We start from the raw sequence: 109164 nt of genomic DNA, 5'->3' as shown, positions 1-109164 counted from the left end.
GCTGCATGGACAGCTTGCGCAGGTGCTTCATGTGGCGCACCGCGTCCTGGTTCAGCACCACGACCGCCTCGCCGAACAGGGCACCGTTCTTGGTGCCGCCCAGGGAGAGGAGGTCGACGCCGACCGCGTTGGTGAACGTCCGCATGGGCACGTCCAGCGAGGCGGCGGCGTTGGCTATCCGGGAGCCGTCCAGGTGCACCTTCATGCCGTGCGCGTGGGCGTGCTCGCAGACGGCACGGATCTCGTCGGGTGTGTAGAGGGTGCCCAGCTCGGTGCTCTGGGTGATCGAGACGACCTGCGGCATCGCCCGGTGCTCGTCGTCCCAGCCGTACGCCTGCCGGTCCATCAGGTCGGGCGTGAGCTTGCCGTCGGGGGTGGGGACGGTGAGCAGCTTCAGGCCGCCCATGCGCTCGGGGGCGCCGCCCTCGTCGACGTTGATGTGCGCGCTCTCGGCGCAGATCACCGCGCCCCAGCGGTCGGTGACCGCCTGGAGCGCGACGACGTTGGCGCCGGTGCCGTTGAAGACCGGGAACGCCTCGGCGCCGGAGCCGAAGTGGCTGCGGATCACCTGCTGGAGGTTGGCGGTGTAGTCGTCCTCGCCGTACGCGACCTGGTGCCCGCCGTTGGCCAGTGCCAGGGCGGCGAGCACCTCGGGGTGCGCGCCGGCGTAGTTGTCGCTGGCGAAACCGCGGACCTCGGGGTCGTGGTGGCGACGCGCGTCGGTCTTCGGGGGGTTCACGGCTTCTCGGTCAGCCACAGACGGTTTCCGTTCACTTCCGCGGCAGGCTTGTCCCAGACACCGGCGACGGCCTCGGCGAGGTCACGCACGTCCGTGAAGCCCGCGAACTTCGCGTTGGGACGCTCGGCGCGCATCGCGTCGTGCACCAACGCCTTGACCACCAGGATCGCAGCCGCCGACGTCGGCCCCTGCTCGCCCCCCGCCTTGCGGAAGTAGTCCCCCATGGCCAGCGTCCACGCCTCGGCGGCGGCCTTCGCGGCCGAGTAGGCGGCGTTGCCCGCGGTGGGACTGGACGCGCCGGCGGCGCTGATCAGGACGTAGCGGCCGCGGTCGCTGCGCTGGAGCGCCTCGTGGAAGGCGAGGGACGTGTGCTGCACGGTGCGGATGAGCAGGTTCTCCAGGAGGTCCCAGTCGCCCAGCTCGGTCTTGGTGAAGGTCTTGCTGCCGCGCCAGCCGCCCACGAGGTGGACCATGCCGTCGACGTGGCCGAACTCCTGCTCGATGCGGTCGGCCCAGGCCCGGGTGGAGTCCAGGTCCAGCAGGTCGACGGTCTCGCCGGTGACCGTGGCGCCGCCGTGCGCGTAGCGCGCCGCGTCCACGGCCTCGGCGAGCCGCTCCGGGTCGTTGTCCGCGCCGACGACGGTCGCGCCCGCCTCGGCGAGCCGCAGCAGCGCGGCCCGTCCGGCGGGTCCGCCCGCCCCTGCCACCGCGATCACCGCGCCGTCGAGCGCCCCGTTCCCCATGGTCCTCGCCTCCCGAGCCTGCCGAGCCTGTGTCCGTTCGTGTCCGTGCGTGCCGCCGCCGTCGCTCACGCGGCGGCCCGCTCGGCGCCGTCCGCGGCCGCGGTGATGCCCCGGGTGGCGGCGATCACCTTCTTGAGCTTCTTGGACAGGGCCTCGTAGAACATGCTCAGCGGAAACTCGTCGGGAAGCACGTCGTCGACGAGTTTGCGCGGCGGCAGGGACAGGTCCAGGGCGTCGGGGCCCTTGGCCCACTTCGAGCCCGGGTGCGGGGCGAGGTAGGTGGAGACCAGCTCGTAGCCGGCGAACCAGTGGACGATCTTCGGGCGGTCGATGCCGTCGCGGTAGAGCTTCTCGATCTCGGCGCACAGCTGGTTGGTGACCTGCGGGGCGCGCTGCCAGTCGATGAAGAGCTTGTTGTCGGTCCAGCGGACGACGTCGTGCTTGTGCAGGTAGGCGAAGAGGAGCTGGCCGCCGAGACCGTCGTAGTTGCGCACCCGCTCGCCGGTCACCGGGAAGCGGAACATGCGGTCGAAGAGGACCGCGTACTGCACGTCGCGGGCCTGCGGGACACCCTCGTCCGCCAGCTTCACGGCCTCCTTGAAGGCGGTGAGGTCGCAGCGCAGCTCCTCCAGGCCGTACATCCAGAACGGCTGGCGCTGCTTGATCATGAACGGGTCGAACGGCAGGTCGCCGTGGCTGTGGGTGCGGTCGTGGACCATGTCCCACAGGACGAAGGCCTCCTCGCAGCGCTTCTGGTCGTCGACCATGGCGGCGACGTCCTCGGGCAGCTCCAGGCCCAGCAGGCCCACGGCGGCCTCGGTGACGCGGCGGAAGCGGGCGGCCTCGCGGTCGCAGAAGATGCCGCCCCAGGAGAAGCGCTCGGGGGCCTCGCGCACGGCGATGGTCTCCGGGAAGAGCACGGCCGAGTTGGTGTCGTAGCCGGCCGTGAAGTCCTCGAAGGTGATGCCGCAGAACAGCGGGTTGTCGTAGCGGGTGCGCTCCAGTTCGGCCAGCCAGTCGGGCCAGACCATGCGCAGCACGACCGCTTCGAGGTTGCGGTCCGGGTTGCCGTTCTGCGTGTACATCGGGAAGACGACCAGGTGCTGGAGGCCGTCCGCGCGGTTCGCGGCGGGCTGGAAGGCCAGCAGCGAGTCGAGGAAGTCGGGGACTTCGAAGCCGCCGTCGGCCCAGCGGCCGAGGTCCCGCACCAGGGCCTCGTGGTAGGCGGCGTCGTGCGGCAGCAGCGGGGACAGCTCGCGCACGGCTCCGGTGACGCGGCGCACGGCCTCCTCGGCGGCGGCCCGCTCGGGGGCGCCCTCGGCGTCGAAGTCGATCGACCCGTCCGCGGACTGCCATGGCCGGATCTGCTCCACGGCATCCTTGAGCACGGGCCATGCCGGGTGCTCCACCACCCTGCTCACCGGAGGAACGTTCCCCTCCGCACCCACCTGCACAAGAATTTCCGTCATGTCCCATCCTCCACGGGAGAAGCTAGCGTCACGACACCGTAGACATACGACGTTTCTCCAATCAAGGGGAGGTCCCGTAAATTATCCTGCCTCACCCCGGGCTTCGCCGCATTTTTTCCTGTCGAACGCCGAGTTCGTATACCCGGCGCGGCACAGGGGAAACGGTCCGGCAGGGCCGTTAGGCTGCCGCCCTGCCCACGCCGACGTCGACGGAAGCGAGTCGAGCCTTGAACTTCCTCACCATCGGTCACCGCGGAGCGATGGGTGTCGAACCCGAGAACACCCTGCGTTCCTTCGTCGCCGCCGAGCAGGCCGGCCTCGACGTCGTCGAACTGGACCTGCACCTGAGCAAGGACGGTGCGCTCGTCGTCATGCACGACGCCGACGTGGACCGCACCACCGACGGCACCGGAGCGATCGCCGACAAGACGCTGGAGGAGCTGCGCGCCCTGGACGCGGGCCGCGGGGAGCGGATCCCGGTCTTCGAGGAGGCGCTGGACGCCGTCTCGGTCCCGTTGCAGGCCGAGATCAAGGACGCGGCGGCCGCGCGCGTCCTGGCCGAGGTGATGCTGCGCCGGGACCTGGTGGACCGGGTGGAGGTGATCTCGTTCCACGACGAGGCCATCGTCGAGATCGCCCGGCTGGTACCGGGGGTGCGGACCGCCCTGGTCGCGCAGTACTACGGCCCCGAGGTCGTGGACCGCGCCGTGGCGGCGGGCGCCGGGACCCTGTGCCTGGACATCAACAGGATCACGCTGGAGATCGTGAAGAAGGCCCGCAAGGCGGGTCTGCGGGTCTTCTCCTGGACCGTGAACACCCAGGACCACCTGCGACTGGTGCGCGCCCTGGGACTCGACGGCGCGACGACCGACTACCCGGAGATCAAGCGCACCGGCCGCTTCACCGCCTGAGCGCGCCGCGCCGGCTCACCGGGCGGGCCGAGCGGCCGGAGACCGGTCACACCAGCGGCTTGACCAGCAGCTCGAACTGGAGGTCGTCGCGCTGCGGGATGCCGAAGCGCTCGTCGCCGTACGGGAAGGGGGTCATCTCTCCCGTGCGGCGGTAGCCGCGGCGCTCGTACCAGGCGATCAGGTCCTCGCGCACGGAGATCACGGTCATGTGCATCTCCGTGACGCCCCACGTCTCGCGGGCCCGCCGCTCGGCCTCCGCGATGATCGCCTTGCCCAGCCCCGAGCCCTGGAGCGCCGGGCTGACGGCGAACATCCCGAAGTAGGCGTGGGCCCCGCGGTGCTCCAGCTGGCAGCAGGCCACGATGCGGCCGTCCCGCTCCACCGTCAGCAGACGGCTGTCCGGCGCCTTGACGACGTCCAGCACGCCCTGCGGGTCGGTGCGCTGCCCCTGGAGGATGTCCGCCTCGGTGGTCCAGCCGGCCCGGCTGGTCTCGCCCCGGTAGGCGGACTCTATGAGCGCCACCAGCGCGTCCACGTCGGTGTCGGTGGCGTCGCGGTAGGTCAGTGGGCCGGCGGTGGTGTCCATGTGGGGCGTCTCCGGTTCGTGCTCGGGCGCGGCGGGGGCACCGAAGAGAGTAACGCTGCCGCTAGGGTCGGTCCGCATGGTGCATGTACTCAGCAGCCGGACGCTGCTCCGCCCCACCGACCCCGACCGCTCCCGCGCCTTCTACGGCGAGCAGCTCGGCCTCGCCGTCCACCGGGAGTTCGGCACCGGTCCCGAGCGGGGCACCGTCTACTTCCTCGGCGGCGGCTTCCTGGAGGTCTCCGGCCGCTCCGAGGCGCCCGCCGCGCCCGGGCTCGCCCTGTGGCTCCAGGTCGAGGACGCCGCCGCGGCCCACGACGAGCTGCGGGCCAAGGGGGTCGAGATCGTGCGGCCGCCGGTCGAGGAGCCGTGGGGGCTGGTGGAGATGTGGATCGCCGACCCGGACGGCACCCGGATCGTGCTCGTGGAGGTGCCCGCCGGGCATCCACTGCGCTACCGGCCCGGGATCTGATCCCTCGGTCGGGCGTCGCGGGCGCGGTGCGTTCCCGCCGGATGGCCGCGGCCCCGGCCCGGCCTTAGCGTGCTGGAGGGGGCGGACGGTCCGCGGCCCCGGCGGAAGGACGCCACCACGATGAAGCTCCACGAACCGGTGACCGGCGGGCCCTGCTGGGCGGAGCTGGGGACCACCGACCTGGAAGCGGCCAAGAGGTTCTACACCGAGCTGTTCGGCTGGTACCCGCACTCGGACCCGCGGCAGCAGGCGGGCGGCTACACGATCGCGCGGATCGACGACGCGGCGGTCGCCGCCCTGACCCCGCTGCGCCGGCCGGGGCAGCCGGTCGCGTGGAACGTGTCGTTCGCCGTGCGGGACGCGGACACGGCCCTGCGGCAGGTGACGGCGGCCGGGGGGACGGCCCTCCAGGGGCCCGCGGACGTCTTCGACACGGGCCGCTTCGCGGTGGCCGCCGATCCCACCGGGGCGTCGTTCCAGTTGTGGCAGGCACGCACCTTCCCCGGTGCCGGGCTGTTCAACGCGCCCGGCACGCTGGGCTGGGTGGAGCTGCTGACCCGGGAGCCCGACCGGGCCGCCGACTTCTACACCACGGTCTTCGGGTGGAGCGTCACCCCCTCGCCGGGTTACCCGCAGTGGGGGATCGACGGGGCGGACTTCGGCGGCATGGTGACCATGGACGACAAGTTCCCGCACGAGGTGCCGGCGCACTGGCTGCCGTACTTCGCGGTGGCGGACGTGGACACCGCCGCGGCCGGCACGACCGACGGCGGCGGCACCGTGCTCATGGAGCCGACCTCCGTGCCCGACGGGCCGCGCATCGCGGTGCTGCGGGATCCGCAGGGCGCGATGTTCGGCGTGTACCGGGCGGGCGACGAGCGCTGACCCGCCGGGCGCAGGAGGACGGCGGGGCGTCGGAGGGCGGCAGGGGCGGCGGAGGACGGCAGGGGCGGCGGATCAGGCGCGCAGCGCGTCCAGGCGGCCCTCCAGCTGGCTCAGCAGCCCGCCGAGGAGCGCCGCCAGCTCACCCTGCCGGGGTCCGTCCACGCCGGACAGCACGGCGGACTCGTAGGCGAGCTGATCGGGCAGGATGCCGTCGACGAGGTCACGCCCGGCGTCCGTGAGGCGGAGGTGGGCGACCCGGCGGTCCCGGGTGTCGCCGCGCCGCTCGACGAGACCGCGCTCGGTGAGCTGCTTGAGGCGCTTGGTGACGGCGGCGCCGGAGGAGAAGGTCTCCCTGGCCAGCTCACCGGGGGTCAGCTCGTGCCCGGTGCGGCGCAGCGCGCCGAGCAGGTCGAACTCGGCCCGGCTGAGGCCCGCCCGGCGCAGCGGAGCGTCCTCGGCCTGCTGGAGGAGGGCGGCGCAGCGGTTGATGCGGCCGATGATCTCCATGGGCCCGGTGTCGAGGTCCGGGCGGACGGCCCGCCACTGACGTACGACCGCGGCCACGGTGTCCCCGTCCGGTCCCGTCCCCCCGTCGCCGGCTCCCCCGCCGTCGGCTGTCCCGTCGGTTGCGGTCATGGCCGTACGTCCTCCGTTCTCGTGCCCGTGTCCAGGTCCGGACGCGCTGCCCGGCGTCGCACCACCTCGGCGAGCGTACGGTGTCCGGACTGCTCGGCGAGCACGACCCTCTCCTGGGGCAGCGCGCGTCCCCACCATTCGCCGGCCGCCCCGTCCGCGGTGGCCCGCAGGTCGGTCAGCGCGGCGGCCAGGCTCCGGCGGGCGGCTTCCAGGGCGCCGGTGGCGGGGGCCGGCTCGGCGAGGAGGCGCGCGGCGCCTTCCCGGGCCCGGTCGGCCGCGGCCACCGCCTGTTCGACGCGGTTGCCGGCGCGCCGGTTGGTGACGGCGACGGCGGCGAGGAAGCCGACCAGGGCCCCGACGAGGGTGTCGACGGCCCGCTCGGTCATCAGGTCGCCGGGGGCCTGGTAGCCGGCGAACTCGGTGACGAGCAGGGCCATCGGGGTCACGCAGACGCTGCCGAGCCAGTAGTTGCGGGTGATGAGGGCCTCGGCGCCGAAGTTCAGGGCGAGGCAGCACAGGACGAGCAGCGCCTGACCGAGGTGCGCGAGCGGGGCGATGGCGGCGAAGAGCAGCACCCCGGCGAGGTTGCCGACCACCCGCTGCACGGCCCGGCTCCAGGTCAGGGTGAGATTGGCCTGGTAGAGCGCGGCGGCGGTGACCAGCGCCCAGTACGGGCGGCCGATGCCGAGCGCGAGGGAGGCGTAGCCGGCCAGCGCGCAGCCGAGGGCGGTGCGTGCGGCGATCGGGGCCAGCGGGCCGAGCCGCTGCCGCAGGGGCGCGGGGCGGGCGGCGAGTTCGGCGTCCACGCCGAGGAGTTCCTGCCGGTCCCCCGGTGTGCCGCCGGTGCGGGGGATCCGGCCGCCGCCGCGCAGGGCCAGGGCCCAGCCGCGCAGCCGCTCGGGGTCGGTGTCGGCCGGGGCGGCCAGTGCGACCTCGGCGCGCACGACGAGGCGCTCCAGGGCGTGCCGGGTGGTGGCGCGGGTGCCCGTGGCGGGGAGGGACAGCAGCGTCTGCCAGGCGGCCTGTACGGCGGCGTACCCGGCGGCGCGGGCGGAGGCGTGGCCGTCACCGGTACCGCCGGTGACGGCGTACGCGGCGGCGGCGTTCAGCGCCTGAGCGGTGGCCCGGCGCTCCGGGCCGTGCGGGCGGACCAGGGCGGGGGCCATGCCGACCAGCCAGGCCCAGACGCCCGCGGCGGCGGCCAGCGCCAGGTGACCGGGGACGTGGTCGAGGGTCTGCGGGACGAAGAGGGCGGCGGAGCTGATGAAGGTCAGGACCACGTTGCCCGGCGGGCCGACCCGGGTCGCGTCGCACAGCGTCTTCTGCACGGCGGCCAGCAGGGCGCCGACGGTGACGAGGACGACCGCGTTGCGCGTGAGGGAGGCGGTGACGAGGGCGACGGCGACGCCGCCGAGCATGCCGAGCACCACCCACGCCAGGGTGCGGGCGCGGGCCGCGTAGGGGCGGTTGTGCGCGTAGAGCGCGCACAGGGACCCGGCCATCGTGTACATCGCCAGGTCGAGCCGGCCGAACGCCAGCAGGAGCAGGTTGGGAGGGGCGACGGCGGCGACCGAACTCAGGGCGGGCTTGAACCAGATCTCGGAGGGCCGGCGCAGGCGCAGCACGCCTGCCAGGGACAGACGTCGGACCGGTGGGGTGCCGGGGGTGGGGGTCGCACTGCTCATGAGAAGGAGATTAACAAGTGTTTTACCAGTAAATCAAATGTGCCGGAGGTCACCCCGCGCCCTGTCCGCCTCGCGACCTGCGGCGTTCCCGGGCGACTGGAACGCGCGCTCCCCTGGTGCCCCCCGCGTACCCCCTTGCGCTCGCGTGCACGCCGCGTGGCCCGGGCAGTCCTTGACGGACCGTGGACCGCGGAACGGGGAGGTGCTGTGCACGGACCGGCGTCGTCCGGATGGCTGCTGGTCGCGCTGTGCGCGGCGACCGGCGTGTACTGCCTGCTGCGCATGCGCAGCTGCGTCGAGGAGCAGCGCAGCGCCGCGGGCGGCGAGGCCCTCATGGGGTTCGGCATGGCCGCCATGGCCGTGCCCGCGGCCGCGTTCACCCCGCCGGCCTGGGTCTGGCCCGGCTATGCGGTGGTGTTCGGCGCGGCCGGGCTGCGGGCGTTGTGGGCCGCCCGGACCGGGCGCCACCACGTGCACCATCTCGTGGGCGCCGCGGCGATGGTCTACATGGCGGTGGCGATGACCGGGTCCCCCGCGCACGCCCATGCCCACGGCTCGTCCGGCACACCGGTGCTGACCGGAGTGCTGCTGCTCTACTTCACGGGATACGTCCTGCTGACCGGCGTACGCCTGATACCCGTCGTGGCGGTGACCGGCGGCGGCCCGGGGACACCGGTCGCGTCCGCGGCGGACAGGTCGGGAGCCGGCGGCCGTCCGGCGACGGGGTGGGGCGACCGGCCGGAGCTGGCCCTGGCCTGCCGCCTGTCCATGGCGATCGGGATGCTGGCGATGCTGCTGCCCCTGTGACACGGACGCCGACGGCCCGCCCACTCGGAGCGTGCCGCACGGCCGGCCCGCACGGACACCCGGCCTGCACGGAGCCCAGACTGCACGGGGACCGGCGGGCACGGAGCCGGCTTGCACGGGACCCGGCCTGAGCGGGCGTCGGCCTGCGTGGAGCCCGGCCTGCGGGGCCTGGCCTGCCGGGGCCCCGGCCCGCGCGGGCCCGGCCTGCGTGCGGCCCCGGCCTGCCGAGACCCCGGCCTGCCCGGCGGACGTCGTGGGCAATCGTTGGCTGCGTCACTTCGCGTCCAGGGCCGTACTGCCGACGGCGCGGCGCTCATAGGCTGCCCCCATGATTCTCCCCGCGGCACTGCTGCTGCTCGGCACGCTGACCGCCGTGCTCGCCCCGAGGCTGCTCGCCCGGGCCGACTGGCCGGATCGCGAACCGGTGGTCGCCCTGTGGGCCTGGCAGTGTGCGGTGGCGGCGGTGATCGTGTGCTGCGCGCTGTCGATGACGTTCAGCGCGGCGGCGGCCTGGCACGCCGTGGGCGGTCCCGTCTTCGCGACGGCCCCCGGACGCGTGGTCGAGGCGTACGCGCTGGGCACCTCGGGACTGTGGGCCGACACGACCGCGCTCACCCTGGCTTGCGGCGGTCTGTGGAGCGTCGCGATGCTGACCCGTGAGGTCGTGCGGGCCCGCTCCCGGCGTCGGCTGCGCCGGGCGGAGCTGAGGCACCGCGCTCCGCTGCTGCCGGGCGAGGAGCCCGGCCCCGGCCGGCTCGTCGTCCTGGAGGGCGAGCGGCCGGACGCCTGGTGGCTGCCCGGCACTCCCCCGCAGCTGGTGGTCACCACCGCCGCGCTGCGCCGCCTCGAAGGCCGGCAACTGGACGCGGTGCTCGCCCACGAGAAGGGCCACGCGCAGGCGCGCCACGACTGGCTGCTGCACTGCTCCGTCGCGCTGGCCGACGGTTTCCCGCGGGTCCCGGTCTTCGCGGCGTTCCGCGACGAGATGCACCGCCTGGTCGAACTGGCCGCCGACGACGTCGCCTCCCGCCGCTTCGGGCGGCTGACCACCGCCCTGGCCCTGGTCGAACTCAACGAGGGCCGGGGCGTCTTCGGCCCGTGCCCGACCGCTCAGGCCCAAGTCCCGCAGCGGGTCCACCGCTTGCTCACCCCACCGAACCGGCTCACGGCGGGCCGGAGGCTGCGGCTGACGGCCGCCGCCGCGCTGGTGCCCGCGGTTCCGGTCCTGGTGGCCTTCGCACCGGGACTGCGGGCGCTGGGCTAGCAGGGGAAGTGGCCCCGGAGGACCCGGTTCGGCGAGTATCGCAGCATGCAGACGCCGCCGGTCGACTCCCCGCCCGCCCCGCCGCAGCCGCGCACGGCCCTTCGTGCCGCCTGGGTACTGGCCGTGTGCTCCGCACTCGTGCTCACCCTGGTCGCCGTCGAGTGGGGGCCGCTGCTGAGACTCGACGACGACGTCGCCGGCACGACCCACCGCTGGGCCGTCGAGGAAGGCGGCATCACGCGGACGATGCGGGTCCTCACCGACTGGGTGTGGGACACCTGGACGATGCGCCTGCTGTGCGCGGCGGTGGTGGTGTGGCTGTGGTGGCGCCGTGGCGACCGGTGGACGGCCGGGTGGCTGGCGGCGGCGTGCCTGTCGGGCAGCCTGCTGCAACAGGTCCTGAAGGCGGCGGTGGACCGCCCCCGCCCGGTCTGGCCCGACCCCGTGGACTCCGCGCACTACGCGGCCTTCCCCTCCGGGCACGCCATGACCGCCACCTTCGTGTGCGGCCTGCTGGTGTGGCTGCTGCACCATTACGGCGCCGGGCGCCTCTGGCGTCGGGCCGGCCTCTCCGTGGCCCTGCTCTCCGTGGCCGGGGTGGGCGTGACCCGGGTGTGGCTCGGCGTCCACTGGGCCTCGGACGTCGCCGGCGGCTGGCTCCTGGGCTCCCTGGTCGTGGCCCTCGCCGTGCTGGTGCACCGGCGAGGGCATCCGCGAACCGATCGGCCGGGTCCTGACCTGGGCTGACGGGTTTCGCCCGGTACGCATGTAGCCCGAGGCAACCATGGGGCGGTGCCGTCCGCCTCGGACGATCCCCCGTGTCGCCCGAGGCAGACGGTGCGGACGATCCGTGAAGGTCCGTCCGCCTGCGCCGAGTATAGTTGGCTGGCAGCCAGTCAACGCAGGAGTACAGCATGTCCCCGCGCAGCGCCTCGGTCAATGAAGAATTGCGGCGGCGCTCGAAGGAGCGTCTTCTGCAGGCCGCCGTGGAGCTGGTGGGCGAGCGCGGGTACGAGGCGACCACGCTGGGCGACATCGCCGACCGGGCGGGCTCGGCACGCGGACTGGTCTCGTACTACTTCCCCGGCAAGCGCCAGTTGGTGCAGTCCGCGGTGCACCGGCTGATGCACCGCACCCTTGAGGAGGCCCTGGAGCGCGAGCCGCGCACCTCGGAGGGGTGCGAGCGGCTGGCGCGGGCCATCGACGCGATCCTGGGACTCGCCCGGGACCGGCCGGTGCTCATGCGCCAGCACATGGCGGGGCTGCTCCAGGCCGAGGTGGGCTTCGTACCGTGCCCCGAGCAGCGGCGGCTCGCCGAGCTGCTGCGCGACACCATGGCCCGGCACGGCTCGCAGGACGTCGACCGTGACTACCCGATGCTGCGCGCGCAGTTGATGGGCGCCGTCTTCGCGGCCCTCGTGCCCGGGGTGCCGATGCCGGTGCCGGAGCTGCGCGCCGAGCTGTTCGAGCACTACCGGCTGGACTGGAAGCTGGGCGTCCCGCCGGATGCCGGGGCACCCGGCGGGACGACGTGCGACCCGGACCTGTCGCGGTTCTTCGAGACCGGCGGCCCGGTCCACCCGGACCACGCAGACCACGCGGACCACATGGGCCGGGTGGACCGGACGGACCCGGCCGGGCGGACGGACCCGGTGGACCGGACGGACCCGGCCGCTCAGTCGAAGTAGTCCGGCTGCGTCTGCGTGTTGAGCTCCCGCAGGTGGACCCGCTTGGCCGGGTCGGTGCGCCGGTCGCTGAGCTTGAGGACGTCGAAGCCCTTGGCGATGTCGTTCGAGTAGATGTAGCCGTTGTAGTAGTACGCCGACCAGGAACCGCCGGTGATCATCGTGTCGGTGCTCAGCGGGCCCCGCTCGAAGTAGGCGATCTCCTTGGGCCGCGAGGAGTCGGTGAACTCCCAGACGGAGACGCCGCCCTGGTACCAGGCCTGGACCATGATGTCCTTGCCCTTGACCGGGATCAGCGAGCCGTTGTGAGCCACGCAGTTCTCGGTGTCCGCCTGGTGGCGCGGGATCTTGAAGTAGCTGCGGAAGACCAGCTTGCGGTGGTCGCCCCGGCCGACGATGTCGTAGATGCCGTCGGCGCCGCGGTCCGGGCCGATCTCCGCGTTGCAGGTGGCGGCTCCGCCGCCGCCCAGCTCGTCGGTGAAGACGACCTTGTTCGCCTTCTGGTTGAAGGTCGCCGAGTGCCAGAACGCGAAGTTCACGTTGTCCTGGACACGGTCGATGACCTTCGGGTGCTCGGGGTCCTTGAGGGAGAACAGGATGCCGTCGCCCATGCAGGCGCCCGCCGCCAGGTCCTCGCTGGGCAGGACCGTGATGTCGTGGCAGCCGGTGGTCTTGGTGACGCCCGGGTTGGTGGGCCCGCCCGGGTTGCCGCCGCCGTCGGGGCCCTCACCGGGGAACAGCACGGGGAAGCCCACCAGGGCCGCCCGCTCGGGTGCCTGGCGCGGCACCTTGATCACGGAGATCCCGTCGTGCGGCGGTTGGCAGTCGGGGTAGGCGGCGTTCGGCGAGTAGGAGGAGACGTAGATGTAGACGTTCTTGCGCTCGGGCACCAGCGTGTGGGTGTGCGAACCGCAGGCGGTCTCGACCGCGGCGACGTACTTCGGGTTCCGCTTGTCGCTGATGTCGAAGACCTTCATGCCCTCCCAGGAGGACTTCTCGGTCGCGGGCTGCGTGGTGCTGTTGCAACTGCTGTCGCTGCGCGAGGAGTCGGTCGACAGGAACAGCAGGTCCCCGGAGACGGAGATGTCGTTCTGCGAGCCCGGGCACAGCACCTGGGCGACGGTCTTCGGCTTCTTCGGGTTCTTGATGTCGAAGATGCGGAAGCCGTCGTAGTTGCCTGCGAAGGCGTAGCTGCCCTGGAAGGCCAGGTCCGAGTTGGTGCCGGGCAGCGCGTCCTTGGGGATGTTGGTCAGGTGCTCGATGTTGTCGGAGTGGACCGGCTCGTCCTGGCCGGGTATCCCACCGCTCTCGATGGCTTCGCGCACTTCGGCGCGCGCGCTCTTGGACACCTCCTTCGACGTGGCCGGACCGTCCCCGGGGTCGGGGGTGGCCATGGCCGGTCCTGCGGTGAGCAGCGCGGACAGGAGTCCGGCGGCGGCAGCCGCGACTCCCAGGCGTCTGCGCCGCGTTCGCGGGTCGCTCAACAGGGTCACTGTTTCCTCCCAACGTCCGTTCCGGTTGGAACGGTTCACGCACCACGCAGTATCGTCTTCGCCATGCACATACCAACAGGGGGCAACAAAGACGCAATGAAGTTTTTTGATCACTGACGCGCGGAAGCGTGCTAGGACGGTCATCGCACCCCCAAGGTGTTCCGCTTCCCTCCCGCAGGGAGCGCCCCCAGTCACAGGAGGTCGTCGTGTCCCCTCGCCCCGGGTTGTCCAGCGCGTCGCTCGTCATGGCCTCGATGAGCGCACTGGCGGTGCTCGCGCTGGGAGCCTGCGACTCGGGATCGGACACCGGCGCGGCGGCCGCGGCCGGCCCCTCGGTGATCGCGCCGGGCAAGCCGGGCGAGGGCAACCGGACCCTGTCGGCCGAGGACGCGGAGAAGCAGCGCGCCGACGACGACTCCCCCAACTCGGCGGACGTCTCCTACGCGCAGATGATGATCCGGCACCACGCCCAGGCGCTGGAGATGACCGAACTGGCCCCGGAGCAGGCCGACTCCGGCCGGGTCAGGAAGCTGGCGGAGCGGATCTCGGCCGCTCAGGGTCCGGAGATCAAGGCGATGGAGGGCTGGCTCGAGACCAACGGCGAGAAGACGGCGGGTGGTTCGCACGAGCACGCCGCGATGCCGGGCATGGCGACCGAGGCACAGCTGAAGAAGCTGCGCGCGGCGCGCGGCAAGGCCTTCGACCAGCTCTTCCTGACACTGATGATCACTCACCACGAGGGCGCGATCAGTATGGCCGCGGACGTCAAGTCCGAGGGAAACAACGTACGGATCGAGGAGATGGCCGACGACGTGGTCGCCCAGCAGACGAGTGAGATCTCCCGGATGCGCGCGATGCTGTGACGCCGCGACGCTCCGGCGACGGAACGGACTCTCGCCGCGACGGTGGAACGGGCTCCCGGTTGCGCCTCAGCGGCGCGCGCGACGCGGCGTCAGGAAGCCTTCGTCGCGCGCCTGGCCGATCAGCCTGAGCGACTTGCGCCTGCTGTGCCCGGTCGCACTCATCACCGCGAGGACCGGATCGCCGCCCTCCTCCCGGGCCGCCCGGTACTCCTGGGCAACCAGCCTGCGTCCCTCCCGTCCGCGCGGCCAGGCGGGCCTGGCCCGCCGCGACGCGGCCGGAACGCCGCGGGCCGCGACCGGCACGCAAGCCTCGAACAGCGGGTTCTCCAGCCACTCGGCGAGCACCGCCAGGTCGTCGAGGGACAGCGGCGGCCGGGCCCGCACGTCCTCGACCCGCACGTCCTGGCCGAACAGCACGGCGAGCGCGTCGATCCGGGCACCGTCGGCGAAGGCCAGCCGGACGTCGAACCACGAGGTCGTGGTGCCGCCCTCGCTCACCACCCAGGCGTGCCGCACGGACATCTCACCCTCGTCCGGACAGCGGTCGGAAAGCTGAAGAAAACGATCAACGAAGGATGCTTCGAGCACATACGCAACGTAACCGAATGATCACATTCCATACGAACGGAACACGCTTCGTTCAGTCGGCGCGGCACCCTGTCAGCGGAGCGGCCGCGCCGGGACAGGCGGCCCGGCGCGGGGGTCAATCGCCCCCGACGACGGCCGCCTGACGGGCGGCCGCGGTCAGCAGCGCGTCGAGCAGCCCGGGGAAGAGGGTGTCCAGGTCGTCCCGGCGCAGACCGTTCAGCTTGGCCGTGCCCCGGTAGGTCTGCCGGATCACCCCGCTCTCGCGCAGCACCCGGAAATGGTGCGTGGTGGTGGACTTGGTGACCGGCAGGTCGAAGTGCGAGCAGGAGAAGAGCGCGTCACTGTCGGCGGCGAGGTCCCGCACGATCCGCAGCCGCACCGGGTCGGACAGCGCGTGCAGCACCCCTTCGAGCCGGATCTCCGCACGCGTGGGATGGGGCAGCTCGCGGGCGCCGGCGGCGGTGGCGGCGGGGGGCACGGCGACTCCGGTTCGTCAGGGGTCCCGCCGGTCGGCGGGGTATCCATTGTACGAAGGACGCCGTAGTTTGACACTCGACGTACTACGAGGGTTACCGTACGAGTCGTCCCGAACCGCAGCGTCCCAGGGAGCAGCCCGCCATGAGCGCACTCTTCGAGCCCCTCCGGCTCCGCGACACCACGATCCCCAACCGGATCTGGATGCCGCCGATGTGCCAGTACTCGGCCGCGCCGGAGGGCCCGGCGACAGGCGTGCCGGGCGACTGGCACTTCGCGCACTACGGCGCCCGCGCGGTGGGCGGCACCGGTCTGATCGTCATGGAGGCCACGGGCGTGTCGCCCGAGGGCCGCATCTCCCCGCAGGACCTCGGGCTGTGGAACGACACGCAGGCCGAGGCGTTCCGCCGGATCACGGACTTCATGCGCTCCCGGGGCACGGTCCCGGCGATCCAGCTGGCCCACGCCGGCCGCAAGGCGTCGACCGCGCAGCCCTGGAAGGGCGGGGCGCCGGTGGGGCCGGACGCGTACGGCTGGCAGCCGCTGGCGCCGAGCGCGCTGGCGTTCGACGAGCGGCACCCGGTGCCGACCGAGCTGACGGTCCCGCAGATCCAGGAGCTGGTCGGCCGGTTCGCGGACGCCGCACGCCGGGCACTGGCCGCGGGTTTCGAGATCGTCGAGATCCACGGCGCCCACGGCTACCTGATCCACGAGTTCCTGTCGCCGTACTCCAACCACCGCACCGACGCCTACGGCGGCTCGTACGAGAACCGCACCAGGTTCGCCCTGGAGGTCGTCGACGCCGTACGGGAGGTGTGGCCCGACGACAAGCCGCTGTTCTTCCGCGTCTCGGCGACCGACTGGCTGGAGGAGGGCGGCTGGACGCCGGACGACACCGTCCGCCTCGCCGGTGACCTCCGGGACCACGGCGTCGACCTCCTGGACGTGTCCACCGGCGGCAACGTGCCGCGCGTCCGGATCCCCACCGGGCCCGGCTACCAGGTCCCGTTCGCCGCGCAGGTGAGGGCCGGGAGTCCGCTGCCGGTCGCCGCGGTCGGCCTGATCACCGAGGTCGGGCAGGCCGAGAAGATCCTGGCCAACGGCGAGGCCGACGCGGTCCTGCTCGGCCGCGAGCTGCTGCGCAACCCGTCCTGGGCGCAGTACGCGGCGCGGGAGCTCGGCGCGGACGCCCGGATGCCGGACCAGTACGGCTGGGGGATGTAGCGGCGGGGACGCGGGGGTGGGGTTTCGCGCGAGGCGTTGACCAGAAAGCGCTTACCCTCTACGGTCCGTTCATCAGCATGACCGTCTCGAACGTCGCAGGCCTCCGTTTCGCCTAGGGGAGCCTGCGGCGTTCGGGTAAGCGGTCAGACTGACGGGCAAGGTTCACGTACATGTTCCGTTCCACCCCCACCCCTTCGGAAGGGACCAGAACATGACCGCTGCGACACACCCCCGCCTGCCACGGCGCGCGGCGACCGGCGCACTGACGGCGCTCGGACTCTCGATTGGCATGCTCATGACTTCCGGGGCCACCTCGGCCCACGCCGCCACCTGGCCGACCCCCAACGGCAGTCAGGGCGTCTCCTCCACCATCTCCGTCTCCGGCACCAAGGACTACGGGATGAAGCGCCTGTACGGCACCGGCGACCTGGGCTCCGACGGCCAGGACGAGGACCAGGGTCCGATCCTGGAGCTCGCCCCCGGCGCCGTCCTCAAAAACGTGATCATCGGCGCCCCTGCCGCGGACGGCGTCCACTGCAAGGGCAGTTGCACGCTCCAGAACGTGTGGTGGGAGGACGTCGGCGAGGACGCGGCGACCTTCCGGGGCTCCTCGTCGTCGAACGTCTACACGATCTCGGGCGGCGGCGCCAAGGAGGCCAGCGACAAGGTCTTCCAGTTCAACGGCGCGGGCACCCTGAACGTCTCCGGTTTCGCCGTCAAGAACTTCGGCACCTTCGTCCGCTCCTGCGGCAACTGCTCGACGCAGTACAAGCGGACGATCAACCTCAGCGGTATCGAGGTGAACTGGAAGGGCGGCCGGATCGCCGGCATCAACACGAACTACGGCGACAGCGCGACCCTGCGCAACATCACGATCGTCGGGGACAGCAGCAAGAAGATCGTCCCGTGTCAGAAGTACATCGGCAACGACGACGGGGACGAGCCGGACTCGAACGGTTCGGGAGCCGACGGCACGTACTGCAAGTACTCCTCGTCCGACATCACCTACAAGTGACGCCTCAGGTCCGGGTGGTGTGCGCCCGGACCTGTCCGGACTGCTCCCGCTGATAGCGCGCGTAGGCGTCCCGCAGGGCCTCCCCCGGCCAGCCGGGCGGGAGCAGCTCCGCGGGCAGCACCGGATCGGCGAGCAGGTGCCGTACCACAGCCGCGAAGGCGGTGAGGCGGTCGGCCGGGCGCCGTGCCCGGCCGACGTGGTCCAGCAGGGCCCGGGCGTGCTCGGACCACTCCCCCAGCGGCCACAGGCGCGCGGCCAGTTCGGCGGCCGGGGACGCGGGCCGCGAGACGAGCCGCTCGGCGACCGGGCCGAGGTCGGCGGGCAGCGGGCGGTCGAGGTTGGCGGGGCGCAGCCAGACACCCTCGCGGAGTTCGGCCAGGCGCAGGGCCGTCAGCCGGGTGCGCAGTTCGGCACGGGCGGCGGGCCCGCGCCCCGTCGCGGTGATCACGAGCGTCTCCCAGTCGCCCTGCCACGCGCGCGTGTGCGGGCCGAGGGCCTCGTCCTGGCGCCGCTGGCGCTCCAGCAGCCGCTCGCTGAGCCGGTATCCGGTCCCCGTGCGCCGCAGGTCCCCGGCGGCGGCCATCCGGCTGAGCGCCGCGCGCGCGGTGGAGGCACCGACGTCGAAGCCCTCCACGAGCCGCACCAGCTCCCGCGCCGGAAGCTCGGGCGGATGGGTGCCGAGCAGCAGGCTCAGGATGACCGACCGCGCGGACAGCGGACGCGGTCCGGGCCCGCCGAGGGCCTCCGCACCGTTCATCCGCGCGGGTACGTGTCGTTCGTCCACATGGGCACGTACTGTACGTGCGCCCACCGTGTTGCACTATTGCTGCGACCGCAGGGACAGTGCAACACTCGGGTCATGACGACACTCGCGCAGGAGCCGCCGTACGAGCCGTACGAGCCGTCCCGGGAGCCCTGGGCCCACCCGGCGGGGTACGCGACGCACGACGTCACCAACCAGCCTCCGCCCCTGGCCCCCTACGACGCGGCCGACGACACGGTCCTGCTGGAAGGCCTACGGCGGGAGGGCGCGGGGTGGGCCGAGGACGACCTGCGGCGGCTGGGCCGGCGCGCGGGCAGTGCCGAGGCACAGGACTGGGGCGACCTCGCCAACCGGCACGAGCCCGTCCTGCGCACGCACGACCGGTACGGCGACCGGGTCGACGAGGTCGAGTACCACCCGAGCTGGCACCACCTGATGCGGGTGGCGGTCGGCGAGGGCCTGGCCGGGTCGCCGTGGGCCGACGACCGGCCCGGCGCCCACGTGGCGCGGACCGCCGGGGGCCTGGTCTGGGGGCACACGGAGGCGGGGCACGGGTGTCCGACGTCGATGACGTACGCCGCCGTCCCGGCCCTGCGGGCCCAGCCCGAGCTGGCGGCCCTCTACGAGCCGCTGCTGACCTCCCGCGCGTACGAACCGGGGCTGCGGACGCCCTTCGAGAAGCAGGGCCTGCTGGCCGGCATGGGGATGACCGAGAAGCAGGGCGGCTCGGACGTGCGGACGAACACCACGACGGCCACGGCGACCGCCGAGCCCGGCGTCTACACGCTGCGCGGGCACAAGTGGTTCACGTCGGCCCCGATGTGCGACGTGTTCCTGGTGCTGGCGCAGGCGGCCGGCGGGCTGTCCTGCTTCCTGGTGCCGCGCGTCCTCCCCGACGGCACCCGCAACACCTTCCGCATCCAGCGCCTGAAGGACAAGCTCGGCAACCGGTCCAACGCCTCCTCGGAGCCCGAGTTCGACGGGACGGTGGCCTGGCTGGTCGGGCCGGAGGGGCAGGGCGTCAAAACGATCATCGAGATGGTCAACTGCACCCGGCTGGACTGCGTGATGTCCTCGGCGACGCTGATGCGCAAGACCCTCGTCGAGGCCGGTCACCACGTACGGCACCGCAGCGCGTTCGGCGCCCGGCTGGTGGACCAGCCCCTGATGCGCAACGTCCTGGCCGACCTCGCGCTGGAGTCCGAGGCCGCGACCACGCTCACCCTGCGGCTCGCCGGCGCGGCCGACCGTGCCGTGCGGGGGGACGCCGGGGAGGCGGCGTTCCGCAGGATCGCCACCGCCGTCGGCAAGTACTGGGTGACCAAGCGCGGGCCGGCCTTCACCGCCGAGGCCCTGGAGTGCCTGGGCGGCAACGGGTACGTGGAGGAGTCGGGCATGCCCCGGCACTACCGCGAGGCACCGCTGCTGTCGATCTGGGAGGGCTCGGGGAACGTCAACGCCCTCGACGTGCTGCGGGCACTCGGCCGCTCCCCCGCCTGTGCGCACGCCCTGTTCGAGGAACTCGCCCTCGCGCGCGGCGCGGACACCCGGCTGGACGCGGCGGTGGCCCGGCTGGAGACGGGGCTCGGCGAGGCCTCCGAGACCGGTGCCCGCCGCCTGGTGGAACTGATGGCCCTGACCCTCCAGGGCTCGCTGCTGGTCCGGCACGCTCCGCCCGCCGTCGCCGACGCGTTCTGCGCCACCCGTCTCGGCGGCGACTGGGGGCACTCCTTCGGCACGCTGCCGGACACGGCCGACCTCGACGGCGTGCTGGCGCGGGCGCTGCCCGGCACGGACTGAGCGAGTGACCCGCCAGGACCCCTCACCGGACCCGACACCACCGGTCTGACCTGCGACGACAGCCTTCCAGGCGGTCACTGTCAGTGGCTGGGTGCAGACTGACCCGTGTCCGAGACGAAGGCGTCGACGAGGACGCCGCGGAGGTGGTCGGCATGACCGAGGTACTGCTCGCAGTGGGCACCCGCAAGGGCCTGTTCATCGGGCGTCGGCGGGGTGGCACCTGGGAGTTCGACGAGAGTCCCTACTTCAACGCACAGGCGGTGTACTCGGTCGCCCTCGACACCCGCGGCGACACCCCGCGCCTGCTGGCCGGCGGCGACAGCGCGCACTGGGGTCCGTCGGTGTTCCACTCCGACGACCTGGGCCGGACCTGGACCGAACCGGCCGCGCCCGCCGTCAGGTTCCCCAAGGAGACCGGGACCTCGCTGGAGCGCGTGTGGCAGCTGCATCCCGCCGCCGCCGAGCCGGACGTGGTGTACGCGGGCACCGAGCCGGCCGCGCTGTACCGCTCGGAGGACCGCGGCGAGAGCTTCGAGCTGGTCCGCCCGCTGTGGGAGCACCCGACGCGGTCGCAGTGGGTGCCCGGCGGTGGCGGTGAAGGACTGCACACCGTCCTCACCGACCGCCGCGACCCCCGGTCGGTGACGGTCGCCGTCTCGACCGCGGGCGTGTTCCGCACCTCGGACGGCGGCGCGAGCTGGGCGCCGTCCAACTCCGGTGTCTCCGCCGTCTTCCTGCCGGATCCCGACCCGGAGTTCGGCCAGTGCGTGCACAAGGTCGCACGGGACGCGGCCACCCCGGACCGCCTGTACCTCCAGAACCACTGGGGGGTGTACCGCAGCGACGATGCCGGCGGGCACTGGACGGACATCGGTGAGGGTCTGCCCTCCACCTTCGGTTTCGCGGTGGCCGCCCATCCGCACCGCGGGGACACGGCGTACGTCTTCCCGATCAACGCCGACGCCGACCGGGTGCCGGCGGACCGCAAGTGCCGGGTCTTCCGCACGGCGGACGCGGGCAAGAGCTGGGAGCCGCTCTCCGCGGGCCTGCCCCGGGAGGACCACTACGGCACGGTGCTGCGCGACGCGCTGTCCACGGACGACGCGGACCGGGCGGGCGTGTACTTCGGCAACCGCAACGGCGAGGTGTTCGCGTCGGCCGACGACGGCGACAGCTGGCGGCAGTTGGCCTCGCACCTGCCGGACGTGCTGTGCGTGCGGGCCGCGGTCGTCGCGTGAACCGGACCGGGGGGACCGGCTTCGGCCACCGGTCGATCGGCGTCACCCGTACGGCGGTAGGGTGACGCCCGTGGCACCACGACCCTTGAACGAAATCGTCGAAGCGGGCTGGGCGAGGGCTCTGGAACCCGTCGCCGGGCGGATCACCTCGATGGGTGAGTTCCTGCGCGCGGAGATCGCCGCCGGACGCACCTACCTCCCGTCCGGGGCGAACGTCCTGCGGGCCTTCCAACAGCCCTTCGACGACGTGCGGGTGCTGATCGTCGGGCAGGACCCGTATCCCACTCCCGGCCATGCCGTGGGGCTGTCCTTCTCCGTCGCCCCCGAGGTACGTCCACTGCCCGGCAGCCTGCTCAACATCTTCCGGGAGCTGAACGCCGACCTGGATCTCCCGCAGCCCTCCAGCGGTGACCTGACCCCCTGGACCGATCAGGGTGTGCTGCTGCTCAACAGGGCGCTCACCACGGCCCCGCGCAAGCCCGCCGCTCACCGCGGCAAGGGCTGGGAGGAGGTCACCGAGCAGGCGATCCGGGCGCTCGCGGCGCGCGGCAAGCCGCTGGTGTCCATTCTGTGGGGCCGGGACGCCCGCAATCTGCGGCCGCTGCTCGGCGACCTGCCGGCCGTGGAGTCCGCGCACCCGTCCCCGATGTCGGCGGACCGGGGCTTCTTCGGCTCCCGCCCGTTCAGCCGGGCCAATGACCTGTTGATGCGTATGGGGGGCCAGCCGGTCGACTGGCGGCTGCCGTGAGCGGCGCCGGCTTCCCGGCCGTCGCCCCGGGCGGGCCCGGCCGGCCGGGCTGACCGGGTCGGCCGGCATGTCCAGGACGCCAGGGTCCCAGGGTCCCAGGGTCCCAGGGCCGGAGTCTCCGCCGGAAGGCCGGTCCGGATCGCGGCTGCCCCGCTGACCAGCCCGCTCACGCTTCCGAGTGATGCGGGACCGTCGTGACCGAGGAGCGTGCCGGGCAGTCACAACCGGCCCGGCGGTGAGGTGAATCGTGCCGATGTCGGCCGATCCGTACATCACTCATCAGACAAAACCGGACGGATACCGCTCACCTGCACCCTCCCCGAACAGGGAAGCCCCGGAAACCAGTAACATGCGGCGCCATGAGCTCCCCCACTGGGCCCGCGTCCGGCCTGCCCGTACGAATGCCGCGCCCCCGCCAGCCCGGACGGCACCGTCGTCCCGAACCCCTGGTGGCTCCCGAGGGCGCGCCGGCGCTCGTCCTCGCGGTGCCGGGGACGCCCAGTAGTGCCACCCGCGGCCTCGCCGACGAGGTCATCAGCATCGCCCGCTCCGAGCTGCCCGGGCTCGACGCCCGGATCGGCCACCTCGACGGGGACGACGACGAGTTCCCCACCCTGTCCACCGTGCTCGTGCGGGCCGCCGAGGAGCGCACCGCCCGCTTCGAGCAGGCCCGTGCCGCCGGTCTGGACGTGAGGGAGCCCGAGGGCCCCGTCGCGGTCGTCGTGCCGCTGCTCGCGGGCCCGGACAACGCGCTGCTGCGCCGGATCCGGCAGGCCGTCATGGACAGCAGGATCGCGGCCGAGCTGACCGATGTGCTGGGACCGCACCCGCTGCTGGCCGAGGCGCTGCACGTGCGGCTCTCCGAGGCGGGTCTCGCCCGCGCCGACCGCGCCCGCCTGTTCACCGTGGCGACCGCGGCGGACGGCATCATCCTGGCCTCCGTGGGCGGTGACGAGGCGGTCCAGGCGGCCGGGATCACCGGCATGCTGCTCGCCGCGCGCCTCGCCGTGCCGGTGATCGCGGCGGCGCTGGACGAGGAGGGCTCGATCGCGTCCGTGGCCGAGCAGCTGCGTTCCTCGGGGTCCCAGCAGCTGGCGCTCGCGCCGTACCTGATCGGGCCGGAGATCGAGCAGTCGGTGCTGGAGGAGGCGGCCAAGGAGGCGGGCTGCTCCGCCGCCGAGCCGCTCGGCCCGTACCCGGCGATCGGCAAGCTGGCGCTGGCCAAGTACACGACGGCGCTCGGCATCTCGCCGCAGCAGGCTCAGGGGACGCCGGTCCGGTGACGTGCCGCGCCCTGCACGGGCGTGCGTGGGAGGGGCCCGCTCCGGGACAGGAGCGGGCCCCTTTCGCTCGCGGGAGGGATCGTCCGCCCGCGACCGGGTGCGGGTCCGTTTCGCCACCCTGAGCCGTGCGCCGAGTCCGTGCCGGTGGGTCTGCCGCCCGCGGGGGCGTCAGGCCGGGCCGAAGACCACGCAGGACGCCGCCGGGGCTGCCAGGGAGCCGGTGCGGCGGGGAATGCCGGTGGCCGGGTCGAGAGCGAACCAGGTCACGTCTCCGGAGCGTTCGTTGGCCGCGTACAGGAAGCCGTCCGAGACGGTGATGTCGCGGGGCCACTGTCCGCCGCAGGGCACGGTGGCGGACAGCCGGAGTCCGTCCGGCTCCACGACGAGCACGGACAGGACGTCCTCACCGCGGGTCGCGGTCCACACGAAGCGGCCGTCGGGCGAGACGGCGATGCCGGACGGGTAGGCGTCGCCCGCCGGGGCTCCCGGCAGCACCGGCACCTCGGTGAGCGGCTTGAGCAGGCCGTCGGCGGCGTCCCAGTGGCAGACGGTGACGGTGGGCGACAGTTCGTTGACCACGTAGGCGTGGGAACCGTCCGGGTGGAAGGCCAGGTGCCGCGGGCCCGATCCGGGGCGCAGCGCGATCTCGCGGTGCACGGCGGGGGCACCGTCGGCGAGGGTGCAGACGCGCACCGAGTCGGTGCCGAGGTCCACGCTGACGGCCCACCGCCCGCTGGGGTCGGGCCGCACCTGGTGGGCGTGCGGCCCCTGCTGCCGCTGGGCGTGCGGGCCCGAGCCGGTGTGCCGCAGGACACCGGACGCCGACCGGGCCAGGGTGCCGTCGGCGCGCAGCGGTACCGCGGTGACGGTGCCGGAGCCGTAGTTGGCGGTCAGCACGTGACCGGCGTACAGGCCGAGGTGGGTGGGTCCTTCGCCCTCGACGGACACCGGACGCCCGAGGGGCTCGGGCTTGTCGCCGCTCACGCGGTAGGCGGCCACCGCGCCCTCGGCCGTCTCACTGACGGCGTAGAGCGTCTCCCCGTCGGGCGACAGGGCCAGGTAGGAGGGGTCGGCCAGACCGTCCGTGCCGCTCACGACCGTGAGGGCTCCGCCGTCGGGCGCGACGGTCGCCGTCAGGATCCCGGGGCCGCCGGCCGCCGTGAACGACCCGATGTATGCCCGCCGCTGCCGCCTGTCGCCGTCCGCCACCGCTGCCCCTCTCGTCCCGCTCCGTCTGCCCGCTCGACCCGCGTCGCATCACGCACCGACCGGCCGTCCGGCTCCAGCGCGTCCGGCCTGTCCGGCCCGGGCGCCGCCTCCGGCTCCGGCCGTCCGACCGCCCGGCCGTCCGACCCGGGCGTTCACCCGGGAGCGACGGTAGCAGTCGATCACGTGCGGTCTAGACCAAACGGGTGCCGCGGGTACGCGGGTCAGGCGCCGGCCAGTCGCGAACCGGAGGGGGCTCCCAGCGGCGCGGCGAGTTCGGCGAGGGCGTGTTCCAGGTCGTGCAGGTGGGCCAGCGCCGGTTCGGCGGCACGCGGACCGCCCGCGCGGGCGGGGACGCCGCCGCCGGTGAGCGCCTCGACCGCGGCCTCGACACGCCAGCAGGCGGCGGCCAGCCGGGCGTCGTGGGAGGCCTCGGGGTCGGCGGCGACGGCGACCAGTCCGCGGATCTCCCGGGCGCAGTCGTCGAGCAGGCCGAGGACCCGGCGGGCCCGCCGCCTGCGGCCGTACATCGGGCTCAGCGGGTGGACGAGCGGGGCGACCGACAGCCGTACCCGGCCGAGCAGCTGCTCCAGTTCCGCGACCCGCGGTGCCGGGTCGGCGCCCTCGGTGCCGGCGAGGCGGGCGGCGGCCTCGGCGGTGCAGGCGTGCACGCAGCGCAGGGCGCGCTGGATCCAGGCGTCGGTGACGGCGTGGGTGGTGACGGGCAGGACGAAGAGCACGGCGAGCGCGGCACCGAGCGCGCCCACGCCGGTCTCGGCGAAGCGCAGCGCCAGCAGGCCGGGACTGAGGACGCCCAGCAGGCCGTAGAGCAGCTCGGCGAGCAGGGTCACGCAGAGCATCATCCAGGTGTAGGAGACCGCCGCGGTGTAGAAGATGCCGAACACGCAGGCGGCGGCGAGTACGGCGGTGGGCACCGCGGACCCGGCGAGGGGCACGGCGATCAGGAAGCCCAGGCCGATACCGACGACCGTGCCGAGGACGCGCCGGAAGCCGCGCACCAGCGTCTCTCCGCGCGACGTGGTGTTGACGAAGACCCACCAGGTGGCGCCGACCGCCCAGTACCAGCGGTCGCCCGACACCAGCTGGCCCACGACCAGGGCGAAGCCGGCGCCGGCGGTGGCCTGCACGGCCTGGCGGGTGGTGATGCGGGCCAGCCCGGTGCCGGCGGGCGGCGCGGGGACGGCGGGCGCGGGGCGACGGCGCTCGTAGCACCACAGGCCGAAGCGCACCGCCGCGGCGGTGGCCACGGACAGCAGGACGGCGGCGTACATCTCGGGCAGCCGGTCCGTGGTGGCGTGCAGGAACTGAGCGACGAAGAAGGTCATGAAGGCGAACACGCCGAGACTGTGCCCGCGCGGCCCCCAGCGGCGCGCGTACACGCCCGCGCCGACGACGGCGAGGAAGGTGAGGTCCCGGACCACGGGCAGGTCGTGCAGCGCCGCAGCGGCGGTGAGGACGGGCAGTCCCGTCACCGGCAGCAGCGCGGTGGTGACGGCCTGGCCGCGCACGGTGGCGTCGGTGACGGTGAACAGCGCCAGCAGCGCGGCGAGCCCGCCGGTGATCGCACCGACCAGGGAGGTGCCGGCCAGTCCGCAGACCACGACGGCCAGCCCGATGCCGAGGACGGCCCGGGCGGCGAACCGCAGCCGGGACCGTCCCGGGTCCGGGCTCACGAACACCTTCTTCAGCACTGCCTACCGCCCCCTCGCTCGTTCACGTTCACGGCTGGAAGTCACCGCATGCAAAAGGCGCCGCGGGGGTCCGCAGCGCCATCGACACGTCTATAGGAGCATCTCTGCCACCAGTGGCTCAACAGGCCGCTGCTCCAATGGGCCATTGGTACAGTGATCACGGCATGTTCACGGCCACTGGGGTGCCAATGGCCGACGAGAGAGGGGCCCCGCCCGCGATGGCCGTCGACGAGCTCGACACCCGGATCCTCCGTCTGCTCCTCGAGCAGCCGCGCACCAGTGTGCGCGAGTACGCCCGGCTCCTCGGGGTCGCCCGCGGCACCCTCCAGGCCCGTCTCGACCGTCTGGAGCGGGACGGTGTGATCACCGGTACCGCTCCGTCCCTGTCCCCCGCCGCCCTGGGCCATCCGGTGCTCGCGTTCGTGCACATCGAGGTCACCCAGGGGCATCTGGACGAGGTGGGCGAGGCGCTGGCGGCGGTGCCGGAGATCGTCGAGGCCTTCTCCATCACCGGGGGCGGGGACCTGCTCACCCGTGTCGTGGCCCGTGACAACGCGCACCTGGAGGATGTGGTGCAGAAGCTGATCAGCCTGCCCGGTGTGGTCCGCACCCGCAGCGAGGTGGCGTTGCGCGAGCGGGTGCCGCACCGGCTGCTGCCGCTCGTGGAGTCGATCGGCCGCTCGGCCCGCAGGTGATCCTTGGCATCCTGGACGCCATGAGCACCATGGGACCGCTCGGCGGCATCTCGGCCGTCTTCGATCTGGACGGAACACTCGTGGACAGCGAGCCGAACTACTACGAGGCGGGTCGACGCACCCTCGCCGAGTACGGCGTCGCGGACTTCACCTGGGCCGACCACGAGGCGTACGTGGGGATCAGCACCCGGGAGACCGTCGCCGACTGGAAACGGCGGTACGGGCTGCGGGCCACGGTCGGGGAGCTGCTCGCCGTCAAGAACCGCCACTACCTCGACATCGCCCGCACCTCGGTCCGCGCGTACCCCGAGATGCGCGCCTTCGTCGAGCTGCTGGCCGGCGCGGGCGTGCCGATGGCCGTGGCGTCGGGTTCGTCGCCCGAGGCGATCGGGACGATCCTCGCCCGCACCGGCCTGGACGCGCACCTGCGCACGGTCGTCTCGGCCGACGAGGTCGCACGGGGCAAGCCCGCCCCCGACGTCTTCCTGGAAGCGGCCCGCAGGCTGGGGGCGCAGCCGGCCCGGTGCGTGGTCCTGGAGGACGCCGCTCCCGGGGCCGCCGCCGCGCACGCGGCCGGGATGCGCTGCATCGCGATCCCCTACGTCGCGGCGCAGGCCGACGCGCCGGAGTTCGCCACCGCGGGGCTGTTGCTGCGCGGGGGCCAGGAGGAGTTCACCGCGCGGGCGGCGTACGACTGGCTCGTGCGCGAGGCGCGCGCCGCCTGAACCGACGGCGAACGGCGGCGACCGACGGCGACCGACGGCGACCGACGGCGACCGACGGCGACCGACGGCGTCCCGCGTCGGGAAAGAATCCGAGCAAGTGCCCGGGACGGTGATCAGACCGGCTCCCGTATCCGTATCTCCCGGTGTCCGAGCCTGTCTTCGCCCAGGAGGCACGATGCGCATCACGCGCGCCACGGCAGGGACCGCCTTCGTGGCCGGTGCCCTGGTCCTCACCCTGACCGCACTCGCCTACCCGACCATGCTCGGAGTGCAGAACGCGGGCAGCGACCAGGCCCGCGTCGTCACCAACACGCGGTACGGGCCGCTCACCGAGCAGGACCGGGACTTCGTGGTGAAGGTGCGTGCCGCCGGACTGTGGGAGCACCCCCTGGGGCTGATGGCCATGGAGCGGGGGACGACTCCGGAGATGAGGGAGGCGGGTGAGCACCTGGTCGTCGGCCACTCCCGACTGGACGCGACCTGCCGGAAGATCGCGCCGGAGCTGGGCATCACCCTGCCCAACCTGGCGTCACCGCAGCAGCAGCAGTTCGTGTCGACCGTGGACGGGACCACGGGCAAGCAGTTCGACACGACGGCGGTCAACATCATGCGGATCACGCACGGCCAGATCTTCCCGGCCATCGCCAACATCCGCGCCAACACCAAGAACTCCCTGGTGCGGCAGCTCGCCGACCAGGCCAACGACACCGTCCTCGACCACATCACGGTGCTGGAGAAGACGGGGCTGGTCAACTTCGACCAGGTCAACTTCCAGCAGACCGCCCCGCCGAGCCTGCCCAAGGTGCAGCTCACCCCGCCGGCCCCGCAGCCGGGCGAGCCGGTGCTCTCGCTCACCGCGCCGCCCGGCCTCGAGGTCAACACCTCGGCGCCCACGCCGAGTCCGACGGTCCGCTGAGTCAGCGGTGGCCCGGCCTGCCGCCGCGTCCGCCGCCCTTGCCCTTGCCCTTGCCGCCGCTGCCGCCCCTGGACGAGCCCCCGGCACCGCGCCGGGCGGCCCCTCCGGCCTGCCTCCCGCCGGCCTTGCCACCCGTCCTGCCACCCGCCTTGCCGCCGCCCGACCTCGCGCCGCCCGGCTTGCCGCCGCCCGTCCCGCCGCCCTCGGCCGTGCGGCGCGCGGAAGCCGACGCCTCGGGCTGCCGGCCCCGGGTGCTGTTGACGGTCCGGCCCCGGACGATGCCGATGAAGTCCTCGACCCGGTCCGTATGCGCGTCCTCCCGCCAGGACAGGGCCACGCTCGACTCGGGGGCGTCCGTGACCGTGCGGTACGTGAGGTCCTTGCGGTGGTGCAGCCGGGCCAGCGACAGCGGCAGGAGCAGCACGCCGATCCCGGCCGCCACCAGCTCGACGGCGTCCGCGGTGCCGGCCGGACGCTCCAGGGCGGGCCTGCCGGGCAGCCGCTCCCAGTCGAGGACGTCGTCGAGGGGGTGCAGCACGATCTCGTCGGCGAGGTCCTCGACGCTCACCTCCTCGGCCGCCGTGACGAGGTGGTCCCTGGGGACCAGCACGACCGTGGTCTCGGTGTAGAGCGGGATGGCGCTGAGCACACTCCGGTCGACGGGCAGCCGCACCAGTCCGGCGTCGGCGTCACCGTGCAGCAGCGCGCCGCCCGCATCGGCGGCCGGGACCTGGGTCAGGGCGAGCGGGACGTCCGGCAGCCGCTCGTTCCAGATGCGCACCCATTTGTCGGGCGTCACCCCCGGGACGTACGCGAGCCTGAACGAGGGGGGAGCTTCCGAGCCTGTCACCAGGCCAGGTTACCGGGCGTGGTCGGGAGCCCCTCACACGATCGATACCCTTGACGGCATGACGTCGCACCAGAACACCCAGACCATGAAGCCCGCGACCGCGGCGAAGAAGCTGGGTGTGTACCTCGAGGCCACACCCGCCGAGTTCCAGGAGGGCGTCGTCACCCGTGCCGAGCTGAACGCGCTGCAGGCCGACCCGCCGGAGTGGCTGCGCGAGCTGCGGCGCGACGGCCCGCATCCGCGGCCGGTGGTGGCGGCCAGGCTGGGCATCTCCATCGCGGGCCTGCACCGGGGCGGGGTGGCGGAGCCGCTCACCACGGAGCAGATCGACGCGCTGAGGCAGGAGCGTCCCGAGTGGCTGGAGCGGGAGCAGGCAGTCCAGGCGGACGTGCGCAAGGAGGCGGCCCGCGTCAAGAAGCTGCACGCCGAGCGGGCGGAGCGCGCCGAGCGCGACTGACCGGACTCCTGCCGGGCCGGCGGCCCCCGCGCGGCCCGGCCCGGCCGTCACCCGCTCGTTCCTCCGCTCTCGTTCTTCCGCTCACTCCTCGGCCTTCTGCGCCGTCAGGCTCCAGGCGTACTGCAACCAGTCCGACAGGGCGACCGCGCTGAGGCCTGCGCACAGCAGCCGCCCCGCGCGCGGCGCGACGGCGTAGGTGCCGACGAGTCCGCCGGCCACCCAGGCGGAGGTGCAGAACGGGCAGGAGAGCAGGTCACCGACGGCACGGCGCAGACCGGTGCCGCGTCCGGCGTCCATCACCTCGTTGGCGTTGCCGTGCCCCTCGCGGCGGGTGAAGGGCGCCCGCAGGAAGCTGGTGACCTTGTCCTTGGTCAGCAGCCGGGAGGCCTTGAAGGTCGCCGTTCCCAGCAGGGCCACGTCCCAGGCGGGGACGGTGTCCGGGAGCCGGACGCCGCGCCGCCACGCCGTCGCCGCGAACACGCCGGCACTCGCCGCGAAGGTCGTCGCGAGCGTCGCGTATCCGGCGAGGGGTGTCTCCTCCCCGTCGGCGTAGCGCTGCTCAACGTCCGTCATGGGTGTCTCCTCGATCTCGGTGGGGCTCGGTGGGGTCGGCGGTTCAGTGGGGCGTGCCGCCGGGGCGGTCCGGGTGGGGCGGCGGGTCGCCGAAGAGGTCGGCACAGTCGGCGGGCAGCCCGGCCAGCAGACGGTCGACGCGTTCGCGGGGCACCGCCTCGGCGAGAACGGACAGCACGGCGCCCGCGTCCCACTCGGCGGTGCGCGGCCGCGCGCCGGTCTGCTGGGCCACCCGCCGGAGGAACTCCTCGCGGCCGAAGGACTCGGGACGCCCGCGCTCCGGGCGCAGCGCGTCGTCCAGGGGTGCGGGCAGGTCGGCGGCCAGGGCTGCGGCCTCCTCGGGTGGGACGCGGGACGCGATCACCCACAGGACGGCCGTGGAGACCTGCTCGGCCTCGTCGTCGCTGTGGAACTCACCCCGGTCGCGGACCCGGTCCAGGAATTCGTCGAGTCGCACGACGTCGCCTCCTTGTGCCGGTTCGCGCTCCGTGCCGGGTGCCCTGGGGCCGGGCGGGAAAACGGCCGCGTGCCGACGCGCGGGCGCGCTGTCGCCGCCGTGCGCGCTCGCACCGCCGTGCGCGGCCCGTGGGCCGTGCGCGTTCTCACCGCCGCAGGCGTGCCCGCGCGGCGTCGGCGGCGCCGGTCAGCGCGGTCAGGGGGTCGGGCTGCTCGGTGAACAGGGCACGCCCGGCGGCGATCCGCCGGCGTCTGGCCGGACCCGGTGCGGTGAGCCGCCGCAGCGCGCGCAGCAGCGCGTCCCCGTCCTCAGCGGCTTCGGACACGCCCAGCTCCGCCATCCGCCGGACGCCGTCCGCGCCGTGGCCCGGGATCGGGCGGTGGCCCACGACCGGCAGTCCGGCGGCGAGTGCCTGTACGGCGGTCTGGCCGGCCGCGTTGTCGATCAGGGCCCGGGCGGCGTGCAGCAGGCCGGGCATGTCCGTCACCCAGCCCAGGGCGAGGACGCCCGGGGTGCCGGACAGCACACGGCGCAGCCGCTGGTTGTCACCGCAGAGCACGACCGGCAGGAAGCCGTGCTCCGCCAGGAGCCGGACGGTGGTGTCCAGGCGCGAGCCGACGCCCCAGGCACCGGCGGAGAGCACCACGGCGGGCCGGCCGGGGCCTAGCCGGTCGAACAGGTCCCGCCACGCGGCCGCCCCCGGGACGTCGGGGGTGCCGGCGAGGAATCCGGGCGCCACGAGGGGCCCGCAGGCCGACGCGGGCCTGCCGGTGCTCGTCCGCACCCGGCGCGCCGCGTCCTCGGTGAGGCACAGGCAGTGGTCGTTGCCGGGGTGCAGCCACTGCCGGTGGACCTCGAAGTCGATCACGAGGACGACGCTGGGCACGGGAAGCAGCCCGCGTGCCCGCAGATGGCCGGTCAGCTGGGCGCCCAGGTGGAAGACGGGCACGACGACGTCCGCGCCCGTGCGCTCGGCCAGCTCGCGCAGTCTGCTCCCGGCGAGCCGGGCCAGGGGCGTCCCGCTGGGGCGGCGCCCCGGGCCGGGGCGCAGGAAGAGGCGGTACAGGGCGGCGTACGCCCAGGGGAAGTGCCGTACCGACCCGCGGTAGAAGCGCCTCAGGACGGTGCCCAGGCCGTACGGCAGGAGCGCCAGGACGTCGACGACCTGGGCGGTGTCGCCGCGCTCCCCGGCCCGGCGGACCAGTTCGGCGGCGACCGTGTCGTGGCCGGCGCCCATGCTCGCGCTGAGTACCAGCAGGCGTCGGCCGCCTCCCGGGCCGCCCGCGGCGGCGACCCGGTGGGGCACGGATGAGCTGCGAGGATGCACAGCGGACCAGGTTGCCGACGCGAAGGGTTCCAAACCACCGCACATGCGGGCGTTTCGGGTGTACCGCGGCTGGATACTCCGTGACCGCCCGTCCGGACGGACGGCGGAGCCCGGCCACCCGGCCGGTCGCTTCGCGGTGCCCGCCCCGAGTCAAGGTGGTCCCCATGGTCCATGCGTTCTCCCGTCCCCGGCCCGCTCCCGGACCGCAGGTCGTCGCACCCGACGCGGACCGTGCCAGGCCCCGGCGGCCCGCGGGAGGCCAGGACACGGGGACCCGTACGGCGCTCGTGACGGGGGCGTCCTCCGGCATCGGTGCGGCCGTGGCCCGCCGGCTGGGCGGCGAGGACGGCTGGCGGCTGGTGCTCACCGGACGGGACCCGGTGCGGCTGCGCCGGGTCGCCGACGACACGTCGGCCACCGCCTTCGCGGCGGACCTCACCCTCCCGGGCGCCGACCGGCAGCTCGCCGACTTCGCGCTGGCCACGGCGGGCCCGGTGGACCTGCTGGTGGCCGGAGCCGGGGTGGGCTGGGCCGGCGAGTTCCTGGACATGCCGCCGCACACCATCGACGAGGTGCTCGACGTCAACGTGCTGGCCACGCTGCGGCTCGTGCGGCTGGTGCTGCCGGGGATGGTGGCGGCCGGTTCGGGGCGGGTGGTGCTCATCGGTTCGCTGGCGGGCAGTGTCGCGGTGCGCGACGAGGCCGTGTACTCGGCGGCGAAGGCCGCGATCGGCGCCTTCGCGGACTCGTTGCGCTACGAGCTGCGGGGCACGGGCGTGGGAGTCACCCATGTGGTGCCCGGCGTCGTCGACACGCCGTTCTTCGAGCGCCGCGGCACCCCCTACCGGCGGTCCAGGCCGCGTCCGGTCCCGCCCGAGCGCGTGGCCGACGCGGTGCACGGCGCGGTCGTGCGGGGCCGCGACGAGGTGTACGTGCCCTCGTGGCTGCGGCTGCCGTGCCGGGTGCGGGGCACGGCCCCCGGACTGTACCGGCGGCTGGCCGCGCGGTTCGGATGACCGGGAGCGCGCCGCGGTGAGTGTCCTCACCGTCGTCCTCGCCCTGTTCGCCGCGCTGTCCAACGCGGCGGCGTCGGTGTTGCAGCGCCGGGCCGCGGCGCAGGACGAGGACCGGGCGGGCGCCCGGCACACGGCGCTGCACTCGCTGCTGCGGATGGTGCACGACCGGTACTGGGTCGGCGGGGCGGCGCTGCTGGCGCTGACCACGGTGTTGCAGGGGGCCGCGCTGGCGGTGGGCAGCCTGGCCGTCGTCCAGCCGCTGATGGCCACCGAACTGCTCTTCACGCTGGTGGTGGGCAGCGTCGTCTTCCACCGGCGCCCGGACTCGCGGACGTGGCTGGCCTTCGCGGCCCTGGCCGTGGGGCTCGCGCTGTTCCTGGGCGCCGCCGCTCCGTCGGCCGGTCACGACACGGCCGCCTCGGGCCGGTGGATCTGGGCGGGCCTGGCGCTGTTCGTACTGATCACGGTCCTCGCCTCGGTCGGCAGCATGGTGCACGGCGCACCCCGGGCGGCGCTGTTCGGATCGGCGTCGGCGGTGGGGTTCGGCGGGACGGCGGCGCTGCTCAAGGAACTCACCGGGCGGCTGCCCCAGGGGGTGGGCGAGGTGCTGACCCAGTGGCCGCCGTACGCGACGGGGGTGGTGGGCGTGATCAGCTTCCTGCTGTTGCAGAGCGCCCTGCGGGCGGGGACCCTCGCGGCCTCGCAGCCCGCGCTGACCCTCGGCGACGCGCTGACCAGCGTCGCGCTGGGCTGGGCCCTGTTCGGCGAGGAGATCGTGCTCGGCGTGCGGGTGCTGCCCGAGCTGATCGGCGTGGCTCTGATCGGCCTCGGCAGCGTCGGGCTGGCCCGGGCACCGTCCGTCCACGGCGCCTGGGACACGGCCACGGCGGCGCGGGACGGGCCGGGGCGAGGAGCGAGGCGATGAGCGGTCCGAGACGGGCCGACCGAGCGGGCCGGAGGCACCAGCAATGGGTCAGAGTCTTCACGCGGGACACGCGGGACACCCGGGACACGCCGGGCGTGCGGTGTACGCCGTCGCAGCCGCCGCGCCGGTCGCGGCCGCGCTGGCGCACATCGGCCCGGCCGCGACCTGGCTCCCCGGGCTGCGCCGGCGCCGTTTCCCCGCGCTGGCCGGGCAGGGCGGTCCCGGTCACGTGGCGCTCACCTTCGACGACGGGCCGGACCCCGTATCCACACCGCACTTCCTCGACGTCCTGGACGCGCTCGGGGTCCGGGCGACGTTCTTCGTCCTCGGCGAGAACGTGGCACGGCATCCTGCCGTGGCCAGGGAGCTGACCCGGCGCGGGCACGAAATCGAGGTGCACGGCTGGGCGCACGACCGCCCCTGGTGGCCGGCGCCGCCGCGGGACGCGCGCGAGGTGCTGCGCGCCGCGCGGCTGGTGGGCGAGGTGACCGGCCGGTCCCCCACCTGGTACCGGCCGCCCTACGGCATTCTCACCTCCGGACGCTGGGCGGCCGCCCGCCGGGCCGGGCTGCGGCCGGTGCTGTGGACGGCGTGGGGCAAGGACTGGCGGCACGACGCGACGCCGGCCTCGGTACGCGCGAACGTCGCGGCGGACCTGGGCGGCGGCGGCACGATCCTCCTCCACGACACCGACCACGCCTCCACTCCGGGCAGCTGGCGGGCCACGCTCGGCGCGCTGCCGGACATCGTGCGCGACTGCCGCGAGGCGGGGCTGGCGGTGGGCCCGCTGGGCGAGCACGGGACGGGCGGGGGCGCGGTGGCGGCGAGGTGTGCGCGCAGCGGGCGGAGCGCACGGAACGCACCGTTTCGGTCAACGGCGCCGGGACAGCCGTAGGTCATGGAGGACAGCGCCGATCAGCGCGCGGCGGCACCGGACCCGTCGTGCCCGCCCTGGGCCCTGCGGGAGTACGCCGTGCTCGCCGACGGCGAGCGGGGGGCGGTCCTGGACCCCCGGGGCCGGATCGTGTGGCTGTGCGCCCCGCGGTGGCACGACGACGCGGTGTTCTCCGCGCTCATCGGCGGCGCGGGGCACTTCACCGTGGAGCCCACGGACCCCTGGCACGTCTGGGGCGGCTCGTACGAGGAGGGCTCGCTGATCCGGGTGAGCCGGTGGGTGACCGCCGACTGCGTCATCGAGTGCCGCGAGGCCCTGGCCCTGCCGGCCCGCACGGACCGGCTCGTGCTGCTGCGGCGCATGCGGGTGGTGCGGGGCGAGGCCCGGCTGACCCTGGACCTGGACCCGCGGCCCGGCTTCGGCGCGGCCCGGATGCGCGAGCCCCGGTGTGAGCGGGGCGTGTGGACGGCCGGGGCGGAAGGCCTGCGTATGCGGCTCGCCGGGGCACCGGACGCGGTCTGGCGGGACGGGGCCGGGCTCCGCGGCGACTTCCGGCTGCGCGAGGGCGAGACGCACGATCTGGTGCTGGAGCTGTCCCGGGGCCGGGAGAACGGGCCCCTGGACGCCGACGCGTTGTGGCGGGCCACGGAACGGGAGTGGCGGGCAGCCGTCCCGGACTGCTCGCGGCTGGTGGCGCCCCGCGACGCCCGGCACGCGTACGCCGTGCTGCGCGGGCTGACCAGCATCTCCGGCGGGATGGTCGCGGCGGCCACCACGTCGCTGCCGGAGCGGGCCAACAGCGGGCGCAACTACGACTACCGCTACGCGTGGCTGCGCGACCAGTGCTACGCCGGTCTCGCGGTCGCCGCGCACGGACCGCACCCGCTGGTCGACGACGCGGTGCGCTTCGTCGCCGAGCGCATCCTCGAGGACGGCGACGGGGTGCGCCCCGCGTACACGGTCGACGGACGGCCGGTCGGGCGCGAGCGGTCCCTGCGGCTGCCCGGCTATCCCGGCGGCAACGACCACGTGGGAAACGACGCGGGCGCCCAGTTCCAGCTGGACACCTTCGGCGAGGCGCTGCAGCTGTTCGCAGCGGCGGCCGGGCACGACCGGCTGACCGAGGAGGCGCGACGGGCCGCCGACGTCGCCGTGGACGTCGTCGAGCGGCAGTGGCTGAAACCGGACGCCGGCCTGTGGGAGCTGGAGGACCGGTGGTGGACCCACTCCCGGCTGAGCGTGGTGTGCGGCCTGCGGCGGATGGCCGAGGTGCTGCCCGGGAGCGCCGGGCGCCGGTGCACCGACCTCGCCGACACCGTGCTGCGGGAGACGGAACGCCGCTGTCTGCGTGCCGACGGCCGCTGGCGGCGGGCCGAGGACGACGACGGGGCCGAGGCCGCACTGCTGGTGCCGATGGCCCGCGGCTGCACGTTCCTGAAAGGCGACGGCGACGGCGATGGCGACTGCGACGCCGCCACCCGCGCGTACATCGAGTCCCAGCTGGCCGAGGACGGGTACCTGTACCGCTTCGAACACCCCGGTAAGCCGCTCGGCGGGGCCGAGGGCGCCTTTCTGCTCTGTGGCTTCACCATGGCGCTCGCCACGCACCGGGTCGGCGACCGCATCGGCGCGTTCCGCTGGTTCGAGCGCACCCGCGCGGCCTGTGGACCCCCCGGGCTGTTCGCCGAGGAGTACGACGTGCGCCAGCGCCAGCTCCGCGGCAACCTCCCGCAGGCCTTCGTGCACGCCATGATGCTGGAGTGCGCGGTCCGCCTCGCCGGCGAGTCGACCCTGCCCTGACCGCAGACCGTCCGGCCCCGTCCGCCTGGCGGACAGGAGCCGCACACGGCGGTGCGGTGGGTCGGGGCCGGCCGACACGGTGTTGGTGGGTCGGGGCCGGCCGACACGGTGTTGCGGTGGCGGGCCCGGGCGAGGCCCGCCACCTGTCTCCTCCTCAGGCAGCCGCCCCCGTCACCTCCCGGTGGATCGGCGCCGCCCCGCCGGTCAGGGGGACACCCGTGCCGCCGCGGCGGAGGGCGACGATCTCCGCCGCGATGGACAGGGCGGTCTCCTCCGGGGTACGGGCGCCGAGGTCCAGACCGATCGGTGAGCGCAGCCGGGACAGCTCCTCCTCGGTCAGGCCCGCCTCGCGCAGCCGCCGGTCGCGGTCCTCGTGGGTGCGGCGCGAGCCCATGGCGCCGACGAAGGCGACCGGCATCCGCAGCGCCTCCGTCAGCAGCGGCACGTCGAACTTGGCGTCGTGGGTCAGTACGCACAGCACCGTGCGCCCGTCGGTCGGGGTGCCGCGCAGGTAGCGGTGCGGCCAGTCGACGACGACCTCGTCGGCTTCCGGGAAGCGGGCCCGGGTGGCGAAGACGGGCCGGGCGTCGCACACCGTCACGTGGTGTCCGAGGAACTTCCCCGCCCGCACCAGGGCCGCGGCGAAGTCGACCGCGCCGAAGACGATCATGCGGGGCGGCGGCACGCTGGACTCGACGAGCAGGGTGAGTCCGCCGGGGCAGTGCGAACCGTCCTCCGAGAGCCCGACGGTGCCGGTGCGCCCGGCGTCCAGCAGGGCACCGGCTTCGGCGGCGGCGGTGCGGTCCAGGTCGGGGTGGCCCCCGAGTCCTCCCTCGCGGGTGCCGTCGGGGCGGACCAGCAGGGCCCGCCCCAGCAGGCCTGCCGGGCCCCGGACGACCCGTGCGAGGGCCGCGGTGCCGCCCCGGGCGGCGCTGTCGAGCGCCGCCCGGAACACCTCACGCGACGGCGCGTCCGCGCCGACCGGCGTGACCAGGACGTCGACGATGCCGCCGCAGGTCAGCCCGACCGCGAAGGCGTCCTCGTCGCTGTAGCCGAAGCGTTGCCGCACCGTCTCGCCGCTGCGCAGGGCGTCGGTGCACAGCTCGTACACCGCGCCCTCCACACAGCCGCCGGAGACGGAGCCGATCGCCGTGCCGTCGCTGTCGACGGCGAGGGCGGCGCCGGGCCCGCGCGGTGCGCTGCCGCCGACGGAGACGACGGTGGCGACGGCGAACTCCCGGCCCTCGGCGAGCCAGCGGTTCAGCTCGTCGGCGATGTCAAGCATCCGCGCCGCCCCCGGCCGCGGGCACCCCCGCCGACAGCACGCGGTCCGGACGGATCGGCAGACTGCGGTGGCGCACGCCGGTCGCGTGGTGCACCGCGTTGGCGACGGCGGCCGCGGCGCCCACGATGCCGATCTCGCCGACCCCCTTGATGCCCACGGGGTCGTCCGGGTCCTCGTCGTCCACCCAGTCCGCCTGGATGTCGCCCACGTCGGCGTGGGTGGCGACGTGGTAGCCGGCGAGGTCGGGCGCGTAGAGGGCGCCGCTGGCCCGGTCCCGGACCGCCTCCTCGTGCAGGGCCATGGAGACGCCCCAGACCATGCCGCCGACCAGCTGGTTGCGGGCGGTGAGCGGGTTGACGATCCGGCCCGCCGCGAAGATGCCGAGCATGCGGCGCACCCGTACCTCGCCCGTGGCGGGGTCCACGGCGACCTCCGCGAACTGCGCCCCGAAGGAGTGCCGTTCCTTCTGCGCGAGACGGCCGAGGGCCTCGGTGGTGTCGGACCGTACGGTGATGCCCTCGGCGGGGATGTCGGTGCCCAGGGCGAGGCGTTCGCGCAGTTCCGCGGCCGCGGCCGTGATCGCCCAGGCCCACGAGCGGGTGCCCATCGAGCCGCCCGCGATCATCGCCGGGCCGAAGTCGCTGTCCCCGATGCGGACATGGACCCGCTCGGGCGCCACCCCCAGCGCGTCGGCCGCGACCAGGGTGAGCGCGGTACGGGCGCCGGTGCCGATGTCGGCGGCGGAGATCCGCACGGTGAAGCCGCCGTCGGCCTGGGCGGTCAGCGCGGCCGTGGAGGGTCCGGCGCCGGCGTGGAAGGAGGCGGCGGCCGTGCCCGTGCCGAGGAGCCAGCGTCCGTCCCGCCGGGTCCCGGGGCGCGGGTCGCGCTCGGCCCAGCCGAACCGCCGGGCGCCCTCACGGAAGCATGCCTCCAGGTTGCGGCTGCTGAAGGGCAGGCCGGACACCGGGCCCACCTCGGGCTCGTTGCGCAGGCGCAGTTCGATCGGATCGACGCCGCAGCGCTCGGCGAGTTCGTCGAGGGCCGACTCGACGGCGAAGGACCCCGGCGCCTCGCCCGGCGCGCGCATGAACGTCGGGGACGGCACGTCGAGGGGCGTGACCTCGTTGGCCGTGTGGTGGGCGTCGGCGTCGTACATCACCCGGGCCACGCCCGCACTGGGTTCGACGAACTCGTAGACGGTGGACGTCCGGCTCAGCGAGCGGTGCTCCAGGGCGCGCAGCCGGCCGTCGGCGTCGGCGCCGAGGCGCACGCGCTGGACGGTGGGGCTGCGGTGGCCGGCCAGCGAGAACATCTGACGCCTCGTCATGACCACGCGTACCGGCCGCTGCAGTTCGGTCGCGGCCATCACGGCGGCGACCTGGTGGGCCCGCAGGCCCTTGCTGCCGAAGCCGCCGCCGATGTGCTCGGAGCGCACCCGCACGGCGGACGCGTCCAGCGAGAACATGTTCGCCAGTTCGCCCTGGATCCAGGTGGTGCCCTGGTTGGAGTCGACGACCTCCAGGCGGCCGCCGTCCCACCGGGCCGTGGCGGCGTGCGGCTCCATCATGCTGTGGTGCTCTTCGGGCGTGGTGTACTCCGCGTCCACCACGACGGCGGAGGCGGCGAGGCCGGCCGCCAGGTCGCCCTTGGCGGTCTCGCCGGGCATGACGCCGCCGGCCGGGTGGGCGCCCGGGTGTCCGGAGGTGAGCGTGGTGTCGTGCGGTTCCTCGTCGTAGGAGACGACCAGGGCCTCGGCGGCCTCCCTGGCCTGTTCGGACGTCCCGGCGACGACGAGGGCGACCGGCCAGCCCACGTGCGGCACCCGGTCGTTCTGGAAGAGGGCGGCGGTGGGGTCCGGCGCGATGCCCAGCAGACCCACGTAGTCGGTGTCGACGCGCGGGGCGTTGCCGTGGTCCAGGACGGTGAGGACGCCGGGCATGGCGAGGACGGGCTCGGTGTCGATGGCGCGGATCCGGCCGCGGGCCACGGTGGACAGCACCAGCCAGCCGTGCGCGAGGTCGGCGAAGGGGATCTCGCCGGCGTAGCGGGCCGCTCCGGTGACCTTGTCGCGGCCCTCGACGCGCGTGTGGGCGGTGCCGACTGCGCCCCGGGCCGTCGTGCGGCCGGTGGTGGCGGTGCTCATCGGGCGGCCTCCTCGGCGAGTTCGGTCAGGACGGCCACCACGAGGTTGCGCATGAGGGTCACCTTGTATCCGTTGTCGGGCAGCGGCCTGGCGGCCGCGAGTTCGGCGTCGGCGGCGGCGGCGAAGGCGGCGCCGTCGGCCGGTGCCCCGGTCAGCACGGCCTCGGCGGTACGGGCCCGCCAGGGCCGTGAGGCGACCGCGCCGAGGGCCAGCCGGGCCTCGCGCACCACGCCGTCCTCGATGTCGAGCGCCGCGGCGACCGAACCGATCGCGAAGGCGTACGAAGCGCGCTCGCGGACCTTGCGGTAGCGGGATCGGGCGGCGACCGGGGCGGGCGGCAGGGTGACGCCGGTGATCAGTGCCCCAGGCGGCAGGGCGGTCTCCCGGTGCGGGGTGTCCGCGACGGGGAGGTAGAAGTCGGCCAGCGGCAACTCGTCCGGGCCGTCGAGGGTTTCGTACTCCACGACGGCGTCGAGGGCGGCGAGGGCCACGCCCATGTCGGAGGGGTGGACGGCCACGCAGTGGTCGGAGGCGCCCAGGACGGCGTGGTTGTGGTGCTCACCGGTGATCGCGGAGCAACCGCTGCCGGACGCCCGCTTGTTGCAGGGCCTGCTGAGGTCGGTGAAGTAGCCGCAGCGGGTGCGCTGGAGGAGGTTCCCCCCGACGGTGGCCATGTTGCGCAGCTGGCCGGAGGCGCCGGCCAGGACCGCCTGGGTCAGGACCGGGTAGCGGCGGCGCACCTCGGGGTGGGCGGCGAGGTCGCTGTTGGTGACGGTGGCGCCGATGCGCAGGCCGCCGTCGGCGCTCTCCTCGATGCCGTTCAGCGGCAGTTCGCGGACGTCGACGAGCCGGGCGGGGCGCTCGACGCCGGTCTTCATCAGGTCGACCAGGTTGGTGCCGCCGCCGAGGAAGCGGGCGTCGGGGTCCCCGGCGAGCAGGGCCACGGCGCCGGAGACGTCGTCGGCGCGCTGGTAGTCGAACTCCCTCATGCCGCCGTCTCCTTCACCGTCTCGGCGGACAGGTCGCCGTCGTCGTGCCGCCCGGCGGCGGCCTCGTGGGCCTCGGCCGCGCGGGTGACCGCCTGGACGATGGAGACGTAGGCACCGCAGCGGCAGAGGTTGCCGCTCATCCGTTCGCGGATCTCGTCCGGTGTCAGGGGTGGCGGTCCGGCCTCGGGACGTACGTCCTCGGTGGCGGCGCTGGGCCAGCCGGCCGCGTGCTCCTCGATGACGGCGATCGCCGAGCAGATCTGCCCGGGCGTGCAGTAGCCGCACTGGTAGCCGTCGAGGTCGAGGAAGGCCTGCTGGACCGGGTGCAGCCGGTCGCCGTCGGCCATGCCCTCGATGGTGGTGATCTCGCGCCCCTCGGCGGCGACGGCGAGATTCAGGCAGGAGACGGCACGGCGTCCGTCGACCAGGACGGTGCAGGCGCCGCACTGGCCCTGGTCGCAGCCCTTCTTGGTGCCGGTGAGGTCGAGCCGCTCGCGCAGGGCGTCGAGGAGCGTGGTGCGGTGGTCGACGGTCAGCTGATGCTTCTCCCCGTTGATGTTCAGGGTGACGGCGCTGGACGTCGACGAGGGCTCTGGAGCCATGGTCAGCCTTCTTTGGTGTCTGGTGACAGGTGTCCGGTGACAGGGAGAATGGGGCTGTAGGCAGTGGGGGGTGGGTGCGTGGCCGATGGCCGGTGGGCCGTCGGCCGGTCCTTCCGGTCGCGTCCGCCGCTAGACTGGGCGGGTAACCGGACAGTTGTCCGCTCACTGGAAAACGTAACGGACAGTTGTCCGGTTAGCAAGGACGGGATTCGGTCACGAACCCGGGAGGAGGACGAGTGTCGCCGTCGAGGAGAGACGAGGCGGACCCGCCTCTGCGGTCGGACGCGCAGCGCAACCGTGAGCGCATCCTGCGTGTGGCCACGGAGGAGCTGACCCGCTGCGCGCGCGTCCCGCTGAGCACCATCGCCAAGAAGGCGGGCGTCGGCCAGGGCACGTTCTACCGCAACTTCCCGCACCGCGAGGCGCTGGTCCTGGAGGTCTACCGCTACGAGATGCAGCAGGTGGCCGACGCGGCGCCCGAACTGCTGGCCACGCGGGCACCCGAGGACGCCCTGCGTGAGTGGCTGGACCACCTCGCCCGCTTCGCCATGACCAAGGTCGGGCTGGCGGACGCGATCCGGCTGGTCACGAGCGCGCCCGGGGGCCCGGCGAAACCCGAACCCGCCCCGGTGATGGACGCGGCCGACCTCCTGCTGCGCGCCAACGAGGCGGCCGGCACCATCCGCCCGGGCGTCTCCGCCGACGACTTCTTCCTCGTCATCGGCGGCCTCTGGCTGATCGACTCCGGTGACGACTGGCAGCCGCGGGTCACCCGGTTCCTCGACTTCGTCATGGACGGGCTGCGGGCGGGAGCGCCAGGCCGGTGACCGTGCCCAGGAAGCGGTACCGGCGCTCGGGGCGGCCCGCCACCCCGTAGCGCAGGGAGACGTCCGCGCTGCCCACGGTGTGGAAGTACTCCAGGTAACGGCGGGCGCTGACCCGGGAGACGCCCGTCAGCGCCGCGCACTCGCTGGCGGACAGGGTGCCGTCGGTCTCACGCAGGGTGCGCTCGACCAGCTCGGCGGTCTCCACGCTCATGCCCTTGGGCAGTACGGGGGCGGTGGCCGCCTGCGCCGCGGCTCCGGCCAGTACCCGGTCGACGTCGGCCTGGCTGCGCACGACCGTGCCGAGCAGCCGGCCCCGTTGGACGGCGTAGCGCTCCAGCCGGACCCGCAGGTCCTCGAACTCGAACGGTTTGAGCAGGTAGTCGACCACGCCGTGGCGCACGGCGCCGCGCACCGCGTCCGCCTCGCGGGCCGCGCTGACGACCATGACGTCGCAGTCGTGGCCGGCGGCGCGCAGCCGTGGGACGACGTCCAGGCCGAAGACGTCCGGCAGGTACAGGTCGAGCAGGATCAGGTCGGGGCGCAGGTCCCCGACGGCGGCGAGCGCCTGCTCCCCGGTGCCGGCGACCCCGACGACCCGGAAGGGCTCGACCCGTTCGACGAACGCGCGGTGGACGCGGGCCACCATGAAGTCGTCGTCGACCACGAGCACGCCGATCGGGTCGGCGGCCCGGGGCGTCCTTTCGGGTTCGGCGGCCCGGGGCGTCCCCTCGGGGCCGGGGGTGGGGGCGGCCGCGTCGGACGGGCCGCTCGGTGCCGTCATGGTGCTGCTCCTTCCGCCACCGCGTCGGTGAGGTGGCTGACGGTCATGCGTGCGGTGAACACGGCCCCCTCGGGGGTGTTGGTCACCGAGATCTCACCGCCGTGACGTTCGCAGACCAGCCGGGTCAGCGCCAGGCCGATACCGCGCTCGCCCTGCCGGGCGGCCTTGGTGGTGAAGCCGTGGGAGAAGACCTCCCGGGCCAGTTCGGGCGCCACCCCGGGGCCGGAGTCGCGGACCACGATCTCGACGCTGGCGGCGTCCTGCCGCAGCTCGATCTCGACCCAGGCCCCGTGGGCGTCGTCGGGGGACGCTGCGGCGTCCACGGCGTTGTCGACGAGGTTGCCGAGCACGGTCGCCACGTCGGCGGCGTCCGCCGGGTCCAGCCGGTCCAGCGCCGTGCGCTCCGACACGCGCAGCGCGACCCTGCGCTCGGCCGCCAGCGAGGACTTCGCCGTGATCAGCGCGGCGACCGCGGTGTCACGGACCCGGCGGCTGAGGGTCAGGTCCAGGGACTGGCGGCGCCGGGTGAGCCCGCGCACGTAGCGCACCACTTCGTCCTGCTCACCGATCTGGATCAGGCCGGAGATGGTGTGCAGCTGGTTGGCGAACTCGTGGGCCTGGGCGCGCAGCAGCTCGGAGGTGCTGCGGAAGGAGCCGATCTCGCGTTCCAGACGGGCCAGTTCGGTGCGGTCGCGCAGAGTGGTGACCGAACCGAGCGTGCGGCCGTCCTTGGTGACCGTCATGCGGTTCATGACCAGGACCCGGCCGTGACGGACGACGACCTCGTCGCTGGGCCCGGCCGCCGCGGAGGTGGCACCGGCGAGGACGTCCCGCAGCCGTCCGTCGATGCCGAGGCCGTCCAGGCTCCGGCCCACGCAGTCCGCGGGCAGGTCGAGCAGGCGCCGCCCCATCTCGTTGACCAGGGTGAGCCGGTGCTGCGGGTCGAGGGCGACGACGCCCTCGGCGATGCCGTACAGCATGGCCTCGCGGTGTTCGGCGAGGCCGGCGATCTCGCGCGGCTCGAGCCCCAGGGTCTGCCGCTTGACGCGCCGGGCGAGCAGCCAGGACCCGGCGACGCCGAGGCCGCTGGCGATGCCGAGGTAGGCGAGGAGGTAGGAGGAGGCGCCGCTCAGGCGCTGCCACACCGTCGGGTCGGCCTCGCCGACCATCACCGTGCCGAGGTGACGGCCGAGGGTCTGCCGGGTGGCGCCGAGCACCGGGACCTGGGCGACGAGTTCCCGGCTGCCCCGCACGGTCAGCGGCCCCGACCAGCCGCTGGTCACGTCGGCGCCCTCACCGCGCGGCACCCGGGCGCCGATCAGCGTGGGGTCCGTGGAGCTGACGACGCGGCCCTCGGCGTCGGCCACCGTGACGGAGGTGACGCCCGACTGGGTCTGTGTGGCGTTGACCAGCGGGGCGAGGGCCTCCTGCGGCAGGGGGCCGAGCAGCTGGCTGCGCACCAGCGGCGTCGCGGCGAGCTGTTCGGCGAGGGCGGTGACCCGGCGGCCCTCGACGCGGTTGAAGGTGGCCCTCGACTGGGCGAGCGAGACGGCGGCGACCGCGAGCAGGACGACCACGACGATGGCGAGCTGGAGGACCAGCATCTCGCCCGCGAGGGTCTGACGGCGGAAGGTGGGGGCCACGGCGGACTCGTTCTCGGCTCACGGACGGGTGCGGGGGACGGGGATGCGATGCGGTGACCGGCGGGGGGACCGGTCGGTGTGCCGGGACGCCATGATGGCGCCCACCTGCGGCGAAGGAAAGGGATGTGCCTTCATCGCAATGAACCGGCGGCCGACCGGCGATACCCCGGTGATGCACCCGCGCCGTGTCGGCGAGGCTCGCACCGGCGCCGGCACGGCACCCGCGCTTCCGCACCAGCGGACCGGTGCCGGTTCGGCCTCGACCCGGTGACCGCAATGAACACAACCTCCCTTGGTTCCGCAAGGAAGACACGAGGCAGGCGTCCGGGCACCATGTGGCCCACGTCACCCCCCCCACAGGGCTCCCCCCCCGTACCGATCTACCCGACCGACAGGTGGTGTCATACGTGCGCCTGCGCACCCCCCTCGCCCTGCTCGGGGCCGCCGTGCTCGTGCTGGCGGGACCGCCGTTGCTCTCCTCCGGCGACGACTCCGACTCCGGCACCCGCATCCCGGGCCTGCGCTTCATGGTTCCCAACACGCCCGGCGGCGGCTACGACATCACCGCCCGCACGGCCGCGAAGAACGCCGAGGACGCCGGACTCACCCACGGCATCGAGGTGTTCAACCTGCCCGGCGCGGGCGGCACCGTGGGCCTGAGCCGCCTGGTGAGCGAGCACGGCAACGGCAGGCTCGCCATGTCCATGGGCCTCGGTGTCGTGGGCGCCGCCCGCTCCAACCACGCGCCCAAGACCCTCGCCGACGCCACGCCGATCGCGCGTCTCACCGAGGAGCAGGACGTCGTCGTGGTCGCCAAGGACTCGCCGTACAGGACGATCGACGAGCTGATCGGCGCCTGGAAGAAGGACCCGGGCAAGATCCCCGTGGGCGGTGGTTCGTCCCCGGGCGGGCCCGACCACCTCGCGCCGATGCTGATGGCGCGGGCCGCCGGGATCTCCCCGAAGGCGGTCAATTACATCCCCTTCGACGGCGGCGGCGAGCTGCTCGCCTCGATCCTCGGCAACAAGGTCGGCTTCGGGGTCTCCGGCGTGGGCGAGTACCTGGACCAGATCAAGGCGGGCGAGCTGAGGGTGCTCGCGGTGACCGGCCCCGAGCGGGTGGACGACCTCCGGGACGTGCCCACGCTCAAGGAGTCGGGTTACGACGTGAACTTCACGAACTGGCGCGGCGTCGTCGCCCCGCCCGGTCTGTCCGAGGCGCAGCGCACCAAGCTGACCCGCCTGTTCGAGGAACTGCACGACTCGCCCGAGTGGAAGAAGTCCATGGACCAGAACGGCTGGGACGACGCCTTCCTGACCGGTGAGGAGTTCGGCGACTTCCTGGACGCCCAGGACGAGCGCGTGGTGTCGGTGCTGAAGGAGCTGGGACTGTGACGACGCCGACCGACGTTCCCGAGGAGAGGGCCGTCCGACGGGGCTCGTGGCTGCGCGAGCACTCCGAACTCGGCGTGTGCGTCCTGCTGCTGGCGCTCGGCGTGCTCGTGCTGACCGACGCGCTCACCATGGACGTCGACATCACCCAGCGCGGCCCGGTCGGCCCCAGGACGGTGCCGGTCGTGGTCGGCATCGGTCTGCTGGTGATCGCGGCGCTGCTCGCCGTCGACGTGCTGCGCGGCGGCCGGGGCGAGGCGGAGGGCGGCGAGGACGTCGACCTGTCCGAACCGGCCGACTGGCGCACGGTGCTGCTGCTGTCCGGGATATTCCTCGGCGCCGCCGCCCTGATCGAACCGGCCGGTTTCCCCGTGGCGGGGGCGCTGCTCTTCTGGGGTGCCGCCTTCGCCCTCGGCAGCCGCCGCGTGGACCGCGATCCGCTGATCGCCGCGGTGCTGTCCCTGATCACCTACGTCGTCTTCGACAAGCTGCTCGGCGTGCCCCTGCCCGGCGGTCCGCTGATGGGAGTGCTCTGACATGAACGCCCTCAACTCCCTCATGGACGGGTTCGGCACGGCGCTCACCCCGCTCAACCTGCTGTGGGCCGCCCTCGGCGTGCTGCTGGGCACGGCCATCGGTGTGCTGCCCGGCATCGGACCCGCGATGGCGGTGGCGCTGCTGCTGCCGGTGACGTACGGCCTCGACCCGGTCGCCGCGTTCATCATGTTCGCGGGCATCTACTACGGCGCGATGTTCGGCGGTTCGACCACCTCCATCCTGCTCAACACCCCCGGCGAGAGCGCCGCCGTGGTCGCGGCCATGGAGGGCAACCCCATGGCGAAGGCGGGGCGCGGCGCCCAGGCGCTGGCCGCCGCGGCCATCGGTCACTTCGCGGGCGGCATGATCGGCACGATCCTGCTGGTGGCGCTGGCGCCCACGGTCGCCGACCTGGCGGTGGACATCGGCGCTCCGGACTACTTCGCCATCATGGTGCTGGCGTTCATCGCCGTGACGTCGGTGCTGGGTTCGTCGCGCGTCAGAGGCCTGGCCTCGCTGCTGATCGGTCTGACCATCGGCCTGGTGGGGCTCGACCAGATGACCGGCCAGCAGCGGCTGACCTTCGGTTCGCTGCAACTCGCCGACGGCGTGGACGTGGTGATCGTGGCGGTCGGTCTGTTCGCGATCGGCGAGGCGCTGTGGGTGGCGGCGCATCTGCGGCGCGGCGGGGCCGAGCCCATTCCGGTGGGCCGCCCCTGGCTCGGCCGCGACGACGTCCGGCGCACCTGGAAGTCCTGGCTGCGCGGTCCGTTCATCGGCTTCCCGTTCGGCGCGATCCCGGCGGGCGGCGCGGAGATCCCGACCTTCCTCTCGTACGTCACGGAGAAGCGGCTGTCCAAGCACAAGGACGAGTGGGGCAAGGGCGCCATCGAGGGGGTGGCGGGCCCCGAGTCGGCGGCGTCGGCCTCGGCGGCGGGCACGCTGGTGTCGATGCTGACCCTGGGCCTGCCGACCACCGCGGTCGCGGCGGTCATGCTGGCCGCCTTCCAGCAGTACGGCATCCAGCCGGGGCCGCTGCTCTTCGAACGCGAGCCCGAGCTGGTGTGGGGTCTGATCGCCTCGCTCTTCGTCGGCATGGTGCTGCTGCTCGCCCTGAACCTGCCGCTCGCGCCGGTGTGGGCCAAGCTGCTGCGCATCCCGCGCCCGTACCTGTACGCGGGGATCATGTTCTTCGCGGCCGTCGGCGCGTACGCGGTCGGCGGTGAGGTGGTCGACCTGGTGATCCTGCTCGTCATCGGCCTCATCGGCTTCGGCATGCGGCGCTACGGGCTGCCCGTCCTGCCCGCCGTGATCGGCGTCATCCTCGGTCCGAACGCCGAGCAGCAGTTGCGCCGCGCCCTGCAGATCAGCGACGGCAGCGTGTCGGGCCTGGTCGACACGCCGTTCTCGGTGACGGTGTACGCGGTGATCGTGCTGCTGCTCGCCTGGCCGCTGGTGAAGCGGCTGGTGGTGCGTGGCCGGAAGCGGGCGAACGCCTGACCCCCGGTCGCCCGGCTCGGCAGCGCGTGCCGCTCTCGGGAAGGTGTGTGTGGCCCGGTACGCCGACCCCGTACCGGGCCGTCGCACGGCGGCCCGGCGCCGAGACCGGTGTCCGCTTCGTCGGTAACCTCGTCCGCAGCCCCTCGACCCGGGCGGGCGGACCGCTGCCGGGACCCCCGCCGTCCGCGGGCTCCCCTTCCGGTCCCCGCCCCCTGCGACCCCAGAAAGGGAACCGGCCCCATGATCTTCATCACGGCGAAGTTCCAGGTACTCCCCGAGCACGCGGACCGGTGGCCGGAGATCGCCGGCGAGTTCACCCGGGCCACCCGGGCGGAACCCGGCTGCCTCTGGTTCGACTGGTCGCGCAGCGTCGACGACCCCACGGAGTACGTGCTGGTCGAGGCGTTCCGCGACGACGAGGCGGGCGCCGCGCACGTCGGGTCCGCGCACTTCCGCGCCGCACGGGAGAAGCTGCCGCGGCACCTGGCCCGTACCCCGCGCATCGTGAACGCGACGGTCGACCAGGAGGACTGGTCGGAGCTGGGCGAGATGGCGGTGGAGTAGGGCCTCCCGCCCCCATGGAGGGCGCCCCGTCAGCCGAGGAAGCTCAGCCGGACCCGGCGGTCGGGGTTGTCCTTGTTGGTGTCCACCAGGCACACCGACTGCCACGTCCCGAGTTCCAGGCGGCCGCCGATCACCGGCAGTGTCGCGTGCGGCGGTACGAAGGCCGGCAGGACGTGGTCGCGGCCGTGGCCGGGGCTGCCGTGGCGGTGCTGCCAGCGGTCGTCGGCCGGGAGCAGGGTGTGCAGGGCGGACAGCAGGTCGTCGTCGCTGCCGGCGCCGGTCTCGATGATCGCGATCCCGGCGGTGGCGTGCGGGACGAACACGTTGAGCAGACCGTCGCGGCCGGACGCCGCCTCGCGCAGGAAGGACTCGCAGTCGCCGGTGATGTCGGCGACCCGCTCCGCCGCGCCGGTGGCGAGGTTCAGGACTCGGGTGGTGAGGGCATCTGGCATGCCCCCATCCTGACACCGGGGGAAGATCGCGGCCTCCGGCACCGTTGGTAGAAGCGTGAACAACATGCGCGAGGTCGACGTCGTCGTCATCGGGGCCGGTCAGGCCGGACTCGCCGCCGCCTATCACCTGCGGCGCACGGGTTCCGAGCCGGAGCGCGACTTCGTGGTGCTCGACCACTCCCCCGGGCCCGGCGGCGCCTGGCAGTTCCGCTGGCCGTCCCTGACGTACGGCAGGGTGCACGGCATGCACGCCCTCCCGGGCATGGAGCTGACCGGCGCGGATCCGGCGCGGCCGTCCGCCGAGGTGATCAGCGGGTACTTCGCCGCGTACGAGCGGACCTTCGACCTGCGGGTGCGGCGCCCCGTCGACGTGCGTGCCGTGCGTGAGGGGGTGGACGGGCGCCTGCTCGTCGAGACGTCGGCCGGGTCGTGGGCGACACGCGCCCTGATCAACGCGACCGGCACGTGGGACCGGCCCTTCTGGCCGCGCTACCCCGGGCAGGAGACCTTCCGGGGACGGCAGCTGCACACCGCCCGGTACGCGGGGCCCGAGGAGTTCGCCGGGCGGCGCGTGATCGTGGTGGGCGGCGGCGCCTCCGGGACGCAGCACCTGCTGGAGATCGCCCCGTTCGCGGCGGCCACCACCTGGGTGACCAGGAGGCCGCCCGTCTTTCGCGAGGGGCCCTTCGACGAGGGGGCGGGCCGGGCTGCGGTGGCACTCGTGGAGGAACGGGTGCGGCAGGGGCTGCCGCCGAAGAGCGTCGTCTCGGTGACCGGGCTGCCGCTGAACGACGCGATCCGGGCCGGACTGGCGTCGGGAGTGCTGGACCGGCAGCCGATGTTCGACCGGATCACCCCCGAGGGCGTGGAGTGGAGCGGCGGGCGGCGGGTGGCGGCGGACGTGATCCTGTGGGCGACCGGGTTCCGGGCCGCCCTCGACCACCTGAGGCCGCTGCGGCTGCGGGAGGCGGGCGGCGGCGTCCGGGTGGAGGGGACGCGCGCGGTCGCCGATCCCCGGATCCATCTCGTCGGCTACGGCCCCTCGGCCAGCACCATCGGCGCCAACCGGGCGGGCCGTGCGGCCGTGCGGGACATCAGACGGCTGCTGGCCGGAGGCGAGCCGGTCGCCGCATGACGCCCCGACGGGTCACTCGGCCGCCTCGGCCCCGCCCTTCCTCCCGGCACTCGCCTGAAGGCGGTTGAACTCGGCCACGTTGCGCTGGTGCTCTGCGTAGTCGGCGGTGAAGCGGGTGTCACCCGGCTTGACCGTGACGAAGTACAGCCAGTCCCCCGGGGTCGGGTTGATCGCGGCACTCATCGCCTCGTCGCCGGGATTGGCGATGGGCGTCGGCGGCAGGCCCATGCGCTGGTACGAGTTGTACGGACTGTCGATCTTCGTGTCCTGGGTGGTGGTCCTCAGCGTCGAACGGCCCAGGGCGTAGTTGATGGTGGAGTCCATCTGCAGCGGCATTCCGCGTTCCAGCCGGTTGAAGATCACCCGGGCCACCTTGCCCATGTCCTCCTCGTCGGCGGCCTCCTCCTGCACGATGCTGGCGATGGTGACCGCCTGATAGACGTTCAGCGCGTTGCGCTGGGCGCCCGCGGCGACCGGCGCCCCGGTGAACCTCTTGTTCGCCGTGTCGACCATGGCCGTCAGCAGCTTCTCCGGGGTCGGGTTCCCGCCCAGCGGGTAGGTCGCCGGGAAGAGATAGCCCTCGGGGTTGCCCTCGGCGTCGTTCGGCAGCTTGAGACCCGCCTTGGCCAGGGACTTCTTGGTGGTGCCCGCGGGCAGGGCGAGGGCCTTGTCGACGGCCTCGTAGACCTCCGTGGCGCGCCGGCCCTCCGGGATCGTCAGGGAGGTGGGACGGGACTCGCCCTCCTCGCCCGTCGTCAGCAGCGGCACCGCGACGGCGGTACCGGCCACCACGGCGCCGATCGCGATCAGGGCGATACGGCCCCGGCGCGTCAGCCGGATCGTCCTCCTGGGGGTTCGGGGACCTCTGGGACCTCCGAGGCCTCCAGGCCCTCCGGGGTTCCTTGGGCTGCCGTGACCTCCGGCGCTCCTGGCGCTCCCGGCGCTCCCGGCACCTCTCGCGCTTCTCGCGTTCCGCGGCGGCGTGTTCATCTGCATGCGGGCACGGTAACCCCCATATGCGCGCAAACCCGGCATATCGTCATTTTGTCGGCTCCAGTCGGGCGTCCCTGCGGACCAGCGCGGCATACCTCCCGTCCTGCGCCAGCAGCGCCTCGTGCGTGCCCTGTTCGGCCAGGCGTCCGGAGTCGAGGACCACGATCCGGTCGGCTCCACGGACGGTGGAGAGGCGGTGAGCGATGGTGATCGTGGTGCGGTTGGCGGACAGGGCGTCGATGGCGCCCTGCACGGCGGCCTCGGTACGGGTGTCCAGGGCGCTGGTGGCCTCGTCCAGGACGAGGACGGGCGGGTCGCGCAGGATGGTGCGGGCGATGGCCAGGCGCTGCTTCTCGCCGCCGGAGAAGCGGTGGCCGCGCTCGCCGACCACGGTGTCGTAGCCCTCGGGCAGGGCGGCGATGTGGTCGTGGATCTGGGCCGCCCTCGCCGCCGCCTCCAGCTCCGCGTCGGTGGCGTCCGGCTTGGCGAAGCGCAGGTTCTCGGCGACGGAGGCGTGGAAGAGGTACGTCTCCTGCGACACGACGCCGACCGCGCGGGCGAGGGTGTCGAAGTCGAGGTCCCGCACGTCGACCCCGTCGAGGGTCACCCGGCCGCCTGTCACGTCGTACAACCGCGGCACCAGGTGCCCGAGGGTGGACTTGCCGGCACCGGTGGGGCCGACGACGGCGAGGCTGCTGCCCGCGGGGACCGTGATGTCGATGCCGTCGAGCACCGGGCCGCCCTTGCCGCCGTAGCCGAACTCGACGCGCTCGAAGCGGATTTCGCCCTTGATGTGGTCGAGGTGGACCGGGTCCCGCCGTTCGGTGATGTCGATCGGCAGGTCGAGGTACTCGAAGATGCGCTGGAAGAGCGCGAGCGAGGTCTGGATCTGGACGCCGGTCGACAGCAGGCTCACCGTCGGCCGGAACAGGCCCTGCTGGAGCGAGACGAAGGCGACGATCGTACCGAGCGACACGTCCGGCCCACCGAGTTGCAGGGCGATGCCGGCGGTCCAGTAGATGACGGCCGGCATGGCGGCCATGACGATCGTGATGACGGCCATCCGCCAGCGGCCCGCCATGTTCGACCTCACCTCCAGGTCGACCAGACTCTCCGACTCCTCCGCGAAGGCGCGGGTGAGCGAGTCGGACCGGCCCATGGTGCGGCCGAGCAGGATGCCGCTGACGGAGAGCGACTCGGTGACCGTGGCGGCCATCGCGGCCATCTGCTTCTGCCGCCGGGTGGTGATCTTTTTGCGCTCTCTGCCCACGCGGCGGCTGATCCACACGAACACCGGAAGCAGGAGCAGGGAGACGACGGTGAGGCGCCAGTCGAGGACGACCATGGCGACGATCGTGGCCACCACGCTGGTGAGGTTGGAGACCAGGGAGGTCGCCGTGGAGGTGACGGTGGCCTGCATGCCGCCGATGTCGTTGGCGATGCGGGACTGGACCTCGCCGGTGCGGGTGCGGGTGAAGAACGCGAGGGACATCTGCTGGAGCCGGCCGTAGACGGCCGTGCGCAGGTCGTGCATGACGCGCTGTCCCACGGTCGTGGAGATGAGCGTCTGCAACACGCCGAAGACACTGGTCAGGACGGCACCGAAGATCATGCCGAGGGCGAGCAGGCTCAGCAGGCCGGTGCGCCCCTCGGGGATCGCGACGTCGAGGATCTCCCTGAGCATGAAGGGCGTCGCGACCGACACCAGGGACGCGGCGCCGACCAGCAGGCCGACGACCGCGAGACGGCCGCGGTAGGGCCGGAACAGCGTGAGGATGCGACGCACCTGCCGGGGCTGTTCCTTGGCGTCGGCAGGCGCGGTCCAGGCGGATTCGCGATCGGGGCGCATGGGCTCCCTAGGAGACGAGGATTACGGATCGACAGTCATTGTTACCTATACTCACAATGAATGCCATCCTGATATTGTTCCCGCATGACCGCCCCCGATCCCGACGGCCTGCTCGCCGAGCAGCTGCTGCGGCTCACCCGCCGGGTGCACCGCATCCAGAAGCGCCACCTCGAGCACCGTGACCTCGGTATCACCCCGGCGCAGTCCCGGCTGCTGCGCACGCTGGCGCACTGGGGCTCGCCCCCGCGCATGGCCGACCTCGCCGAGCGCCTCGAGGTCGTGCCCCGGGCGGTGACGACACTGGTCGACGGTCTGGAGGCGGCCGGGAAGGTGCGCCGCGTCCCGGACCCGGCCAACCGCCGCGTCATCCGCATCGAGCTGACCGACGACGGACGCGCGGCCCTGGGGGAACTGCGCGCGGCGCGCCGGTCCGCCGCCGAGGAGATCCTCGCCCCGCTGACGGACGGGCAGCGCGCGGTCCTGGGTGGGTTGCTGGACACACTGGTCGACGGTCCCGACAGCGGCGGGGGCCACAGCCCCACGGTCTGATCCGGGGCCGGGGCAGACCAGGGACCGGCTTCACGTCCGGGGCCGGCTTCGTGCTCGGTCCCCGGGTTCGGTCCCCGGGCTCGGGTTCGGGTTCGGGTTGCTTCCCGCTCAGGCCTTCAGATCGGCCCTGTCCCCCATGACCACCACCGGGTGCAGGTCCGGGTCGAGGGTGCGCAACAGGTACTCCATCGCCGGCTTGGGCAGACTGACGCAGGCCGACGTACCGCTGCCGTGGTCCATGTGGAGCCAGATCGAACCGCCCTTGGCCGAACCCTCGGGGCGCGTCGGATCGTTGGGCGGGGTTCCCTTGACGCGGTTGTAGTCGATGGCGATGACGTAGTCGAAGTCGTGCCAGTACGACTTCGCCCACCAGCGCGGTGCCGCGAAGCTCGCGGACCTGCTGTACGGCAGCCCGGTGCCGGGGGCCGGATCCGGGTCCGGGAGCACGCCGCCCGCGTCGCTGAGCGTGAACACCCCGACGGGACTGCGCTTGTCGTTCTCGTGGTGGTCGGTCGTCCAGCCCCTGGTGCCGTTGTGCGCCGCCCAACTGCGGGCGCGGTGCCAGCCGGAGCCCCGCTTCGTGTACAGCACGGCCGTGGAGTCGGCGGAGTCCTCTCCGTCGCCGTACACCGCGACGATCTGGCGCGATTCGGCGGGGATACGCCGCTGGAGCCGGTCGCCGACGCCTGGGACGGTCTTCGGGTCGGCCGTCGCGCTGCCGCGGCCCGCGCCGGCGGGGGGCGCGCTCGCCGCGGAGTCCGCGCCGGGGCCGGACGGGCCGCCGCAGGCGGACAGCGCCGACACCGTCAGCAAAGAGCCAAGGGCCGCTGCCACGACCGCCGTACGCCGTACTCCACCACTCACCATCCGTCCATGGTCGCACTCGTGCCGGGCATGCCGTCAGGACGGTGGCGGGGAGGAGCACCGGGAGTGAGGCGGGCGGCGTGCCACGCACCACGCGCGTGCGGGACATCGCGGCTCGATTCCCGGCCCTACCCGGAAAACCGCTTGATTTTGGGCGCCCGGCGACGCGAACCTTTCACGGTTTGCAGCCTCCTGATGCCGCACAGCGACGGCACCCCCTGACACGAGCCACTGGGACGTCATGCAGATCCAAGACCTTCCGTATCCCGACCCGGGCGTGCCCGACGCACGCACGGGCCCCCGATTCCTGTGGTGGCTGTTCCGCAACCAGCTCGGTGGCCAACTCAAGTCACTGGCCTGGGGCCTGCTGCACTTCGCCTCCGTCTCCGCTCTGCCCTTCTGCGTCGGTCTCGCCGTCCAGGCGGTCGTCGACCGCTCCGGCACCCGGCTCGCCGTCGCGGGCGGCGTCATGGCGCTGTGCTGCGCCGGCAACGCGATCGGCGACACCTTCCTGCACCGCACCGCCGTCACCAACTGGATCACCGCGGCGGCTCGCGTCCAGCAACTCCTGGCCCGCAAGACCGCGCTGCTGGGCTCCGCGCTGACCCGACGCGTCGCCGCCGGCGAGGTCGTGGCCGTGTCCACCGGTGACGTCGAGAAGATCGGCTGGTTCGTGGAGGCCGTCTCCCGCTTCACCGCGGCCGCGCTCACCATCGTGCTGGTCTGCGTGGCGCTGGTCGTCTACCAGCCGGCGCTCGGTGTCGTCGTGATCGTCGGCCTGCCGGTGCTGGCCCTGGCCGTCCTGCCGCTGCTGCCGCGCGCCACCCGGCGGGCCGACGTCCAGCGGGACAAGGCAGGCCGCGCCACCGAACTCGCCTCGGACACCGTCGCCGGACTGCGCGTGCTGCGCGGCATCGGTGGTGAGGAACTCTTCCTCGACCGCTACCGCGACGCCTCCCAGGAGGTGCGCCACGCGGCCGTACGCAGCGCCCGCATGTGGTCCCTGATCTCCGCCATCCAGGTGCTGCTGCCGGGGCTGCTGCTGATCGCGGTGGTCTGGCACGGCGTCCACCTGGCCCGCGAGGGCCGCATCGACGTCGGCGAACTCGTCACCGTCTACAGCTCGGTCATGATCCTCACCTACCCCCTGCGGCACTTCGAGGAGATCGCCATGGCGTACTCCTTCTCCCGTCCTTCGGCCGGCCGTGCGGCCCGGGTGCTGTCCTTGGAACGCGCCACGGACACCACGGGTTCGCGCGCCGCCGAGACCCCTGCCGGGGATCTGTACGACCCGGCCACCGGTCTGCTCGCCCCGGCAGGCCGGTTCACCGCCGTGGTGTGCGGTGACCCGGACGCCGCCGGGCGGCTGGCCGAGCGGCTCGGCGGCCACCCTTCGGAGAAGGGCACGTCGGCACTGCTGGGCGGCGTGCCGTTGGACGAGCTGCCCCTGAAGTCCGCGCGCACCGCGGTCCTGGTCCAGGACAAGGACCCGGTCCTGCTCTCCGGCACGCTCCGCGAACTGCTGGACGTGCCCGCCTCCGGTGCCGTCCGCGCCGACGACGCGCTGAACGCCGCCCAGTGCGGTGACGTCCTGACGGCGCTCACGCAGGGGTCGCTCGGCGCCGAGGACCCGATGAACGCCCGGATCACCGAACGCGGCCGTTCGCTTTCGGGCGGCCAGCGCCAGCGGCTGGCGCTGGCCCGGTCCCTGATCACCGACCCGGAGGCGCTGGTCCTGGACGAACCGACCTCGGCCGTGGACTCGCACACGGAGGCGCGGATCGCGGAAGGCGTTCGGGCCCTGCGTGCGGGACGCACCACGGTGGTCCTCACCTCGTCCCCGCTGCTCCTGGACCGCGCGGACCGGATCGTGTTCCTGCACGACGGCGAGGTCGCGGCGGTCGGAGCCCACCGGGAGCTGCTGCACACCGAGCCCCGGTACCGGGCGGTGGTGACCCGCGAGACCGACGAGGAGACCGCGGCACGCCCGGACGCCGTACCGGCCGGCCGCAAGCCGGCCCGGACCATGGCCGACGACGGACGCGGCGACCAACGTGACGGCGGACGCGGCGCCGAACGTGACGGCGGACGCGACGACGGACGCGACGGCGCCCTCAGCGACGACGCTCTCAGCGGCGACGCCCTGCGGGAAGACGACGTACTGCACCGACTGGAAGAGATCGAGGAAACGGCATGATCGGCGTCGCGCCCCCGTCCTACGACCCGGCGGCTCCCACGACGGCCAGCACCCTGCCCGTGGGCTCCCGCCCGACCGTACGCGCGTACGCGGGAGAGCTGCTGCGCCGGCACCGCCGGGCGTTCCTCTTCCTCGTCACCGTCAACACCGTCGCCGTGATCGCCTCGATGGCGGGTCCCTACCTGCTGGGCGGGCTCGTGGAGCGGGTCGCGGACGACACGCGGGAGCTGCGTCTCGGTCTCACCGCCACGCTCTTCCTGCTCGCCCTTCTCGTGCAGGCCGTCTTCGTGCGCGAGGTGCGGCTGCGAGGGGCCATGCTCGGCGAGCGGATGCTGGCTGACCTGCGGGAGGACTTCCTCGTGCGGTCGGTCGGATTGCCGCCCGGCGTGCTGGAGCGGGCCGGCACCGGCGACCTGCTCTCCAGGATCACCACGGACATCGACCGGCTCGCCAACGCCATGCGAGAGGCCGTGCCCCAGCTCGCGATCGGCGCCGTGTGGGTGGTGCTGCTGCTCGCCGGGCTGGTGGTCACGGCGCCACCGCTGGCGCCCGCGGTACTGATCGCGGTTCCGCTGCTGGTGATCGGCTGCCGCTGGTACTTCCGCAGGGCACCCGCCGCCTACCGCTCGGAGGCCGCCGGGTACGCCGCGGTGGCCGCCGCGCTCACCGAGACGGTGGACGCCGGGCGCACCGTCGAGTCCCACCGTCTCGACACCCGCCGCATCGAACTGTCGGAGCGCCGGATCAGCGAGTGGACGGCCTGGGAGCGCTACACCCTGTGGCTGCGGTCGGTGCTCTTCCCCGTCATCAGCGTCACCCATGTGACCGTGCTCGCCTCCGTCCTGCTCATCGGCGGTGTGTTCGTCCTCCAGGGCTGGATCGGCGTCGGTCAGCTGACCACGGCGGCCCTGATCGCGCAGATGCTCGTCGACCCGGTCGGCCTCATCCTGCGCTGGTACGACGAGCTGCAGGTGGCCCAGGTCTCCCTGGCCCGGCTGGTGGGCGTGCGGGACATCGAGCCGGACGCCGGTGACTCGTCCCTGGCCCCCGACGGACGCCACGTGCACGCCGACCAGGTGCACTTCGGCTATCTGGAGGGCGTGGACGTCCTGCGCAAGGTGTCGCTGGAGGTCGCCCCCGGCACGAGGCTCGCCCTGGTCGGTCCGTCGGGCGCCGGGAAATCCACCCTCGGCAGGCTGCTCGCGGGGATCTACGGTCCCCGCGAGGGCCGGATCACCCTGGGCGGCGCGGAACTCTCCCGGATGCCCGCGGAGCGGGTCCGCTCGCACGTCGCCCTCGTCAACCAGGAGCACCACGTCTTCGTCGGCTCCCTGCGCGACAACCTCCGTCTCGCCAGGTCCGGCGCCACCGACGCCGAGCTGTGGGCGGCGCTGGGCGCGGTCGACGCGGACGACTGGTCCCGTGCGCTGGAGGAGGGACTGGACACCGAGGTCGGCTCCGGCGGCTTCGCGCTCACTCCGGCCCAGGCCCAGCAGATCGCGCTGGCCCGCCTGGTGCTGGCCGACCCGCACACCCTGGTGCTGGACGAGGCGACGTCCCTGCTCGACCCGCGAGCGGCGCGCCATCTCGAACGGTCCCTGGCCCGGGTCCTGGACGGCCGCACGGTGATCGCGATCGCCCACCGCCTGCACACCGCCCACGACGCGGACGTCATCGCCGTGGTCGAGAACGGCCGGATCAGCGAGCTGGGCAGTCACGACGAGCTGGTCGCGGCGGACGGCGCCTACGCGGCACTGTGGCGGTCCTGGCACGGGTAGCCGGCCGGGCGGCCCGTAGGAGGCCGGCACGGGGCTGGGGCGGTCGAACACCAGCCGGAGGCGGCCGGGGCCGGGCCGGGCAGGTGCCGGCCGGTCCGGTTCCGGCCTGGCGCCCGGCTGCCCTGGTCCGCCGGGAGACGGTGGTGCCGGGAAGACGTGCCTGCCGGGTACCCGGGCGGGTGCCGTGCCGTTGCGCGCTCCCGAACGGGAGTGGAAGGCTGGAAGGAGGCACCGGCTCGAGGCAGGCCCGGGAACCGGGTGGTTCCGTGACGGGTGAGGCCTGTGCTCCGTGCAGCGGCGGCCCGCCGCGGTCCACGGCGAGAAGGGGCCGGTCCCCATTCCCTGGAGGTATCCGTGAACAGCGTCGACGGATGGGGAGATGACGTCTACCAGCCGGACGGATCCGAGCAGCGGGAGGACACCGGTCTGCTCGACGGCGAGGACACCCTGGAGGAGGACGGCGTCGACGATCCCCTCGACCGGGGCTGGTCCCCGCCCGAGCGTCCCTGGGCGGTGGAGCACACCGGTGTGACGGCCGCCGAACGTCAGCGCGGCGAAACGCTGGACCAGCGGCTCTCCGAGGAGCGTCCGGACGAGCTCGCACCCGACGGCGACGGGCTGGGCGACTCCGCCGGGACCGACGGGGAACTGCTGGACAACGAGGTCGGCGCGGGCCGTTCCGGTCGGCTCGTGGCACCCGACGAAGGGGCGCACGAGGACGAGGAGCCGGCCCTGGTCGCCATGGACGTGGGTATCGACGGCGCGGCCGCCTCCGCCGAAGAGGCCGCGATGCACGTGGTCGACGAGGACTCCCTGCCGGGCTGAGGCCCTCCGCGACGGCGGACCCGTGCCGTCGCCCCGACGATTTCTCCCGCACGAGGAGCAGCCATGCAGCAGGACAAGCACCCCGACTACCGGCCTGTCGTCTTCCGGGACCGCAGTGCCGGATACGCTTTCCTGACCCGGTCCACGGCGGTCAGCGACGAGACCATCGCCTGGGACGACGGCGAGACGTACCCGGTGGTGGACGTGGAGATCTCCTCGGAGAGCCACCCCTTCTACACGGGCAAGGCGCGGACGGTGGACTCGGAGGGGCGCGTCGCCCGCTTCGAGCGGCGCTACGGTGCGGACGAGGGACAGGAGACCGGGGAAGCCGGCTGAGCCGGCCGGGCCCGCGTCGCTCAGATGAAGTTGAGCGCCGCCGCGCCACCCACTCCCCCGAGCAGCATGAACACGGGCATCAGCACCTTGAGCTCCACCCAGCTGCCCGCCCGGAACCGCATGACCTTCGGCGGGCCGATGGGATACCAGCGCTTGCGGCCCACGGGTATCGGCCAGAGTATCGGGCAGCCCGAGACGGTCAGCGCGTCCCCGATGTCGTGCACCAGGGCCCCGAGCACGATCGGCAGCCCCAGCCACAGGTACTCCTGGCCAGGCGCGGTGAACAGCCAGTCCGCTCCGCCGTCCGTCTTGTCGAGGATGCCGGCGATGATCCACGCGCTGGTCCCGGCCAGCAGCCAGACCAGCACGTCGCTGCTGGAGCCGCGGGCGGCCCGCCAGAGCAGGCCCTCGATGGCCAGCACCATGTGCACGAAGAGGATCGCCAGCACCGCCCAGCGGCCACCTGTGATGGCCAGGGCCGACGTGCCCGCACCGATCATGACCGCCCACAGCCAGGTGTGCGTCAGCGTGCGGTGCCCGCCGGAGCGCCGCGGGTCGGCTCGCTTCTTCGTGGCCTTGTAGACGGCGTAGGACAGCTTGTCGACGATCTCGCACAGCCACCGTGAGACCGGCCCGAAGGACCGGGAAATGGTGGCCGCCTTGTGGTCGAGGTCGGGGGCCAGCGCCGCTCCGGCGCAGATCAGGGCTCCGGCGAGCAGCACGGGCCAGGGCATCGGGTGACCGGCGGCGGCGGTCGCCGCCCCGACGCCGAGCCACGCCGCGGCGCCCGACAGTGAGTGTGCTGGTCCCATCATCGCCGTTGCCCGCCCCATTCCTCGTGTGCCGCTGTGCAGTTGTCCGGGTCCGTGGTTGTCGCACCGGCGACCCAGCGTAGCGTTCGTGATCTTGCCGCCGACAGCCGATTCCCCCCTTGCGCCCCGGGGCAGGCAAGATGGGGGCGTGACCCTCATCGATCAGCTGCCGCGGACCGCCGACCCCGATGCCCTGTACGAAGCCTTCGAGGCGTGGGCCCGGGAACGCGGTCTCACGCTCTACCCCCATCAGGAGGAGGCGCTGATCGAGGTGGTCTCCGGTGCGAACGTGATCGTGTCGACGCCCACCGGCTCCGGCAAGAGCATGATCGCGGCGGGTGCGCACTTCGCGGCGCTGGCCCGGGACGAGGTCACCTTCTACACGGCTCCGATCAAGGCGCTGGTGTCGGAGAAGTTCTTCGAGCTGTGCAAGATCTTCGGCACCGAGAACGTGGGCATGCTGACCGGCGACGCCTCCGTGAACTCCGACGCCCCCGTCATCTGCTGCACGGCAGAGGTGCTGGCCTCCATCGCCCTGCGTGACGGCAAGCACGCGGACATCGGCCAGGTCGTCATGGACGAGTTCCACTTCTACGCGGAGTCCGACCGCGGCTGGGCCTGGCAGATTCCCCTGCTGGAGCTGCCGCAGGCCCAGTTCGTGCTGATGTCGGCGACGCTCGGCGACGTCTCCTTCTTCGAGAAGGACCTCGCGCGCCGTACCGGCCGCCCCACCGCGGTGGTCCGCTCGGCCACCCGTCCGGTGCCCCTGTCCTACGAGTTCCGCTACACCCCGCTCACCGAGACCCTCACCGACCTGCTGGCGGCCCGGCAGGCGCCCGTGTACATCGTGCACTTCACCCAGGCGCAGGCCGTGGAACGGGCGCAGGCGCTGATGAGCATCAACATGTGCACGCGTGAGGAGAAGGAGCGGATCGCCGACCTGATCGGCAACTTCCGTTTCACCACGAAGTTCGGCCGCAATCTCTCCCGCTACGTGCGGCACGGCATCGGGGTGCACCACGCCGGCATGCTGCCCAAGTACCGGCGGCTGGTGGAGAAGCTCGCGCAGGCCGGTCTCCTGAAGGTGATCTGCGGAACGGACACGCTGGGAGTGGGCGTCAACGTACCGATCCGGACGGTGCTGTTCACCGCGCTGACCAAGTACGACGGCACCCGGGTCCGGACGCTGCGGGCGCGGGAGTTCCACCAGATCGCCGGCCGGGCCGGGCGCGCCGGGTTCGACACGGAGGGGTTCGTGGTCGCGCAGGCGCCCGAGCACGTCGTCGAGAACGAGAAGGCCCTCGCCAAGGCCGGCGACGATCCGAAGAAGCGGCGCAAGGTCGTCCGGAAGAAGGCTCCCGAGGGCTTCGTCGCCTGGTCGGAGAGCACGTTCGACAAGCTCATCGGCTCCGAGCCGGAGCCGCTGACGTCCCGCTTCAGGGTCACGCACACCATGCTGCTGTCGGTGATCGCCCGTCCCGGTGACGCCTTCTCCGCGATGCGGCACCTGCTGGAGGACAACCACGAGCCGCGCAGGCAGCAACTGCGGCACATCCGGCGCGCGATCGCCATCTACCGCTCCTTGCTGGACGGCGGCATCGTGGAGAAGCTCGACCAGCCGGACGCCGAAGGACGCATCGTGCGGCTCACGGTGGACCTGCAGCAGGACTTCGCGCTGAACCAGCCGCTGTCCACGTTCGCCCTGGCCGCCTTCGAACTGCTGGATCCGGAGTCGCCGTCGTACGCGCTGGACATGGTGTCGGTCGTGGAGTCCACGCTGGACGATCCGCGGCAGATCCTCGCGGCCCAGCAGAACAAGGCCCGTGGTGAGGCCGTGGCCGCGATGAAGGCGGACGGCGTCGAGTACGAGGAGCGCATGGAGCGCCTCCAGGACGTCACGTACCCGAAGCCCCTGGAGGAGCTGCTCTTCCACGCCTACGACACGTACCGCAGGAGCCACCCCTGGGTCGGCGACCACCCGCTGTCCCCGAAGTCGGTCATCCGGGACATGTACGAGCGGGCGCTGACCTTCACGGAACTCGTCTCCCATTACGAACTGGCCCGCACCGAAGGCATCGTGCTGCGCTACCTGGCCAGCGCCTACAAGGCCCTGGACCACACCGTCCCGGACGACCTGAAGTCCGAGGACCTGCAGGACCTGATCGAGTGGCTCGGCGAGATGGTGCGCCAGGTCGACTCCAGTCTCCTCGACGAGTGGGAGCAGCTCGCCAATCCGGAGGAGATGACGGCCGAGGAGGCCCAGGAAAAGGCCGATCAGGTACGGCCGGTCACCGCCAACGCGCGCGCCTTCCGGGTCCTGGTCCGCAACGCCATGTTCCGCCGTGTCGAACTGGCCGCCCTCGACCAGGTCGGTGAGCTGGGTGAGATGGACGCCGACGCGGGGTGGGACGCCGACGCGTGGGGCGAGGCCCTGGACAAGTACTGGGACGAGTACGACGACCTCGGCACCGGGCCCGACGCCCGCGGGCCGAAGCTGCTGGTCATCGAGGAGGAGCCGCAGAACGGGCTGTGGCGCGTACGGCAGATCTTCGACGACCCGAACGACGACCACGACTGGGGCATCAGTGCGGAGGTGGACCTCACCGCCTCCGACGCGGAGGGCCGTGCGGTCGTCCGTGTCACCGATGTCGGCCAGCTGTGAGCACAGGAGAACTTCACCCATGACGAATCCGGCCGAGAGCCTCGTCGACCTGCTCGACCTGGAGCAGATCGAGGTCAACATCTTCCGTGGCCGCAGTCCCGAGGAGTCACTGCAACGTGTCTTCGGCGGCCAGGTGGCCGGCCAGGCGCTGGTCGCCGCGGGCCGCACCACCGACGGCGACCGCCCGGTCCACTCCCTGCACGCGTACTTCCTGCGTCCCGGCCGCCCCGGCGTGCCGATCGTGTACCAGGTCGAACGGGACCGGGACGGGCGGTCGTTCACCACCCGCAGGGTCACCGCGGTGCAGCAGGGCCGCACGATCTTCACGCTCACCGCCTCCTTCCACAAGCCTGAGCAGGGGAGTTTCGAGCATCAGCTGCCGCCGGCCCGCAAGGTCCCGGATCCGGAGTCGCTGCCGACGGTCACCGAAGAGGTGCGCGAGCACCTGGGCGCGCTGCCGGAGCAGTTGGAGCGGATGGCCCGCCGCCAGCCCTTCGACATCCGCTACGTCGACCGGCTGCGCTGGAGCGCCGACGAGGTCGAGGGTTCCGAACCCCGCAGCGCGGTGTGGATGCGCGCGGTCGGCCCGCTGGGCGACGATCCGCTCGTGCACACCTGCGCCCTGACCTACGCCAGCGACATGACGCTCCTGGACGCCGTGCGCATCCCGGTGGAGCCGCTGTGGGGGCCCCGGGGCTTCGACATGGCGTCGCTGGACCACGCCATGTGGTTCCACCGGCCGTTCCGGGCGGACGAGTGGTTCCTGTACGACCAGGAGTCCCCGATCGCGACCGGTGGCCGCGGCCTGGCCCGCGGACGGATCTACGACACGGAAGGACGCATGCTGGTGTCGGTCGTCCAGGAAGGGCTGTTCCGGGCCCTGTAGGTCACGAGTCTCTGCGCCGGAGCCGGCCCAACAGGCCGCTCAGCCGTCCCGGGCGGGCCGTTTCACGCGGCGTCGGCCGCTCCGTCTCGGGCGGCATCGTATGCGGCCGGGGGGCCGGGCTCTGCCGGCGGGCCGATGCCACCGCCTCCGCGAGGTCCGAGCGGAGCCAGGCGATCTCGTCCGGGCCGGAGGCCGTCGCGATCTCCTCGGCCAGCCGTGCGGCCGGGGATGCCGGCGAGCCGTGGGCCACCGGTGCGGGGCGCAGCCGGAGCAGATGGAGGCGCTCGTGGGGGTCGCCGACGATGTCCGAGACGTCGTCGGCGTCGAGCAGCGAGGCCACGGCGGCGGCCCGGGCCCACGGGTCGTCGGCCTGGCGGAGCAGGAAGCCCAGCTGCCTTCCCCGCCAGTTGCGGGGACGCAGGTCCAGCCCTTCCCTCAGTTGGTCCCGCAGCCCTTCGGGCGCACGGCCCTTCAGCAGCACGGCGTTGCGCTCGTCGTGCTTGAACTGCCGTAGCTCTTCGGCCAGATACAGCCAGACGACGGTGCGGTACCGGTTCACGTGGAACCTGACGGGCACCAGGAGTCCCAGCCGTGCCAGACGAGTGAGCCGCGCTCCGGTCACCTCCATGAGGGCCGCGCCCTCCGTGGTCCCGACGGTCCGGACCTCGGCCCGGAGCCGCTCGGGAAAGCCGTCCGCCGCCCGGATCCGGTCGATCTCGTCGCGGGGGACGCGCCGTCCCCCTCCTCCTTCGCCGGGCGTCGTACGGATTCGGCCGAGGAGCACGGCGAGGTTGAACTCATCCCGCCTGAGGCCCAGTTCCCGTGCCGCGCGCGTCGGCGCGAGTGAGGGGTCCCGGGTCGTCCCGGCCCGCTCGCAGGCCGCGGTGGTCTTGTGCGTGACGGTGTTGCCGGACATGGTTCGTCTCCCCCGTGGAGCGTGGCAGGTGCCGTTCGCACCCGCTGACACCAAAACCGTAGCCGTGTCCGCGTTGTCCGTTCCAGCCCTGTGGACAACTCTGCGGCGGCGCCCGACGGAGCGACGAATCCCCAGCTCAGAGCTCTGTGGGCGTTATTCGTCCCGGCTGCCGCGCATCGACGTCGAGATGCTCGCCCACCCGGTTCACCAGCAGTGTCATCTCGTACGCGATCTGTCCGATGTCGGCCTCCGCTCCGCTGAGCACGCACAGGCAGCTGCCCGAGCCCGCCGCGGTGACGAACAGCACGGCGTCGTCGAACTCGACCATCGTCTGCCGTACCTGGCCGGCGCCGAAGTGGCGGCCCGAGCCCTTGGCGAGGCTGTGCAACCCGGACGAGACGGCGGCGAGGTGCTCGGCGTCCTCACGTCGCAGGCCCGTACTCGCCCCGGTCACCAGTCCGTCGTTGGACAGGACCAACGCGTGCCGTACGTGCTCGACGCGCGCGGTCAGGTCGTCGAGCAGCCAGCCGAGTCCCTGGTTGTGCACCATGGTCCGATCTCCCCGTGTCTCCCCGTACGTGTAGCCTCCCCCTGGCCGGGGGACCCGTCCGCCAGCCTTCCCCACGCCCGTGCTCCGGGCAAGGAGGATGGGGGCATGGCACAGAAGATGACCGATGAGGAATGGCGGGCCTTCGTCTCTGACGGCACCCGCACCGGGAAGCTCTCGACCGTTCGGGCCGACGGCAGGCCGCACGTGGCGCCCGTCTGGTTCCTGCTTGACGGGGACGATCTGGTGTTCAACACCGGCAAGGACACCGTGAAGGGGCGCAATCTGGTCCGTGACGGTCGTATCGCGCTGTGTGTGGACGACGACCGGCCGCCCTTCGACTTCGTGGTGTTGCAGGGGCGTGCGCGAATCTCGGAGGACCCGGGCGAGCTGCGGCACTGGGCCGCCCGCATCGGCGCCCGGTACATGGGTGAGGAACGCGCCGAGGAGTTCGGGGCACGCAACGGTGTCCCGGGTGAACTCCTCGTCCGTGTCACCGTGGACAAGGTGCTGGCCCAGAAGTCGGTGGCGGACTGAGACCGGGGCACGCCTGCCCCGGCCGCGGTCGCGGTCATCGCACGGAGTCGAGGAGCCGGGCGGTGTGCATCCGCCCGGCGTACTCGACGAGCCGGATGAGCACCTCCTTCCCCGAGTTCCGGTCCCGGGCGTCACACAGCACCACGGGCGTCCCCGGATCGAGGTCGAGGGCGCGCAGCACGCTGTCGGTGTCGTGCCGGCGTGCTCCCGTGAAGCAGTTCACGGCCACCACGAACGGGATGTGCCGGTGCTCGAAGTAGTCGACCGCGGGAAAGCAGTCCGCCAGGCGCCGGGTGTCCGCGAGGACGACGGCGCCTAGCGCGCCCTGCGCCAGTTCGTCCCAGAGGAACCAGAACCGGTCCTGTCCGGGAGTGCCGAAGAGGTACAGGGAGAGGCCGGACCTGATGGTGATGCGGCCGAAGTCCATGGCGACGGTCGTGGTGACCTTGCGGTCGATGCCGTCGGTGTCGTCCACCAGCCGCCCGGCCTCGCTGAGCAGTTCCTCCGTGCGCAGCGGTCGGATCTCGCTGACCGCGCCCACCAGAGTGGTCTTGCCCACGCCGAACCCTCCGGCGACCAGGATCTTCAACGCCAGCGCACTCGTGTCGTCGTCGGGGGCGTCGGAACGTTCGGAGCGTTCGGAGCGTTCGGAGCGTTCGGAGCGTTCGGAGGGCATCGATCACTTCTCTCGCTGCGGGTGGTCGTGCACGTGCGTGCGGGTCACGGTTTTCACGGGTTCTCTAAAGGGCGCGCAGTCCGTCGATCACTTCGCGCAGGATCCGTTCGTCGGGCAACTGCGCCGGCGGCACGGGACGGCTGACGGTGACGGACCCCAGCTCCACCAGATCTCCGAGGAGCACTCGGACGACGCCCACGGGCAGGTCGGCGTCGGCGGCGAGTTCGGCGACCGACTGGGTTTCCGTCCGGCACAGGTCGATCAGTGTCCGGTGTTCCGGTCCCAGCGCGCCGTCGCCGGCGTCCGGTGCGCCGACGGCACGCGTGACGAGGGCGATCAGATCGAACCGCACTCCGGCGGGGCCGGGCCGGGTGCGGCCGCCGGTCATCGCGTAGGGGCGGACGAGGGGCCCGGCCTCGTGGTCGTACCACTGGCTGCCCGGCCCTTCCCGGCCGCCGCCCGCGCTGTCCTCGGTCATCCGTGAGGCCCTTCCGGTCATCCGCCGAAGGGCGGCCGCGCGGCAGCACGCGGTGCGGTGCGCAGGTGTTCGCCGACGCGTCTGACCAGCCGTGCCATCTCGTAGGCCACGAGGCCGATGTCGGCGGTCACGGCGGTGAGGACCGCGATGCAGGAGCCGTCTCCGGCGGCGGCCACGAACAGGAAGCCGTCGTCCATCTCGACCATGGTCTGGCGCACACCGCCCGCGCCGAAGTGCCGCCCCGCGCCCTTGGCCAGACTGTGGAAACCCGACGCGACGGCGGCGAGGTGTTCGGCGTCTTCGCGGCCGAGGCCGTTCGACGCGCCGACGGCGAGGCCGTCGTTCGACAGCACCACGGCGTGCCGTACCTCGTGCACCAGCCCGACGAGGTCGTCCAGCAGCCAGTCGAGTTCACGGGTCCGGCGGGTGGCGCCCGTGCCGGGATTGCGGATCATGCCGGGTCTCCTTCGGTGCTGTTGCCGGTCGGCGGGGCCGCTCGGCCGGGGTGACGGCCGCCGCCTCGCGACCACCCGTCGCGGTAGGCGGTCATGCGGTCCCGTACGGCTTCGGGGGTGCGTTCCTCGTCCTCACGCGGCCGGCCGGGCCGGACCGGTTCCACGGGACCGGCTTCGCGCAGCTGGGGGGCGAGGCTGGCCTGCCGTACCCGCCGGGGAAGCTCTCCGGACTCCCCCGCCGGACGCGGCGCTCGACGGTCGTCGCTCTTCGCGGGGTCGTCGTCGGCGCCGGGACGGCTGGTGGCGTCGCGGGGCTCGGAAGCGTCGGACGGCCGGTGCAGTCGCAGCGCGGGCACTCCCGGAGGCCGACCCTGCGCAGACGCGGTGGCGGGCGTCGCCGCCGGTACGGCGGACGTCAGCGCGGGCCGGTCGACCGGTGCGGGAGCCGACTCCTGCTGCCCGGTGGCGTCGGTCACGCGCGTGAACAGCTGTTCTTCGGCCTCGGCCGCCTCGTGTGCCGCCGCGGAACGGGTCGCCGTCGTCTCGCCGTGCAGGAGCCCGGTGGGCAGCAGGACGACCGCGGTGGTGCCGCCGTAGGGGGATGCCTTGAGGTGCACCCTGATGTCCTGCCGGGCGGCCAGCCGGCTGACGACGAACAGGCCGAGCCGGTCGCTGTCGAACAGGTCGAGCGTCCCGGACCGTGTGATGCGGTGGTTTGCCTCGGCGAGGGTGTCCTTGCCCATGCCGAGGCCGCGGTCCTCCACCTCGATCGCGTAGCCGTTGCCGACGGGTTCGCCGGTGACGCGCACGCGCGTGTGGGGTGGTGAGAACTGGGCGGCGTTCTCGATGATCTCGGCCAGGAGGTGGATGACGTCGGCGACGGCCGCGCCGGTGACGTGCGCCTCGGGAAGGTGGCGCACCTCCACCCGCGCGTAGTCCTCCACTTCGGACACGGCGGCACGGACCACGTCGGTCAGGGAGACCGGCATGCGCCAGGCCCGGCCGGGTGCGGCGCCGGAGAGGATGATCAGGCTTTCGGCGTGGCGCCGCATGCGGGTGGTGAGGTGGTCGAGGCGGAAGAGGTCACCGAGTTCGTTCGGATCGTCGGAGCGGCGTTCCATGCTGTCCAGCAGGCTCAGTTGGCGGTGGACGAGGATCTGGCTGCGGCGGGCGAGGTTGACGAAGACCCCGGCGATGCCGTCGGCGAGTTCGGCGCGTTCAACCGCCGCGCGCAGGGCGGCCCGGTGCACGGTGCCCAGCGCCTCGGCGACCTGCCCGGCCTCGTCCTCGGCGAACGGCCGCGGCGGCGCCTCGGACCGGATGTCGATCTCCTCTCCGGCGCGCAGCCTGCGCATGGCCTCGGGGAGTTTGTGCCGGGCGATCTCCAGGGCGCTGTTGCGCAGGCGCACCAGCTCGACCACCAGGTCACGGCCGATGCGGACGGAGATGACCAGGGACGTGGCGACGGCGAGGAGGCCGAACAGGACCGCGGCCCCTGCCGAGGTGAGCACACCGCGGGTGAACGGGTCGGCCCGGTCGGCGGCCGAGCGTCCGGCGTCCTGCTCGATCGCCCGCATGCCGTCCCGTACGCGCGCGTGGGCGTCGTCCCAGGTGGACCGGGGCACCGTCGCCTCGACCGCCGGTCGTCGCGCAGCGCCGTCGAGCAACCGCTCCTCCGCGGCTCCCACCGTCGTGTACGCGCTGCCGCCCGCCAGTTCCTGCCAGGCGGCGCGCTCGGCGCCGCGCAGGTCCACGACGGCGGACTCGGTCAGCGCCCGGCGGGTGTCGACGGCGCCGGTGAACAGGCGCAACCGCTCACCGGCGAGCCCGCCGGAGAGCCGGGCACCGGCCAGCAGGGCGTCTTCCTGGGCCAGTGCCTCGCCCGCGCGGGCGAATTCGACCAGCACGCGCGCGTCGGATCCCGGCTCGGCGCCCTGGACTCCGCTCAGCGCGCCGCCCACGGGGAAGGCCGCCGAGATGGCCGTCGTGTAATGGCGGTAGGTCTCCTCCCAGTCCGCGCGGTGGTCGAGTACGGCGGTGCGCAGCGGGCCCAGCCTCTCCGCGCCGGTGACGAACGCCTCCAGCCGCCGGGCCACCGCGGCCGGCAGTTCCTCGCTGTCGGCGACGGTGTGACGGTCGCCCAGCCGCAGCTTCGCCACCGCGCGGTCGGTGCGCGCGGACCGTTCCCGGTAGTCGGCGGCGGGAACCGACGAGGGATCGGTGGCGTGGCGGACGGCCGCGGACCGTTCGGCCTGCAGGGCGGCGACGGCGGCGCCGACCGGGGCGCGGACACGGGCGTCCACGCGTTGGGCCTGCCGCAGCCGTGAGACGTCCTGGGCGGTGGTGACGGTGGCGTACGCCCACAGGGCCAGCAGGGACACGACGGGCACCATCAGGAGGCAGACGATCCTGGCGCGCACGGTGCGGGGGCGCACCCGTCCGGGCCACGCACGCGTGGTGAATGCGCCGTGCGCCCTGTCCCCGGAATCTGCCGGGCCCTCTCCCGCAAGCTCTGCCGGGCCTTCGTCGGCGGGTGGTCCGGCGTGGGCGCGACGACCGCGTGCGGACGGCTGCGCCGGAGTGGCGCCGCCTGAATCGGGCGTGCGGGCGGGGTTGCCACGGGTCGGGCGCATGGCCTCCTCACTCGGGCCGGGGTCAGTGCGTTGTCGCGGGATCCTCCCGCCCGGGGCCGCCGTCACGGGGCGGTGCTCCCTGCGGGGCGCTGCCGGGCCGAGGCGGACGCCTCGCGCTCCCCGGCCGTCGGCGACAGCGCGACGAAGGCCGATGTCAGGAAGAGGTACGACCCGAGGCCGACGGCAAGGGGGAAGATGAACTGCTTGGCGGTGGCCCCGGGCAGCGTCTCCCCCGAGGGCGTGACCCGCACGCTCACCGCGAACATGCCGGTGTAGTGCATGCTGCTCACCGCGGCTCCCATGATCAGCGAGGCGAGGACGACCGCGAGAGGCGATTCGGTGTTCAGCGCCGCCCACAGGGCCGCGGTGGCGGCTGCGACGGCGATGAGCACGGAAAGCGCGACGCGCACCGGGTCGTAGCTCACCTCGCCGTGCAGCCGCATGGCCGCCATGCCGAGATAGTGCATGCTCGCCACGCCGATCCCCGTGGTGAGACCGCCGAGCAGAAGTGCTCGCACACGGTGGCGGCCGTAGCCGACGGCGAAGACGCCGACGCACACGACGAGCACGGCGACGAGCAGACTCACGAGGGTGAGCGGTACGTCGTACCGGATGTCGGTGCCTTCCACGCGGAAGCCGAGCATGGCCACGAAGTGCATCGTCCAGATGCCCGTGCCGATCGCCGAGGCCGCGGTCAGGAGCCAGTTGCGGCGGACGCGCCCGGTGGCGGCCAGCGCGCGCACGGTGCAGCGCAGTCCGAGGGCGGCGCCGATGCAGGCCATCGCGTACGACAGCGCGGGGGTCAGCCAGCCGAGGGCGGCGTGGTCCAGGTGTCCCATGGCCCCGGGACGCTAGTCCCGGACCGGGCGCATCACGGGGGCGCATTTCGAAAGGTGTTGTTATCTGACACCGAGGAGCGCTGGAACGATCGCGTCACGCTCGAACGTGTGCGCCGCGACGCCGTCCGTGCCCTTGGGGGATCATGCGAGGCATGAGCGACGACCACACGCACGTTCAGGAATTCTTCGGCTCCCGGGCCGCCGACTGGGACCGCCGCTTCCCCGACGACGGTCCGGCCTACGCGGCCGCGGTCGCCGGTCTGGGGCTCCGTGAGGGTGATCGCGTGCTCGACGCGGGATGCGGCACCGGACGCGCCCTGCCGCCGTTGCGCGCCGCCGTGGGACCGTCGGGACTGGTCGTCGGGGCCGATCTGACCCCCGCGATGCTTCAGGCCGCCGTTCGGGCCGGAAGGGACGGTGACGGGCGTCTGGTGCTGGCGGACGTGGCCGCGCTGCCACTGCGTTCGCGGTCGCTCGACGCGGTGTTCGCCGCGGGCCTCATCGCTCACCTGCCCGATCCGGCAGCCGACCTGCGGGAGTTGGCCCGCGTGGTGCGCCCCGGCGGCGTGCTGGCACTGTTCCACCCGGTCGGCCGGGCGGCCCTCGCGGCCCGGCAGGGGCGGCGCCTCACACCGGACGACCTGCGCGCCGAGCACAATCTCCGTCCGCTGCTGGCCGGTTCGGGGTGGGAGGTGACGGCCTACGTCGACGAGGACGCCCGGTTTCTGGTCCGGGCGACCCGCGCGTCCTGAGTCAGCGCCGCCCTGCGACCAGCGCCGCGAACGCGTCCGGGCGGTCGAGCATGACGTTGTGCCCGGCCCCCGGCACCGTGGTCACGCGCACGCCCGCGGTCTCCAGAGCCTCCCGGCCCTCCACCTCACCGCTGCGCTCGCCCTGGATGTACACGCGCTCGATCGCGAGTCCTTCGAGGAGGGTGCGCGGGGCAGGATCCGACCCTCGGCAGAGTCCGACGGCGGAGCGGTGCAGGGCGCGGGGATCGGCGAGCCGCATCGTCGCCGCCCACGGGGGGCCGACTTCCTCCAGCACGCGCGCGTGGCCGCCGTCGACGAAGTCGTCCTCCTCGTACGAGGCGATGATGCTGCTGCCGGCGGTCGGCGGCGGGGGCGCGTCGAGGTTGGCCTCCGTGAGGACGAGGCGGGAGACCAGGAGCGGCCGCCGGTGGGCGAGGAGGACGGCGACGGCGCCCCCCATGCTGTGCGCGACCAGTTCGACGCCGGTCAGTCCGGTCGCGTCCAGCACGGCGGCCAGCGCGTCGGCGTGGTCGGTGAGGGTGTAGCCGAAGTCCTCGGGGCGGTCGCTGATCCCGTGGCCGGGCAGGTCGACGAAGAGGCTGCGACGGCCCGCCAGTTCGGCCCGGGCCGCGATGTGGGCGTGGTAGACGGACGAGACCGAGCCGAGCCCGTGCACGTACACCCGCGCGGGCTCCTCCCCGGGCGTCTCCGTCCAGCGGACCACACTTCCCCTGCCGTCGAAGCGCACCTCGTTCATACCGTCCCCCTGTGCCGCGTCTGGTTCCGTGCCGTGTCTCGTTGTCCTTGCCCGCCGACAATACATCGCTACCGATGTATTCATCTACCGATGTACACCGGCGCATCAGTCGGGAGGGCGGTGGAGGATAATGCGGGCATGCTGGAGCTCGCCGTCCTCGGTTTCCTCTACGACGCCCCGCTGCACGGCTACGAGCTGCGCAAGCGCATCACCGCGCTGACAGGACACGTCCGTCCGGTCGCCGAGAGCACGCTCTACCCCGCGATCAAGCGTCTGGAGAAGGCGGGCCTCCTGGCGCGCACCACGCAGCCCGGGTCCGTGGCAGCGCCGCGTCACGTTTTGACCCTCACCGAGGAGGGCCGGCGGGAGCTGCGTCGACGGCTCGCGGAGCCCGGCCAGCGCGACATCACCGACGAGAACCGCTGGTTCACCGTGCTCGCCTTCCTCCGGCACCTTGACGACGCCGCAGCCCAGGCCGCCGTGCTGCGCCGCCGCCTGGCCTTCCTGGAGGAGCCCGCGAGCTTCTTCTACGACGGTGACCGGCCGCTGGGCGCCGAAGAACTGGAGGACCCCTTCCGACGTGGCGTGCTGATCGTCGCCCGGGCCACCTCTCGGGCCGAACTCAGCTGGCTGCGGGAGACGATCGCCTCACTCGACGGCTGACGTGTCGATACCGCGGACCGGACAGCCCCGGACGCCGGGGATCGGGCGGGTGCCCAGCTCCGCCAGCCGGTAGCCGTTCGGGTAGCCCTTGATCTCCCGGTTCTGACGGGCATGGTGCGGAGCGCGCCTGGGTGGCAGCAGACGGACCGCGCGCCCGCGCAGTCTGACGGCCCGGCGCACGACCGCCCGCGTGACGGGGCCCGGCGGGGCGTAGCCGAAGGCCCGCAGGAGGGAATCGTCGAGCAGGGCGAGAGTCCCCGTCCGCAGCAGCGGTGCGAGGGGGCGGGGGTACCAGGAAGCCATGAGGTCGAGGGTGGCGTCCGAGACGCGGCGTCCGCCCTCGTCCCGGGCGAAGTGCGCCTCCTCGTAGGCGTCGAGACAGGTTTCGAATTCCTCGTAGGTGCCGGGAAGGTCTCTGATGCCCATGTGCCGTCCGAGCGTGCGGTAGTGGACGGCTGAGGCGACGGCCTCGTGGCGCGACATCCTGCGCCACCCGTAGGCGTCGATCCAGCGTTTGGGGATGACGACGAACGTGCACAGGACGTACCGCATGTCGTCGTTGCTGATGTCGTAGCTGCGGTGCATCCGGTTGATGCGCCGGATCGCCGTGCGGCCCTGCTCGCTGTCGAAGCCGTGCTCGACGACGGCGTCGAGCAACAGTGCCGTGTCGTCGTACCGCTTCTGCGGCCGCTCGGTGAACTCCGCCGTCTCGGCGAGCAGTCGGCCGATGCTCGGCACGGCGTAGGTGCGGTAGAGCGCCAGTTCCAAAGCGCGGGCGAAATCCCAGGGGAACTCGTAGGCCGAGGACAGCCGGTAGATCTCCGAGGCGTCCGCGTGCGGGTCCATGCTCCTGATCCGTGCCAGTAGCGCGAAGCGCCGCGTCATCGCCGCCCCCTTCTGCCGTCGGGGCCTCAACTCTACGTTGGACAGCGGAAGACGCACCGTCAAGCCGAGTGATGACAAGGGATTGGGTGGTCCGCTTGTTCAGCAGAATCCTTGAGGCCTGGGACAGATCTCGCACCGCTCGGCGTACGGAAGCGGGGCAGGACGGGAAGGCGGGCGGCGGGGCACGGTCGCACAACCTGTTCGAGGCCGCTGCCGCCTACATCGCGGCGTGCGTGGACGACGACCAGGACCGGATCGACGAGGCGGCGGGCCGTGTCTCGCCGGAGGCCCTCTCGTTCGGGGTGAACGAACTGGCGTGCCGGGCCGTGATCGCGCTCGCGCGGGAACGGGACGAGTCTCCGGAGACGGTGGCTCGCGCGCTTCTCGGCCTGCCCGCGAACTGAGCGTGGCAGGCCGGTGGCCGGTGGTCGATTCGCCCCCGTCCAGCCGGAAAACTGCAGCTCGCGTGCGTCTGGACGTCGTGACAAGGGCTTCCCGGGCGCACTAGGGTGCCCGCCATTGGACGAACCGATGGGGAGGCTGGGATGGCAGGGACGGACGAGGACGCCGTCGCCGCCGCGGACGATGCGCTCTATGTGCTCACGGCGGTGCTGCTGACGCCGGCGAAGTTCCCGAGTGTGCTGGGCGACGACTATCCGGAGGCGTGCGCCGCGCTCGGGCTGCCACCGCTGGCCGACGGCTACGGCCTGGTGCTCGGCCAGGACGGTGACGGCGCCCGGTGGACCGTCGTCGTCGACGACGTCTCGCTGGTCGCCGTCGCCGTGGCGTCGTGGGACTGCGGCATGGAGTACGACCTGTCGCCGGACGAGCGCACGGTCGTCACCGCGCTGCCGGGCTGGCCGCTCGCGGTCGCGGTGGCGGCGCCGGGCGTGCCCCTGCCGCACGATCCGGGTCCCGAGTCCGCCGATCAGCCCGCGCTGCGCCCGCCGGACACCACCGTCTGGGGGCCGGCGCAGCGCCGTCTGGGGGCGGACGAGATCGCCCTGCAGTGGGCCCAGTGGCGGGAGCAGATCGACGACGCCGAGTTCCCGGCGCCGGACGGCGGTGCCGGTTCCGCGGGCGGTGCCGCTGGCGAGGACGGGCAGGCCGGAGCGGGCGGCGGCGCGGACGCACCGGCCGACGGCACGGACGGGGCCGACGCCACGGGCGATCGGGCCGGCGCGGAATCCAGCGGCCACAACGGCGTCCGGCGGGTGCTGGCGGAGGCCCGCGCCTACGTCGACACGCCGCCGCCGCTCGGCCGGGTCCGCTCGTCGTTCGCCCCGGGAGACGCGCGGACGCTGCGTGCGGACGGTCCCGGCTGGTCGCTCGTCGCCAGGACCGACGACATCGCCTTCGTCCTGCTCGACGACGAGCCCGGCGAGGTCCTCCCGGTGGGACGGGGACCGTCCCTGCCGGGTCTCCTCGAAGCGCTCGACAAGATGGCCGTGCGTCCGAGCTGACCAGGCACACGGAAGGCACCCCCTCCGGAAGCAGAGGGAACCGCGGGTCGTCGCGGCGTCAGCGCCTCAACGGCCTATCTCCTTGCGCGAGACGCGCCGCAGCCTGCGCCGCTGCGAGGGATCGAGCGCGAGGTAGGCGGCGGCCGGGACTCCCAGCACGATCAGCAGGGCGGCCCACCAGGGCAGCCAGATCAGCAGGACGAGTCCGGCCGCCACACCGCCCGCTGCGACCTTGGCGTTGTTCGACATGGTGTCGCCTCCTTCGCGGCCACTGCCGCTCTCTGTATCGAAAACGGGCCCGCGCTCCCGGCAGTTCCGTACCGTGACCCTGAGAACACCCTGAGAACCGACCCCTACGTGACCTGAAGGCCCCGCCGAAGTCCGGATGAACTGGCCCGGCGACGGGAGGCGTCGAGGTACCACCTCCCCCCTCTGAACAGTGACCCATGCCACATCCGGATCGCACCTCAGACTAACAGCGGTGGGGTATCATCGGCCGCCGCATCCCAACTAGTCAAATTTGAGGAATCCATCATCGCTGCGCAGAACGCTTCTCTCACCTCCTCAGAGATCTCCGCACTCGCCGACTGCTGCGCTGTTTTTCTGCCCGGCGACCCAGGTCGCACCGGCACCGTCGCGTTCTGGCGGCCCGACGGCGAAACGCCCGGCACCGTCCCCGCCGGAGGTCCGGAACACCCTTGCCTGACCGTCGTACTGCCGGACGGCGAGGGTGTGGAGGCGGTGAGCGTGCCGGCCGTGCTGCTGCCGGTGCGGGCCGCCCTGCCGGTGCTCACACGCGCGCGTGCCGGCGCGCACGGCCACCGGGCGTCGGCCTTCTGGGGTGCGGTCGCCGTCGAGGCCCTGCACCTCGTGGCGCGCGGGCTGTTGTTGCCCGGACTGTCCGTGGGCGGGCACGACGCGTGGCGGGTGGGTCCGCTGGGCGCGGAGGAGACGGAGCGGATCCGCCATCTCGCCGCCGCCATGCCACCGGAGGCCGGGGCGGTCCCGGTCCACGGTGCCGTTCCCCCGAGGCTGCCCGACCCCGAGAGCCTGGTGCGGTCCTTCCTGGACGCCGTCGCGGACACGCTGCCCCGCTCCCCCGCCGCCGAACTCCTGACAGCGGGACCCGCCTACGCCTCACGGGAGCCACGGCGCTCACCCGAACTGCGCGAGTGGGCCGCGGACGTCGCCGCGGGGCACGACACGGGTGTGCGGCTGTCCCTGCGTATCGAGGTGCGGGGACTGTCGGCCAAGGCTCCCCGGGACGCCCGGCCGACCTTCCGCGCGGTGCCCCAGGTGCACAGTGTCCGCGATCCGGCCCGGGTCGCGGACCTCACCGAGGTGTGGGCCGGCACCGTGGGCGACGCGTTCGGCACGCGCGCGCGGATGGACGCCCTGCTCGCCCTGCGCCGGGCGGCACGGGCCTGGCCCTCCCTCGGGCCTCTGCTGTCGGCGGCCGTACCGGACGTCGTCGACCTCACCGACGAAGAGGTGACCGAGCTTCTCGGGGCGGGCTCCTCCGCGCTCGCCGGCGCGGGAGTCGACGTGCACTGGCCGAGGGAGCTGGCGCGCGAGCTGACGGAGCGCGCCGAGGTCGGACCGCCGGACGACACGCCGGGCACCCGCGCGGACCTGTCCGAGGCCGGCCCGTCGTTCTTGTCCGCCGACGCCCTGCTCGCCTTCAACTGGACGTTCGCCGTCGGCGGTGAGGGCCTCACACGCGAGGAGCTGGATCTGCTGGCCGAGGCCGACCGCCCCCTCGTGCGGCTTCGCGACCGGTGGGTGCTCGTCGACCCCGAGGAGGCTCACCGTGCCCGTGCCCGGCAGGACCACAAGGTCACGCCGGTCGACGCGCTCGCCGTGGCTCTGACGGGTTCCACGGAGGTCGGCGGACGCCGTGTGGAGGTGCGCCCCACGGGGTGGCTGGCGACCCTGCGGGAGCGCCTCGCCGACCCCGAGGCGCAGGCGAGCGTGGAGCAGCCCGCCGCCCTCCGTGCCACGCTGCGCGACTACCAGCGACGGGGCCTCAACTGGCTGGTCCGCATGACGTCGTTGGGACTGGGCTGCTGTCTGGCCGACGACATGGGGCTCGGGAAGACCATCACCCTCATCGCCCTGCATCTGCACCGGCAGACGGACGCCGACGCCGCGGGCCCCACTCTGGTGGTCTGCCCGACCTCCCTCATGGGCAACTGGCAACGGGAGATCGAGCGGTTCGCGCCCGGCACGCCGGTGCGTCGCTTCCACGGCACCCGCCGCGACCTCGACGGCCTGGCGGACGGCGAGTTCGTGCTGACCACCTACGGCACCATGCGCCTGGACAGCGACCGGCTTTCGGCCGTCTCGTGGGGCATGGTCGTGGCGGACGAGGCACAGCACGTGAAGAACCCTTACTCCGAGACCGCCCGGCAGTTGCGTTCCATCGGCGCACGCGCGCGCGTGGCGCTCACCGGCACACCTGTGGAGAACAACCTCTCGGAGCTGTGGGCCGTCCTCGACTGGGCCACCCCGGGACTGCTCGGGACTCTCGGTACCTTCCGCCGGCATCACGCCCAGGCCGTCGAGGGCGGACAGGACCCGGCGGCGGCGGAGCGACTGGCCCGGCTCGTGAGCCCGTTCCTGTTGCGACGCCGCAAATCGGACCCGGGCATCGCACCGGAGCTGCCGCCGAAGACCGAGACGGACCATCCCGTGTCGCTGACCCCGGAACAGACGGGCCTGTACGAAGCCGTGGTGCGCGAGGCACTCGCGGAGATCGCGGCGGCCGACAGCATGGCGCGACGCGGCATGATCGTGAAGCTGCTGACGGGCCTCAAGCAGATCTGCAACCATCCGGCGCAGTACCTCAAGGAGGACCGACCGAGGATCACCGGCCGCTCCGGGAAGCTGGAACTCCTGGACGAACTGCTCGACACCATCCTCGCCGAAGGGGCGAGCGTGCTGGTCTTCACGCAGTACGTGCAGATGGCGCGGCTCCTGGAACGGCATCTGGCCGCACGCGGCGTGTCGTCGCTGTTCCTGCACGGCGGCACGTCCGTGACGGCACGGGAGTCGCTGGTGCGGCGGTTCCAGGACGGTGAGGTGCCGGTCTTCCTGCTGTCGCTGAAGGCGGCGGGAACCGGCCTGAACCTCACGCGCGCGGAACACGTCGTGCACTACGACCGCTGGTGGAACCCCGCCGTCGAGGCACAGGCCACCGACCGCGCCTACCGCATCGGCCAGACGCGCCCGGTGCAGGTGCACCGGATGATCGCCGAAGGGACCATCGAGGACCGCATCGCCGCCCTGCTGAACCGCAAGAGGGAACTCGCCGACGCCGTCCTGGGCACGGGCGAGGCGGCACTCACGGAACTGACGGACGCGGAACTGGCCGACCTGGTCGAGCTGCGAGGGGGTACGCGATGACTCGGTACGACAACGACGTGGAACGGACGTTCGTCGCCCTGCCGCCCGCGCAGGGACGGGGCTTCGCCCAGACCTGGTGGGGTCGCGCCTGGCTGAAGGCGCTGGAGGACGCGGCCATGGACGCGGCGCAGGTGAAGACGGGGCGGCGGCTCGCGCGCGCGGGAGCGGTCGGTGCGGTGTCGGTACGGCCGGGGCGCATCACCGCGATCGTTCAGGACCGGGACCGCACGGCGCATCGGGCCGACGTCCTGTGGGGGCAGCTCTCCGACACCCAATGGGATCACTTTGTCGACATGGCGATCGAGCGGTCGGGGCACGTGGCGGCGCTGCTCGACCGTGACATGCCGCCGCACCTCGTGGAGGACGCCGCGGCGGCCGGCATCGACCTGCTGCCGGGCATGGGCGACCTGGAACCGGAGTGCGACTGCGGCGCCTGGGACCACTGCGGGCACACGGCGGCGCTCTGCTACCAGGTCGCCAGGCTGCTGGACGAGGACCCCTTCGTCCTGCTGCTGATGCGGGGGCGTGCGGAGAGCGCCGTACTCGACGCCCTCCAGGCGCACGTCGCCCGGCCCGCGGAGACGGTCGCACCCGGGACGGAAGGGGTGGACGCCGCCGAGGCGTACGCGGCGGGGCAGCTGCTGCCCCCGTTGCCCGCGCCGCCCGGGCTCCGGGAGGGGCCGGGGGCACCGCCGTCGCTGGACACCGAGGCGGCGCCCCCGCCCGGCGTCGACCCGTCGGGGCTGGCCCTGCTGGCGTCCCGGACGGCGACGGAGGCCCACCGCCTGCTCGCCGAGGCGCTGCGCGACGGGCACGACCGGCACGCCGTGGCTTGTGAGCCGACCGTGGCGCAGGACGCGGTGCGCCTGGCCGCGGGGGAAGATCCCGCACCGGAGGTGCTGGACCGTCTCTGCGCGGGGTCGGGGCGGACCCGGGAGGCTCTGGCCGTGGCCGTGCGCGCGTGGCGGCTGGGGGGTGCGGCCGCTCTGTCCGTGCTCGATGAGGAGTGGGCGGTTAAGGGCGACACGCTGGCACGCGCGCGTGCGGTTCTGGAGTCGGCCTGGGAGGAGGGCGAGCACCCCTCGTTGCGGGCGCGGGCCAACCGGTGGACCGTCGCCGACGCGCCGCACCAGCTGCGCCTGGACCGCGACGGGCGCTGGTGGCCGTACCGCCGGGAGCACGGCCGGTGGGTCCCCGCCGGCGGCGCGAGCCAGGACCCCGCGACGGCCCTGGCCTCGGCGGCGCACGCGCCCGGTGACGACACCTGACACGAGCACGGAAGGAAGTCTCCTACGGGCTCCGGCCCCGCCCGGGAAGGGCGGGGCCGGAGTGTTCGCACGGGGACCGAAGTGATCAGCGGGCGCCGAGCAGGTGGTCCATGGCGAGCTGGTCGAGGTGCTCGAAGGCCATACCCCGCGCCGCGGCCGCGTCCACGTCGAAGGTGTCGTAGGCGCTCCGGTCGGCCAGCAGAGCCGCGAGACCGTCCTCGGCGGTCGGACGGGCCAGCTCGTCCAGCCGGGCCGCGGCCAGCGCCTCCTGCACCTGGGGGTCGGCGCGGAAGGCGGCCGCCCGGTCCTTGAGGATCAGGTAGTTGCGCATGCAGCCGGCCGCCGACGCCCAGACGCCGTCGAAGTCCTCGGTCCGCGGCGGCTTGAAGTCGAAGTGCCGCGGCCCGGCGTACCCGGCCCGCTCCAGCAGATCGACGAGCCAGAAAGCGGCCCGCAGGTCGCCCGCGCCGAACCGCAGGTCCTGGTCGTACTTGATGCCGGACTGGCCGTTGAGGTCGATGTGGAAGAGCTTGCCCGCCCACAGCGCCTGGGCGATGCCGTGGGGGAAGTTCAGACCGGCCATCTGCTCGTGGCCGACCTCCGGGTTCACGCCGTAGAGCTCCGGCCGCTCGAGGCGCTCGATGAACGCGAGGGCGTGACCGACGGTCGGGAGCAGGATGTCGCCGCGCGGCTCGTTCGGCTTCGGCTCGATCGCGAACTTCAGGTCGTAGCCCTGCTCGGTGACGTACTCGCCCAGCAGGTCGAAGGCCTCCTTCATGCGGTCCAGGGCGTCCCGCACGTCCTTGGCCGCGCCGGACTCCGCACCTTCGCGGCCGCCCCAGGCGACGTAGACGCTCGCGCCCAGCTCGACCGCCAGGTCGATGTTGCGGATCGTCTTGCGCAGCGCGTAGCGGCGCACGTCCCGGTCGTTCGCCGTGAAGGCGCCGTCCTTGAACACCGGATGCGTGAACAGGTTCGTCGTCGCCATCGGCACCTTCATGCCGGTCGCGTCCAGCGCCTGCCGGAAGCGCTTGATGTGTCCCTCGCGCTCGGCGTCGCTCGACCCGAACGGGATCAGGTCGTCGTCGTGGAACGTGACGCCGTAGGCGCCCAGCTCCGACAGACGCCGCACCGACTCCGCCGGGTCCAGGGCCTGCCGGGTGGCATCACCGAACGGGTCACGGCCCTGCCAGCCGACCGTCCACAAACCGAAAGTGAACCTGTCCTCGGGAGTGGGCTGGTAGTTCATTCCGCGGCTCCTCACTCGCTGCCGATCAATCGCTGCCGACTATTTCGTCATGGCGCTTTACAAATTAGTATGCACACACGGTCCTGGGAAGGGACAAGGTGTCCCCGAAGGAGTGAGTCCGGGTCACAGGACCCGCCGAAGAGGGAGAGAAGCCCGATGTCAGCAGCCGAGGGTCCGCTCGTCGTCGGTGTGGACACGTCCACCCAGTCCACCAAGGCACTGGTCGTGGACGCGGCCACCGGCCGGGTCGTCGCGAGCGGCCAGGCACCGCACACCGTGTCGTCCGGGGCCGGCCGTGAGAGCGATCCCCGCCAGTGGTGGGACGCGCTGGGCGAGGCGCTGGCCCAGTGCGGCGACGCCGCCCGTGAGGCTGCCGCCGTGTCCGTCGGCGGGCAGCAGCACGGACTGGTCACGCTGGACGCGCAGGGTGAGCCGGTGCGCCCCGCCCTGCTGTGGAACGACGTGCGCTCGGCCCCGCAGGCCCGCCGTCTGATCGACGAGCTGGGCGGCGCCAAGGCGTGGGCGGAACGCACGGGAAGTGTCCCCAGCGCTTCCTTCACGGTCACCAAGTGGGCGTGGCTGACCGAGCACGAGCCGGACGCGGCCCACGCGGTGAAAGCGGTACGGCTCCCCCACGACTACCTCACCGAGCGCCTCACCGGCGAGGGCACCACCGACCGCGGTGACGTGTCCGGCACCGGCTGGTGGGCGTCGGGCACGGAGGAGTACGACGAGGGAATCCTCGCGCGCGTGGGGCTCGATCCGGCGTTGCTGCCCCGGGTGGTGCGGCCCGGCGAGGTGGCGGGCACCGTGCGCGACGGCCACGGCCTGCCGTTCGCCAAGGGCACCCTGGTCGCCGCCGGCACCGGCGACAACGCCGCTGCCGCGCTGGGCCTCGGCCTGCGTCCCGGCGTGCCCGTGATGAGCCTGGGCACCTCAGGCACGGTGTACGCCGTGTCGCAGCGCCGGCCCGCCGACCCGACCGGCACCGTGGCGGGCTTCGCCGACGCGCGCGGCGACTGGCTGCCGCTGGCCTGCACCCTCAACTGCACGCTCGCCGTCGACCGTGTCGCGGCCCTGCTGAACCTGGACCGGGAAGGGGTCGAGCCGGGCTCCGGTGTGACGCTCCTGCCCTTCCTGGACGGCGAGCGCACACCGAACCTCCCGCACTCCTCCGGGCTCCTGCACGGGCTGCGCCACGACACGACCGCGGGCCAGCTGCTCCAGGCCGCCTACGACGGCGCCGTCCATTCGCTGCTCGGCGCGCTCGACCTGGTCCTCGACGCCGACGCGGACCCTTCCGCGCCGCTGCTGCTGATCGGTGGCGGTGCCCGGGGAGCGGCCTGGCAGCAGACCGTACGACGGCTGTCCGGACGCCCGGTCCAGATCCCGGAGGCCAGGGAACTGGTCGCGCTCGGTGCCGCGGCACAGGCGGCCGGCCTGCTCACGGGCGAGGACGCGGCCGCGGTCGCCCGGCGCTGGAACACGGCGGCCGGTCCGGTGCTCGACGCCGTGGAACGGGACGGGGCGACGCTGGAGAGGATCACCGGGGTACTCTCCGACGCGGCACCGCTGCTGGAACGGGACGCGTCCTCCCGCTGAGGGCACGCTCGTCACGGCTGCGGCCGCCGACGGACGGTACGCGACCGGTTTCCGCGTCGGGCGTCGCGGGCCTGGTCCCGCGAAACCGGGGCATGGCGGTCGGGGGCGCTCCCCGGCCGGCACGTCCGGGGCGTCCTGGGCGTCCCGGGCAGGGTCGCCCGCATGCGGACCGGGCCTGACCGTGTCCGGCCGGGGACCGGGCCGCGCGACACCGCGTCCCTGGCCTGGGACTGGACCGAGCGTCACCGTGGCTCCCGGCCGCGGGCCGGGCCGTACGACCCGGGTCCCCGACCGGGGGCCGGACGAGCGACGACAGACCAAGGACTGACGGAGGCATGACCGCACCGCCGCACGAAGCCCATCCGGCCCGCCCCGGGCGCGCGTTGCCGGACACGCAGCAAGGGATGCGACGCCGCAATCTCGCGCGCGTGATGCACACCGTCAGCGCCGAGGGCCCGCTGTCCAGGGCCGCCGTCGCCTCACGCATCGGGTTGACGCGGGCGGCCGTCTCCACTCTCGTGGACGAGCTCATCCGCTCGGGCCTGCTGGAGGAGCTGGGTCCCGAGCGTCCGGGTCGCGTGGGCAGGCCCGGGTCCGCGCTCGCCGTCAGCGGACAGGGCCCGGCCGGTATCGGGGCGGAGGTGGGTGTCGACCACCTCGCGGTCTGCGCGGTCGACCTGCGGGGGCGGGTACGCGCGCGTGCCGTGCGGTACGGGAGCAATCGGGGCCGTTCGCCCGAGAAGGTACTCGATCAGCTCACAGGCCTCGTGGGGCAGGTCGTCGCGGAGGCAGAGGCCGAGGGGCTGTGGCCGGCCGGGCTCGCGGTGGCGGTGCCGGGTCTCGTGGCGCGGGACGGCCGGACCGTCGTACGGGCCCCCAACCTGGACTGGCACGACGCGGACCTGGGCGCGCTGCTGCCCGCGGACCTGCCGCCGACCGTGGACAACGAGGCCAACTTCGGCGCGCTCGCCGAACTCTGGCTCGGTGACGGCACTCCGCGGGACTTCCTGCACGTCTCGGCCGAGATCGGCATCGGCGCGGCTGTGGTCTTCGACGGCCGGCTGCTGCGCGGTACCCGCGGTTTCGCCGGTGAGCTCGGCCATGTGCCGGTACGCCCGGACGGCCCAGAGTGCGCCTGCGGCGGGCGAGGGTGCCTGGAGCAGTACGCGGGCGAGAAGGCCGTGCTGCGCGCGGCGGGCGTGGCCCCCGGGGAGGACCGCGTCGGACTGCTCGCCGGACGCGCCGCTGAGGGCGACGAGGACGTACGGCGCGCCCTGCGTGACGCGGGAACGGCGCTCGGCATCGCCCTGACCGGCGCGGTCAACCTGCTGGACCCCGAAGGAGTGGTGCTGGGCGGCGCCCTGGCCGGGCTCGCGCCCTGGCTGCTGCCGTCGCTGCGCGACGAACTGGCCCGGCGCACGGCAGGCCCGGCGTGCCCGGTCTCGGTGTCGGAACTGGGTCCGCAGGGACCACTGCTCGGCGCGGCGCACTCCGTGATCCGGGCCGTGCTGGACGACCCGGGCGCGGTGGCGGAACGGGCCTGACGCCCATCCGTCCTCCTCCCCCCGCCGCCCCGTCTCCCTTCTCGCCCGAGCGGCTGCCCCTGCCCCCAGCCCCAGCCCCAGCCCCAGCCCCAGCCCCAGCTCCAGCTCCCGATGGTCCTCAGAAGGACCGGCTCGACACTCTCGTCACTCGATCGAGTGAGCGCAGTGTCCACAAGGTGGTGGCTGTCCACCGAACGGCGCGGCGCTCTACTGCGCAATCCCCGCTCCCCGTACGGTGATTCACGCGGACGCACCTCGCCCCACGGGTGACCGGACGTCCGTGTCGGCTTCGGCTCCGCAGCCATGCCTCGTTGACGTGACGCCCTGTCATGACGGCCCGTCCCTGCCGTCCCGTCATGACGGTCCGCCATGCCGCCGGGTCGTGTCGCTCGGTCATGCCGGACAGCTGAGCACCCACCCCCCACCGGGCCGAGGGCCCACCGACGAAAGGGCAACCCCCATGGACAGGGAGAGGACAGTACCCGTTCCGAGCAGGCGGCGGATCCTTAAGGGCGCCGCGCTGGCCACCGTCCCCTGCACCCTGCTCTCCGGCACCCGGGCGGCCGCCGCACAGGCCCGCGCCGCCGACTACCCCACTGCCGAGTGGCAGCCGGCCACCTCGTCCAACTACAGCCGGTCGACCCGTCCCACGAGCTATCCCGTCGACTACGTGGTCGTCCACGTCACGCAGGAGACGTACGACGACACCTTGTCCATCTTCCGCGACCCCGGGAAACAGGTCTCCGCGCACTACGTCGTCCGGTCCGGCGACGGGCACGTGGCGCAGTGCGTCCGCGAGACGGACATCGCCTGGCACGCGGGCAACTGGGACTACAACACCCGCAGCATCGGGATCGAACACGAGGGGTGGGTGGACCAGCCCGAGTACTTCACCGACGCCCTGTACGAACAGTCGGCCCGGCTCACCGCGGCGATCTGCACCGCCTACGGCATCCCGAAGGACCGCAGCCGCATCATCGCCCACCACGAGGTTCCCGGCAGCGACCACACGGATCCGGGTCCCTTCTGGGACTGGACCCGCTACATCAGACTGGTCAACTTCTTCTGACCCACTTGCGGGGTTCGGCCGGTCCAGGTGGTTGTCCGCGCCTGGCCACGGAGTCACGATGTCCCGTACCGCACCGCCGCCCGGGGAGGCCGAGTTGACCGAGTCATGGCTGGCCCTGGAACCGGGGGCGGATCCCGTGGAGCGTGCGCGCGCCCTTCGCCGGGCGCACGAGGCGTTCACCGAGGCGGGCACGGTGTCTCGGCCCGTGCGCGCGGTGGTGGCGGACTCGTGGCGGCGGTCGGTCCACGCGGGTGTGGGCCCGGACGGCACCGCGAGCGTGGAGCTGACGGACGGTGACCTCGGCACCTACCGGTCCGAGCACCCGCTGGCCCGGGTCATGCCACTGGTCCGGGAGCTCCTGGGGTCGTTCGCCGCCGACGGCGAGCATCTGCTCGCGGTGTGCGACGCGCACGGCCGGCTGTTGTGGGTCGAGGGGCATCCGGCCACCCGGCGCCTGGCGGGACGGATGAACTTCGTGCCCGGCGCCCGCTGGGCGGAGTCGGCCGTCGGGACGAACGCGCCGGGCACGGCGGTGGCCGTCGGGCGCCCGGTGCAGGTCTTCGCGGCCGAGCACTTCATACGCCGGGTCCATCCCTGGACCTGCGCCGCCGCTCCGGTGCACGACCCCCGCACCGGGCGGGTGCTGGGCGCCGTGGACATCACCGGAGGGAACGGTCTGGCGCATCCGCACAGTCTGGGCTTCGTACAGGCGGTGGCGCGGGCCGCCGAGTCGCAGCTGGCGCTGCTCACTCCGGAGCGGCCCGGGACCGGGGCGGCCGAGCTGACCGCGCTGGGCCGCGACGAGGCCCTGCTGCGCACGGACGGCCGCCGGGTGCGGCTGAGCCGGCGGCACAGTGAGATCGTCGTACTGCTGGCCCACCACCCGGAGGGCCTGAGCGGTGACGAGCTGCTGTGCGCTCTGTACGAGGACGAGACGGTGCCGCCGGTGACGCTGCGGGCGGAACTGGCGCGGCTGCGGGGCATCCTGGGCCCGGGGCGGCTGGCCTCCAGACCGTACCGGCTCACGATGCCCGTCGCGTCCGACGCCGCCGTTGTCGAACGTCGTCTGCGGGCCGGTGCGGTCACGGCGGCCGCGGCGGAGTACGCGGGGCCCCTGCTGCCCGGCTCCCGGGCTCCGGCGGTGGCACGGCTCAGGCGCCGGCTCGCCGACGGTCTGCGCGCGGCCCTGATCGCCTGCGGCGACCCCGACCTGCTCGCCGACTGGGCGCACGCCCCCTGGGGGGAGGACGACTTCGACATATGGCGCGCGCTGGCGGCGGTCCGCCCGACGGCGGCGACCGCCGCCCGGCTCGCGGCACTGGAGTCCGAGCTGACCGCGGCGGACACGTGGTGAGCGTTCACCGGTGAGCGTTGCTCCAGGAAGACCGAGCGGTCACGACGGCGCACGCGGCCTCACTGCAACGTCACTGCAACGTCCCGCTTCCTAGCCTCACGCGCGGAGCTGTCCGACGACGGGCAGTGCTCGACGAGGGAGGCACTCAGGATGACCCGTTACGCGGCGCCCGGCACCGAAGGCGCGATCGTCTCCTACCAGTCCCGCTACGACCACTTCATCGGCGGGGAGTACGTGCCCCCGGCGCGCGGTCAGTACTTCGAGAACCCGTCCCCGGTCAACGGTCTGCCGTTCACCGAGGTCGCGCGCGGCACCGCGGACGACGTGGAGCGGGCGCTCGACGCCGCCCACGAGGCAGCTCCGGGCTGGGGCCGCACCTCGGTGACGGAGCGTTCCGACGTCCTGCTGAAGATCGCGGACCGCATGGAGGCGAATCTGGAGCGTCTGGCGGTCGCCGAGAGCTGGGAGAACGGCAAGCCGGTGCGCGAGACGCTGGCGGCGGACATCCCGCTCGCCATCGACCACTTCCGTTATTTCGCGGGCGCGGTCCGGGCCCAGGAGGGCTCTCTCGGTGAGGTCGACGACGACACCGTGGCGTACCACTTCCACGAGCCGCTGGGAGTGGTCGCGCAGATCATCCCGTGGAACTTCCCGATCCTGATGGCGGCCTGGAAGCTCGCCCCCGCCCTCGCCGCCGGGAACGCGGTGGTCCTCAAGCCCGCGGAGCAGACGCCGGCCTCGATCCACTACTGGCTGAGCCTGGTGGCGGACCTGCTGCCGCCCGGTGTCCTCAACATCGTCAACGGCTTCGGGGTGGAGGCGGGCAAACCGCTGGCGTCGAGCCCCCGGGTGGCGAAGGTGGCCTTCACCGGGGAGACCACCACCGGGCGGCTGATCATGCAGTACGCCTCGGAGAACATCAAGCCGGTCACGCTGGAGCTGGGCGGCAAGTCACCGAACATCTTCTTCGACGACGTCTGGGCGCGGGACGACGATTTCCGGGACAAGGCCCTCGAAGGCTTCACGATGTTCGCGCTCAACCAGGGCGAGGTCTGCACCTGCCCGTCCCGGGCCCTCGTCCAGCGCGGCAGCTACGCCGAGTTCATGGAGGCCGCCGTCGCCCGCACCGAGCTGATCAAGCCGGGCCACCCGCTGGACACCGACACGATGATCGGCGCGCAGGCCTCGAACGACCAGTTGGAGAAGATCCTCTCCTATCTGGACATCGGCCGCCAGGAGGGCGCCAAGGTGCTCACCGGTGGGGAACGGATCGAGCACGACGGCGAGTTGAAGGGCGGCTACTACGTCCAGCCGACGGTCTTCGAGGGCCACAACCGCATGCGGATCTTCCAGGAGGAGATCTTCGGCCCGGTCGTGTCGGTGACGTCCTTCGACGACTTCGACGACGCCGTCGGGATCGCCAACGACACCCTGTACGGCCTCGGCGCCGGGGTCTGGACCCGCGACATGAACACCGCCTACCGCGCGGGGCGTGCGATCCAGGCGGGACGTGTGTGGACGAACTGCTACCACGCCTACCCTGCGCACGCCGCCTTCGGCGGTTACAAGCAGTCGGGCATCGGCCGGGAGAACCACAAGATGATGCTGGAGCACTACCAGCAGACCAAGAATCTCCTGGTGTCGTACTCGCCCAGGAAGCTCGGCTTCTTCTAGGCACCCGGGAAAGGGGGCCTGACTGGGCACGACCAGGCGGCTCGCCCGGCCGGGCCCCCGTGGGCCGGGGACCTGCGCTCTCGGTAGTGTGTCCGGCCGGTCCGTGCGACGGCTTCCGGCTGAGAGTGATGAGGCTGCAATGAGTGAACCGACGAAGCCCGAGGTCGACGTTCCGGAGGGTGACGCTCCTGCCGAGCTGACCGTCCGGGACCTGGTCGTCGGGGACGGTGCCGAGGTGAAGCCGGGCATGGTGGTCAGGGTCCACTATGTCGGGGTGACCTTCGAGACCGGGAAGGAGTTCGATGCCTCCTGGGACCGGGGTCAGCCGTTCAAGTTCGCCCTGGGCAGTGGCAAGGTCATCAAGGGCTGGGACCGGGGGGTGAGGGGGATGAAGGTCGGCGGTCGGCGCGAGATCATCGTTCCCCCGCGTCTCGGCTACGGCAATCAGTCGCCCTCTCCCTTGATCCCGCCCGGCTCGACCCTGGTCTTCGTGGTGGACCTGCTGGACTCGTATTCCAGGACGACCGGGTGGAGCAAAGTCTGGTGAGGCCGGTCGCCCCTCCCCCGCGCCGCGGAAGCGACAGCCTCAATGCGGCGTCCGGACCTCGGTGTTCTGGCAGGCGTGCAGCAGCCAGCGTCCGTCGTCCTGCTTGGTCATCACGTACAGCGGGGCGCCCTCCGTGTCGCCCTCGGCCGAGCGGTAGACCTGCCGGACCTTGACCGCGGCCACGTCCGGGCGCAGGAACTGCGTGTGGGTCACCTCGTAGGTGACGTCGCCGTCCCACACGGCGGCGGGCAGGACCGCACGGGTGAACCCGGCGATCGCGTCGAGGCCCAGGAGGACCTTGCCGTGGGCGGTGGTCCAGAGCGCGTCGGGGTGGAAGAGGGTGAGGAACCCTTCGGCGTCCTTGGCGCGCTGCGTGCGTTCGACGGCGGCCACGACGCCTTCGATGGCCTTGATGTAGGCCGGGTCTGCTTCCACGTATGCGTCTTCTGCGCTCATGCGGACCACTGTCGTACCTCAAGTGCGCGTGAGGTCAAGGCCGCAATGGTGGACGGGCGGGCTGTGCGGGCCGGCCGGTTGCCCGGGGGCGTCGGCCCGTGGTTGACCCTCGACCTGGTCGAGGGACCAGGGTGGCGGACGTGGAGAGCGAGATGCGCAGCATTGGGGAGATGGCCCGCGACAGCGGACTGGGGGTGAGCGCCCTGCGGTTCTACGACCGCGCAGGCGTGCTGGTCCCGGCGCGGGTCGATCCCGTGAGCGGGTACCGCTGGTACGCCCCGGGACAGCTCGAGGAGGCCAGGGTGCTGGCCCGGCTACGGCGGGCGGGCATGCCGTTGGCGGACATCCGGCTGGTGCTGGCCGGCTGGTCCGGCCCGGACACGGACCTGGTGCGCGGGCTTCTCGGGGCGCACCTGCGCCGTCTCGAACACGGGCTGACCGAGGCCCGCGGCGAGTTCTCCGCACTCGAAGCGCTACTCGATCGCAGGGAGAACCCCATGACCGCCTCGCCGCGTACCGGCACCGTCCGGCTGTCCCTTTCCGCGTCCGCACTGGCGGGCGCGCTCGACGCGGTCCGTTTCGCCGTCGGCAAGGATCCCGAGCTGCCGATGCTCGGCGGCGTGCTGTTCGACGTCGACGGTGACGCGCTGCACGTGGTGGCCACCGACCGGTACCGGATGGCCGTCGCACGCGTGGGCGGTGCCGGACACGGTGGCCCGCGTGAGCAGGTTCTCGTGCCCGCCCCGCTCGCCGACGCGATGCGCGCGCTGCTGGGTGACGACGGGGCCGCGGACTTCGCCGTGGAGGGCGACCGCATGACGCTGGAGGCGGGAGAGCGCCGGGTGTCGGGCGAGCGTCTCGCGCACGACTTCCCCGACTACCGCCGTCTCGTCCGGCTGCCGTCGGGGCGGCGGACCGTCGTCGACGTCGCCGGGTTCCGGGAGGCGCTGAAGGTTGGTCCCGTCCGCGTGGCGGAGGCGGGCGGGCCCGGCCGTGCGGCGCGGGACGTCAGTGTGCTGGCGACGGCGGACGACGGCTCGGTGGTGGTCTGCGGGGACAGCGACGAGGACTGGAACAGCGTCGGCGTCGACCGCGGGTTCCTGCTGGACGCGCTCGCCGCCGCGGGCCGGGACCGGCTCGTCCTGGAGTTCGGTGCCGCCCCCACGACACCCCTGGCGATCCGCCGGGTGGACGACGCGGGGACGTTCTCGCTGCTGATGCCGGTCCGCCTGGACGACTGACGGTGAGCGGGCCGCCCCTCGCCGCGGCCCGCCCCGTCCCCGCCCCGCCGCCGCCTTCGCTCACGCCCTCCCCCGCGGCCCGCGCCCACGCCCTCACCCTCGCCCTCGCCCTCGCTCTCGCCCTCGCCCTCGCCCACGGTCCCCGCGTTTCCCGGACTGGCCACGTTGTCAGTGGTCTCGCATGGTCGACCCCGCCGACACGGCAAGGCCGCGCGGGCACTGGGACGGCCCGGTCCGGCGCCGTGCCGAGCAGGGTCGACCGCCTGGCCCACCCTGGGGGACCTGCGCACCGTCCTGAAGAGCCGCCGGCCGGGGGCCCTTCCGGACCTGCCCCCTGCGCCGGCGTCGGCCGACCTCCACCCGTACGATTCCCACCGGTCTGCCCGCCTCCACCCGCACGATCCCCCGCAGGGCCCGGGCGGGTCGCCGTAGTATCGGATGATCTCGTGGGGGAAGGCGGGCGGACATGGGCAGACAGCGTCCCGGTACGCCGACGCTGGAGGAGGTGGCCGCCCGCGCAGGCGTGGGCAGGGGCACCGTCTCCAGGGTCATCAACAACGCGGCCGGCGTGCGGGATTCGACCCGCCGCGCCGTGCAGCGGGCCATCGCCGAGCTGGGGTACGTGCCGAACCTCGCGGCGCGTTCCCTGGCGGGCCACCGTGCCGACGCCGTCGCGCTGGTGATGACGGAGCCGGACTGGCGGCTGTTCGGGGAGCCGTTCTTCACCGAGATCGTCCACGCCGTCGGCGACGCCCTCACGGACACCCCGGTGCAGCTGCTGCTCACCCTGGTCCGCACGGACACCGAGCGGCAGCGCTTCGTGGAGTACGCCCGCGGCGGCCGGGTCGACGGCGTGCTGCTCATGTCCGTGCACGCCGAGGACCCGCTGCCGGACATGCTGGCCAAGGCGGGGCTGCCCACCGTGATGCTGGGGCGCCGTTCCGGCGAGGAGAGCGTCACGTACGTGGACGCCGACAACGCGGGCGGGGCGCGCGGCGCGGTGACGTACCTGCTGGAGGCCGGCCGGAGCACGATCGGGGCGATCAGCGGACCGCTCGACATGTACGTCGCCCAGTGCCGGCTGCGCGGATACCGCGATGCGCTGGAGTCGGCGGGCGTGGCCGCGGGGTCGTCGTTGGTCGTCGAGGGGACCGACTTCACGGAGGAGAGCGGGCACCGGGCGATGACCGAACTGCTCGACCGGCACCCGGACCTCGACGCGGTCTTCGCCGCCTCCGACACGATGGCCGCCGGGGCGCTCCACGCGCTGCGCGCCGCGGGCCGCCGGGTGCCGCAGGACGTCGCGGTGATCGGGTTCGACGACTTCCACCCGGCCCGCCGCACGGATCCGCCGCTGACGACCGTCCGGCAGCCCCTTGAGGAGATCGGCCGCACGATGGTGCGGCTGCTGCAGGAGGAGATGGAGGACACCCCGGTCGCCTGGCGGCAGGTCATCCTCCGTACGGAACTGGTGATCCGAGCCTCCGCCTGAGCGAGGGGGACCGACGCCCGAGGGCCGTGTCCGCCGGGGACTGCGCCGGGAGCGCTCCCGGCAGGGCGTGCCTCTCACCTGGGGCTTCGAGATTCATTCGACAATCCGGGTGCGCACAGTCTTGTCAGGAACATGAACCACTCCTACAGTCCTCAATCAACCGGTAAGTGGGAGCGCTCCCATCAGTGGGGAGTTGGGAGCGCTCCCGCACCGGCCCCTCCCTCCCCCGCACCCTCCCGGAGAGGCCCCCCATGCGAACGTTACGGCCCCGAGTCCGCGCCCCCCGCGGCCTCTTAGGCGCCCTCGGCGCGGCCTGCGCGACCTTCGCCCTCGTCGCGTCACTCGTGACCGCCGCGGCGCCGGCCCAGGCGGACACCACACTCTGCGAGCCCTTCGGGACGACCACGGTCCAGGGGCGGTACATCGTCCAGAACAACCGCTGGGGCTCCAGCGCCACCCAGTGCGTCACCGCCACCGACACGGGCTTCCGGGTCACCCAGGCGGACGGCTCGACGCCGACCAACGGGGCGCCGAAGTCCTACCCCTCGATCTTCAACGGCTGTCACTACACGGCTTGTTCGCCGGGCACCAAGCTCCCCGCCCGGCTCGACACCATCTCCTCGGCGCCGTCCAGCATCTCGTACACCTTCGTCGGCAACGCGGTCTACAACGCCTCGTACGACATCTGGCTGGACCCGACCCCCCGTACCGACGGGGTGAACCGGACCGAGATCATGATCTGGTTCAACCGGGTTGGGCCGATCCAGCCCATCGGCTCGCCGGTGGGGACGGCCACCGTCGGCGGGCGGACCTGGGAGGTGTGGAGCGGCGGCAACGGCTCCAACGACGTGCTGTCCTTCGTGGCCCCGTCGGCGATCAGCGGCTGGAGCTTCGACGTCAAGGACTTCGTGCGGGAGACGGTCGCCCGCGGACTCGCCGGGAACGACTGGTACCTGACGAGCGTTCAGGCAGGGTTCGAACCCTGGCAGAACGGTGCCGGGCTGGCCGTGAACTCCTTCTCCTCCAGCATCGAGACCGGCGGCACACCGGGCGGCGACCCCGACCCCGGGAATCCGGGCGGCACGTCGGCGTGCGCGGTGTCGTACGGCACGAACGTCTGGCAGGGCGGTTTCACCGCGGACGTGAAGGTCACCAACACCGGCACCGCCCCCGTCGACGGCTGGCGGCTCGCCTTCACGCTGCCCTCCGGTCAGCGGATCGCCAACGCCTGGAACGCGTCCGTCACGCCCGCCACGGGCAGCGTCACGGCGACCGGAGCGAGCCACAACGCCCGCATCGCCCCCGGCGGCAGCCTGTCGTTCGGCTTCCAGGGCACCTACGGCGGCACCTTCGCCGAGCCGGCCGGGTTCCGCCTGAACGACGTCGCCTGCACCACGGCGTAACGGTCACACACCCACCGTCTCCTCGCCCGTCCGGTCGATGCGCCCGCCCCGGACGGGCGAGGGTTCCATCGTGACTCGATCTTGTCATGAACCGATCACCACGATGCTCACCACCAATCTGCTCATCCATGGACCGGAACCAGGAGACCCCTATGGTTCGACGCACCAGATTCCTGTCTCTAGCGGCAGTACTGGCCACCCTGCTCGGCGCGCTCGGCAGCGCCCTTCTGCTCGGGCAGGGCCGGGCCGAGGCGCACGGCGTGGCGATGATGCCCGGCTCCCGCACCTACCTGTGCCAGCTGGACGCCAAGACCGGCACCGGAGCCCTCGACCCGACGAACCCGGCCTGCCAGGCCGCGCTCGACCAGAGCGGGGCCACGGCGCTGTACAACTGGTTCGCCGTACTCGACTCCAACGCGGGCGGCCGCGGCGCCGGTTACGTGCCGGACGGCAGCCTGTGCAGCGCGGGCGACCGCTCCCCGTACGACTTCTCCGCCTACAACGCGCCCCGTGGTGACTGGCCCCGCACGCACCTGACGTCGGGGGCGACGATCCCGGTGCAGTACAGCAACTGGGCCGCCCACCCGGGGTCCTTCCGGGTGTACCTGACCAAGCCGGGCTGGTCGCCCACGTCCGAGCTGGGCTGGGACGACCTGGAGCTGATCCAGACGAAGACCAACCCGCCCCAGCAGGGCTCGCCCGGTACCGACGGGGGCCACTACTACTGGGACCTCGCGCTTCCCTCGGGCCGCTCGGGCAACGCGCTGATCTTCATGCAGTGGGTGCGTTCCGACAGCCAGGAGAACTTCTTCTCCTGCTCGGACGTCGTCTTCGACGGCGGCAACGGGGAGGTCACCGGCATCCGCGGTTCCGGCAGCACTCCGGACCCGGACCCGACAGACCCGACCGACCCGACCGACCCGACGGACCCGCCCACCCACACCGGGTCCTGCATGGCCGTGTACGCCGTGCAGAACTCCTGGAGCGGCGGCTTCCAGGGCTCGGTCACGGTGATGAACCACGGGACCGAGCCGCTGAACGGCTGGGCGGTGCGGTGGCAGCCGGGCAGCGGCACGACGCTCGGCGGAGTGTGGAACGGCTCGGCGTCCAAGGGCAGCGACGGCACGGTCACGGTGCGGAACGTGGACCACAACCGGGTCGTACCACCGGACGGGAGCGTGACCTTCGGCTTCACCGCGACGTCGACGGGCAACAACTTCCCGGCCGACTCGATCGGCTGCGTCACTCCCTGAGGAGCTGAGGAGCTGAGGAGCTGAGGAGCTGAGGAGCTGAGGAGCTGAGGAGCTGAGCAGCTGAGCAGCCCCTGCGACCTCACGTGCCGGTTAAGAATCGCTCAACCCCTGGTTGCGAAGCGGTGATAGGGCGACGATAGGGCCATGACTCTGGCCCAGCGCGCCTTTGAGCGGCTGCACGCCTGGCCGGACCTGACCGCAGGTCCGGCCAGTTGCCGAACCGGACGGGCGCTGCGCTCCGTCCGGGACGAGATCGTCCACTTCCACTCGGACCGGGACGTGGACCTCCACCTCACCCACCGGGCCATCCAGCGCTTCCAGTACGACCTCGGCGGGTCCACCGCCATCCGTCTGGTGCCCGACTCCCGCTGGGTGACCGTGCACCTGGACTGCGACGCGGACGTCGACCTGCTGCTGAGCCTGACGAGCATCGCCCTCAAGGCCCACCAGTCCCGGCCCCCGGCCGACCTCACCGCGGCGGCCCCCGGGGTTTCCGGGCCCTCGGCGCCCCCGGGGTGCAATTTCCACCGGGTCACGGTGCTTCCGCGCTCCGTGGCCGGGGAAGCCTGAGTCCGGCCGCGGCGAGGACCGCGCCCAGCACGCAGAGGGCGCCGGTGACGATCACGGCCACGTGGACGCCGTTCATGAACGCCTGCCCGCTGCCCTCCACCACGGCGGCCCGCAGCCCGGCCGGCAGGTCGCCGGAGACGGGTGCCACGCCCATCGCCACGGCGTCCTCGGCCTCGCCGAGACGGTCGGCCACGGCCGGCGTCACGCCGGCGTCGATCAGCTCGCCGGTGAGGGTCGCCCCGACTCGGGCGCTGATCAGGGAGACCAGCACCGACGTGCCCAGCGCGCCGCCGATCTGCAGGGTCGTCGCCTGGAGGCCGCCCGCCACGCCGCCGTCGCGGACGGGGGCGTTGCCCACGATGGCGTCGGAGGAGGCGGACATCACCATGCCGACGCCGAGGCCGAGCGCGATGAACGGCGGCCACATCGTGGCGTAGGAGGAGTCGGTCTGCCAGGTGAGCATGCCGAAGCAGGAGGCCGCCTGGAGCAGCATGCCCAGCGGCATCGTCAGCCGGGGGCCGAACCGCTGGGTCAGGGCCGCGCCCAGGGGTGAGGCCACCAGCGAGGCGAGGCTGAGCGGGAGCGTCCGCACGCCGGCCTCGACCGGCGTGAAGCCGCGCACGTTCTGCAGGTACAGCATGACGAAGAAGATCACACCGAGCATGACGAAGAAGTTCAGCGCGGTGACGATCGCCCCGATGGTCAGCGCGCGGCTGCGGAACAGCCGCATCGGCAGCAACGGGTGCTCCACGCGCATCTCGTACCGGCCGAACACGAGCAGGAGTACGAGGCCGGCGGCGACGGCACCGAGGGTGCCCGCGGAGGTCCAGCCCCAGGTCTCGCCCTTGACGACACCGAAGACGACGGCCAGGAGGCCGAGGGCGAGCAGGACGAGACCGGGTATGTCGAACCGTTCCCGGCCGCCCGCGTTGCGGCTCTCCGGAAGGACGAGTGCGCCGAAGACGACGGCGGCGACTCCGATGGGCGCGTTGATGTAGAAGACCGACTCCCAGTCGACGTGCTCCACGAGGAGGCCGCCGACGATGGGCCCGAGCGCTGTCGCGACGGCGGAGACCATGGCCCAGACGCCCACCGCCATGGCGAACTTCTTCGGCGGGAAGACGGAGCGGAGCAGTCCGAGCGTGTTGGGCATCAGCAGTCCGCCGAAGGCTCCCTGGAGGGCCCGGAAGGCGACCACGCCCTCGATCGAACCGGACAGGCCGATGGCGACCGAGGCGAGGGTGAACCCCGCGACGCCCACCAGGTAGTAGGTGCGGCGGCCGAAGCGGTCACCGAGCTTGCCGCCCAGGATGAGGGTGGCGGCGAGGGCGAGCAGATAGGCGTTGGTCACCCACTGGAGCTGGGCGGTGGACGCGTGCAGGTCGCTGCCGATCTCGGGGTTGGCGATGGCGACGACGGAGCCGTCGAGCTGGACCATGAACAGTCCGAACGCGACGGCGAGGAGGGTCAGCCACGGGTTGGCCCGCAGACGGCCGGCCGCCCCTGGGGCGGGGGCGGTCTCGGCCGCGGGCATGGTGGAGTGATCCACGGACGTGGACGGCATGAAGGAGCCTTCTCTTCCTGAGGCGGGGGCACCGCAGCGAGGCGTGCTGCGGGAAGGGGAACTGCCGGAAGGGGTGGTACGGGAAAGGGAACGGCGCGCCGCGAGGGGCGGGCCCGCGTGTCAGCGAGCGCCGGGGTGGAGATGCCGCGTCAACGCGTCGAGGGCGTCCAGGGCGGAGCCCAGCGCGCCCTGCTGGCCCTCGGTGAGGGAGGTCAGGGCGTGGCGGATGAACGTGGTCTCCAGTTCCCGCACCTCGGAGAGCCGCTCACGGGCCGTGGCCGTGAGGTGGAGGTGGGCGACCCGCTTGTCGGCGCTGTCCCGCCGGCGCTCCAGGTCACCCTGTTCGGTGAGCTGGGAGACCAGCGCGCTGACGTTGTTGGGCTTCATCAGCAGGGACTCGGCGGCCTCGCGCACCGTGGCGCCCTCGTGCTGCGCGACGAACCGCAGCAGGGCGAGCTGGCCCTCGGGGGGCTTGGGGTGCGGGTACCGGGCGGCGACCTGTCGGTCCAGCGCCCGGTGCAGCGCGGGAAGGCACGCCGCGAGGCCGGAGGCCACGTGGTCGATGTCCCGGCTACGGGTGCTGGATTCGGTCACCCGCGGATAATAAGTATGGGCTCATAGGTATGTCAAAAGACATATATGAGAGAGGCGTGCCGAGAGGGACACGTCGAGAGCGGTACACCGGAAGCCGAGAGGGCTGCTGCCGCGCAACGCACTCGCAACCTTCCCCGTGGTGCCATACGCGACATGGGCGACACACACGAGGAGATCCCCCGCGTCGAGCTGACCCCCGAGGCGGCACTGCTGCTGCGACGGCTGAGCGACGCGCACGGCCCGTTGATGTTCCACCAGTCCGGCGGCTGCTGCGACGGCAGCGCCCCCATGTGCTACCCGGCCGGCGAGTTCCGCACCGGCGCCTCGGACGTCCTGCTCGGCGAACTGGCCGTGGACGGCGTCGCGGAGCCGGTGGGGTTCTGGATGTCGCGCAGCCAGTACGAGGTGTGGAGCCATACCCGGCTGACGGTGGACGTCGTCCCGGGCCGGGGCAGCGGCTTCTCACTGGAGGCACCCGAGGGGGTGCGTTTCCTCATCCGCTCCCGGGTGATCGACGGCTGAGACGCCGGGGCCCGGGGCGCCGGGTCACGGTCTGAGGCTGCTCACGATGTCCGCCGTCGCCGTCAGACCGCTGCTGATGGTCGGGGCGATGCTCGTGCTCGCCAGGTAGAAGCCGAGCAGCAGGCACACCAGCGCGTGCGAGACCTTCAGCCCGCCGTTGCGCAGGAAGAGCACCGCCAGGATGAACAGCAAGAGCACCACAGAGATGGAAATGGCCATCGTCAACCTCCTCCGCCACGTCCACTTCGCGGCGTTCGGCCGTAAGTGTGGCGTAGCGGAGGGTTCGTCCGGGCAGCTGACCTGTCCGCCGAACGAGTGGTGTTCCGGTGCCGTCCCTACCGCTTTCGGTGGGCGTCGAGGAAGGCCTCCAGGCCCGCCAGGTCGTCGGTGTTGAGATGGTCGACCCCGGCGGCGAGCAGTTCGCCCCACACGGCGTCCCGCGCGGGCCCGGCCACGTCGGGCGTGGCCCAGAAGCGCACCCGCTGCCCGCGCGCGTGGGCCGCGTCGGTGATCTCCCGCAGCCTGCGCCGCTCGGCGGCCGGGAAGGCGCCCACGCCCTGCCAGGTGAAGGTGAGCGTCCAGTTGTCGCTGATGAGCGGGACGAAGGAGGCCGGTGCGGCGGTGCCCAGGTCGGTGAGGCGGCCGTCGTAGAAGGCGCGGCGGGTGCGCTGGGCCGCCATGGGCGCGCGGGCGGCCCGGTCGCCGGAGACCACCGCGGTGACCGCGCCCGGGCGGACCCGTCCGTGGGCGTAGGAGGTGAACAGGTGCGGGTAGCGGCGCAGTCGGCGGTCCAGTTCGAGGTACGTCGACGCGCCTTCGGTCTTGATGTCGATCAGGAGTTGCAGGGAGCCTGCCTCCCGCGGGTACACCCGGCCGTGGCCCGCGCGGACGCGGGCGGCGAGCGGGTCGAGGTACAGGGACTCCAGGGTGCGGGAGGGGTCGAGGTCCTCGGGGTCGTGGGCGACGAGGAGTTGGCCGTCGACCAGGTAGATGTCGGCCTCGACGCTGCCGAAGCGGTGGTCGAGGGCGTCGAGGAGGGGGCGGGGGTGCTCGTAGTCGTTGTGGGCGTGCGCGCGCCACAACGGGCGCGGTCCGTGCCTGCCTTCGGACGCCAGCGCGGTGCCGGCGGGCAGGGCGACCGCGCCCGCGAGGGCGGCGCCGAGGGTGGTGAGGGCTCTGCGTCGGGTGGTGCCGGCCATGCTCTGCCTCCCTGGAGGTGCCGTACGGGACCCCAGTGAGTATGGGGGCCCGGTGGCCCCGGGGAGCAGAGCCCTGCGGGGAGTTGGCCGGACCGCCGCCGATCGTTCACTCGGGCTGCGCGGCGCCCGGACGACGCGTCAGGGCGCTCGCAGGTCGACCAGTTCGGCCAGCGCCGTGCGGTGGGTGCCCGCCGCCCCGTAGGCGATCGAGTCAGCCTTGGCCCGCTTGAGGTACAGGTGGACGGGGTGCTCCCAGGTCATGCCGAGCCCGCCGTGCAGTTGCAGCGCCTCCTCGGCGGCGTGGACGGCGACCTGGGCCGCGTACGCCTGGGCCACGGCGACCGCCACGTCGGTGTCCTCGCCGGTCGCCAGGGCGTCGGCGGCGCTCCGGGCGGCGGCGCGCAGGCCGGCCACCTCGAGCCACAGCCGGGCGAGCCGGTGCTTGAGCGCCTGGAAGCCGCCGACCTGCCGGTTGAACTGCTTGCGTTCCTTGAGGTAGCGGACCGTCTCGGTCAGCAGCCAGTCGGCGAGGCCCAGTTGTTCGGAGGCCAGCAGTCCGGCACCGGCACGCAGGGCCCGTCGCACGGCGGGCTCCGCGTCGCCGATCCGGCGTCCGGGCACCCCGTCGAGGGTCACCCGCGCCACCGGGCGGGTGGCGTCGAGCGACACCTGCGGGGTGACGCTCACGTCGGCTGCGGCGACCGCGTACAGGCCCCCGTCGTCCGCCGGCACCAGCAGCACGTCGGCGAAGGACGCGTCGGCGATTCCCGTCAGCTCCCCGTGCAGCGTGCTGCCTTCGAGCCGTACGTGCGGCACGGCGCCGCCCGGTGCGACGTGCAGCCCGACGGCGAGCGCGGCCACGGTCGTGGCGGCCGCCAGCTCGGTGAGCAGGTCGTCGGCCCCGCAGGCCAGCAGCGCCTCGGTGGCGACGACGGCGCTCGTCAGGTACGGCACCGGTGCGACCGCGCGTCCCAACTCCTCCAGGACCACGGCGGCTTCCCGGTGCGTGGCGCCCTGCCCGCCCAGCCCCTCCGGGACCAGCAGTCCCGCCAGGCCCATCGAGCCGGCGAGGGTCTTCCACAGCGTCAGGTCGTGCGGGGCGGCCGATTCGGTGCGCGTGACGACGCCCGCCGGGTCGCAGTGGTCGGTGAGCAGGTCCCGGACGGCGGCGCGCAGCGCCTCTTCCTCCTCGGAGTAGAGGAGAGCGGGTTCCGGCTGTGCGCTCATCGGGCGAGGTCCTTCCATGCGACGTCCTTGTCGGTGCGCGGTTCGGCGGGCAGACCGAGGACGCGCTCGGCGACGATGTTCAGCAGGACCTCGCTGGTCCCGCCCTCGATGCTGTTGCCCTTGGACCGCAGGTAGCGGTATCCGGCGTCGCGGCCGGTGAAGTCGACCAGCTCGGGGCGGCGCATGGTCCAGTCGTCGTAGAGCAGGCCCTCCTCGCCGAGGAGTTCGACCTCCAGGCCGCTGATCTCCTGGTTGAGGCGGGCGAAGTTCAGCTTCATGCCGGCGCCCTCGGGGCCGGGCTGGCCCGCCACCAGCTGCTGGCGCAGGCGTACGCCGGTGAGGCGGGCGACCTCGGCCTCGACCCACAGCCCGAGCAGTCGCTGGTGCAGGTCGTGGGAACGCAGTTCGGGACGCTCCCGCCAGGTCGCGGCGATCTTGCCGATCATGCCGCCCTCGCGGGGGATCGGGGTGCCGCCGATGGCGACCCGCTCGTTGTTGAGCGTGGTCTGCGCGACCCGCCAGCCGTCGCCGACCTCGCCGAGACGGCGGGAGTCGGGGATGTGGACGTCGGTGAGGAAGACCTCGTTGAACTCGGCCTCGCCGGTGATCTGGCGCAGCGGCCGCACGTCGACGCCGGGGTCGGTCATGTCGCACACGAAGTAGGTGATGCCCCGGTGCTTGGGCACCTCCGGGTCGGTGCGGGCGATGAGGATGGCCCAGCGGGCGAGGTGCGCGCTGGAGGTCCACACCTTCTGCCCGTTGACGGTCCAGTCTCCGCCGTCGTCCCGCACCGCGCGCGTGCCGAGGGCGGCCAGGTCGGACCCGGCGCCCGGCTCGCTGAAGAGCTGGCACCAGACCTCCTCCCCGGTCCACAGCGGGCGCAGCAGCCGGCGCTTCTGCTCCTCGGTGCCGTACTGGAGGATGGTGGGGGCGGCCATGCCGAGGCCGATGCCGATGCGCCGCGGGTCGTTGTCGGGGGCACCCTCGGCCGCCAGCTCGGCGTCCACGACGGCCTGGAGGGAGCGGGGGGCGCCGAGTCCGCCGAGGCCCTCCGGGTAGTGCACCCAGGCCAGTCCCGCGTCGAAGCGGGCCCGCAGGAAGTCCAGGCGTTCGGTGGTCGACGGCGGATGAGCGGCCAGCAACTCCCGGGTAAGGCGGCGCAGTTCCGCTGCGTCCCTCATGCGTCGGCTCCCTTGTCCAGGTTCTCCGGTACGACGGCCACGCGGCCGGTCGTCCTTCCGTCGGCGACGCGCTGTACGGCGTCGGCGGCACCGGCGAGCGGCACCCGCTCGCTCACCAGCGGCTTGATCGCGCCCCGCGCGGCCAGCTCGGTGAGCTGCTCGTGGCAGTGCCGGACCAGCTCCGGGTTCTTGGTGTTGTACAGGCCCCAGTGCAGGCCGAGGATCGCGTAGTTCTTGACCAGCGCGTGGTTCAGCGCGGGGCTGGGGATCGTGCCGCTCGCGAAGCCGACGACGACGATCCGGCCCTCGAAGGCGACGGCCTTCGCGGACTGGGCGTAGGCCTGGCCGCCGACGGGGTCGTAGATCACGTCGGCGCCCCGGCCGCCGGTGGCCTCCTTCACCGCGGCGACGACGTCCTCGCCGTGCCGGTCGACGACCGTGTCGCAACCCAGCTCACGGGCGACGGCCGCCTTGTCCGGGCCACCGACGACGCCGATGACGGTGGCGCCGGCGGCCTTGCCGAGCTGCACGGCGGCGCTCCCGACGCCTCCCGCGGCGGCGTGGACGAGCAGGGTCTCGCCGGCCTCCAGGCGGGCCCGGCGGTGCAGGCCGAACCAGCCGGTCTGGTAGCCGATGTGCAGGGCGGCGGCCTCGGCGTCGTCCAGCGCGTCGGGCGCGGGCAGCAGGGCGCGCGCGTCCGCGAGGGCGTACTCGGCGAAGCCGCCGTGCGGCAGCGCGGGGTTGGCGATGACGCGGCGGCCGTCCTCGGTCTCGCCGCAGATCTCCACGCCGGGCGTGAACGGCAGCGGCGGCCTGACCTGGTACTGGCCCCGGCAGAGCAGGGCGTCCGGGAAGTTGATGTTCGCGGCGCGGACCCTCAGCAGGACCTGGCCCTCGCCGGGTGTCGGCGGCGCCACGTCCGCGAGGCGCATCACCTCGCCCGGTTCGCCGTTCTCGTGCACCTGCCATGCCTGCATGCGGGGCCTCCACCGACTGCGTCGTCCGACCGGGTCCATCGCATACTAAGCGGTCGCTTGCCGTTCAGGGAACAGCTTCCACGGCAGTCGTGCGTCACGGCCGTCAGGACCGCTTGGGCCGCGCCCGCACATGCATCCGCTCCCCCTGCGGGCCGAAGAGGCTGAGGAACTCGACCGGTGCCTCCCCCGCCGACCCGAACCAGTGCGGCACCCGGGTGTCGAACTCGGCGGCCTCTCCCGCCGTCAGCACCACGTCGTGCCGGCCGAGCACGAGCCGCAGCCTGCCGGAGAGGACGTACAGCCACTCGTACCCCTCGTGCGTGCGCGGGTCCGGCTCTTCCTCGCGACGGGGTATCAGCACCTTGAACGCCTGGAGTCCGCCCGCCTGGCGGGTGAGCGGCCAGTGGGTGCGGCCGTGGCGCGTGATCGGCTCGGCGTGCACCCGGGGGTCGCGGACCGGCGGAGCGCCGACCAGCTCGTCCAGCGGCACCTGGTGCGCCTGGGCGATCGGCAGCAGGAGTTCGAGGCTCGGTTTCCGCAGCCCCGACTCCAGCCGCGACAGGGTGCTCACCGAGATGCCGGTCGTCTCGGAGAGGGCCGCCAGAGTCACCTCCCGCTCCTTGCGGAGCTGGCGGAGCCGGGGTCCGACACCGGCGAGGACATCGTCTGCTGTCATACGGATATTGCAGAATCGGCAACTCTGTTTGTCAATCCCGGGGTCCAGGAGTGACCTTCTACGTGGAGGTGGTCACCATGACCCAGCACAGCACCACGACGCAGAGCAGCGACCCGACCGGCCGGTACGACGTGATCGTCGTCGGCGGCGGCGCGGCCGGACTCTCCGCAGCGCTCCTCCTGGGCCGCTCGCGGCTGCGCACCCTGGTCGTCGACGCCGGCGAGCCGCGCAACGCGCCCTCGGCCCACATGCAGGGGTACCTGACCCGGGACGGCATGTCCCCCGCCGAGTTCCTGGCCCTCGGCCGGGAGGAGATCGCCCGTTACGGGGTGGAGCTGGTCCGCGACCGCGCCGTGGACGTCGCGCGCGGCACGGACTTCGCGGTGGAACTGGCGAGCGGGGCCACGGTGCGCTCCCGCAGGCTGATCGTCACCACCGGGCTGAAGGACGAGCTTCCGCCCGTGCCGGGGGTCGCCGAGCGGTACGGGCGGGACGTGCTGCACTGCCCGTTCTGCCACGGCTGGGAGGTGCGGGGCGAACGCTTCGGCGTCCTGGCCACCAGCCCGCTCAGCGTGCACCAGGCCCTGATGGTGTCCGGCTGGTCGGACGACGTGACGCTCTTCCTGCACACGGTCGCCGAGCGCGAGCTGTCCGACGACGACCTGCGCCGGCTCGCCGCGGCCGGGGTCAAGGTGGTGCCGGGCGAGGTCGCCGGGTTGCGGGTCGAGGACGACCGGCTCACCGGGGTCCGGCTGGCGGACGGCACGGCGCACGAGCGCACGGTGCTGTTCGTCGCCCCGAAGGCGCTCCCGCAGACCGGCCTGCTGGAGCGGCTGGGGGCGGAGCTGCAGGAGACCCCGTTCGGCGCCTACCCCGTGGTCGATCCGACGGGCCGCACGAGCGTGCCGGGCGTGTGGACGGCCGGCAACGCGATGGGCTTCGCCGAGCAGGTCGTCCACGCGGCGAGTGGCGGCTACCGGGCGGCGACGGCGATCGTCGGCGACCTGATCATGTCGGACCTGGACGCGGCCGTCGGGGAGTGAGGGCACGGCAGAGCACCCGGAGGGGGCGTCCGCTGCCTCGCGTGGAACGCGCGGGGTGTACGACCGGCCACCGAGGTGCACCCTGTTGGCATGCTGCTTGCCCGGTTGGCCCAGGTGTCCCGGGAGGTCGCCGCCACGTCGGCGCGGTCCCGGAAGACCGTCCTGCTCGCGGAGCTGTTCCGCGAGGCGGAGGCGGAGGACGTGCCGGTCGTCATCCCGTACCTGGCGGGACGGCTCCCGCAGGGCCGGATCGGCGTCGGCTGGAAGGTGCTGGGCCGCCCGGTCCCGCCCGCAGACGCGCCGACCCTGACGGTACGTGACGTGGACGCCCGCCTGACCCGGCTGGGCGCGGTCTCGGGCGCCGGTGCGCAGGCCGAGCGGACCCGGCAGGTGGGCGAGCTGATGGGCGCGGCGACCGAGGAGGAGCAGCGCTTCCTGATCGGGCTGCTCACCGGGGAGGTGCGCCAGGGCGCTCTGGACGCGGCCGCCGTCGAGGGACTGGCCGCGGCGACGCAGGCGCCCCCGGCGGACGTGCGACGTGCGGTGATGCTCGCCGGCTCGCTCCAGACGGTGGCCGAGGCACTGCTCGCAGACGGCCCCGCCGCCCTGTCGGCCTTCCGGCTCACCGTCGGGCGGCCGGTGCTGCCGATGCTGGCGCACAGCGCGTCCTCGGTCGCCGAGGCGGTCGGCAAGCTGGGCGCGGCGGCCGTGGAGGAGAAGCTGGACGGCATCCGCGTCCAGGTGCACCGGGACGGCGGCACCGTGCGGATCTACACCCGCACCCTGGACGACATCACCGGCCGGCTCCCCGAGGTCACCCAGGCGGCCCTGGCACTGCCCGGGGAGCGGTTCATCCTGGACGGCGAGGCGATCTCCCTCGACGCCGACGGCCGCCCCCGCTCCTTCCAGGAGACGGCCGGCCGGGTCGGTTCCCGTACGGACGTCGCCACGGCCGCGCGGGCGCTCCCGGTCTCCGCGGTCTTCTTCGACGTCCTGTCCGTCGACGGCCGCGACCTGCTCGACCTGCCCCTGACCGAACGGCACGCGGAGCTGGCCCGGCTGGTCCCCGAGCCGCTGCGGGTACGGCGCACACTGGTGCACGACGCCGGGGACACCGGGGCCGCCGAGGAGTTCCTCGCCCGGACGCTGGAGCGCGGGCACGAGGGCGTCGTCGTCAAGGGGCTCGACGCCGCCTACAGCGCGGGCCGGCGCGGCGCCTCCTGGCTGAAGGTGAAGCCCGTCCACACCCTCGACCTGGTGGTGCTGGCCGCCGAGTGGGGCCACGGCCGCCGCACCGGCAGGCTGTCCAACCTCCATCTGGGCGCCCGCACCGCCGACGGTTCGTTCGCGATGCTCGGCAAGACCTTCAAGGGCATGACGGACGCGCTGCTGGCCTGGCAGACCGAGCGCCTCCAGGAGCTGGCCGTCGAGGAGCACGGCTGGGGCGTGACCGTACGCCCCGAACTCGTCGTGGAGATCGCCTACGACGGTCTCCAGCGTTCCACCCGCTACCCGGCCGGCGTCACCCTCCGCTTCGCCCGTGTGGTCCGCTACCGCGAGGACAAGCGCCCCGAGGACGCGGACACCGTGGAGACCCTGCTCGCCGCGCACCCCGGGGTGGCGCCGTGAGGCGCAGTGCGGGCCTGCTGCTGCACCGGCGCGGCCTCGGCGGGGAGCTCCAGGTGCTCCTCGGCCACATGGGCGGCCCGTTCTACACCCGGCGCGACGCGGGGGCCTGGACGGTCCCCAAGGGCGAGTACGACCCGTCGGAGCCGGCGTGGGAGGCGGCCCGGCGGGAGTTCGAGGAGGAGCTGGGGCTGCCCCCGCCCGAGGGCGAGGCCGTGCCGCTCGGCGAGGTGCGGCAGGCGGGCGGGAAGGTCGTCACCGTGTGGGCCGTCGAGGCGGACCTCGATCCGGCGGCGGTCCTGCCCGGCACCTTCACCATGGAGTGGCCGCCCAGGTCGGGGCGGACCGAGGAGTTCCCGGAGCTGGACCGGGTGGCGTGGTTCGCACTGGACGCGGCCCGCGAGGTGATCGTGAAGGCGCAGGCCGCGTTTCTCGACCGCCTGACGGAGCACTCGCACTGACGAGACGCCACGAGCAACACCGCGGCCCGTCCCCGTTGCGGCGCCCCGCGCCGCGCGCCGGGGTCGAGGCACGCACGCACCCAGGGAGGTCGGCCATGCCCATCGCGACGGTGAACCCGGCGAACGGCGAGACGCTCAGGACGTACGAGGCCATGGGCGAGGAGGAGATCGAGCGCCGGATCGAGCTCGCGGAGGCCACCTTCCGCACGTACCGCACCACGGGGTTCTACGAACGGGCCGGGCTGATGCGCCGGGCCGCCGACCTGCTGGAGGCCGACCAGAAGGAGATCGGCAGGGTCATCACCACGGAGATGGGCAAGCCGGTCAAGCAGGCCCGCGCCGAGGCGGTCAAATGCGCCAAGACGATGCGCTGGTACGCCGACCATGCGGCGGAGCTGCTGGCCGACGAGGAGCCCGCGGAGGCCGACGTGAAGGACTCCGGCGCCTCCCGGGCCCTGGTCCGCTACCGGCCGCTCGGTCCGGTGCTCGCGGTGATGCCGTGGAACTTCCCGCTCTGGCAGGTGATCCGCTTCGCCGCGCCCGCGCTGATGGCGGGCAACGTGGGACTGCTCAAGCACGCCTCGAACGTGCCGCAGACCGCCCTCTACCTGGAGGACCTGTTCCACCGGGCGGGCTTTCCCGAGGGCTGTTTCCAGACCCTCCTCATCGGGTCCGCCGCGGTCGACGACGTCCTGCGCGACGAGCGGGTACGGGCCGCCACCCTCACCGGCAGCGAGCCGGCCGGCCGCGCCGTGGCCTCCACCGCCGGAGAGATGATCAAGAAGACGGTGCTGGAGCTGGGCGGCAGCGATCCCTTCGTCGTCATGCCGTCCGCCGACATCGACCGGGCGGCAGCGGTGGCGGTGACCGCCCGCACGCAGAACGCCGGGCAGTCGTGCATCGCCGCCAAGCGTTTCATCGTGCACACGGACGTGTACGACGCCTTCGCCGAGCGTTTCGCCGAGGGCATGCGGGCGCTCAGGGTCGGCGACCCGATGGACGAGGAGACCGAGGTCGGCCCGCTCTCCAGCGAGCAGGGCGTGAACGACCTGGTGGAGCTGGTCGACGACGCGGTGCGCGGCGGCGCGACGGTGCTGTGCGGTGGTGAACGCCCGGACGGTCCCGGCTGGTACTACCCGCCGACCGTGCTGGCGGACGTCACCCGTGAGATGCGCATCCACCGCGAGGAGGCCTTCGGGCCGGTCGCCACGCTCTACCGGGCGGCGGACCTGGACGAAGCGGTGCTGATCGCCAACGACACCGACTTCGGGCTCAGTTCCAACGTGTGGACCCGCGACGACGCCGACGTGGACCGCTTCGTGCGCGACCTGGAGGCCGGCGGCGTGTACGTCAACGGGATGACGGCGTCCCACCCGGCGTTCCCGTTCGGCGGGGTCAAGCGGTCGGGGTACGGGCGTGAGCTGTCCGGGCACGGAATCCGCGAGTTCTGCAACATCACCACCGTATGGCACGGAGCGTGAGCCTTCCGCGACTACGATCCCCGTTGTGAACCGCGAAGTGACCCTGCCTCTGATCGTCGACGACCGCGGCACGCTCCAGGTCGCCGCGTCCGACGTGAGCAAGCTGCTGCGCACGGTGGGCGGGCGGTGGCTGCGGCTGGTGGAGACGGGCGAGGAGAGTCTGGACGAGGACACCGTCGCGGCCCTCACCATCGAGCTGGCCAAGCTGGCCGACCGGATCGACGTGGCCTGCATCGCGCACAGCAGCGGTCCCTCCTCCTGACGCCGGGGGGGGGGGGGGCGGGGGGGGGGGGGGGGGGGGGGGGGGGGGGGGGGGGGGGGGGGCGCGCCGCGCGCCCCGGGGGGGCGGGGCAGAGCCCCCGG

General features: G+C 73.1%; 106 protein-coding genes (1 of these 106 only partly in view). 59 read left to right on the top strand and 47 right to left on the bottom strand.

Annotation, left to right across the window (positions count from 1 at the left end; translation table 11 throughout):
* The 3 genes from ACIBCJ_RS27615 to ACIBCJ_RS27605 all read right to left on the bottom strand — a co-directional run.
* On the bottom strand, nt 1-739 hold the 5' portion of the coding sequence (locus ACIBCJ_RS27615; RefSeq protein WP_365979779.1) for a low specificity L-threonine aldolase. The gene continues 332 nt to the left of window position 1, outside the view; only the first 739 of its 1071 coding nucleotides appear in the window; it begins with the start codon at nt 737-739; its stop codon lies beyond the left edge, outside the window.
* Entirely contained in the window at nt 736-1482 is a 747-nt protein-coding gene (locus ACIBCJ_RS27610; RefSeq protein WP_362096220.1) for an SDR family NAD(P)-dependent oxidoreductase, read from the bottom strand. The genes ACIBCJ_RS27615 and ACIBCJ_RS27610 overlap by 4 nt, the downstream gene beginning before the upstream one ends.
* A gap of 65 nt (nt 1483-1547) precedes the next feature.
* Nucleotides 1548-2951 carry a DUF6421 family protein gene (locus ACIBCJ_RS27605; protein WP_365979778.1) on the bottom strand — a complete coding sequence of 468 codons (1404 nt, stop codon included), beginning with the start codon at nt 2949-2951 and terminating at the stop codon, nt 1548-1550.
* A 227-nt stretch (nt 2952-3178) separates the two neighbouring features.
* Between ACIBCJ_RS27605 and ACIBCJ_RS27600 the strand changes: the two genes are divergently transcribed.
* Nucleotides 3179-3862, top strand: coding sequence for a glycerophosphodiester phosphodiesterase family protein (locus ACIBCJ_RS27600; RefSeq protein ID WP_365979777.1), 684 nt, complete (start codon nt 3179-3181; stop codon nt 3860-3862).
* Nucleotides 3863-3908: 46 nt separating this feature from the next.
* On the opposite strand, the gene ACIBCJ_RS27595 is transcribed toward ACIBCJ_RS27600, so the two are convergent.
* Nucleotides 3909-4448 (bottom strand): GNAT family N-acetyltransferase, encoded by a 540-nt coding sequence (locus ACIBCJ_RS27595; protein WP_362096227.1) that lies wholly within the window; start codon nt 4446-4448, stop codon nt 3909-3911.
* Nucleotides 4449-4524: 76 nt separating this feature from the next.
* On the opposite strand from ACIBCJ_RS27595, the gene ACIBCJ_RS27590 reads away from it, so the two are divergent.
* Both ACIBCJ_RS27590 and ACIBCJ_RS27585 read left to right on the top strand, forming a co-directional pair.
* Nucleotides 4525-4917, top strand: coding sequence for a VOC family protein (locus ACIBCJ_RS27590; RefSeq protein WP_133886786.1), 393 nt, complete (start codon nt 4525-4527; stop codon nt 4915-4917).
* A gap of 120 nt (nt 4918-5037) precedes the next feature.
* Nucleotides 5038-5802 (top strand): VOC family protein, encoded by a 765-nt coding sequence (locus tag ACIBCJ_RS27585; RefSeq protein ID WP_365979776.1) that lies wholly within the window; start codon nt 5038-5040, stop codon nt 5800-5802.
* A 72-nt stretch (nt 5803-5874) separates the two neighbouring features.
* On the opposite strand, the gene ACIBCJ_RS27580 is transcribed toward ACIBCJ_RS27585, so the two are convergent.
* A complete protein-coding gene (locus tag ACIBCJ_RS27580; RefSeq protein WP_362096235.1) occupies nt 5875-6438 on the bottom strand; it encodes a MarR family transcriptional regulator in 564 nt (187 codons plus the stop codon).
* Nucleotides 6435-8123, bottom strand: coding sequence for an FUSC family protein (locus tag ACIBCJ_RS27575; RefSeq protein WP_365979775.1), 1689 nt, complete (start codon nt 8121-8123; stop codon nt 6435-6437). The genes ACIBCJ_RS27580 and ACIBCJ_RS27575 overlap by 4 nt, the downstream gene beginning before the upstream one ends.
* 207 nt (nt 8124-8330) lie before the next feature.
* On the opposite strand from ACIBCJ_RS27575, the gene ACIBCJ_RS27570 reads away from it, so the two are divergent.
* The 4 genes from ACIBCJ_RS27570 to ACIBCJ_RS27555 all read left to right on the top strand — a co-directional run bounded on the left by ACIBCJ_RS27570 (nt 8331) and on the right by ACIBCJ_RS27555 (nt 11882).
* Complete coding sequence (locus tag ACIBCJ_RS27570) at nt 8331-8930, top strand: DUF5134 domain-containing protein (protein ID WP_365979774.1); 600 nt, start codon at nt 8331-8333, stop codon at nt 8928-8930.
* Nucleotides 8931-9258: 328 nt separating this feature from the next.
* Nucleotides 9259-10194, top strand: coding sequence for a M56 family metallopeptidase (locus ACIBCJ_RS27565; RefSeq protein ID WP_362502921.1), 936 nt, complete (start codon nt 9259-9261; stop codon nt 10192-10194).
* Between the two features lie 45 nt (nt 10195-10239).
* Entirely contained in the window at nt 10240-10941 is a 702-nt protein-coding gene (locus tag ACIBCJ_RS27560; protein ID WP_365979773.1) for a phosphatase PAP2 family protein, read from the top strand.
* A 167-nt stretch (nt 10942-11108) separates the two neighbouring features.
* Nucleotides 11109-11882, top strand: coding sequence for a TetR/AcrR family transcriptional regulator (locus ACIBCJ_RS27555; protein ID WP_365979772.1), 774 nt, complete (start codon nt 11109-11111; stop codon nt 11880-11882).
* Here the strand turns inward: ACIBCJ_RS27555 and ACIBCJ_RS27550 are convergent.
* Nucleotides 11870-13372, bottom strand: coding sequence for a hypothetical protein (locus ACIBCJ_RS27550; RefSeq protein ID WP_365979771.1), 1503 nt, complete (start codon nt 13370-13372; stop codon nt 11870-11872). The genes ACIBCJ_RS27555 and ACIBCJ_RS27550 overlap by 13 nt on opposite strands.
* A 206-nt stretch (nt 13373-13578) precedes the next feature.
* Between ACIBCJ_RS27550 and ACIBCJ_RS27545 the strand changes: the two genes are divergently transcribed.
* The gene (locus tag ACIBCJ_RS27545; RefSeq protein WP_365979770.1) at nt 13579-14235 is read left to right on the top strand and encodes a DUF305 domain-containing protein; all 657 of its coding nucleotides are present in this window, start codon (nt 13579-13581) and stop codon (nt 14233-14235) included.
* A 66-nt stretch (nt 14236-14301) separates the two neighbouring features.
* Here the strand turns inward: ACIBCJ_RS27545 and ACIBCJ_RS27540 are convergent, their stop codons facing one another.
* On the bottom strand, nt 14302-14757 hold the full coding sequence (locus ACIBCJ_RS27540) for a DUF6214 family protein (protein WP_365979769.1): 456 nt from the start codon (nt 14755-14757) through the stop codon (nt 14302-14304).
* A 181-nt stretch (nt 14758-14938) separates the two neighbouring features.
* Entirely contained in the window at nt 14939-15301 is a 363-nt protein-coding gene (locus tag ACIBCJ_RS27535) for a helix-turn-helix transcriptional regulator (protein WP_365979768.1), read from the bottom strand.
* Between the two features lie 140 nt (nt 15302-15441).
* Between ACIBCJ_RS27535 and ACIBCJ_RS27530 the strand changes: the two genes are divergently transcribed.
* The gene (locus ACIBCJ_RS27530) at nt 15442-16521 is read left to right on the top strand and encodes an NADH:flavin oxidoreductase/NADH oxidase (protein WP_365979767.1); all 1080 of its coding nucleotides are present in this window, start codon (nt 15442-15444) and stop codon (nt 16519-16521) included.
* Between the two features lie 211 nt (nt 16522-16732).
* A complete protein-coding gene (locus ACIBCJ_RS27525; protein WP_365979766.1) occupies nt 16733-17536 on the top strand; it encodes a pectate lyase in 804 nt (267 codons plus the stop codon).
* A 4-nt stretch (nt 17537-17540) separates the two neighbouring features.
* Here ACIBCJ_RS27525 and ACIBCJ_RS27520 read toward each other — a convergent pair whose 3' ends face one another.
* The gene (locus ACIBCJ_RS27520) at nt 17541-18293 is read right to left on the bottom strand and encodes a PaaX family transcriptional regulator C-terminal domain-containing protein (RefSeq protein ID WP_362096760.1); all 753 of its coding nucleotides are present in this window, start codon (nt 18291-18293) and stop codon (nt 17541-17543) included.
* A 102-nt stretch (nt 18294-18395) separates the two neighbouring features.
* Here ACIBCJ_RS27520 and ACIBCJ_RS27515 point away from each other — a divergent pair, with 102 nt between their 5' ends.
* The 4 genes from ACIBCJ_RS27515 (at nt 18396) to ACIBCJ_RS27500 (ending at nt 23368) form a co-directional block, all read left to right on the top strand.
* Nucleotides 18396-20099 (top strand): DNA alkylation response protein, encoded by a 1704-nt coding sequence (locus ACIBCJ_RS27515; RefSeq protein WP_365979765.1) that lies wholly within the window; start codon nt 18396-18398, stop codon nt 20097-20099.
* A gap of 83 nt (nt 20100-20182) precedes the next feature.
* The gene (locus ACIBCJ_RS27510) at nt 20183-21337 is read left to right on the top strand and encodes a WD40/YVTN/BNR-like repeat-containing protein (protein WP_399283537.1); all 1155 of its coding nucleotides are present in this window, start codon (nt 20183-20185) and stop codon (nt 21335-21337) included.
* A 70-nt stretch (nt 21338-21407) separates the two neighbouring features.
* Nucleotides 21408-22085: a uracil-DNA glycosylase gene (locus ACIBCJ_RS27505; RefSeq protein ID WP_365979763.1), complete on the top strand. Its 678-nt coding sequence runs from the start codon at nt 21408-21410 to the stop codon at nt 22083-22085.
* A 359-nt stretch (nt 22086-22444) separates the two neighbouring features.
* A complete protein-coding gene (locus tag ACIBCJ_RS27500) occupies nt 22445-23368 on the top strand; it encodes a sirohydrochlorin chelatase (RefSeq protein ID WP_133886803.1) in 924 nt (307 codons plus the stop codon).
* Nucleotides 23369-23536: 168 nt separating this feature from the next.
* Here ACIBCJ_RS27500 and ACIBCJ_RS27495 read toward each other — a convergent pair whose 3' ends face one another.
* Together ACIBCJ_RS27495 and ACIBCJ_RS27490 are read right to left on the bottom strand one after the other, a co-directional pair.
* Nucleotides 23537-24577 (bottom strand): lactonase family protein, encoded by a 1041-nt coding sequence (locus ACIBCJ_RS27495; protein WP_365979762.1) that lies wholly within the window; start codon nt 24575-24577, stop codon nt 23537-23539.
* A 221-nt stretch (nt 24578-24798) separates the two neighbouring features.
* Nucleotides 24799-26286 (bottom strand): FUSC family protein, encoded by a 1488-nt coding sequence (locus ACIBCJ_RS27490; RefSeq protein ID WP_362502955.1) that lies wholly within the window; start codon nt 26284-26286, stop codon nt 24799-24801.
* A gap of 218 nt (nt 26287-26504) precedes the next feature.
* Between ACIBCJ_RS27490 and ACIBCJ_RS27485 the strand changes: the two genes are divergently transcribed.
* The 3 genes from ACIBCJ_RS27485 (at nt 26505) to ACIBCJ_RS27475 (ending at nt 28622) form a co-directional block, all read left to right on the top strand.
* A complete protein-coding gene (locus ACIBCJ_RS27485) occupies nt 26505-26981 on the top strand; it encodes an Lrp/AsnC family transcriptional regulator (RefSeq protein ID WP_031033981.1) in 477 nt (158 codons plus the stop codon).
* Between the two features lie 29 nt (nt 26982-27010).
* Complete coding sequence (locus ACIBCJ_RS27480; RefSeq protein ID WP_365979901.1) at nt 27011-27706, top strand: HAD family phosphatase; 696 nt, start codon at nt 27011-27013, stop codon at nt 27704-27706.
* Between the two features lie 175 nt (nt 27707-27881).
* Nucleotides 27882-28622, top strand: a complete 741-nt coding sequence (locus tag ACIBCJ_RS27475; RefSeq protein ID WP_362502958.1) for a DUF4142 domain-containing protein — start codon at nt 27882-27884, stop codon at nt 28620-28622.
* 1 nt (nt 28623) lies between these two features.
* Here ACIBCJ_RS27475 and ACIBCJ_RS27470 read toward each other — a convergent pair whose 3' ends face one another.
* Nucleotides 28624-29472 carry a LysR substrate-binding domain-containing protein gene (locus tag ACIBCJ_RS27470; protein WP_365979761.1) on the bottom strand — a complete coding sequence of 283 codons (849 nt, stop codon included), beginning with the start codon at nt 29470-29472 and terminating at the stop codon, nt 28624-28626.
* 58 nt (nt 29473-29530) lie between these two features.
* Here ACIBCJ_RS27470 and ACIBCJ_RS27465 point away from each other — a divergent pair, with 58 nt between their 5' ends.
* A complete protein-coding gene (locus tag ACIBCJ_RS27465; protein ID WP_362096297.1) occupies nt 29531-29929 on the top strand; it encodes a DUF5997 family protein in 399 nt (132 codons plus the stop codon).
* 81 nt (nt 29930-30010) lie between these two features.
* Here the strand turns inward: ACIBCJ_RS27465 and ACIBCJ_RS27460 are convergent, their stop codons facing one another.
* The 3 genes from ACIBCJ_RS27460 to ACIBCJ_RS27450 all read right to left on the bottom strand — a co-directional run bounded on the left by ACIBCJ_RS27460 (nt 30011) and on the right by ACIBCJ_RS27450 (nt 32196).
* The gene (locus ACIBCJ_RS27460; RefSeq protein WP_362096300.1) at nt 30011-30502 is read right to left on the bottom strand and encodes a DUF1360 domain-containing protein; all 492 of its coding nucleotides are present in this window, start codon (nt 30500-30502) and stop codon (nt 30011-30013) included.
* A 43-nt stretch (nt 30503-30545) separates the two neighbouring features.
* Nucleotides 30546-30959, bottom strand: coding sequence for a DUF2267 domain-containing protein (locus ACIBCJ_RS27455; RefSeq protein WP_365979760.1), 414 nt, complete (start codon nt 30957-30959; stop codon nt 30546-30548).
* A gap of 145 nt (nt 30960-31104) precedes the next feature.
* A complete protein-coding gene (locus ACIBCJ_RS27450) occupies nt 31105-32196 on the bottom strand; it encodes a galactosyldiacylglycerol synthase (protein ID WP_365979759.1) in 1092 nt (363 codons plus the stop codon).
* A gap of 254 nt (nt 32197-32450) precedes the next feature.
* Here ACIBCJ_RS27450 and ACIBCJ_RS27445 point away from each other — a divergent pair, with 254 nt between their 5' ends.
* Genes ACIBCJ_RS27445 through ACIBCJ_RS27430 form a run of 4 tightly spaced genes read left to right on the top strand, consistent with a single transcriptional unit; the run spans nt 32451 to nt 36922 of the window.
* Nucleotides 32451-33302 carry an SDR family NAD(P)-dependent oxidoreductase gene (locus ACIBCJ_RS27445; RefSeq protein ID WP_362502965.1) on the top strand — a complete coding sequence of 284 codons (852 nt, stop codon included), beginning with the start codon at nt 32451-32453 and terminating at the stop codon, nt 33300-33302.
* Nucleotides 33303-33318: 16 nt separating this feature from the next.
* On the top strand, nt 33319-34227 hold the full coding sequence (locus ACIBCJ_RS27440) for a DMT family transporter (protein ID WP_362502968.1): 909 nt from the start codon (nt 33319-33321) through the stop codon (nt 34225-34227).
* A gap of 43 nt (nt 34228-34270) precedes the next feature.
* Nucleotides 34271-35122 (top strand): polysaccharide deacetylase family protein, encoded by an 852-nt coding sequence (locus ACIBCJ_RS27435; protein WP_365979758.1) that lies wholly within the window; start codon nt 34271-34273, stop codon nt 35120-35122.
* A gap of 3 nt (nt 35123-35125) precedes the next feature.
* Entirely contained in the window at nt 35126-36922 is a 1797-nt protein-coding gene (locus tag ACIBCJ_RS27430; RefSeq protein WP_365979757.1) for a glycoside hydrolase family 15 protein, read from the top strand.
* Between the two features lie 154 nt (nt 36923-37076).
* On the opposite strand, the gene ACIBCJ_RS27425 is transcribed toward ACIBCJ_RS27430, so the two are convergent.
* The 4 genes from ACIBCJ_RS27425 to ACIBCJ_RS27410 are packed head-to-tail and all read right to left on the bottom strand — an operon-like array spanning nt 37077 to nt 41941.
* Nucleotides 37077-38207, bottom strand: a complete 1131-nt coding sequence (locus ACIBCJ_RS27425; protein ID WP_362096320.1) for an XdhC/CoxI family protein — start codon at nt 38205-38207, stop codon at nt 37077-37079.
* Nucleotides 38200-40350, bottom strand: coding sequence for a xanthine dehydrogenase family protein molybdopterin-binding subunit (locus ACIBCJ_RS27420; RefSeq protein ID WP_365979756.1), 2151 nt, complete (start codon nt 40348-40350; stop codon nt 38200-38202). Before ACIBCJ_RS27420 ends, ACIBCJ_RS27425 begins: the two co-directional genes overlap by 8 nt.
* Nucleotides 40347-41339, bottom strand: a complete 993-nt coding sequence (locus ACIBCJ_RS27415) for a xanthine dehydrogenase family protein subunit M (protein ID WP_365979755.1) — start codon at nt 41337-41339, stop codon at nt 40347-40349. Before ACIBCJ_RS27415 ends, ACIBCJ_RS27420 begins: the two co-directional genes overlap by 4 nt.
* On the bottom strand, nt 41336-41941 hold the full coding sequence (locus ACIBCJ_RS27410; RefSeq protein WP_365979754.1) for a 2Fe-2S iron-sulfur cluster-binding protein: 606 nt from the start codon (nt 41939-41941) through the stop codon (nt 41336-41338). The genes ACIBCJ_RS27415 and ACIBCJ_RS27410 overlap by 4 nt, the downstream gene beginning before the upstream one ends.
* A 236-nt stretch (nt 41942-42177) precedes the next feature.
* Between ACIBCJ_RS27410 and ACIBCJ_RS27405 the strand changes: the two genes are divergently transcribed.
* Nucleotides 42178-42768 (top strand): TetR/AcrR family transcriptional regulator, encoded by a 591-nt coding sequence (locus ACIBCJ_RS27405; RefSeq protein ID WP_362096331.1) that lies wholly within the window; start codon nt 42178-42180, stop codon nt 42766-42768.
* Here the strand turns inward: ACIBCJ_RS27405 and ACIBCJ_RS27400 are convergent.
* Both ACIBCJ_RS27400 and ACIBCJ_RS27395 read right to left on the bottom strand, forming a co-directional pair.
* Nucleotides 42731-43549, bottom strand: coding sequence for a response regulator (locus ACIBCJ_RS27400; protein WP_365979753.1), 819 nt, complete (start codon nt 43547-43549; stop codon nt 42731-42733). The genes ACIBCJ_RS27405 and ACIBCJ_RS27400 overlap by 38 nt on opposite strands.
* Complete coding sequence (locus tag ACIBCJ_RS27395) at nt 43546-45192, bottom strand: ATP-binding protein (protein WP_365979752.1); 1647 nt, start codon at nt 45190-45192, stop codon at nt 43546-43548. The genes ACIBCJ_RS27400 and ACIBCJ_RS27395 overlap by 4 nt, the downstream gene beginning before the upstream one ends.
* Before the next feature lie 407 nt (nt 45193-45599).
* Here ACIBCJ_RS27395 and ACIBCJ_RS27390 point away from each other — a divergent pair, with 407 nt between their 5' ends.
* From ACIBCJ_RS27390 to ACIBCJ_RS27375, 4 genes are all read left to right on the top strand, one after another.
* Nucleotides 45600-46586, top strand: a complete 987-nt coding sequence (locus ACIBCJ_RS27390; protein WP_362502995.1) for a tripartite tricarboxylate transporter substrate binding protein — start codon at nt 45600-45602, stop codon at nt 46584-46586.
* Complete coding sequence (locus ACIBCJ_RS27385; RefSeq protein WP_362096343.1) at nt 46583-47119, top strand: tripartite tricarboxylate transporter TctB family protein; 537 nt, start codon at nt 46583-46585, stop codon at nt 47117-47119. Before ACIBCJ_RS27390 ends, ACIBCJ_RS27385 begins: the two co-directional genes overlap by 4 nt.
* A gap of 1 nt (nt 47120) precedes the next feature.
* A complete protein-coding gene (locus ACIBCJ_RS27380) occupies nt 47121-48620 on the top strand; it encodes a tripartite tricarboxylate transporter permease (RefSeq protein ID WP_365979751.1) in 1500 nt (499 codons plus the stop codon).
* 240 nt (nt 48621-48860) lie between these two features.
* Nucleotides 48861-49184 carry a putative quinol monooxygenase gene (locus tag ACIBCJ_RS27375; RefSeq protein ID WP_133886824.1) on the top strand — a complete coding sequence of 108 codons (324 nt, stop codon included), beginning with the start codon at nt 48861-48863 and terminating at the stop codon, nt 49182-49184.
* Between the two features lie 29 nt (nt 49185-49213).
* Here ACIBCJ_RS27375 and ACIBCJ_RS27370 read toward each other — a convergent pair whose 3' ends face one another.
* Complete coding sequence (locus ACIBCJ_RS27370; protein ID WP_365979750.1) at nt 49214-49636, bottom strand: secondary thiamine-phosphate synthase enzyme YjbQ; 423 nt, start codon at nt 49634-49636, stop codon at nt 49214-49216.
* A 55-nt stretch (nt 49637-49691) separates the two neighbouring features.
* On the opposite strand from ACIBCJ_RS27370, the gene ACIBCJ_RS27365 reads away from it, so the two are divergent.
* Nucleotides 49692-50771 (top strand): NAD(P)-binding domain-containing protein, encoded by a 1080-nt coding sequence (locus tag ACIBCJ_RS27365; RefSeq protein WP_365979749.1) that lies wholly within the window; start codon nt 49692-49694, stop codon nt 50769-50771.
* Between the two features lie 12 nt (nt 50772-50783).
* On the opposite strand, the gene mltG is transcribed toward ACIBCJ_RS27365, so the two are convergent.
* Together mltG and ACIBCJ_RS27355 are read right to left on the bottom strand one after the other, a co-directional pair.
* Nucleotides 50784-51560, bottom strand: a complete 777-nt coding sequence (gene mltG, locus ACIBCJ_RS27360) for an endolytic transglycosylase MltG (RefSeq protein WP_393524281.1) — start codon at nt 51558-51560, stop codon at nt 50784-50786.
* 250 nt (nt 51561-51810) lie between these two features.
* Nucleotides 51811-53613, bottom strand: coding sequence for an ABC transporter ATP-binding protein (locus ACIBCJ_RS27355; RefSeq protein WP_365979748.1), 1803 nt, complete (start codon nt 53611-53613; stop codon nt 51811-51813).
* Between the two features lie 84 nt (nt 53614-53697).
* On the opposite strand from ACIBCJ_RS27355, the gene ACIBCJ_RS27350 reads away from it, so the two are divergent.
* The gene (locus tag ACIBCJ_RS27350; RefSeq protein ID WP_362096361.1) at nt 53698-54162 is read left to right on the top strand and encodes a MarR family transcriptional regulator; all 465 of its coding nucleotides are present in this window, start codon (nt 53698-53700) and stop codon (nt 54160-54162) included.
* A gap of 108 nt (nt 54163-54270) precedes the next feature.
* Here ACIBCJ_RS27350 and ACIBCJ_RS27345 read toward each other — a convergent pair whose 3' ends face one another.
* A complete protein-coding gene (locus ACIBCJ_RS27345; RefSeq protein WP_365979747.1) occupies nt 54271-55029 on the bottom strand; it encodes a hypothetical protein in 759 nt (252 codons plus the stop codon).
* Between the two features lie 238 nt (nt 55030-55267).
* Between ACIBCJ_RS27345 and ACIBCJ_RS27340 the strand changes: the two genes are divergently transcribed.
* The 4 genes from ACIBCJ_RS27340 to ACIBCJ_RS27325 all read left to right on the top strand — a co-directional run bounded on the left by ACIBCJ_RS27340 (nt 55268) and on the right by ACIBCJ_RS27325 (nt 60162).
* Complete coding sequence (locus ACIBCJ_RS27340; RefSeq protein WP_365979746.1) at nt 55268-57223, top strand: ABC transporter ATP-binding protein; 1956 nt, start codon at nt 55268-55270, stop codon at nt 57221-57223.
* Nucleotides 57220-59001: an ABC transporter ATP-binding protein gene (locus ACIBCJ_RS27335; RefSeq protein ID WP_365979745.1), complete on the top strand. Its 1782-nt coding sequence runs from the start codon at nt 57220-57222 to the stop codon at nt 58999-59001. Before ACIBCJ_RS27340 ends, ACIBCJ_RS27335 begins: the two co-directional genes overlap by 4 nt.
* A gap of 354 nt (nt 59002-59355) precedes the next feature.
* The gene (locus ACIBCJ_RS27330) at nt 59356-59826 is read left to right on the top strand and encodes a DUF5709 domain-containing protein (protein WP_365979744.1); all 471 of its coding nucleotides are present in this window, start codon (nt 59356-59358) and stop codon (nt 59824-59826) included.
* 63 nt (nt 59827-59889) lie between these two features.
* On the top strand, nt 59890-60162 hold the full coding sequence (locus ACIBCJ_RS27325; protein WP_362096376.1) for a type B 50S ribosomal protein L31: 273 nt from the start codon (nt 59890-59892) through the stop codon (nt 60160-60162).
* Between the two features lie 20 nt (nt 60163-60182).
* On the opposite strand, the gene ACIBCJ_RS27320 is transcribed toward ACIBCJ_RS27325, so the two are convergent.
* Nucleotides 60183-60977 (bottom strand): metal-dependent hydrolase, encoded by a 795-nt coding sequence (locus ACIBCJ_RS27320; protein ID WP_362096379.1) that lies wholly within the window; start codon nt 60975-60977, stop codon nt 60183-60185.
* A 145-nt stretch (nt 60978-61122) separates the two neighbouring features.
* Between ACIBCJ_RS27320 and ACIBCJ_RS27315 the strand changes: the two genes are divergently transcribed.
* Nucleotides 61123-63636 carry a DUF3516 domain-containing protein gene (locus ACIBCJ_RS27315; protein ID WP_362096382.1) on the top strand — a complete coding sequence of 838 codons (2514 nt, stop codon included), beginning with the start codon at nt 61123-61125 and terminating at the stop codon, nt 63634-63636.
* Nucleotides 63637-63655: 19 nt separating this feature from the next.
* Nucleotides 63656-64522 (top strand): acyl-CoA thioesterase II, encoded by an 867-nt coding sequence (locus tag ACIBCJ_RS27310; protein WP_362096385.1) that lies wholly within the window; start codon nt 63656-63658, stop codon nt 64520-64522.
* 1 nt (nt 64523) lies between these two features.
* Here ACIBCJ_RS27310 and ACIBCJ_RS27305 read toward each other — a convergent pair whose 3' ends face one another.
* Nucleotides 64524-65438 (bottom strand): DUF6397 family protein, encoded by a 915-nt coding sequence (locus tag ACIBCJ_RS27305; protein WP_365979743.1) that lies wholly within the window; start codon nt 65436-65438, stop codon nt 64524-64526.
* Nucleotides 65439-65574: 136 nt separating this feature from the next.
* Nucleotides 65575-65988 (bottom strand): roadblock/LC7 domain-containing protein, encoded by a 414-nt coding sequence (locus ACIBCJ_RS27300; protein ID WP_133886840.1) that lies wholly within the window; start codon nt 65986-65988, stop codon nt 65575-65577.
* A 105-nt stretch (nt 65989-66093) separates the two neighbouring features.
* Between ACIBCJ_RS27300 and ACIBCJ_RS27295 the strand changes: the two genes are divergently transcribed.
* The gene (locus tag ACIBCJ_RS27295; protein WP_362096392.1) at nt 66094-66522 is read left to right on the top strand and encodes a PPOX class F420-dependent oxidoreductase; all 429 of its coding nucleotides are present in this window, start codon (nt 66094-66096) and stop codon (nt 66520-66522) included.
* A gap of 34 nt (nt 66523-66556) precedes the next feature.
* Here the strand turns inward: ACIBCJ_RS27295 and ACIBCJ_RS27290 are convergent, their stop codons facing one another.
* The 5 genes from ACIBCJ_RS27290 to ACIBCJ_RS27270 all read right to left on the bottom strand — a co-directional run bounded on the left by ACIBCJ_RS27290 (nt 66557) and on the right by ACIBCJ_RS27270 (nt 71603).
* Complete coding sequence (locus ACIBCJ_RS27290) at nt 66557-67198, bottom strand: ATP/GTP-binding protein (RefSeq protein ID WP_365979742.1); 642 nt, start codon at nt 67196-67198, stop codon at nt 66557-66559.
* Nucleotides 67199-67262: 64 nt separating this feature from the next.
* Nucleotides 67263-67676, bottom strand: a complete 414-nt coding sequence (locus ACIBCJ_RS27285) for a DUF742 domain-containing protein (RefSeq protein WP_362096398.1) — start codon at nt 67674-67676, stop codon at nt 67263-67265.
* Nucleotides 67677-67693: 17 nt separating this feature from the next.
* On the bottom strand, nt 67694-68131 hold the full coding sequence (locus ACIBCJ_RS27280; RefSeq protein ID WP_362096401.1) for a roadblock/LC7 domain-containing protein: 438 nt from the start codon (nt 68129-68131) through the stop codon (nt 67694-67696).
* On the bottom strand, nt 68128-70764 hold the full coding sequence (locus ACIBCJ_RS27275; protein WP_365979741.1) for a nitrate- and nitrite sensing domain-containing protein: 2637 nt from the start codon (nt 70762-70764) through the stop codon (nt 68128-68130). Before ACIBCJ_RS27275 ends, ACIBCJ_RS27280 begins: the two co-directional genes overlap by 4 nt.
* A gap of 62 nt (nt 70765-70826) precedes the next feature.
* Entirely contained in the window at nt 70827-71603 is a 777-nt protein-coding gene (locus ACIBCJ_RS27270) for an MHYT domain-containing protein (RefSeq protein WP_365979740.1), read from the bottom strand.
* Nucleotides 71604-71755: 152 nt separating this feature from the next.
* Between ACIBCJ_RS27270 and ACIBCJ_RS27265 the strand changes: the two genes are divergently transcribed.
* The gene (locus ACIBCJ_RS27265; RefSeq protein WP_362503032.1) at nt 71756-72355 is read left to right on the top strand and encodes a methyltransferase domain-containing protein; all 600 of its coding nucleotides are present in this window, start codon (nt 71756-71758) and stop codon (nt 72353-72355) included.
* 1 nt (nt 72356) lies between these two features.
* Here ACIBCJ_RS27265 and ACIBCJ_RS27260 read toward each other — a convergent pair whose 3' ends face one another.
* Complete coding sequence (locus tag ACIBCJ_RS27260; RefSeq protein ID WP_365979739.1) at nt 72357-73112, bottom strand: alpha/beta hydrolase; 756 nt, start codon at nt 73110-73112, stop codon at nt 72357-72359.
* 138 nt (nt 73113-73250) lie between these two features.
* On the opposite strand from ACIBCJ_RS27260, the gene ACIBCJ_RS27255 reads away from it, so the two are divergent.
* Nucleotides 73251-73775, top strand: a complete 525-nt coding sequence (locus tag ACIBCJ_RS27255; RefSeq protein ID WP_365979738.1) for a PadR family transcriptional regulator — start codon at nt 73251-73253, stop codon at nt 73773-73775.
* On the opposite strand, the gene ACIBCJ_RS27250 is transcribed toward ACIBCJ_RS27255, so the two are convergent.
* Nucleotides 73761-74660, bottom strand: a complete 900-nt coding sequence (locus ACIBCJ_RS27250; RefSeq protein ID WP_362096420.1) for an oxygenase MpaB family protein — start codon at nt 74658-74660, stop codon at nt 73761-73763. The two genes, ACIBCJ_RS27255 and ACIBCJ_RS27250, sit on opposite strands and share 15 nt — an antisense overlap.
* A 71-nt stretch (nt 74661-74731) precedes the next feature.
* On the opposite strand from ACIBCJ_RS27250, the gene ACIBCJ_RS27245 reads away from it, so the two are divergent.
* Together ACIBCJ_RS27245 and ACIBCJ_RS27240 are read left to right on the top strand one after the other, a co-directional pair.
* Entirely contained in the window at nt 74732-75064 is a 333-nt protein-coding gene (locus ACIBCJ_RS27245) for a hypothetical protein (protein ID WP_365979899.1), read from the top strand.
* Nucleotides 75065-75205: 141 nt separating this feature from the next.
* A complete protein-coding gene (locus ACIBCJ_RS27240) occupies nt 75206-76123 on the top strand; it encodes a hypothetical protein (protein WP_365979737.1) in 918 nt (305 codons plus the stop codon).
* A gap of 66 nt (nt 76124-76189) precedes the next feature.
* Here the strand turns inward: ACIBCJ_RS27240 and ACIBCJ_RS27235 are convergent, their stop codons facing one another.
* The gene (locus ACIBCJ_RS27235) at nt 76190-76372 is read right to left on the bottom strand and encodes a hypothetical protein (protein WP_362096426.1); all 183 of its coding nucleotides are present in this window, start codon (nt 76370-76372) and stop codon (nt 76190-76192) included.
* 285 nt (nt 76373-76657) lie between these two features.
* Here ACIBCJ_RS27235 and ACIBCJ_RS27230 point away from each other — a divergent pair, with 285 nt between their 5' ends.
* The gene (locus ACIBCJ_RS27230) at nt 76658-79528 is read left to right on the top strand and encodes a DEAD/DEAH box helicase (protein WP_365979898.1); all 2871 of its coding nucleotides are present in this window, start codon (nt 76658-76660) and stop codon (nt 79526-79528) included.
* Complete coding sequence (locus ACIBCJ_RS27225; RefSeq protein WP_365979736.1) at nt 79525-80796, top strand: SWF or SNF family helicase; 1272 nt, start codon at nt 79525-79527, stop codon at nt 80794-80796. Before ACIBCJ_RS27230 ends, ACIBCJ_RS27225 begins: the two co-directional genes overlap by 4 nt.
* Nucleotides 80797-80881: 85 nt before the next feature.
* Here ACIBCJ_RS27225 and xylA read toward each other — a convergent pair whose 3' ends face one another.
* Nucleotides 80882-82045: a xylose isomerase gene (gene xylA, locus ACIBCJ_RS27220; protein ID WP_365979735.1), complete on the bottom strand. Its 1164-nt coding sequence runs from the start codon at nt 82043-82045 to the stop codon at nt 80882-80884.
* Between the two features lie 156 nt (nt 82046-82201).
* Between xylA and xylB the strand changes: the two genes are divergently transcribed.
* From xylB to ACIBCJ_RS27190, 6 genes are all read left to right on the top strand, one after another.
* On the top strand, nt 82202-83647 hold the full coding sequence (xylB, locus tag ACIBCJ_RS27215; RefSeq protein WP_365979734.1) for a xylulokinase: 1446 nt from the start codon (nt 82202-82204) through the stop codon (nt 83645-83647).
* A gap of 335 nt (nt 83648-83982) precedes the next feature.
* Nucleotides 83983-85191 carry an ROK family transcriptional regulator gene (locus tag ACIBCJ_RS27210; RefSeq protein WP_362096438.1) on the top strand — a complete coding sequence of 403 codons (1209 nt, stop codon included), beginning with the start codon at nt 83983-83985 and terminating at the stop codon, nt 85189-85191.
* A 460-nt stretch (nt 85192-85651) separates the two neighbouring features.
* On the top strand, nt 85652-86260 hold the full coding sequence (locus tag ACIBCJ_RS27205) for an N-acetylmuramoyl-L-alanine amidase (protein ID WP_362096441.1): 609 nt from the start codon (nt 85652-85654) through the stop codon (nt 86258-86260).
* A gap of 58 nt (nt 86261-86318) precedes the next feature.
* The gene (locus ACIBCJ_RS27200; protein WP_365979733.1) at nt 86319-87614 is read left to right on the top strand and encodes a GAF domain-containing protein; all 1296 of its coding nucleotides are present in this window, start codon (nt 86319-86321) and stop codon (nt 87612-87614) included.
* Nucleotides 87615-87764: 150 nt separating this feature from the next.
* Nucleotides 87765-89288, top strand: a complete 1524-nt coding sequence (locus ACIBCJ_RS27195) for an aldehyde dehydrogenase family protein (RefSeq protein WP_365979732.1) — start codon at nt 87765-87767, stop codon at nt 89286-89288.
* A gap of 139 nt (nt 89289-89427) precedes the next feature.
* Nucleotides 89428-89835: an FKBP-type peptidyl-prolyl cis-trans isomerase gene (locus ACIBCJ_RS27190; RefSeq protein ID WP_362503055.1), complete on the top strand. Its 408-nt coding sequence runs from the start codon at nt 89428-89430 to the stop codon at nt 89833-89835.
* A gap of 39 nt (nt 89836-89874) precedes the next feature.
* On the opposite strand, the gene ACIBCJ_RS27185 is transcribed toward ACIBCJ_RS27190, so the two are convergent.
* On the bottom strand, nt 89875-90291 hold the full coding sequence (locus ACIBCJ_RS27185) for an SgcJ/EcaC family oxidoreductase (RefSeq protein WP_365979731.1): 417 nt from the start codon (nt 90289-90291) through the stop codon (nt 89875-89877).
* A 152-nt stretch (nt 90292-90443) separates the two neighbouring features.
* On the opposite strand from ACIBCJ_RS27185, the gene ACIBCJ_RS27180 reads away from it, so the two are divergent.
* From ACIBCJ_RS27180 to ACIBCJ_RS27160, 5 genes are all read left to right on the top strand, one after another.
* Entirely contained in the window at nt 90444-91532 is a 1089-nt protein-coding gene (locus ACIBCJ_RS27180) for a MerR family transcriptional regulator (RefSeq protein WP_365979730.1), read from the top strand.
* Between the two features lie 466 nt (nt 91533-91998).
* Nucleotides 91999-93024, top strand: a complete 1026-nt coding sequence (locus ACIBCJ_RS27175; RefSeq protein ID WP_362096459.1) for a LacI family DNA-binding transcriptional regulator — start codon at nt 91999-92001, stop codon at nt 93022-93024.
* Nucleotides 93025-93275: 251 nt separating this feature from the next.
* Entirely contained in the window at nt 93276-94427 is a 1152-nt protein-coding gene (locus ACIBCJ_RS27170) for a cellulose binding domain-containing protein (protein WP_362503062.1), read from the top strand.
* 152 nt (nt 94428-94579) lie between these two features.
* Nucleotides 94580-95680, top strand: a complete 1101-nt coding sequence (locus ACIBCJ_RS27165) for a lytic polysaccharide monooxygenase (protein ID WP_365979729.1) — start codon at nt 94580-94582, stop codon at nt 95678-95680.
* A 144-nt stretch (nt 95681-95824) separates the two neighbouring features.
* On the top strand, nt 95825-96250 hold the full coding sequence (locus ACIBCJ_RS27160; protein WP_362096468.1) for a luciferase family protein: 426 nt from the start codon (nt 95825-95827) through the stop codon (nt 96248-96250).
* Here the strand turns inward: ACIBCJ_RS27160 and ACIBCJ_RS27155 are convergent.
* Both ACIBCJ_RS27155 and ACIBCJ_RS27150 read right to left on the bottom strand, forming a co-directional pair.
* Nucleotides 96213-97814 (bottom strand): MFS transporter, encoded by a 1602-nt coding sequence (locus ACIBCJ_RS27155; protein ID WP_365979728.1) that lies wholly within the window; start codon nt 97812-97814, stop codon nt 96213-96215. The genes ACIBCJ_RS27160 and ACIBCJ_RS27155 overlap by 38 nt on opposite strands.
* Before the next feature lie 120 nt (nt 97815-97934).
* Entirely contained in the window at nt 97935-98408 is a 474-nt protein-coding gene (locus ACIBCJ_RS27150) for a MarR family winged helix-turn-helix transcriptional regulator (protein WP_362096474.1), read from the bottom strand.
* A gap of 153 nt (nt 98409-98561) precedes the next feature.
* Here ACIBCJ_RS27150 and ACIBCJ_RS27145 point away from each other — a divergent pair, with 153 nt between their 5' ends.
* Nucleotides 98562-98930 (top strand): DUF779 domain-containing protein, encoded by a 369-nt coding sequence (locus ACIBCJ_RS27145; RefSeq protein WP_362096477.1) that lies wholly within the window; start codon nt 98562-98564, stop codon nt 98928-98930.
* A gap of 24 nt (nt 98931-98954) precedes the next feature.
* Here ACIBCJ_RS27145 and ACIBCJ_RS27140 read toward each other — a convergent pair whose 3' ends face one another.
* The 6 genes from ACIBCJ_RS27140 to ACIBCJ_RS27115 all read right to left on the bottom strand — a co-directional run bounded on the left by ACIBCJ_RS27140 (nt 98955) and on the right by ACIBCJ_RS27115 (nt 104190).
* Entirely contained in the window at nt 98955-99149 is a 195-nt protein-coding gene (locus ACIBCJ_RS27140) for a hypothetical protein (protein ID WP_133886887.1), read from the bottom strand.
* A gap of 116 nt (nt 99150-99265) precedes the next feature.
* Nucleotides 99266-100129: a phosphatidylinositol-specific phospholipase C/glycerophosphodiester phosphodiesterase family protein gene (locus ACIBCJ_RS27135; protein WP_365979727.1), complete on the bottom strand. Its 864-nt coding sequence runs from the start codon at nt 100127-100129 to the stop codon at nt 99266-99268.
* Between the two features lie 138 nt (nt 100130-100267).
* On the bottom strand, nt 100268-101356 hold the full coding sequence (locus ACIBCJ_RS27130) for an acyl-CoA dehydrogenase family protein (RefSeq protein WP_362503310.1): 1089 nt from the start codon (nt 101354-101356) through the stop codon (nt 100268-100270).
* The gene (locus ACIBCJ_RS27125) at nt 101353-102537 is read right to left on the bottom strand and encodes an acyl-CoA dehydrogenase family protein (protein ID WP_365979726.1); all 1185 of its coding nucleotides are present in this window, start codon (nt 102535-102537) and stop codon (nt 101353-101355) included. The genes ACIBCJ_RS27130 and ACIBCJ_RS27125 overlap by 4 nt, the downstream gene beginning before the upstream one ends.
* Entirely contained in the window at nt 102534-103514 is a 981-nt protein-coding gene (locus ACIBCJ_RS27120; protein ID WP_365979725.1) for an NADPH:quinone oxidoreductase family protein, read from the bottom strand. Before ACIBCJ_RS27120 ends, ACIBCJ_RS27125 begins: the two co-directional genes overlap by 4 nt.
* Before the next feature lie 103 nt (nt 103515-103617).
* Complete coding sequence (locus ACIBCJ_RS27115; RefSeq protein ID WP_362503319.1) at nt 103618-104190, bottom strand: XRE family transcriptional regulator; 573 nt, start codon at nt 104188-104190, stop codon at nt 103618-103620.
* 77 nt (nt 104191-104267) lie between these two features.
* On the opposite strand from ACIBCJ_RS27115, the gene ACIBCJ_RS27110 reads away from it, so the two are divergent.
* The 5 genes from ACIBCJ_RS27110 to ACIBCJ_RS27090 all read left to right on the top strand — a co-directional run bounded on the left by ACIBCJ_RS27110 (nt 104268) and on the right by ACIBCJ_RS27090 (nt 109063).
* On the top strand, nt 104268-105233 hold the full coding sequence (locus ACIBCJ_RS27110; protein ID WP_365979724.1) for an NAD(P)/FAD-dependent oxidoreductase: 966 nt from the start codon (nt 104268-104270) through the stop codon (nt 105231-105233).
* 90 nt (nt 105234-105323) lie between these two features.
* Nucleotides 105324-106862 (top strand): ATP-dependent DNA ligase, encoded by a 1539-nt coding sequence (locus tag ACIBCJ_RS27105; protein ID WP_365979723.1) that lies wholly within the window; start codon nt 105324-105326, stop codon nt 106860-106862.
* Nucleotides 106859-107320: an NUDIX domain-containing protein gene (locus ACIBCJ_RS27100; protein WP_365979722.1), complete on the top strand. Its 462-nt coding sequence runs from the start codon at nt 106859-106861 to the stop codon at nt 107318-107320. The genes ACIBCJ_RS27105 and ACIBCJ_RS27100 overlap by 4 nt, the downstream gene beginning before the upstream one ends.
* A gap of 95 nt (nt 107321-107415) precedes the next feature.
* Complete coding sequence (locus ACIBCJ_RS27095) at nt 107416-108801, top strand: NADP-dependent succinic semialdehyde dehydrogenase (RefSeq protein ID WP_362096502.1); 1386 nt, start codon at nt 107416-107418, stop codon at nt 108799-108801.
* A 25-nt stretch (nt 108802-108826) separates the two neighbouring features.
* Nucleotides 108827-109063, top strand: coding sequence for a DUF6213 family protein (locus ACIBCJ_RS27090; RefSeq protein ID WP_003977626.1), 237 nt, complete (start codon nt 108827-108829; stop codon nt 109061-109063).
* The last annotated feature ends 101 nt before the right edge of the window (nt 109064-109164 follow it).

The sequence above is a fragment of the Streptomyces sp. NPDC051136 genome, assembly GCF_044455745.1.
In the GTDB taxonomy this organism is placed as follows: Bacteria; Actinomycetota; Actinomycetes; order Streptomycetales; family Streptomycetaceae; genus Streptomyces.
The sequence above is the reverse complement of the archived record's forward strand: the minus strand, read 5'-3'. Positions and strand labels throughout refer to the sequence as shown.

What these genes read in the sequence shown, in the direction of transcription:
- ACIBCJ_RS27595 (WP_362096227.1), bottom strand. Translation starts at nt 4,448, where the DNA reads ATGGACACCACCGCCGGCCCACTGACCTACCGCGACGCCACCGACACC.
- ACIBCJ_RS27465 (WP_362096297.1), top strand. Translation starts at nt 29,531, where the DNA reads ATGACGTCGCACCAGAACACCCAGACCATGAAGCCCGCGACCGCGGCG.
- ACIBCJ_RS27170 (WP_362503062.1), top strand. Translation starts at nt 93,276, where the DNA reads ATGCGAACGTTACGGCCCCGAGTCCGCGCCCCCCGCGGCCTCTTAGGC.
- ACIBCJ_RS27580 (WP_362096235.1), bottom strand. Translation starts at nt 6,438, where the DNA reads ATGACCGCAACCGACGGGACAGCCGACGGCGGGGGAGCCGGCGACGGG.
- ACIBCJ_RS27135 (WP_365979727.1), bottom strand. Translation starts at nt 100,129, where the DNA reads ATGGCCGGCACCACCCGACGCAGAGCCCTCACCACCCTCGGCGCCGCC.
- ACIBCJ_RS27105 (WP_365979723.1), top strand. Translation starts at nt 105,324, where the DNA reads ATGCTGCTTGCCCGGTTGGCCCAGGTGTCCCGGGAGGTCGCCGCCACG.
- ACIBCJ_RS27095 (WP_362096502.1), top strand. Translation starts at nt 107,416, where the DNA reads ATGCCCATCGCGACGGTGAACCCGGCGAACGGCGAGACGCTCAGGACG.
- ACIBCJ_RS27525 (WP_365979766.1), top strand. Translation starts at nt 16,733, where the DNA reads ATGACCGCTGCGACACACCCCCGCCTGCCACGGCGCGCGGCGACCGGC.
- ACIBCJ_RS27190 (WP_362503055.1), top strand. Translation starts at nt 89,428, where the DNA reads ATGAGTGAACCGACGAAGCCCGAGGTCGACGTTCCGGAGGGTGACGCT.
- ACIBCJ_RS27500 (WP_133886803.1), top strand. Translation starts at nt 22,445, where the DNA reads ATGAGCTCCCCCACTGGGCCCGCGTCCGGCCTGCCCGTACGAATGCCG.
- ACIBCJ_RS27280 (WP_362096401.1), bottom strand. Translation starts at nt 68,131, where the DNA reads ATGATCCGCAATCCCGGCACGGGCGCCACCCGCCGGACCCGTGAACTC.
- ACIBCJ_RS27530 (WP_365979767.1), top strand. Translation starts at nt 15,442, where the DNA reads ATGAGCGCACTCTTCGAGCCCCTCCGGCTCCGCGACACCACGATCCCC.
- ACIBCJ_RS27310 (WP_362096385.1), top strand. Translation starts at nt 63,656, where the DNA reads ATGACGAATCCGGCCGAGAGCCTCGTCGACCTGCTCGACCTGGAGCAG.
- ACIBCJ_RS27450 (WP_365979759.1), bottom strand. Translation starts at nt 32,196, where the DNA reads ATGGGCGCCGGCCACGACACGGTCGCCGCCGAACTGGTCCGCCGGGCC.
- ACIBCJ_RS27210 (WP_362096438.1), top strand. Translation starts at nt 83,983, where the DNA reads ATGACCGCACCGCCGCACGAAGCCCATCCGGCCCGCCCCGGGCGCGCG.
- ACIBCJ_RS27235 (WP_362096426.1), bottom strand. Translation starts at nt 76,372, where the DNA reads ATGTCGAACAACGCCAAGGTCGCAGCGGGCGGTGTGGCGGCCGGACTC.
- ACIBCJ_RS27380 (WP_365979751.1), top strand. Translation starts at nt 47,121, where the DNA reads ATGAACGCCCTCAACTCCCTCATGGACGGGTTCGGCACGGCGCTCACC.
- ACIBCJ_RS27145 (WP_362096477.1), top strand. Translation starts at nt 98,562, where the DNA reads ATGGGCGACACACACGAGGAGATCCCCCGCGTCGAGCTGACCCCCGAG.
- ACIBCJ_RS27400 (WP_365979753.1), bottom strand. Translation starts at nt 43,549, where the DNA reads ATGACGGCACCGAGCGGCCCGTCCGACGCGGCCGCCCCCACCCCCGGC.
- ACIBCJ_RS27345 (WP_365979747.1), bottom strand. Translation starts at nt 55,029, where the DNA reads ATGGTGAGTGGTGGAGTACGGCGTACGGCGGTCGTGGCAGCGGCCCTT.
- ACIBCJ_RS27285 (WP_362096398.1), bottom strand. Translation starts at nt 67,676, where the DNA reads ATGACCGAGGACAGCGCGGGCGGCGGCCGGGAAGGGCCGGGCAGCCAG.
- ACIBCJ_RS27340 (WP_365979746.1), top strand. Translation starts at nt 55,268, where the DNA reads ATGCAGATCCAAGACCTTCCGTATCCCGACCCGGGCGTGCCCGACGCA.
- ACIBCJ_RS27435 (WP_365979758.1), top strand. Translation starts at nt 34,271, where the DNA reads ATGGGTCAGAGTCTTCACGCGGGACACGCGGGACACCCGGGACACGCC.
- ACIBCJ_RS27225 (WP_365979736.1), top strand. Translation starts at nt 79,525, where the DNA reads ATGACTCGGTACGACAACGACGTGGAACGGACGTTCGTCGCCCTGCCG.
- ACIBCJ_RS27270 (WP_365979740.1), bottom strand. Translation starts at nt 71,603, where the DNA reads ATGGGACACCTGGACCACGCCGCCCTCGGCTGGCTGACCCCCGCGCTG.
- ACIBCJ_RS27460 (WP_362096300.1), bottom strand. Translation starts at nt 30,502, where the DNA reads ATGACGGACGTTGAGCAGCGCTACGCCGACGGGGAGGAGACACCCCTC.
- ACIBCJ_RS27480 (WP_365979901.1), top strand. Translation starts at nt 27,011, where the DNA reads ATGGGACCGCTCGGCGGCATCTCGGCCGTCTTCGATCTGGACGGAACA.
- ACIBCJ_RS27520 (WP_362096760.1), bottom strand. Translation starts at nt 18,293, where the DNA reads ATGAACGGTGCGGAGGCCCTCGGCGGGCCCGGACCGCGTCCGCTGTCC.
- ACIBCJ_RS27255 (WP_365979738.1), top strand. Translation starts at nt 73,251, where the DNA reads ATGCTGGAGCTCGCCGTCCTCGGTTTCCTCTACGACGCCCCGCTGCAC.
- ACIBCJ_RS27355 (WP_365979748.1), bottom strand. Translation starts at nt 53,613, where the DNA reads ATGCGCCCCGATCGCGAATCCGCCTGGACCGCGCCTGCCGACGCCAAG.
- ACIBCJ_RS27115 (WP_362503319.1), bottom strand. Translation starts at nt 104,190, where the DNA reads ATGACAGCAGACGATGTCCTCGCCGGTGTCGGACCCCGGCTCCGCCAG.
- ACIBCJ_RS27125 (WP_365979726.1), bottom strand. Translation starts at nt 102,537, where the DNA reads ATGAGGGACGCAGCGGAACTGCGCCGCCTTACCCGGGAGTTGCTGGCC.
- ACIBCJ_RS27585 (WP_365979776.1), top strand. Translation starts at nt 5,038, where the DNA reads ATGAAGCTCCACGAACCGGTGACCGGCGGGCCCTGCTGGGCGGAGCTG.
- ACIBCJ_RS27415 (WP_365979755.1), bottom strand. Translation starts at nt 41,339, where the DNA reads ATGAGGGAGTTCGACTACCAGCGCGCCGACGACGTCTCCGGCGCCGTG.
- ACIBCJ_RS27605 (WP_365979778.1), bottom strand. Translation starts at nt 2,951, where the DNA reads ATGACGGAAATTCTTGTGCAGGTGGGTGCGGAGGGGAACGTTCCTCCG.
- xylB (WP_365979734.1), top strand. Translation starts at nt 82,202, where the DNA reads ATGTCAGCAGCCGAGGGTCCGCTCGTCGTCGGTGTGGACACGTCCACC.
- ACIBCJ_RS27540 (WP_365979769.1), bottom strand. Translation starts at nt 14,757, where the DNA reads ATGTCCGTGCGGCACGCCTGGGTGGTGAGCGAGGGCGGCACCACGACC.
- ACIBCJ_RS27485 (WP_031033981.1), top strand. Translation starts at nt 26,505, where the DNA reads ATGGCCGTCGACGAGCTCGACACCCGGATCCTCCGTCTGCTCCTCGAG.
- ACIBCJ_RS27160 (WP_362096468.1), top strand. Translation starts at nt 95,825, where the DNA reads ATGACTCTGGCCCAGCGCGCCTTTGAGCGGCTGCACGCCTGGCCGGAC.
- ACIBCJ_RS27590 (WP_133886786.1), top strand. Translation starts at nt 4,525, where the DNA reads ATGGTGCATGTACTCAGCAGCCGGACGCTGCTCCGCCCCACCGACCCC.
- ACIBCJ_RS27240 (WP_365979737.1), top strand. Translation starts at nt 75,206, where the DNA reads ATGGCAGGGACGGACGAGGACGCCGTCGCCGCCGCGGACGATGCGCTC.
- ACIBCJ_RS27555 (WP_365979772.1), top strand. Translation starts at nt 11,109, where the DNA reads ATGTCCCCGCGCAGCGCCTCGGTCAATGAAGAATTGCGGCGGCGCTCG.
- ACIBCJ_RS27375 (WP_133886824.1), top strand. Translation starts at nt 48,861, where the DNA reads ATGATCTTCATCACGGCGAAGTTCCAGGTACTCCCCGAGCACGCGGAC.
- ACIBCJ_RS27155 (WP_365979728.1), bottom strand. Translation starts at nt 97,814, where the DNA reads ATGCCGTCCACGTCCGTGGATCACTCCACCATGCCCGCGGCCGAGACC.
- ACIBCJ_RS27110 (WP_365979724.1), top strand. Translation starts at nt 104,268, where the DNA reads ATGACCCAGCACAGCACCACGACGCAGAGCAGCGACCCGACCGGCCGG.
- ACIBCJ_RS27515 (WP_365979765.1), top strand. Translation starts at nt 18,396, where the DNA reads ATGACGACACTCGCGCAGGAGCCGCCGTACGAGCCGTACGAGCCGTCC.
- ACIBCJ_RS27320 (WP_362096379.1), bottom strand. Translation starts at nt 60,977, where the DNA reads ATGATGGGACCAGCACACTCACTGTCGGGCGCCGCGGCGTGGCTCGGC.
- ACIBCJ_RS27410 (WP_365979754.1), bottom strand. Translation starts at nt 41,941, where the DNA reads ATGGCTCCAGAGCCCTCGTCGACGTCCAGCGCCGTCACCCTGAACATC.
- ACIBCJ_RS27175 (WP_362096459.1), top strand. Translation starts at nt 91,999, where the DNA reads ATGGGCAGACAGCGTCCCGGTACGCCGACGCTGGAGGAGGTGGCCGCC.
- ACIBCJ_RS27195 (WP_365979732.1), top strand. Translation starts at nt 87,765, where the DNA reads ATGACCCGTTACGCGGCGCCCGGCACCGAAGGCGCGATCGTCTCCTAC.
- ACIBCJ_RS27180 (WP_365979730.1), top strand. Translation starts at nt 90,444, where the DNA reads ATGCGCAGCATTGGGGAGATGGCCCGCGACAGCGGACTGGGGGTGAGC.
- ACIBCJ_RS27560 (WP_365979773.1), top strand. Translation starts at nt 10,240, where the DNA reads ATGCAGACGCCGCCGGTCGACTCCCCGCCCGCCCCGCCGCAGCCGCGC.
- ACIBCJ_RS27445 (WP_362502965.1), top strand. Translation starts at nt 32,451, where the DNA reads ATGGTCCATGCGTTCTCCCGTCCCCGGCCCGCTCCCGGACCGCAGGTC.
- ACIBCJ_RS27260 (WP_365979739.1), bottom strand. Translation starts at nt 73,112, where the DNA reads ATGAACGAGGTGCGCTTCGACGGCAGGGGAAGTGTGGTCCGCTGGACG.
- ACIBCJ_RS27610 (WP_362096220.1), bottom strand. Translation starts at nt 1,482, where the DNA reads ATGGGGAACGGGGCGCTCGACGGCGCGGTGATCGCGGTGGCAGGGGCG.
- ACIBCJ_RS27140 (WP_133886887.1), bottom strand. Translation starts at nt 99,149, where the DNA reads ATGGCCATTTCCATCTCTGTGGTGCTCTTGCTGTTCATCCTGGCGGTG.
- xylA (WP_365979735.1), bottom strand. Translation starts at nt 82,045, where the DNA reads ATGAACTACCAGCCCACTCCCGAGGACAGGTTCACTTTCGGTTTGTGG.
- ACIBCJ_RS27335 (WP_365979745.1), top strand. Translation starts at nt 57,220, where the DNA reads ATGATCGGCGTCGCGCCCCCGTCCTACGACCCGGCGGCTCCCACGACG.
- ACIBCJ_RS27185 (WP_365979731.1), bottom strand. Translation starts at nt 90,291, where the DNA reads ATGAGCGCAGAAGACGCATACGTGGAAGCAGACCCGGCCTACATCAAG.
- ACIBCJ_RS27205 (WP_362096441.1), top strand. Translation starts at nt 85,652, where the DNA reads ATGGACAGGGAGAGGACAGTACCCGTTCCGAGCAGGCGGCGGATCCTT.
- ACIBCJ_RS27475 (WP_362502958.1), top strand. Translation starts at nt 27,882, where the DNA reads ATGCGCATCACGCGCGCCACGGCAGGGACCGCCTTCGTGGCCGGTGCC.
- ACIBCJ_RS27275 (WP_365979741.1), bottom strand. Translation starts at nt 70,764, where the DNA reads ATGCGCCCGACCCGTGGCAACCCCGCCCGCACGCCCGATTCAGGCGGC.
- ACIBCJ_RS27350 (WP_362096361.1), top strand. Translation starts at nt 53,698, where the DNA reads ATGACCGCCCCCGATCCCGACGGCCTGCTCGCCGAGCAGCTGCTGCGG.
- ACIBCJ_RS27575 (WP_365979775.1), bottom strand. Translation starts at nt 8,123, where the DNA reads ATGAGCAGTGCGACCCCCACCCCCGGCACCCCACCGGTCCGACGTCTG.
- ACIBCJ_RS27165 (WP_365979729.1), top strand. Translation starts at nt 94,580, where the DNA reads ATGGTTCGACGCACCAGATTCCTGTCTCTAGCGGCAGTACTGGCCACC.
- ACIBCJ_RS27425 (WP_362096320.1), bottom strand. Translation starts at nt 38,207, where the DNA reads ATGCTTGACATCGCCGACGAGCTGAACCGCTGGCTCGCCGAGGGCCGG.
- ACIBCJ_RS27290 (WP_365979742.1), bottom strand. Translation starts at nt 67,198, where the DNA reads ATGCCCTCCGAACGCTCCGAACGCTCCGAACGCTCCGAACGCTCCGAA.
- ACIBCJ_RS27120 (WP_365979725.1), bottom strand. Translation starts at nt 103,514, where the DNA reads ATGCAGGCATGGCAGGTGCACGAGAACGGCGAACCGGGCGAGGTGATG.
- ACIBCJ_RS27430 (WP_365979757.1), top strand. Translation starts at nt 35,126, where the DNA reads ATGGAGGACAGCGCCGATCAGCGCGCGGCGGCACCGGACCCGTCGTGC.
- ACIBCJ_RS27200 (WP_365979733.1), top strand. Translation starts at nt 86,319, where the DNA reads ATGTCCCGTACCGCACCGCCGCCCGGGGAGGCCGAGTTGACCGAGTCA.
- ACIBCJ_RS27265 (WP_362503032.1), top strand. Translation starts at nt 71,756, where the DNA reads ATGAGCGACGACCACACGCACGTTCAGGAATTCTTCGGCTCCCGGGCC.
- ACIBCJ_RS27370 (WP_365979750.1), bottom strand. Translation starts at nt 49,636, where the DNA reads ATGCCAGATGCCCTCACCACCCGAGTCCTGAACCTCGCCACCGGCGCG.
- ACIBCJ_RS27245 (WP_365979899.1), top strand. Translation starts at nt 74,732, where the DNA reads ATGACAAGGGATTGGGTGGTCCGCTTGTTCAGCAGAATCCTTGAGGCC.
- ACIBCJ_RS27250 (WP_362096420.1), bottom strand. Translation starts at nt 74,660, where the DNA reads ATGACGCGGCGCTTCGCGCTACTGGCACGGATCAGGAGCATGGACCCG.
- ACIBCJ_RS27325 (WP_362096376.1), top strand. Translation starts at nt 59,890, where the DNA reads ATGCAGCAGGACAAGCACCCCGACTACCGGCCTGTCGTCTTCCGGGAC.
- ACIBCJ_RS27420 (WP_365979756.1), bottom strand. Translation starts at nt 40,350, where the DNA reads ATGAGCACCGCCACCACCGGCCGCACGACGGCCCGGGGCGCAGTCGGC.
- ACIBCJ_RS27130 (WP_362503310.1), bottom strand. Translation starts at nt 101,356, where the DNA reads ATGAGCGCACAGCCGGAACCCGCTCTCCTCTACTCCGAGGAGGAAGAG.
- ACIBCJ_RS27305 (WP_365979743.1), bottom strand. Translation starts at nt 65,438, where the DNA reads ATGTCCGGCAACACCGTCACGCACAAGACCACCGCGGCCTGCGAGCGG.
- ACIBCJ_RS27300 (WP_133886840.1), bottom strand. Translation starts at nt 65,988, where the DNA reads ATGGTGCACAACCAGGGACTCGGCTGGCTGCTCGACGACCTGACCGCG.
- ACIBCJ_RS27295 (WP_362096392.1), top strand. Translation starts at nt 66,094, where the DNA reads ATGGCACAGAAGATGACCGATGAGGAATGGCGGGCCTTCGTCTCTGAC.
- ACIBCJ_RS27565 (WP_362502921.1), top strand. Translation starts at nt 9,259, where the DNA reads ATGATTCTCCCCGCGGCACTGCTGCTGCTCGGCACGCTGACCGCCGTG.